Annotated in this window: 87 protein-coding genes, 1 pseudogene and 1 riboswitch (1 of these 89 running past the window's edge); of the genes and pseudogenes, 50 read left to right on the top strand and 38 right to left on the bottom strand. The window is 72.1% G+C overall.

Annotation, left to right across the window (positions count from 1 at the left end; all coding sequences use genetic code 11):
• Positions 1 to 24 precede the first annotated feature (24 nt).
• Positions 25 to 756 (bottom strand): FadR/GntR family transcriptional regulator, encoded by a 732-nt coding sequence (locus ACZOOI_RS39325; protein WP_465281604.1) that lies wholly within the window; start codon positions 754 to 756, stop codon positions 25 to 27.
• 144 nt (positions 757 to 900) lie between these two features.
• Here ACZOOI_RS39325 and ACZOOI_RS39320 point away from each other — a divergent pair, with 144 nt between their 5' ends.
• The 4 genes from ACZOOI_RS39320 to ACZOOI_RS39305 all read left to right on the top strand — a co-directional run bounded on the left by ACZOOI_RS39320 (position 901) and on the right by ACZOOI_RS39305 (position 5,469).
• Positions 901 to 1,425, top strand: a complete 525-nt coding sequence (locus ACZOOI_RS39320) for a gluconokinase (RefSeq protein ID WP_465281603.1) — start codon at positions 901 to 903, stop codon at positions 1,423 to 1,425.
• The gene (locus ACZOOI_RS39315) at positions 1,422 to 2,822 is read left to right on the top strand and encodes a GntT/GntP/DsdX family permease (RefSeq protein WP_465281602.1); all 1,401 of its coding nucleotides are present in this window, start codon (positions 1,422 to 1,424) and stop codon (positions 2,820 to 2,822) included. Before ACZOOI_RS39320 ends, ACZOOI_RS39315 begins: the two co-directional genes overlap by 4 nt.
• A gap of 168 nt (positions 2,823 to 2,990) precedes the next feature.
• A complete protein-coding gene (locus ACZOOI_RS39310) occupies positions 2,991 to 3,602 on the top strand; it encodes a TetR family transcriptional regulator C-terminal domain-containing protein (protein ID WP_465281601.1) in 612 nt (203 codons plus the stop codon).
• An 82-nt stretch (positions 3,603 to 3,684) separates the two neighbouring features.
• Positions 3,685 to 5,469, top strand: coding sequence for an arginine--tRNA ligase (locus ACZOOI_RS39305; RefSeq protein WP_465281600.1), 1,785 nt, complete (start codon positions 3,685 to 3,687; stop codon positions 5,467 to 5,469).
• Positions 5,470 to 5,641: 172 nt separating this feature from the next.
• Here ACZOOI_RS39305 and ACZOOI_RS39300 read toward each other — a convergent pair whose 3' ends face one another.
• Both ACZOOI_RS39300 and ACZOOI_RS39295 read right to left on the bottom strand, forming a co-directional pair.
• Complete coding sequence (locus ACZOOI_RS39300) at positions 5,642 to 6,460, bottom strand: hypothetical protein (protein ID WP_465281599.1); 819 nt, start codon at positions 6,458 to 6,460, stop codon at positions 5,642 to 5,644.
• Between the two features lie 4 nt (positions 6,461 to 6,464).
• Positions 6,465 to 7,133, bottom strand: a complete 669-nt coding sequence (locus ACZOOI_RS39295) for a papain-like cysteine protease family protein (protein WP_465281598.1) — start codon at positions 7,131 to 7,133, stop codon at positions 6,465 to 6,467.
• 235 nt (positions 7,134 to 7,368) lie between these two features.
• On the opposite strand from ACZOOI_RS39295, the gene ACZOOI_RS39290 reads away from it, so the two are divergent.
• Complete coding sequence (locus ACZOOI_RS39290) at positions 7,369 to 8,304, top strand: hypothetical protein (RefSeq protein WP_465281597.1); 936 nt, start codon at positions 7,369 to 7,371, stop codon at positions 8,302 to 8,304.
• A 130-nt stretch (positions 8,305 to 8,434) separates the two neighbouring features.
• A complete protein-coding gene (locus ACZOOI_RS39285) occupies positions 8,435 to 8,749 on the top strand; it encodes a hypothetical protein (RefSeq protein ID WP_465281596.1) in 315 nt (104 codons plus the stop codon).
• Positions 8,750 to 8,832: 83 nt separating this feature from the next.
• On the opposite strand, the gene ACZOOI_RS39280 is transcribed toward ACZOOI_RS39285, so the two are convergent.
• Entirely contained in the window at positions 8,833 to 9,246 is a 414-nt protein-coding gene (locus ACZOOI_RS39280; RefSeq protein WP_465281595.1) for a hypothetical protein, read from the bottom strand.
• Between the two features lie 168 nt (positions 9,247 to 9,414).
• On the opposite strand from ACZOOI_RS39280, the gene ACZOOI_RS39275 reads away from it, so the two are divergent.
• Positions 9,415 to 10,356, top strand: coding sequence for a ribose-phosphate diphosphokinase (locus tag ACZOOI_RS39275; RefSeq protein ID WP_391585598.1), 942 nt, complete (start codon positions 9,415 to 9,417; stop codon positions 10,354 to 10,356).
• A gap of 203 nt (positions 10,357 to 10,559) precedes the next feature.
• Here the strand turns inward: ACZOOI_RS39275 and ACZOOI_RS39270 are convergent, their stop codons facing one another.
• From ACZOOI_RS39270 to ACZOOI_RS39250, 5 genes are all read right to left on the bottom strand, one after another.
• On the bottom strand, positions 10,560 to 11,597 hold the full coding sequence (locus ACZOOI_RS39270) for an ROK family protein (RefSeq protein WP_465281594.1): 1,038 nt from the start codon (positions 11,595 to 11,597) through the stop codon (positions 10,560 to 10,562).
• Positions 11,598 to 11,711: 114 nt separating this feature from the next.
• Entirely contained in the window at positions 11,712 to 13,004 is a 1,293-nt protein-coding gene (locus tag ACZOOI_RS39265) for an ROK family transcriptional regulator (RefSeq protein ID WP_465281593.1), read from the bottom strand.
• Between the two features lie 57 nt (positions 13,005 to 13,061).
• Positions 13,062 to 13,724: a hypothetical protein gene (locus tag ACZOOI_RS39260; RefSeq protein WP_465281592.1), complete on the bottom strand. Its 663-nt coding sequence runs from the start codon at positions 13,722 to 13,724 to the stop codon at positions 13,062 to 13,064.
• A gap of 135 nt (positions 13,725 to 13,859) precedes the next feature.
• Positions 13,860 to 14,072 carry a hypothetical protein gene (locus ACZOOI_RS39255; RefSeq protein ID WP_465281591.1) on the bottom strand — a complete coding sequence of 71 codons (213 nt, stop codon included), beginning with the start codon at positions 14,070 to 14,072 and terminating at the stop codon, positions 13,860 to 13,862.
• 600 nt (positions 14,073 to 14,672) lie between these two features.
• On the bottom strand, positions 14,673 to 16,391 hold the full coding sequence (locus ACZOOI_RS39250) for an amidohydrolase (protein ID WP_465281590.1): 1,719 nt from the start codon (positions 16,389 to 16,391) through the stop codon (positions 14,673 to 14,675).
• 320 nt (positions 16,392 to 16,711) lie between these two features.
• Between ACZOOI_RS39250 and ACZOOI_RS39245 the strand changes: the two genes are divergently transcribed.
• The 6 genes from ACZOOI_RS39245 (at position 16,712) to ACZOOI_RS39220 (ending at position 24,104) form a co-directional block, all read left to right on the top strand.
• Positions 16,712 to 17,404, top strand: a complete 693-nt coding sequence (locus ACZOOI_RS39245) for a type 1 glutamine amidotransferase (protein WP_465281589.1) — start codon at positions 16,712 to 16,714, stop codon at positions 17,402 to 17,404.
• A gap of 1,159 nt (positions 17,405 to 18,563) precedes the next feature.
• Positions 18,564 to 19,631, top strand: coding sequence for a phytanoyl-CoA dioxygenase family protein (locus tag ACZOOI_RS39240; RefSeq protein ID WP_465281588.1), 1,068 nt, complete (start codon positions 18,564 to 18,566; stop codon positions 19,629 to 19,631).
• Positions 19,613 to 20,926: a DUF6271 family protein gene (locus tag ACZOOI_RS39235; protein ID WP_465281587.1), complete on the top strand. Its 1,314-nt coding sequence runs from the start codon at positions 19,613 to 19,615 to the stop codon at positions 20,924 to 20,926. Before ACZOOI_RS39240 ends, ACZOOI_RS39235 begins: the two co-directional genes overlap by 19 nt.
• A gap of 36 nt (positions 20,927 to 20,962) precedes the next feature.
• Positions 20,963 to 22,186, top strand: a complete 1,224-nt coding sequence (locus ACZOOI_RS39230; protein WP_465281586.1) for a type III PLP-dependent enzyme — start codon at positions 20,963 to 20,965, stop codon at positions 22,184 to 22,186.
• The gene (locus tag ACZOOI_RS39225) at positions 22,187 to 22,843 is read left to right on the top strand and encodes a GNAT family N-acetyltransferase (RefSeq protein ID WP_465281585.1); all 657 of its coding nucleotides are present in this window, start codon (positions 22,187 to 22,189) and stop codon (positions 22,841 to 22,843) included.
• Between the two features lie 10 nt (positions 22,844 to 22,853).
• Complete coding sequence (locus ACZOOI_RS39220; RefSeq protein ID WP_465281584.1) at positions 22,854 to 24,104, top strand: MFS transporter; 1,251 nt, start codon at positions 22,854 to 22,856, stop codon at positions 24,102 to 24,104.
• 145 nt (positions 24,105 to 24,249) lie between these two features.
• Here ACZOOI_RS39220 and ACZOOI_RS39215 read toward each other — a convergent pair whose 3' ends face one another.
• The 6 genes and pseudogenes from ACZOOI_RS39215 to ACZOOI_RS39190 all read right to left on the bottom strand — a co-directional run bounded on the left by ACZOOI_RS39215 (position 24,250) and on the right by ACZOOI_RS39190 (position 28,901).
• Positions 24,250 to 24,744: an oxidoreductase C-terminal domain-containing protein gene (locus tag ACZOOI_RS39215; protein WP_465281583.1), complete on the bottom strand. Its 495-nt coding sequence runs from the start codon at positions 24,742 to 24,744 to the stop codon at positions 24,250 to 24,252.
• 67 nt (positions 24,745 to 24,811) lie between these two features.
• Positions 24,812 to 25,411 (bottom strand): annotated as a pseudogene (locus ACZOOI_RS39210) (NAD(P)/FAD-dependent oxidoreductase); the annotation flags it as partial.
• A 3-nt stretch (positions 25,412 to 25,414) separates the two neighbouring features.
• Entirely contained in the window at positions 25,415 to 25,603 is a 189-nt protein-coding gene (locus tag ACZOOI_RS39205; protein ID WP_465281582.1) for a ferredoxin, read from the bottom strand.
• Positions 25,604 to 25,669: 66 nt separating this feature from the next.
• Complete coding sequence (locus ACZOOI_RS39200) at positions 25,670 to 26,524, bottom strand: fumarylacetoacetate hydrolase family protein (protein WP_465281581.1); 855 nt, start codon at positions 26,522 to 26,524, stop codon at positions 25,670 to 25,672.
• Complete coding sequence (locus ACZOOI_RS39195) at positions 26,521 to 27,438, bottom strand: DODA-type extradiol aromatic ring-opening family dioxygenase (RefSeq protein WP_465281580.1); 918 nt, start codon at positions 27,436 to 27,438, stop codon at positions 26,521 to 26,523. Before ACZOOI_RS39195 ends, ACZOOI_RS39200 begins: the two co-directional genes overlap by 4 nt.
• Before the next feature lie 2 nt (positions 27,439 to 27,440).
• The gene (locus ACZOOI_RS39190; protein ID WP_465281579.1) at positions 27,441 to 28,901 is read right to left on the bottom strand and encodes an aldehyde dehydrogenase; all 1,461 of its coding nucleotides are present in this window, start codon (positions 28,899 to 28,901) and stop codon (positions 27,441 to 27,443) included.
• A 515-nt stretch (positions 28,902 to 29,416) separates the two neighbouring features.
• On the opposite strand from ACZOOI_RS39190, the gene ACZOOI_RS39185 reads away from it, so the two are divergent.
• From ACZOOI_RS39185 to ACZOOI_RS39175, 3 genes are read left to right on the top strand one after another with little or no spacing between them, the layout of a single operon-like run.
• Positions 29,417 to 30,214 (top strand): gamma-glutamyl-gamma-aminobutyrate hydrolase family protein, encoded by a 798-nt coding sequence (locus ACZOOI_RS39185; RefSeq protein WP_465281578.1) that lies wholly within the window; start codon positions 29,417 to 29,419, stop codon positions 30,212 to 30,214.
• Positions 30,215 to 30,222: 8 nt separating this feature from the next.
• Positions 30,223 to 30,651, top strand: a complete 429-nt coding sequence (locus ACZOOI_RS39180) for a hypothetical protein (protein ID WP_465281577.1) — start codon at positions 30,223 to 30,225, stop codon at positions 30,649 to 30,651.
• The gene (locus ACZOOI_RS39175) at positions 30,648 to 31,004 is read left to right on the top strand and encodes a DUF6247 family protein (protein WP_465281576.1); all 357 of its coding nucleotides are present in this window, start codon (positions 30,648 to 30,650) and stop codon (positions 31,002 to 31,004) included. Before ACZOOI_RS39180 ends, ACZOOI_RS39175 begins: the two co-directional genes overlap by 4 nt.
• A gap of 432 nt (positions 31,005 to 31,436) precedes the next feature.
• On the opposite strand, the gene ACZOOI_RS39170 is transcribed toward ACZOOI_RS39175, so the two are convergent.
• Complete coding sequence (locus ACZOOI_RS39170; RefSeq protein ID WP_465281575.1) at positions 31,437 to 32,009, bottom strand: MarR family winged helix-turn-helix transcriptional regulator; 573 nt, start codon at positions 32,007 to 32,009, stop codon at positions 31,437 to 31,439.
• A gap of 370 nt (positions 32,010 to 32,379) precedes the next feature.
• Positions 32,380 to 33,186, bottom strand: a complete 807-nt coding sequence (locus ACZOOI_RS39165) for an acetoacetate decarboxylase family protein (protein WP_465281574.1) — start codon at positions 33,184 to 33,186, stop codon at positions 32,380 to 32,382.
• Positions 33,187 to 33,367: 181 nt separating this feature from the next.
• Between ACZOOI_RS39165 and ACZOOI_RS39160 the strand changes: the two genes are divergently transcribed.
• The 7 genes from ACZOOI_RS39160 to ACZOOI_RS39130 all read left to right on the top strand — a co-directional run bounded on the left by ACZOOI_RS39160 (position 33,368) and on the right by ACZOOI_RS39130 (position 43,256).
• Positions 33,368 to 34,726: a glutamine synthetase family protein gene (locus ACZOOI_RS39160; RefSeq protein WP_465281573.1), complete on the top strand. Its 1,359-nt coding sequence runs from the start codon at positions 33,368 to 33,370 to the stop codon at positions 34,724 to 34,726.
• An 88-nt stretch (positions 34,727 to 34,814) separates the two neighbouring features.
• Positions 34,815 to 36,062: a cytochrome P450 gene (locus ACZOOI_RS39155; protein WP_465284140.1), complete on the top strand. Its 1,248-nt coding sequence runs from the start codon at positions 34,815 to 34,817 to the stop codon at positions 36,060 to 36,062.
• Between the two features lie 61 nt (positions 36,063 to 36,123).
• A complete protein-coding gene (locus tag ACZOOI_RS39150; RefSeq protein ID WP_465281572.1) occupies positions 36,124 to 36,795 on the top strand; it encodes a hypothetical protein in 672 nt (223 codons plus the stop codon).
• Positions 36,796 to 37,242: 447 nt separating this feature from the next.
• Complete coding sequence (lanA, locus tag ACZOOI_RS39145; RefSeq protein ID WP_391585621.1) at positions 37,243 to 37,419, top strand: SCO0268 family class II lanthipeptide; 177 nt, start codon at positions 37,243 to 37,245, stop codon at positions 37,417 to 37,419.
• Positions 37,420 to 37,618: 199 nt separating this feature from the next.
• A complete protein-coding gene (locus ACZOOI_RS39140; protein ID WP_465281571.1) occupies positions 37,619 to 40,774 on the top strand; it encodes a lantibiotic dehydratase in 3,156 nt (1,051 codons plus the stop codon).
• The gene (locus ACZOOI_RS39135; protein WP_465281570.1) at positions 40,767 to 42,128 is read left to right on the top strand and encodes a lanthionine synthetase C family protein; all 1,362 of its coding nucleotides are present in this window, start codon (positions 40,767 to 40,769) and stop codon (positions 42,126 to 42,128) included. The genes ACZOOI_RS39140 and ACZOOI_RS39135 overlap by 8 nt, the downstream gene beginning before the upstream one ends.
• Before the next feature lie 60 nt (positions 42,129 to 42,188).
• Positions 42,189 to 43,256: a PI-PLC domain-containing protein gene (locus ACZOOI_RS39130; RefSeq protein WP_465281569.1), complete on the top strand. Its 1,068-nt coding sequence runs from the start codon at positions 42,189 to 42,191 to the stop codon at positions 43,254 to 43,256.
• Between the two features lie 392 nt (positions 43,257 to 43,648).
• On the opposite strand, the gene ACZOOI_RS39125 is transcribed toward ACZOOI_RS39130, so the two are convergent.
• Entirely contained in the window at positions 43,649 to 44,338 is a 690-nt protein-coding gene (locus ACZOOI_RS39125) for an HU family DNA-binding protein (RefSeq protein WP_465281568.1), read from the bottom strand.
• Positions 44,339 to 46,628: 2,290 nt separating this feature from the next.
• On the bottom strand, positions 46,629 to 47,015 hold the full coding sequence (locus ACZOOI_RS39120) for an MmcQ/YjbR family DNA-binding protein (protein WP_465284139.1): 387 nt from the start codon (positions 47,013 to 47,015) through the stop codon (positions 46,629 to 46,631).
• 255 nt (positions 47,016 to 47,270) lie between these two features.
• On the opposite strand from ACZOOI_RS39120, the gene ACZOOI_RS39115 reads away from it, so the two are divergent.
• The 4 genes from ACZOOI_RS39115 (at position 47,271) to ACZOOI_RS39100 (ending at position 51,578) form a co-directional block, all read left to right on the top strand.
• On the top strand, positions 47,271 to 47,798 hold the full coding sequence (locus tag ACZOOI_RS39115) for a gamma carbonic anhydrase family protein (protein WP_465281567.1): 528 nt from the start codon (positions 47,271 to 47,273) through the stop codon (positions 47,796 to 47,798).
• 570 nt (positions 47,799 to 48,368) lie between these two features.
• Positions 48,369 to 49,541: a globin domain-containing protein gene (locus ACZOOI_RS39110; RefSeq protein WP_465281566.1), complete on the top strand. Its 1,173-nt coding sequence runs from the start codon at positions 48,369 to 48,371 to the stop codon at positions 49,539 to 49,541.
• Between the two features lie 215 nt (positions 49,542 to 49,756).
• A complete protein-coding gene (locus tag ACZOOI_RS39105; protein ID WP_391585877.1) occupies positions 49,757 to 50,863 on the top strand; it encodes a nitric oxide synthase oxygenase in 1,107 nt (368 codons plus the stop codon).
• 505 nt (positions 50,864 to 51,368) lie between these two features.
• Entirely contained in the window at positions 51,369 to 51,578 is a 210-nt protein-coding gene (locus tag ACZOOI_RS39100; RefSeq protein WP_465281565.1) for a cold-shock protein, read from the top strand.
• 139 nt (positions 51,579 to 51,717) lie between these two features.
• Here the strand turns inward: ACZOOI_RS39100 and ACZOOI_RS39095 are convergent, their stop codons facing one another.
• Entirely contained in the window at positions 51,718 to 52,113 is a 396-nt protein-coding gene (locus ACZOOI_RS39095) for a hypothetical protein (RefSeq protein ID WP_465281564.1), read from the bottom strand.
• A gap of 198 nt (positions 52,114 to 52,311) precedes the next feature.
• Here ACZOOI_RS39095 and ACZOOI_RS39090 point away from each other — a divergent pair, with 198 nt between their 5' ends.
• The 4 genes from ACZOOI_RS39090 to ACZOOI_RS39075 all read left to right on the top strand — a co-directional run bounded on the left by ACZOOI_RS39090 (position 52,312) and on the right by ACZOOI_RS39075 (position 56,484).
• Positions 52,312 to 54,291: an ABC1 kinase family protein gene (locus ACZOOI_RS39090; RefSeq protein ID WP_465281563.1), complete on the top strand. Its 1,980-nt coding sequence runs from the start codon at positions 52,312 to 52,314 to the stop codon at positions 54,289 to 54,291.
• A 169-nt stretch (positions 54,292 to 54,460) separates the two neighbouring features.
• Positions 54,461 to 55,165 carry a hypothetical protein gene (locus tag ACZOOI_RS39085; RefSeq protein WP_465281562.1) on the top strand — a complete coding sequence of 235 codons (705 nt, stop codon included), beginning with the start codon at positions 54,461 to 54,463 and terminating at the stop codon, positions 55,163 to 55,165.
• A gap of 211 nt (positions 55,166 to 55,376) precedes the next feature.
• The gene (locus ACZOOI_RS39080) at positions 55,377 to 56,135 is read left to right on the top strand and encodes a class I SAM-dependent methyltransferase (RefSeq protein WP_465281561.1); all 759 of its coding nucleotides are present in this window, start codon (positions 55,377 to 55,379) and stop codon (positions 56,133 to 56,135) included.
• Between the two features lie 109 nt (positions 56,136 to 56,244).
• Complete coding sequence (locus ACZOOI_RS39075) at positions 56,245 to 56,484, top strand: hypothetical protein (protein ID WP_465281560.1); 240 nt, start codon at positions 56,245 to 56,247, stop codon at positions 56,482 to 56,484.
• A gap of 151 nt (positions 56,485 to 56,635) precedes the next feature.
• On the opposite strand, the gene ACZOOI_RS39070 is transcribed toward ACZOOI_RS39075, so the two are convergent.
• Entirely contained in the window at positions 56,636 to 57,217 is a 582-nt protein-coding gene (locus tag ACZOOI_RS39070; protein ID WP_465281559.1) for a dihydrofolate reductase family protein, read from the bottom strand.
• A gap of 153 nt (positions 57,218 to 57,370) precedes the next feature.
• On the opposite strand from ACZOOI_RS39070, the gene ACZOOI_RS39065 reads away from it, so the two are divergent.
• A complete protein-coding gene (locus tag ACZOOI_RS39065; RefSeq protein WP_465281558.1) occupies positions 57,371 to 59,413 on the top strand; it encodes a S9 family peptidase in 2,043 nt (680 codons plus the stop codon).
• A 76-nt stretch (positions 59,414 to 59,489) separates the two neighbouring features.
• On the opposite strand, the gene ACZOOI_RS39060 is transcribed toward ACZOOI_RS39065, so the two are convergent.
• The 4 genes from ACZOOI_RS39060 to ACZOOI_RS39045 all read right to left on the bottom strand — a co-directional run bounded on the left by ACZOOI_RS39060 (position 59,490) and on the right by ACZOOI_RS39045 (position 64,764).
• Positions 59,490 to 60,347 (bottom strand): DUF6777 domain-containing protein, encoded by an 858-nt coding sequence (locus tag ACZOOI_RS39060; RefSeq protein ID WP_465281557.1) that lies wholly within the window; start codon positions 60,345 to 60,347, stop codon positions 59,490 to 59,492.
• A 1,304-nt stretch (positions 60,348 to 61,651) separates the two neighbouring features.
• On the bottom strand, positions 61,652 to 62,314 hold the full coding sequence (locus tag ACZOOI_RS39055) for an NAD(P)H-binding protein (protein WP_465281556.1): 663 nt from the start codon (positions 62,312 to 62,314) through the stop codon (positions 61,652 to 61,654).
• Positions 62,315 to 62,995: 681 nt separating this feature from the next.
• Positions 62,996 to 63,304: an AzlD domain-containing protein gene (locus tag ACZOOI_RS39050; protein ID WP_465281555.1), complete on the bottom strand. Its 309-nt coding sequence runs from the start codon at positions 63,302 to 63,304 to the stop codon at positions 62,996 to 62,998.
• Between the two features lie 734 nt (positions 63,305 to 64,038).
• Positions 64,039 to 64,764 carry an AzlC family ABC transporter permease gene (locus ACZOOI_RS39045; RefSeq protein WP_465281554.1) on the bottom strand — a complete coding sequence of 242 codons (726 nt, stop codon included), beginning with the start codon at positions 64,762 to 64,764 and terminating at the stop codon, positions 64,039 to 64,041.
• 127 nt (positions 64,765 to 64,891) lie between these two features.
• On the opposite strand from ACZOOI_RS39045, the gene ACZOOI_RS39040 reads away from it, so the two are divergent.
• Entirely contained in the window at positions 64,892 to 65,425 is a 534-nt protein-coding gene (locus tag ACZOOI_RS39040; RefSeq protein ID WP_465284138.1) for a helix-turn-helix domain-containing protein, read from the top strand.
• A gap of 890 nt (positions 65,426 to 66,315) precedes the next feature.
• Here the strand turns inward: ACZOOI_RS39040 and ACZOOI_RS39035 are convergent.
• From ACZOOI_RS39035 to ACZOOI_RS39015, 5 genes are all read right to left on the bottom strand, one after another.
• Entirely contained in the window at positions 66,316 to 67,698 is a 1,383-nt protein-coding gene (locus ACZOOI_RS39035) for a VWA domain-containing protein (protein WP_465281553.1), read from the bottom strand.
• Between the two features lie 1,185 nt (positions 67,699 to 68,883).
• Positions 68,884 to 70,041, bottom strand: a complete 1,158-nt coding sequence (locus ACZOOI_RS39030) for an alpha/beta hydrolase (RefSeq protein ID WP_465281552.1) — start codon at positions 70,039 to 70,041, stop codon at positions 68,884 to 68,886.
• 111 nt (positions 70,042 to 70,152) lie between these two features.
• Positions 70,153 to 71,010, bottom strand: coding sequence for a DUF3152 domain-containing protein (locus tag ACZOOI_RS39025; RefSeq protein WP_465281551.1), 858 nt, complete (start codon positions 71,008 to 71,010; stop codon positions 70,153 to 70,155).
• Positions 71,011 to 71,066: 56 nt separating this feature from the next.
• A complete protein-coding gene (locus ACZOOI_RS39020; protein WP_465281550.1) occupies positions 71,067 to 72,038 on the bottom strand; it encodes a hypothetical protein in 972 nt (323 codons plus the stop codon).
• 345 nt (positions 72,039 to 72,383) lie between these two features.
• A complete protein-coding gene (locus ACZOOI_RS39015) occupies positions 72,384 to 72,896 on the bottom strand; it encodes a SigE family RNA polymerase sigma factor (protein WP_396010623.1) in 513 nt (170 codons plus the stop codon).
• A gap of 160 nt (positions 72,897 to 73,056) precedes the next feature.
• On the opposite strand from ACZOOI_RS39015, the gene ACZOOI_RS39010 reads away from it, so the two are divergent.
• The 3 genes from ACZOOI_RS39010 to ACZOOI_RS39000 all read left to right on the top strand — a co-directional run bounded on the left by ACZOOI_RS39010 (position 73,057) and on the right by ACZOOI_RS39000 (position 80,776).
• Complete coding sequence (locus ACZOOI_RS39010) at positions 73,057 to 74,352, top strand: WS/DGAT domain-containing protein (protein ID WP_465281549.1); 1,296 nt, start codon at positions 73,057 to 73,059, stop codon at positions 74,350 to 74,352.
• 628 nt (positions 74,353 to 74,980) lie between these two features.
• Positions 74,981 to 75,502, top strand: coding sequence for a cupin domain-containing protein (locus tag ACZOOI_RS39005; RefSeq protein WP_465281548.1), 522 nt, complete (start codon positions 74,981 to 74,983; stop codon positions 75,500 to 75,502).
• A gap of 645 nt (positions 75,503 to 76,147) precedes the next feature.
• Complete coding sequence (locus ACZOOI_RS39000) at positions 76,148 to 80,776, top strand: hypothetical protein (RefSeq protein ID WP_465281547.1); 4,629 nt, start codon at positions 76,148 to 76,150, stop codon at positions 80,774 to 80,776.
• 135 nt (positions 80,777 to 80,911) lie between these two features.
• Here ACZOOI_RS39000 and ACZOOI_RS38995 read toward each other — a convergent pair whose 3' ends face one another.
• A complete protein-coding gene (locus ACZOOI_RS38995) occupies positions 80,912 to 81,934 on the bottom strand; it encodes an ABC transporter substrate-binding protein (RefSeq protein ID WP_465281546.1) in 1,023 nt (340 codons plus the stop codon).
• 263 nt (positions 81,935 to 82,197) lie between these two features.
• Here ACZOOI_RS38995 and ACZOOI_RS38990 point away from each other — a divergent pair, with 263 nt between their 5' ends.
• Positions 82,198 to 83,595 (top strand): aminotransferase class V-fold PLP-dependent enzyme, encoded by a 1,398-nt coding sequence (locus ACZOOI_RS38990; RefSeq protein ID WP_465284137.1) that lies wholly within the window; start codon positions 82,198 to 82,200, stop codon positions 83,593 to 83,595.
• Between the two features lie 37 nt (positions 83,596 to 83,632).
• Here the strand turns inward: ACZOOI_RS38990 and ACZOOI_RS38985 are convergent, their stop codons facing one another.
• The 3 genes from ACZOOI_RS38985 to ACZOOI_RS38975 form a co-directional block, all read right to left on the bottom strand.
• A complete protein-coding gene (locus ACZOOI_RS38985) occupies positions 83,633 to 85,330 on the bottom strand; it encodes an ATP-binding cassette domain-containing protein (protein WP_465281545.1) in 1,698 nt (565 codons plus the stop codon).
• Between the two features lie 65 nt (positions 85,331 to 85,395).
• On the bottom strand, positions 85,396 to 88,359 hold the full coding sequence (locus ACZOOI_RS38980; protein WP_465281544.1) for a helix-turn-helix transcriptional regulator: 2,964 nt from the start codon (positions 88,357 to 88,359) through the stop codon (positions 85,396 to 85,398).
• A gap of 79 nt (positions 88,360 to 88,438) precedes the next feature.
• Complete coding sequence (locus tag ACZOOI_RS38975; protein WP_465281543.1) at positions 88,439 to 89,017, bottom strand: GNAT family N-acetyltransferase; 579 nt, start codon at positions 89,015 to 89,017, stop codon at positions 88,439 to 88,441.
• A gap of 314 nt (positions 89,018 to 89,331) precedes the next feature.
• Here ACZOOI_RS38975 and ACZOOI_RS38970 point away from each other — a divergent pair, with 314 nt between their 5' ends.
• Positions 89,332 to 91,137 (top strand): glycosyl transferase, encoded by a 1,806-nt coding sequence (locus ACZOOI_RS38970; RefSeq protein WP_465281542.1) that lies wholly within the window; start codon positions 89,332 to 89,334, stop codon positions 91,135 to 91,137.
• 145 nt (positions 91,138 to 91,282) lie between these two features.
• On the opposite strand, the gene ACZOOI_RS38965 is transcribed toward ACZOOI_RS38970, so the two are convergent.
• The gene (locus ACZOOI_RS38965) at positions 91,283 to 91,654 is read right to left on the bottom strand and encodes a hypothetical protein (protein ID WP_465281541.1); all 372 of its coding nucleotides are present in this window, start codon (positions 91,652 to 91,654) and stop codon (positions 91,283 to 91,285) included.
• 275 nt (positions 91,655 to 91,929) lie between these two features.
• Here ACZOOI_RS38965 and ACZOOI_RS38960 point away from each other — a divergent pair, with 275 nt between their 5' ends.
• The 4 genes from ACZOOI_RS38960 to ACZOOI_RS38945 all read left to right on the top strand — a co-directional run bounded on the left by ACZOOI_RS38960 (position 91,930) and on the right by ACZOOI_RS38945 (position 96,090).
• The gene (locus tag ACZOOI_RS38960; protein WP_465281540.1) at positions 91,930 to 92,550 is read left to right on the top strand and encodes a histone deacetylase; all 621 of its coding nucleotides are present in this window, start codon (positions 91,930 to 91,932) and stop codon (positions 92,548 to 92,550) included.
• Between the two features lie 246 nt (positions 92,551 to 92,796).
• Positions 92,797 to 93,192 carry a WXG100 family type VII secretion target gene (locus tag ACZOOI_RS38955; protein ID WP_465281539.1) on the top strand — a complete coding sequence of 132 codons (396 nt, stop codon included), beginning with the start codon at positions 92,797 to 92,799 and terminating at the stop codon, positions 93,190 to 93,192.
• A 3-nt stretch (positions 93,193 to 93,195) separates the two neighbouring features.
• The gene (locus ACZOOI_RS38950) at positions 93,196 to 95,322 is read left to right on the top strand and encodes a DUF6571 family protein (protein WP_465281538.1); all 2,127 of its coding nucleotides are present in this window, start codon (positions 93,196 to 93,198) and stop codon (positions 95,320 to 95,322) included.
• A gap of 216 nt (positions 95,323 to 95,538) precedes the next feature.
• Positions 95,539 to 96,090 (top strand): DinB family protein, encoded by a 552-nt coding sequence (locus tag ACZOOI_RS38945; RefSeq protein WP_396010610.1) that lies wholly within the window; start codon positions 95,539 to 95,541, stop codon positions 96,088 to 96,090.
• Positions 96,091 to 96,132: 42 nt separating this feature from the next.
• On the opposite strand, the gene ACZOOI_RS38940 is transcribed toward ACZOOI_RS38945, so the two are convergent.
• Positions 96,133 to 96,762, bottom strand: coding sequence for a uridine kinase family protein (locus tag ACZOOI_RS38940; RefSeq protein WP_465281537.1), 630 nt, complete (start codon positions 96,760 to 96,762; stop codon positions 96,133 to 96,135).
• A 202-nt stretch (positions 96,763 to 96,964) separates the two neighbouring features.
• Between ACZOOI_RS38940 and ACZOOI_RS38935 the strand changes: the two genes are divergently transcribed.
• From ACZOOI_RS38935 to ACZOOI_RS38915, 5 genes are all read left to right on the top strand, one after another.
• Positions 96,965 to 97,285, top strand: coding sequence for a DMT family transporter (locus tag ACZOOI_RS38935; protein ID WP_360311037.1), 321 nt, complete (start codon positions 96,965 to 96,967; stop codon positions 97,283 to 97,285).
• A complete protein-coding gene (locus tag ACZOOI_RS38930; protein WP_465281536.1) occupies positions 97,282 to 97,830 on the top strand; it encodes a TetR/AcrR family transcriptional regulator in 549 nt (182 codons plus the stop codon). Before ACZOOI_RS38935 ends, ACZOOI_RS38930 begins: the two co-directional genes overlap by 4 nt.
• Before the next feature lie 261 nt (positions 97,831 to 98,091).
• Positions 98,092 to 98,676 carry a TMEM165/GDT1 family protein gene (locus tag ACZOOI_RS38925; RefSeq protein WP_465281535.1) on the top strand — a complete coding sequence of 195 codons (585 nt, stop codon included), beginning with the start codon at positions 98,092 to 98,094 and terminating at the stop codon, positions 98,674 to 98,676.
• Positions 98,677 to 98,757: 81 nt separating this feature from the next.
• The gene (locus ACZOOI_RS38920) at positions 98,758 to 99,723 is read left to right on the top strand and encodes an LLM class F420-dependent oxidoreductase (protein ID WP_465281534.1); all 966 of its coding nucleotides are present in this window, start codon (positions 98,758 to 98,760) and stop codon (positions 99,721 to 99,723) included.
• 624 nt (positions 99,724 to 100,347) lie between these two features.
• Positions 100,348 to 100,506: riboswitch (cyclic di-AMP (ydaO/yuaA leader) on the top strand.
• Positions 100,507 to 100,512: 6 nt separating this feature from the next.
• Positions 100,513 to 101,493 carry a C40 family peptidase gene (locus ACZOOI_RS38915; protein WP_465281533.1) on the top strand — a complete coding sequence of 327 codons (981 nt, stop codon included), beginning with the start codon at positions 100,513 to 100,515 and terminating at the stop codon, positions 101,491 to 101,493.
• An 885-nt stretch (positions 101,494 to 102,378) separates the two neighbouring features.
• Here the strand turns inward: ACZOOI_RS38915 and ACZOOI_RS38910 are convergent.
• Positions 102,379 to 103,410: an ROK family protein gene (locus ACZOOI_RS38910; RefSeq protein ID WP_465281532.1), complete on the bottom strand. Its 1,032-nt coding sequence runs from the start codon at positions 103,408 to 103,410 to the stop codon at positions 102,379 to 102,381.
• On the bottom strand, positions 103,407 to 104,870 hold the full coding sequence (locus ACZOOI_RS38905) for an APC family permease (RefSeq protein WP_465284136.1): 1,464 nt from the start codon (positions 104,868 to 104,870) through the stop codon (positions 103,407 to 103,409). Before ACZOOI_RS38905 ends, ACZOOI_RS38910 begins: the two co-directional genes overlap by 4 nt.
• A 305-nt stretch (positions 104,871 to 105,175) precedes the next feature.
• Here ACZOOI_RS38905 and ACZOOI_RS38900 point away from each other — a divergent pair, with 305 nt between their 5' ends.
• From ACZOOI_RS38900 to ACZOOI_RS38890, 3 genes are all read left to right on the top strand, one after another.
• Positions 105,176 to 106,414 (top strand): ROK family protein, encoded by a 1,239-nt coding sequence (locus ACZOOI_RS38900; protein WP_465281531.1) that lies wholly within the window; start codon positions 105,176 to 105,178, stop codon positions 106,412 to 106,414.
• A 593-nt stretch (positions 106,415 to 107,007) separates the two neighbouring features.
• The gene (locus tag ACZOOI_RS38895; protein WP_465281530.1) at positions 107,008 to 110,298 is read left to right on the top strand and encodes an amino acid adenylation domain-containing protein; all 3,291 of its coding nucleotides are present in this window, start codon (positions 107,008 to 107,010) and stop codon (positions 110,296 to 110,298) included.
• Positions 110,295 to 115,343 carry the 5' portion of an amino acid adenylation domain-containing protein gene (locus ACZOOI_RS38890; protein ID WP_465281529.1) on the top strand. 549 nt of this gene lie beyond the right edge of the window, so only the first 5,049 of its 5,598 coding nucleotides appear in the window; its start codon is at positions 110,295 to 110,297; its stop codon lies beyond the right edge, outside the window. Before ACZOOI_RS38895 ends, ACZOOI_RS38890 begins: the two co-directional genes overlap by 4 nt.

Raw genomic sequence — 115,343 nt, 5'->3', positions numbered from 1 at the left:
GGACCGCGCGCGGGCCGGGGCCGATCACCGGACCCGATCGCCGCCCGTCTCGAACTGCGGCGCCAGTACGTCCAGTTCGGCCATCGCGCCGACGGTGATCTCGCGGGTCAGCCGCTCGGCACCGGCCGCGTCGCCCTCGCGGACCGCCTCGGCGACACGTACGTGCAGCGTGACCGCGGTCGGGTCCGGGTCCGGGAACATCACGTGGTGGTGGGTGCGGCCGGTCAGCACCTCGGCGACCACGTCGCCCAGCCGGGCGAACATCTCGTTGCCCGACGCGGCCAGGATCACCCGGTGGAAGGCGATGTCGTGCACGAGGTACGCCGCCAACTGCCGACCGCGCGAGGTGGAGACCATGCCCAGCGCATGCTCGGTCAGCGCGGCGCACTGGGCCGGCGTCGCGGACGCCGCGGCCAGCGCCGCCGCCGCGGGTTCGATCGCCGAGCGCAGCGCGGTCAGCGACCGGAGCTGGCGCGGGCGATCGGCGCCGGCCAGACGCCAGCGGATCACGTACGGGTCGAAGACGTTCCACTGCTCGGGCGGGCGTACGGTGACCCCGACCCGGCGCCGCGACTCGACGAGCTGCATCGATTCCAGCACCCGCACGGCCTCGCGGACCACGGTGCGCGAGACCTCGAAGCGGTGCTCCAGCTCGTCGGTGCGCAAAATCGTGCCGGCGGGGTAGGCGCCGGCCGTGATGGCCGGCCCGAGGGACTCCAGCACCTTCATATGCAAGCCCCGGCCCTCGTTCTCCATGGCCTCAGCCTACTGGGAGGGGTGCGCCGAGCCGCTCGGATTACGTATGACTTAATTGTTCCGAAGTCTTGATTAAGTACTACCTATGCGTTTGGGTATGGGACGGCGCCCGAGCACCGGCCGGGCAAAGACAGCGAGGTATCGATGAACGCCCCCCACGTCGTGGTGGTCATGGGTGTGTCCGGCACCGGGAAGTCCACGGTCGGCCGCATGCTGGCCGCGGAACTGCGGGTGCCCTACGCGGACGCGGACGACTTCCACCCACCCGCCAACGTCGCCAAGATGTCGGCCGGGATCCCGTTGGACGACGTGGACCGCGCGCCGTGGCTGGACGCCATCGGCGACTGGCTCGCCGCACACGAACACTCCGGCGGCGTGGTCGCCTGCTCCGCGCTCAAGCGCGCCTACCGCGACCGGCTGCGCCGAGCGGTCCCCAGGGTGATCGCCGTCCATCTCGTCGGCGACCGCGCGCTGATCGCCGCGCGCCTGCACGAGCGGACCGGCCACTTCATGCCGGAGGCGCTGCTCGACTCGCAGTTCGCCGACCTGCAACCTCTGCAGCCGGACGAGGCCGGCCTCGCGGTCGACGTCTCACCCGGACCCGAGGCCATAACCGAACAGGCCGTCGCCGCGCTGCGCCGGCTCGAAGCGGATCAGGGAACCACGTGAGCACCATCGACCTGCCGGCGCTGGCGGCGGGGGCGCCCGCCGCGCCGATCACCTCGGCCGGACACGCCCAACTCGGCCTCGCGGTGCTCGTCGGCATCGGCGTGATCGTGTTGCTCATCGGCCGGTTCAAGCTGCACGCCTTCCTCGCGCTGACCATCGGGTCGCTCGTGCTCGGCGCGGTGGCCGCGGCTCCGCTGGACAAGGCGATCGCCAGTTTCACCTCGGGTCTGGGCTCCACCGTCGCGGGCGTGGGCGTGCTGATCGCGCTCGGCGCGATCCTGGGCAAGCTGCTGGCCGACTCCGGCGGCGCCGACCAGATCGTGGACACCATCCTGGCCAAGGCGAGCGATCGCACCATGCCGTGGGCGATGGCGCTGATCGCGGGCATCATCGGGCTGCCGCTGTTCTTCGAGGTCGGCGTGGTGCTGCTGATCCCGGTCGTGCTCCTGGTGGCCAAGCGCGGCAACCACTCGCTGATGCGGGTGGGCATCCCCGCACTGGCCGGCCTGTCCGTGATGCACGGCCTGGTTCCGCCGCATCCCGGACCGCTCGCGGCCATCGACGCGATCCACGCCGACCTGGGCGTGGTGCTCGCCCTGGGCGTGCTGGTGGCGATACCGACGCTGGCCGTCGCGGGCCCGCTGTTCGGCCGTTACGCGGCGCGCTGGGTGGACATCGCACCTCCGCGGGACCTGGTCCCGGAACGCTCCTCGGCGGACCTGGAGCGGCGGCCGAGCTTCGCCGTCACCGTGGGCACCGTGCTGCTCCCGGTGGTGCTGATGCTCGGCAAGGCGCTGGTCGACATCGTCGTCGACGACCCCGCGGACCGCGTCCAGCGGGTCGCGGACGTGGTCGGCTCGCCGTTGATCGCGCTGCTGTCGGCGGTGATCGTGGCGATGTTCACGCTCGGTCGGGCCGCCGGATTCACCCGGGACCGGCTGTCGACCACGGTGGAGAAGGCACTGCTGCCGATCGCCGGCATCCTGCTGATCGTCGGCGCGGGCGGCGGCTTCAAGCAGACCCTGGTCGACGTGGGCGTCGGCCGGATGATCCTGGACATCTCCGAGGACTGGTCCATCTCACCCCTGCTGCTCGCGTGGTTGATCGCGGTGGCGATCCGCCTGGCCACCGGGTCGGCGACGGTAGCGACCATCTCGGCGGCGGGTCTGGTGGCGCCGCTGGCGGCGGACATGAGCAGCACGCACACCGCCCTGCTCGTACTGGCCGTGGGCGCCGGGTCGCTGTTCTTCAGCCACCTCAACGACGCCGGATTCTGGCTGGTCAAGGAGTACTTCGGGATGAGCGTGGGCCAGACGGTGAAGACCTGGTCGCTGATGGAGACGATCATCTCTGTGGTCGCGGGCGGCTTCGTGCTGCTGCTGTCGCTGGTGTTGTAGCGCGACCCGCCCCGGCGACGGGCGCGACGAGTGCGACCAGCCCCGGCGCCGGGTGCGACCGGGCGGCGCGGGGTGTACCGGGCGCGACGAAGGCCGCCCGATCCGGCGCAGCGCGGGGCTCGGTGCGGGGTCCACCGGGATCGGGCGGCCAGGCTCTAAGCTGCCGGCATGTCGGGTCCCCAGGATGCTGCCCATGACCAGGACCGAGTGCGGGCCGCCGCGTTCCGGCTCGTGACGGCGAGGGGTGGCGCCGCGGTCGCGCCGGAGGAGGTGGCCACCGCCCTGGAGCCCCCGCCGGCGGAACTCGACCTGGCCGATGCCGACGACGTGCTGCTCGCCGCCGTGCACTGGTCGCACCGACGAATCGCCCGGCGCTTCTTCGACCTGACCGCGGGCCGCTTCGGGCTGGCCGCGCTGCGGGCCGGCCTGGCGGACCTGCTGCCCCTGGACGAGGACCGCCTCCAGGAGAGCATGTTGGAGGTGGCCGTGTGGCATCGCAGCCTGGCCGCCCCGAAGGTCGCCGAGAGCAACCGCCGCGAACGCGAGGACCTGAGGGTGATCGTGCGCGGCGTGCTGCTCGACGCCCGGGACAACGGCGACCTGGTCGACGGCGTGGACGTGGACCGGACCGCGGCCGACCTGCTGGCCCTGATCGACGGCCTGAGCGTGCACGTCCTGCTCTACCCCGACCGGCTGAGCCCCGCCGCCGCGGCCCGCACGCTCGACGCCGAACTCGACCGGATCACCCGCTCCGACGGCGCACCCTCCGACACTCGGTGACCCGCCCCGCGCCCGCCCGATCCGCCCGCGCGGCCGGGAAAATGGCATGAGCCCGGGGCGCCCGGTGGACTAGCTTCCCCCCATGGTCACTCCGGAGAAGCTGCTCATCGAGCGGCTGGCACCGGCGTTCGCACAGGTCGCGGGCATGCCCGCGGACCCGTCGATACGTCGCGGCCGGCACGCGGACTTCCAGTGCGACGGGGCCCTGGCCCTGGGCCGACGCCTGGGCCGCGACGCTCGCGAGATCGCGGCCGAGGTGCTCCGGTACGCCGTGCTGGACGACGTGTGCTCGGCGGTGGAGATCAGCGGGCCCGGCTTCGTGAACCTCACCCTCGCGCCGACCGGACTCGGCCGGCTGCTCGCCGGGATCGCCGCCGACGAACGGCTCGGCGTGCCGCGGACCGCCCGGCCCGAGACGATCGTCGTCGACTACTCGGGCCCGAACACCGCCAAGGAGATGCACGTCGGCCACCTGCGCTCGACGATCATCGGCGATGCCGCCGTGCGGGTGTTGGAGTGGCAGGGGCACACCGTGCTGCGCCGCAACCACCTCGGCGACTGGGGCACGCCGTTCGGCATGCTGATCGAGCACCTCCTGGACGTCGGTGAGACCGAGGCCGCGCACGAACTCTCGGTCGGCGACCTGACCGGCTTCTATCAGGCCGCACGGCGGGCGTTCGACGCCGACGAGGCGTTCCGGGTCCGGTCCCGCGAACGTGTGGTCGCGTTGCAGGCCGGTGATCCGACCACGTTGCGGCTGTGGCGGGTCCTGGTGACCGAATCCAAGAAGTACTTCATGGCCGTCTACGCCCGGCTCGGCGTCCGGCTCACCGCGGACGACTTCTTCGGGGAGAGTCGGTACAACGATGAACTGCCGCCGCTGGTAGAGGAGTTGGCTCAGCTTGGTCTGCTTCGGGAGAGCGCCGGCGCGCAGTGCGTCTTCCCCGCCGGATTCGTCAACCGCGACGGCGAGCCGCTGCCGCTGATCGTGCGCAAGAGCGACGGCGGATTCGGTTACGCCGCCACCGATCTGGCCACCCTGCGGCACCGACTGCGGGACCTGGCCGCGGACCGGTTGTTGTACGTGGTCGGCACGCCGCAGAGCGAGCATCTGGCGATGGTCTTCGCGACCGCGCGGGACGCGGGCTGGCACAGTGCGGCCGCGGAAGGCGCGGACGGGGCCGATGCGACCGCGCGCGACGCGGGCCTGCCGCGTGCGACCGCGCGGGTCGAGCACGTCGGCTTCGGCTATGTCCTGGGTTCGGATGGGAAGATCCTGCGCACCCGGGCCGGGGACTCGGTCAAGCTGGTGGACCTGCTCGACGAGGCGGTGGCCCGGGCCGCCGCGACGATCGCCGAGAAGGACCCGGACCTGGATGCGGATGCGCGGGCGGCACTCGCCCGGGCGGTGGGCATCGGTGCGGTGAAGTACGCGGACCTGTCCGGGGATCGGCGCAAGGACTACCGCTTCGACTACGACCGGATGTTGTCCCTCGACGGCAACACCGCGCCCTACCTCCAGTACGCACACGCCCGAATCCGCTCGATCTTCGCCCGGGCCGCCATCGAGGCGCCCCGGGTGGCCGGGCCCCTGGTGATCCGGGAGCCGGCCGAACGAGCGCTGGCCCTGCGGCTCCTGGCCTTCCCGGACGTGATCGAGGAGGTCGGCGAATCGCTGGAGTTCCACCGCCTCGCCCACCATCTGTTCGAACTGGCCACCGCGTTCACCGGCTTCTACGAGAACTGCCCGGTGCTGCGCTCGGAGGGCGAGATCCGACACTCACGGCTGATCCTGTGCGACCTGACCGCACGCACCCTGGCCCGCGGCCTGGACCTGCTGGGCATCGAGACGCCCGAGCGGATGTAGGCGCCGTACCCGCGCTTGCGTCCGCACCCGCCCCCGCGTGCTCGGCGGGTGCGGGGGCGGGTGTGCGTGCCGTCGTGGCAGAGCCGTTCCCGAGCGGGGTCGACGTGGGGAGGGGCATCGACCCCGCTCGCCCGGAGGGTCCCGGCCCGGGTCGGGCCGGGACGCATCGGGGTCAGTCGCGGCGGCGCCGTACCTTGACCAGCACGCCGCCCACGCCGGCGACGCCGAGCAGGCCGGCCGCGGCGATCGCGGTCGGTCCGACGCCGAACGGGTCGTCGGCGGTGCGTGCCGCACCCGTACCGGTGTCCGTCGGCCCGAAGCCGCCCGCGAGGCCCTTGGCGTCGTAGCCGGAGCCCGGCAGCTTGTCCGCGTAGGCCCGGTGCACCCGGTCCCGGTACGCCGAGACGCTGCTCCCGCCGGCGCCGATCGCGCGTTTCGCGGCGGCGTTCAGCGGCAACACCCGGTCACCGCCCTGCACGTACCAGGCGTTGATCTGCGGCTCGCGGAAGACGATGCCACCGGCAAGCAGACGCGCGCCGGCCGCGGCGTAACGGGCCTCGTCGTCGCCGTCCGCGATGTTGACCACCTGTCGGCCCCGGGGCGTGTCGGCCGTCCACACCGACGCCTTGCGGCCGTCCGCGGCCACGACCGTGGCGGCCAGGAACTCCTGCCGGGCGATCGGCACCGGCCGAGCCCCCGGTCGGGCCGCGACGAACTCCGGGGCCAGCGTGTACACGGCGACCACGTCGCCCTCGATCCTGGGTGCCGCGTCCGCCGCGGCGAGCGCGCCGTCGCGGGCGAAGAACCTGGACAGCGTGTCGAGCGTGCCGGGCGCCGCGACCACGTCGCGCGCAGCGCCCACGCTGATCGCGTCCGGCGCCGGCGGCGCGGGTACGGACGCGGCGTGCGCGGACTGCGGGGTGAGCGTCAGGGTGAGCGCCGCCGCGAGGGTGCCCGCCGCGAACAGGCGCTTGATGCCGCCTCCGGTCATGGCGTCACGCTCCGATCCGGTAGAGCGAGTGGGTCCAGGAGAACTCGTTGTTGTCCACGTACCAGTTGTGCGCGGCCCAGTTGTAGCGGTAGTTGTCCGGCCACGGGTCGCCCCAGTAGACCCAGCTCTGCGCGGTGTCGTAGCCGTGGATCACGTGCATGTGCCCGCCGCCCGAGGACCATTGGATCCGGGTCTCGATCGGCCGGTTCGCGTTGATCTCGGTCTGGACCGTGCCGTACTGGAGCCAACCGCTCACGTAGGAACCGGAGTTGATTCCCGCCCAGCGCAGTGCGGTCTGCACGTTGCCCAGCGTGGCCTGCGAGTTGGGGCACTCGGTGCTCTGCGAACGGCCGAAGGCCGCGTTGCAGAACTGGTTCTGGCTGTAGCCGCGGCCGTACCAGGTCGCGATGGTGTTGCCCGCGCCCGCCCAGCACCAGTTGCTCTTCTGCTGGGCCTGCATGGTGATGTTCAGCTTCTTGGCGGCGAGCGCGAGTGGCTGCGCCTGCTCCGCGGAGCTCTGCGTCCGTGCGGCCGGTGCGATGGTGCCGGCGGTCGCGGCGGACGCGGCCGAGGGCACGGCGAGCAGCGCGGAGAGCAGCGCGACCACCGTGAGGGTCAGCGCCGACGTGCGGCGGCCGGATATGCGGCCCGTTCGTGGGGACGTTCGAGTCATGACGTTCCTTCCGTAACGGAGGGACGAGGTGGGGCGTGGTGGGCGTCCGGACGCTGCAAGGTGGAGCATCGGGTGTTGTCGTGGTGTGTTTCAAGACGCTTCAATGCGGGGTGAAGCGGTGGTGTGAACGCCTCGACCGGCCTGTGAACGACTCGTGACCGGTCGACCGGAACACCTCGGTCGCGAGCGCCGATCCCGACCGGTCCGCCGTGAACGTTCACAAGGGAGGCGAGCGATGCCGCGGACCGACACCCGGGGTGACCCGGTCGAGGCGGAGTTGGCCCGGGTCCTGCGTGCGGGGCCGTTCCATCTGGCGCTGCGCGCGGCGTTGGCCGCCCGCGGCCTGGCCCTGCACCGGGTGCAGCACCGGTTGGCCCAGCGCGGTGTGCAGGTCGGGGTGACCAGCCTCAGCTATTGGCAGCAGGGCGCGCGTCGGCCGCGGCGGGCCGAGTCGCTGCGCGCGGTGCGAGCGCTCGAAGAGGTGCTGGACCTGCCGCCGCACGCGCTGACCAGGTTGCTGGAGCCCGGGGTCACCGAGCGCACCGCATCGCGCTCCTATCGTGCGGTGGTGGAGGAGTCCGGCACGCTCGGCCGGTTGTTGACCGACCTGGAGTCGCCCGCGGACGGCGGCCTGCACACGGTGTGCCAGCTCGAACAGGTCCGGGTCGGCGCCCGGCGCGAACTCCTGGGCCGCGCCTCGCAACACGTGGTCCGCGCGCATCGCGACGGGGTCGATCGCTATCTCGCCATCCACATCGGCGACCGCGGCTGCGCGCCCGAGCAGGTCCGGGTCCGGGCGACGGAGAACTGCCGGGTGGGGAGGGTGCGCTGGAGTCGGGACGCCGCCGTGCTCGTGGCGGAGTTGTTGTTCGACGCGCGGTTGCGCTCCGGCGACACCTACGTCTTCGGCTACGGGTTCGAGGACGGCACCGGCGGGCCCAGCGACGAGTACGTGCGCGGCTTCACCTTCCCGTGCGGGCAGTACGTCCTCCAGGTGCGTTTCGACCTCGCCGCACTGCCGGTGCACTGCCGCCGGTTCACCCGGAGCACTGCGGGCGCGCCGCGCACCGACCGGCGTGATCTGACCCTGAACGGCCGGCACTGCGTGGTCCACCTGGCCGAACAGGACGTCGGGCCGGGCATCCTCGGCATTGGCTGGGACTGGGCCTGACCGCCCGGGAGTTCGGCCGCCCGGGTATCCGGTGGGCCGAACCGCGCATCACCCGATGGGCGCAGCAGCGGAAGCGCCCGGGTGCGCGATGGCGTTGGATGGGCCGCACCCGATGGAAGGAGCGGCGCGCGTGAGCGACGCGATCGAACGGCCCGTCCTGCGAGCCGCGCATTCACACCTGTATCCCGGCGCCCTGGTGCGCGTGCACGCCCCGGGGACGACCGATCCACACCGGGCCGGGACGGCGCCGGGCGACCTGCTGTTCGCGGACGGTTCGCGGACGACGGCGCAGGTGCTGGTCGACCCGGACGAGCGCTCGACGCTGTGGGTCGGGGAGTACACGACCGAGGGCGGCACCACCATCTCCGAGCGGGTGTGGTCGGTGCACCCCTCCCCCGACGGTTCGGGCGACGTGCTGCTGCGGATCGGCGCCCGGCTGCCGTAGGGCTCGGCGTCGCTCGCCACGCGCCGCCCGGATCCGCTCCGCCAACCGCACATCGCGCGGGTCGACCGGGCCACCGAGCGGCTTCAGGCCGACATGGCGGCCCGGGTCGAGTGACGGCCACCGTCCCGCGTGATCGCGCCCGCGAACAGCAGCACGCACAGCGGCAGCCACAGAACCCACGCGGCGAGACCGTCGCCGGCGAGCAGCGAGGCGGCGCTCACCACGATGTGCGCCGCGATCGCGCAGCCGATACCCCAGCGCGCGCCGCCGAGCACCTCCAGTCGGCGGGCGAGCGACTTGCACACCCACACCGCCTGTACCGCGGCACCGACGACCACGGTCCACATCACGATGCGTGTCCCCAACACCTCGCGCGCGGTCGGCGGGCCTCCGGTCTCTTCCGGGTCGAAGCCGTACAGCAGCGCGTCGCCCAGAAACAACACGAACCCGAACGCCCAGAGCGCTTCGAGTACGACGACGACCATCGCCACGCCCACGACCACGATTCGTTACGACTTCATGCGGCACACCATCGCGCATCGCCGTCCCGGTGTACGACGCGGCTGCCTCGCGGGCGGGCGCCGTCGTTTCGGTGTCTCGGGGACCCGGCCCATAGCATGTGGCGACGGGCCCACGACTGCGACTCGAAAAAACAAGGAGCGTTCGTGCGAGAGATCGCCGTGTTCAGCGGTAGCGCACATCCCGAACTGGCCGCCCAGGTCTGTGCACACCTGGGTGTCCCACTCAGTCCGACCCGGGTGAACAGATTCGCGAACGACTGCCTCGAAGTGCAACTTCAGGCCAACTGCCGTGAACACGACGTGTTTCTGATCCAGCCGCTGGTCGCGCCCGTCCAGGAGAACCTGGTCGAGTTGTTGCTGATGTGCGACGCCGCCCGCGGCGCCTCGGCGGGCCGGATCACGGTGGTGATGCCGCACTACGCCTACGCACGCTCGGACAAGAAGGATGCGCCGCGCATCTCGATCGGCGGCCGGCTGGTCGCCGACCTCATGGTCGCCTCCGGCGCGAGCCGGGTGCTGGCGATGACGCTGCACTCGCCGCAGGTGCACGGATTCTTCTCGGTCCCGGTCGACCATCTGCATGCGCTGCGCGAGTTGGCCGAGCACTTCCGGCGCTACGACCTGTCCAACACCACCGTGGTCTCGCCCGACCTGGGCAACGCCAAGGAGGCCGCCGCGTTCGCCCGGATGCTCGGCGCGCAGGTGGCCGCGGGTGCCAAGCAGCGCTTCGCGGACGACCGGGTGGCGATCAGCGCGGTGATCGGCGAGGTCGCCGGACGGGACGTGATCGTGCTGGACGACGAGATCGCCAAGGGCAGCACGGTCCTGGAACTGCTGGACCGGCTCCGCGAGTTGGGTGCGCGTTCGATCCGCGTCGCGTGCACGCACGGCCTGTTCGCAGCCGGGGCCCTCAAACGCCTCTCCGACCAGCCCGACGTGCTGGAGATCGTCTGCACCAACACGGTCCCGGTCCCCTCCGGTGAACACACCGACAAGCTGCGCGTGTTGTCCATCGCCCCCGCCCTCGCCGAGGCCGTCCGCCGCATCCACAACGGCGAGAGCGTCAGCGCACTGTTCGACATGTGAGCGACGCCCGCCCGCCCCTCGCCCGGGGCGGGCAAGCTCGCGGATCCACCGCGACGGTCGCGCGACTCGCCGCTGGGGGGCCATCGCGACGGTCCCCCGGACCGACCCGACGGACGGGCGGCCCGCCCGGATCCACCGAGACGGTCCCGCGTACCCCGCGTGGTACGGCCGCGATCACGGCCGTACCGAACCGCGGAGGGGCGTCACACGGCGGCTGCGACGGGGGTCGGGGCGTCGGCGCGGGTGGCGGGTGGTTCGTCCAGGGCGAGGATGGCGGCGCCGACGATGCCGGCTTCGGTGCCGAGGGCGGCGGGGACGACGGAGGGCAGTTTTCGGTGGTCCCGGGCGACGACGAGGCGTTCGAAGGTGGCCCGGGTGGGACGGAACAGGTGGTCGCCGGTGGCTCCGAGGCTGCCGCCGATGACGACGATCTCGGGGTCGAAGATGTTGACGAGTGAGGCGACGCCGGTGCCGAGCCAGAAGCCGAGCCGCTCGAAGAGGGCGTGCGCCGTGGGGTTCCCCTGTTCGGCGGCGGCGAAGACGGTCTCGCCGGTCACCTCGCCGGAACTCGGGGCGAAGCCCGCCAGCGCACCGTCGGGGTCGGCGGCGACGGCCTCGCGGGCCATGCGTCCGAGTGCCGTTCCCGACGCCTGGGCCTCCAGGCAGCCGGTGGCCCCGCAGCCGCAGATGTCGCCGCCTTCCGGGTTGACGATGATGTGCCCGACCTCGGCGCCGATGCCGGTGTGTCCGCGGTAGAGGGCCCCGTCGAGAATCAGGCCGCCGCCGATGCCCGTTCCCACGGTGAGGACGACGACGTCGGCGTGCCCTGCCCCGCCGCCGAGGCGCCCTTCGGCCCAGGCGGCGGCGTTGGCGTCGTTCTCCACGACGACGGGTAGGCCGGTGCGTTCGATCAACAGGTCCCGCAACGGCAGTTCCTGGTAGTCGTTGTTCGGCGCCCAGCGCAGGAGCCCGGCGGGCCACTCGACCATTCCCGCGGCGCCGACCCCGACGGCTTCGACGGTCGGGTACTCGGCGCGGAGGCGGGCGATCAGGTCCAGGAGGGCGATGGGGGTCCCGTCGCGTCCGGGGGGCGTGGGGATGCGCAGGTACCGCAGGATCTCTCCGGACGGGGTCACGACGCCGCCGGCGATCTTGGTGCCGCCGATGTCGAGGCCGATCGCGAGACGGGGGGTGGGCGCTGCCGCGCTCCGCGCGGGGGCCGAGAGGACGTGTTCAGACATGGGCGCAGGCTCCGTCTTGTGGTGGTGGGGTGGTGGGGCGGTGGGGCGGTGGTGGTGGGGTGGTGCGGGACATGTGGGCGCGGCGGCGCGGTCGGGTCGCGTTCGGCCCGGCGCTCAGCGCTCGGCGGTCGTGCCGACGTCCACGGCCCCTGCGATGACGTCGCGGATGACCATGGTTGCCGCGCCGCGAGGACCGTTCCAGTGCTCCCGGTCCTGGATGAGCAGGAAGGAACCCGGCGGCGGACCGGAGAAGACGGTGTACTCGTCGACGGCACGAAGCATCGCCTCGTGATAGTCGTCGCTGTACAGGACGAGCCGGTGTGCGTCCGACTCCGACGCGGTGACGGCGTCACCGGTGAAGATGATCTTCGCCGGATCGGTGCAGGTGATCATGGACGCCAGACCACGCCCGAGCGCGGTGCCCGCGTCGACGAAGGCCTTCCGGGCGCCGGCATCCTGGTCGGCGGCACGCGCGCGAGCCTCGGCCAGGTCCTTGGCGTCGGCGGCCTTGACGATCGCCGACGTGGTGGCCACGGCCTCCACGCATCCGCGATTGCCGCAGCGACACGGCTCGCCGCCGGGCACGGCGACTATGTGGCCGAGTTCCCCGGCCTTGCCGGTCGCCCCCCGGTGGGGTTGGCCATCGCGGAACTCGCATGCGCCGACCCCGTCCCGGGTGACGAGCACCATCAGGAAGGAGTCCTCGTTGCGGGCGGCCCCGAACCATCTCTGGGCCGTGCCGAGCGCGTTGGCGTCGTTGTCGACCACGGTGTGCAGCCGGGTGGCCGCGCGCAGCAGCCGGCGCAGCGGCACCCGCGGGATGGCCCAGTGTTCCCCCCACTGGAGGTCGGGGGAACAGACGACCTCCCCACTGCGGCCGTCGATGTGGCCACCGAGTTCGACGCCCAGCCCCAGGAGCGGCGCCTGCGCGTCGTCGCGAAGTGCGCACAGATTCAGGGTCAGTTCGTCGACGAGGTCGCGTACGCCGTCGACCAGGAGGTCGACGTCCATGGGTCCGCGAACGGGGGCCAGCGCGAGTTCGCGTGGCTCGCCGACGGGCTCGCCGCGCAGGTCGACGATCAGTCCGGTGAGGCCGTCCCGGCGGATCTCCACGCCGGCGAGGTAGTGCCTGCCGGCAACGACGCGGACCCGGGCGGACCGGCCGACGCGTTTCGACCCGTCGGAGGCGACGGGCTTGCGGGTGATGAGGTTCTTCTCCTCCATCCGCTGCAACACCCCGGTCACCGTGCTGCCGCCCAGGCCGGTGATCTCGGCGATGTCCTTCGCCAGTGGCCCGTCGACGCGGACGATGGTGTCGAAGATGCGTTCCCAGTTGCGTTGTTGGGCCTGGAGTTGCAGAGCCACCAGCTCCCCGCGTCGCCTGCGCAGACCCGCTTGGCGCAGCATGACTTCGACGGGGATTCCTTGATCGCCGACGGGCACGGTCGACACATCCGTTCTCTCTCAGGCGGCGGATTCCGCCGACACGTGAAACGCGCGTTCCATGGGGGTGACGCCGAGCCGGCGGTCACGCCCTCCGGGCGGGGTGAGCAGGACCGCGACCGGAGACCTTCGCTTGGGATCCCACGCCAGGCTGAACTCGACGTGGTCGCCCACCCGGAGCCCGTCACGGTCCCGGGGCAACAGTCCGTTGTGGTGCTGCCGTCCTCCGCCGGAATACCAGACCTCGCCCCGCTTCTCCTTGTGCGGAAGCAGATTGACCCGCCCGGTGTACCTGCGCGGCAGCAGGTCCCAGGGCTCCAGGCGGTGGTGGAGGTGTTGCGCGTACTGCTCCTGGTGTCCGTTGAGATAGAGCACGACGTGGAATGTGCAGGTACCGAGGCCGAGCACCAGGGTGGAGGGCCTGGGCATCGGAACGAAGACGTTGCTTCCGCTCGCGTTGGCCGCCGCGATCCAGAGCGCTTCGGGCTTTCGCCCGACGACGGCGTAGAGAGCGGTGTAGTGAAGATCGTTGAATCCGGCGAGGAGTTCGATGTCCTTGCGGAAATCGGATCCCAGCCGCAGTTCCGAGTTGTACTCGGCGGCGATTCCGCGATACTTCTCGACGGCCTCGCATGCCCTCGCCGCCGTGCGTTCGCGGTCGCGTTCGTTCTTCCCCTTGCGCATCGGGGTCCCCTATTCCTGCGTCAATCCGGAGTTCGTGCCCTCGTGGGGCGGGGTCGATCGGATCCCGTGGATCCGGACGACACGCGTCGCCCGGACCCACGGGCCGATCACCTGTTGTCGGTCGTGCGGCGTCGGTCAGTCGTGCGGCGTCGCGCGCAGGGCGTACACGATCGCGACGATCACGACCACGAGGCCGGCCGCCCAACCGATGTCGGCGGGCGCACCGAAGTGGTCCGTCGCTACAGCCCGCTCGCACGTACCGGCGGCGAACTCGACAGCCGTGAAGGCATGCATCGCCCGCCACCGCTCCTCATTCGGGTCCTGGGGCCCGGTCCCGGCCGTACTCATAGGGACATTCCTCCTCGCCATCGCGCTTTTCCCGGTGGGCGGTACACCGCAACGAATGCGGCCAAGCGCCGAAAGACAGGCGACGGTGACGAGGGACCGAACAGGAGAATGATCAATTAGCCGTTCGGAGCTTTAGGATGACCTCTTGAAGGGAGCGTACGACGGTTTCGGGCGGAGAACAAACGACTCCCGATTCACGGCTCCGAATCATTCGTTTTTGATTTTGATGGCCGTCCGGTTTTCACCGCTTCAGCCGACCCGAAGGAAAGAATTCGCACAAAACAGTTCAACTCGGAGCGTGCTCGACCGGGTTTCGATGGATTCCGGTCGTCGGGGTTCCGGGCGGGCCGGGAAAAGAAATTTTCGAAGATCTTGCAACGGTCTTCCCGGCGGATCGGCGACTCGAAAATCGATGGGGGATGCACGAGTTTCGAACGAATAGCTGATGGTGCGTCAGGCAACGGGGGCACGGACGCACCGGCATACTCCGAAACCCGCTCCCGGTCGCGCGAAGGCCCGCCGTCCGCACCTGGCGGCGACCCGGCCGCCGCGGGAAGGCGGTTGGGCCCGGCGGCGGTCCTCGCGGCCCGGTGGGCTGCGCTATCGGGCCGCGTACACGATCCGGCCGTCGAAGATGGTCAGCGCGACCGCGAGGTCGGCGATCTCGTGCGGGTCGGCGGTGGTCAGGTCGCCGTCCAGGACGCAGACGTCGGCCACCTTGCCCACCTCCAGCGAGCCCTTCCAGTCCTCGGCGAAGTCCTGGCGCGCGGCGTTGATCGTGTACGCGCGCACCGCCGTGGCCAGGTCCACGCACTGCTCGGGGCCGCTGGCCCGGCCGGTGGCCTTGGATTCGCGCAACATCATCGCGGACACCCCGCGCCGCCAATCGGGGTGCGTGATCGGCGCGTCCGAACTCGCGGTGACCGCGATGCCGGCTTCCACGGCGCTGCGCACCGGCCACTGGTAGGCGGAGCGTTCCGGGCCGACCACGCCGTCCATCAGGTCGGCGATGGTCCACTTGATCGCCGGGTTCATGTTCACCCCCCAACCGTGTGCGGCGAGCGTGCGCAGGCTGCGCGGCGTGCAGAAGTCGCCGTGGATGACGTAGTGCCGCTCGTCCCGGCGCGGGCACGCCGCGGCGGCCTCCTCGAACGCCTCGACCAACGCGTCGATCGCCCGGTCGCCGGTGACGTGCACGCCGATCTGGTGCCCGGCGGCGTGTGCGTGTCGGACGATGGTGCGCAGTTCGTCCACGCGCAGGGCATCCGAGTCGCCGTGCATGCACAGGCAGCCGTTGCCGCCGCCGACGTACTCCTCGCGCATCCACGCGGTGCGACTCGGCGGTATCCCGTCCGCGAAGACCTTGACGCCCAGGATCCGCAGCAGTCGGGGGTCCAGGTCGGCGATCCCGTCCGGGAGCGGCGCCGCCAGACGCTCGGGCAGCACGTCGGCGGTCTCGCCCATGGCCAGCGGGAGCAGCAACACGCTCACCCGGGCCGCGAGTTCCCCGGAGCGGGCCAGGTCCGCGTAGACCGCCAGGGTGTCCGCGCCGGCCGCGCCGAGGAACAGCGAGCCGCCGCCGGGGCCCAGGCCCGGTTCGGTGAAGCTGGTGATGCCCTCGGCGTGGCAGATGGCCACGGCCGCGCGCACGGCCCGTTCCCGGTCGGCCCGGGTCATCGGCGGTACGGCCGCGTTGACCAGGTTCTGCGCGCCCTCGCGAAGCAGGCCGGTCGGCTCGCCGGCGGCGTCTACCTCGATGATGCCGCCGGGCGGGGCGACCGTGTTCCGGTCGATCCCGGCGACCCGGAGGGCGTGGCTGTTCAACCATGCGGTGTGGCCGCTGAACTCGTAGAGCAGGACCGGTCGATCCTCGACCACCGCGTCCAGGTCCCGGCGGTGCGGCAGGCGGGCGCCGGCCTCGGTCGGCGCCGGCGACCGGCACTCCGCCAGGTAGCCGATGTCCCAGCCGTTGCCGATCACCCAGGCGTCCGGCGGCAGCGTCTCGGCGTGCCGGGCCACGGCGGTGGCGATGTCGGCGATCGAGCCGACGGCGGGGTGCGACACGTCTACGGCGAGCGGCGGGCGGGTCGCGCCGAAGGCGCACGCGTGCAGGTGCGAGTCGTTGATGCCGGGCAGCGCGGTGCGGCCGGCCAGGTCGACCACCTCGGTCTCGGGGCCGATCAGCGGCCGAATCTCGGCATCCGAGCCGACCGCGACGATCCGGCCGGCGCGCACCGCGAGCGCCTCGGCCACGGTGAACGCGGCGTCCACGGTGAGTACGCGGCCGTTGATCAGGACGAGATCGGCGCAGACCGGCATCCGGGTCTCCTTGCGTAGCGACGACACACCGGGGAGTCGACACCCGATATAATTTGAGGCCAAACGATATGGATCGACCCCGGCCGCCACAAGACCCCGGCGCGATTGTTCGACCTCGGCCGGGGAGACCGGCGAGCGCGAGCCGCGCGATCTCGCAAGCCACCCCCGCATTCCCGAGCACCTGGACCCCTGGGCCGCACGGCCCCGCACCCCGGGCCCGACCCCCCGGCATCCCCGGCGCCTCGCAACTGGCGACCCGACCTTGTGGTCCGCGCCGACGACCCTTATCGTTTGGGATCAAATCAGTCTCGGAGGCTTCGGTGCGCGCCCTGATCATTCGCCACGACCACCACTCGCACGCCGGATACGTGGGTGCGCGGCTGGCCGAACGCGGCTTCGTGCCGCACGAGGTGACGGTCGTGCCCGAGCAGCGTTTCCGCTCCCCCGACGTGCGGGTCGACTTCCCGCGCCCCACCGACTTCGACCTCGTCGTGTCGCTGGGTGCGCCGTGGTCGGTCTACGACACCGCGACGATCGGTACCTGGATCGGCGACGAACTCGCGCTGCTGGCCGAGGCGGTCCGGGCGGACGTCCCCGTCCTGGGGATCTGCTTCGGTGCGCAGGCGCTGGCCGCGGCGCTGGGCGGACGCGTCGAGCGGGCACCGAGGTTCGAGCTGGGGTGGCACCCGATCGAGTCGGACGAGCCGACCCTGATCTCGCCCGGCCCCTGGTACCAGTGGCACTTCGACCGCTTCACCGTCCCGCCGGGCGGGCGGGAGATCGCCCGGTCCACGGCCGGTCCGCAGGCGTACGTCGTGGGGCGCTCGCTCGGCGTGCAGTTCCATCCCGAGGTCACCCCGGGGATCGTGGCCGCCTGGCTGGCCGGCGGCGGCGCCGCCCAGGCCCGAGAACTCGGCCTTGACGTCGCGGCGTTGCGGCGGATGGAGCCGGGCGCCCGAGAGCGGGCCGACGCGCTGGTGGACGCATTCCTGGCGGACGTGGCCAAGCTCTGAGCCGCCTCCGACACCGGCGGCCGAAACGCGTCGCACGCTTGAGCACTCCCGGCACGCAGGCGACGACCTTGTGTAGCGGCAGATCTTTTGAGTTCTTTTTGATCCTGTGCGTAGGTCTCGGCGTGTCGCGGCATCGTCGGGCACCGGCGCAGAGCCGCCCGCGGGTGCCGGCCCGACGCGATCGGGCACGTCGAAGCAGGCGACCCGGCAGGCCGCCCGCAGCCGCGATCGCCGCCACCCGCCGGTCGGCGGCAGCACGCCGGCCGCTTATCGCGTTCATCCAAACTTGAGAACGAACTCCCTTCTGCATAACCGACGTTGGTCTATCATCCCGCCCTTCGCATCGACTCCACGCGCGCCTGGACGCGAGAAGCGCATCCGTCACCACGCGTCAACGGACGGCTGCAAAAAGGATCAACGCGGGGGTTGACACTGAAAGTTGGTCTAGACCAACCTAGTGGAACGGGGTCGGAGAGGTGTGCCCGGCATGTCTGTCTGCCGACCAAGCGGACCGGCCGGCCGGCCGGCACCGCTCGTCCGCCACGGGCGTTTCACCACCCGTACGGGCACCGAGTACAAGGAGGTAGGAATCCCGGCTCTGTCATCGCGGAGAACCACGACCTCCGCAGCGCGACCGGCCGGGGGCGGCAGTGCGCTCTCTTACCAAGTCCGCTTGGCATAAGGCCCGTTCAGCTCTTCACAACACCGCACCGTGGGTCCGGGGGACCCGGCGCGGCGAGGGACCACGCACCGCTCACCCATCTGCCGATCGGCGCCCGCCGGCGGGCCGGTGGGACGGTCACCGGCGAGGGCCGCACCGCGGCTGCCCCAGCCCTGTCCGGCGGATCCCGGCGGGTCCGCGACACGACTTTTGCCGGCCGGAATCGCGGCCCTCGGTCACGTCCTTCCGATGTGCGCGAACCGCCCTTGCCGAAGGGCTGCTTCACCATGCCACGGCACGGATCCGGCGCGGCCGCCCGGCGGGCCGGCGATCCCGGACGGCGACGGCGGCCGGGTCGAGGCCGGTCCCGGTGCCGGCCGCGGCGCCCTGACACCCGCTATCCGACGTTCGACATTCCGACATCCGATCGATCAACCGCCGAGAGTGCGGTCGATGTGCGCTCAGCCACGGAAAAATCTCGCGCCTTGGAGTGATCACATGCCGACGCCCGACCCCTATCCGTATCGAGCAGCCTCCGACATCCCCTACTTCAGCGCGGACGGCGAGACGTACCTGGCCCCGACTCCGCTGTGTGACCTCAAGAAGTCCCGGCCGCTGCGGGTGTTGTCCGAGGAGGACTTCGACTTCTGGCAGACCTACGGTTATGTCGTGGTCAAGGAGGCCATCCCGGCGGCCGCGGCGGCCCGCCTGTTGGAGTTCGCATGGGACTTCCAAGGGCTCGACCCGTCCCGGCCGGAGAGTTGGTACCGCGACGATCGGCAGTTCCGCTCCGATCTGGACCGGGAACTGCACATCTACGGGTTCGTCGAGGCCTACCACCATCAGCTCATCTGGGACAGCCGCCAGACCCGGCGCGTCTACGACGCGTTCGTCGACGTGTGGGACTGCGAAGAGTTGTGGGTGACCCTGGACCGCCTCAACCTGAACCCGCCCAACATCCGGGACCGCGATCGTGCGCACATCGCGCCCACGGACAAGGGATTCGACATCGAACTGCACTGGGACGTCGACACCACTCTGGACGTGCCGCCGCAACGGGTCCAGGGCATCATCGCGCTCGACGCGACCCGGCCGGGCCATGGCGGATTCCAGTGCTCGCCCGAGCTGTTCCGCCGGTTCGGCGAGTGGAAGGCCGGCCAACCAGCGGATCGTGATCCGATCCGACCCGCCACCGACCGCAACGAATTCCCGGTGATCCGACCGGAACTCGAAGCCGGCGACCTGTTGATCTGGAACGGGATGCTCGCCCACGGGGTGGCCCGCAACACCTCCGCGAACGGTGTCCGCGCGGTGCAGTACCTGTCCATGATGCCCGCCTTGGAATCCCACCACGAGCAACGTCGATCCCGGATCGAGTCCTGGCGTCACCTGCGCACACCGGACTGGAACAAGACGCTCGTCGGCGACGCCACGAAGCACGAATCGCTCAGGTACGGCACCGCCACGCTGAACGACCTCGGCAGGAAACTCCTGGGGCTCGAATCCTGGAGCGGGCACGACACCGACCAGTTCACCGGAGAGCCGGCATGCACAAAATCTGCCTGACCCTGCCCACGAACCGAGCCTGCGCCGCCACGATATCCGCCATCGGCGAGGAGGCCGCCTACGCGGCGGCGCACTTCGACGTCGAGGTGCATCTGCTGATCCTCGACTCCTGTGAGGAGTCCGCGTTCGCGATCCACGCCAAGGCCGTCGACGCGGCGCCCGCGACGCCGAACGTGATCGTGCACCATCTCGACGAGGCCGCACAACGGAACTTCCTGCGCCGGGTGGTCGACCGATCCGGCGTCGACAGGCCGGACCTGTTCCTCGACCTGATGTTGCCCGCCGCGGTCTCCTACGGCGCCTGCACCAATCGTGCCTTCCTGATCGCCGCCGCACTCGGGTGCGCCTCGGTCCACCGCCGGGATTCGGACAGCAACTATCAGACGCTGAACGGGCAACCGGTCTTCCCCATCCACCACGAGCTGACATCGCTCGGCAAGCGCGCCCGCGACGCGGCGTCCGGCGTGAGCGAAACCGTGCTGGATCCGGCCCACGCGCACAAACCCGTGGTTCTGGCGGGCAGTTCGTTCGTCGGGGAGTTGTCGGTGGACATCGGCGAGATCCAACGACTGGACCCGAAAGCCTATTTCGACATCGTCAGCCTGTGGGCACCGCCCGAGTGGTCGCCGGAACGAAAGCGGCGGCTGGTCGAGGAGTCCTTCACCGGCGCCGGCACCGACCCCTTCGTACAGGATCACTCGACGCTGACCATCGTCGACCCGATGCGGCTGGACATGTGCAATATCTCCTTCCGGCACGAGGTGTACGAGCGGGTGCCGCTGCCGCCGGCGACCGACACCATCGGCAGCGACTACTTCCTCATGCACCTGGTGCACGACGCCGAGTTGCCGGGTGTACTGCACAACCGCAACATCGTGAACTTCTACACCGAGGAACGACGCACCGATTCGGGCTTCGTCGCCTATCAGTTGCGGCTGACCAAGTTCTTCCTGTCGATGCTCTACTTCAATGCCGTCTACGCCGAGATGGCGACGGCCGGCGCCGCGCTGCTCGATGCCGAACAGCGCCTTCGGCCCGCGGCCGTCGCCGAACTCGCCCGGGCCGCCGCCCGGTCGGATCGCGCCGAGAACGTACACCGCCTGCGCAGCCTCGACCGCTCCTACCGCAGCCTGGGCGGGCGATACGCCGCGTTCGCCGACACGCTGGCGGCCCGCGGCCCACGCCTGCTCGACGAGGCCCAGGCGGACATCGAAGACTTCGCGCTGCTGATCGAGGCGTGGGCGGCACTGATCCACGCGAGCAAGGCCACGAGCGTCCACGAACCGCACCGATAGTGGGACCCGGACCCAATCATGCACGTAAACGCACGCATGCGCGCTGCCCTGGCGGCCTCCACCGAGGACCGCATCGTCTTCGATCTCGCCGGCATCGAGGAGCGATACGACTCGCTGCTCGCGGAGTTGCCCGACATCTCGGTCAGATTCGCGATGAAGGCCTGCCCCGTCGACGAGGTGCTCTCCTGCCTGGCCCGCAAGGGCGCCGGCTTCGACGCGGCCAGTCCGCACGAGATCGAGCAGGCGATCGCCACCGGCGTACCGATCGACCGCATCCACTACGGCAACACCATCAAGTCGGACCGGAACATCCGGGACGCATACCGGCTCGGGATCCGGGACTTCGCCACCGACAGCGTCGAGGACGTGCGGGCCGTCGCCGTGCACGCCCCCGGTGCCCGGGTCTTCTGCCGGCTGGCCACCAGCGGCGACGGGGCCCTGTGGGGCCTGAGCCGCAAATTCGGCTGCTCGGGTCCGGACGCGATCCTCGTCCTGGAGCAGGCCCGGGCCCTGGGTCTGACCCCGTCGGGTCTGTCGGTCCACGTCGGCTCGCAACAGATGACCGCCGAGGCCTGGCAGGACGCCTTCGACAGGCTGGCGGACGTCCTCGCGGGCCTGAATCGGCGCGGCATCGCCCCGGACCAGATCAACCTCGGCGGCGGGCTGCCCGCCCTGGGCTACCTGGACCGGCGTGGGCGGCCGCTGGACCCGCCGCTGGACAAGATCTTCGTGGTGATCCGCGAGGGCATCCAACGGCTCCGCGAAGTGTCCGCATCGCCCTTGCACTTCCTGATGGAACCGGGTCGCTGGTTCGTCGCCGACAACGGCGCGATCCGGGCCCGGGTCTCCCGCTTGTCCGCCCGGGAACAGCTGGACGGTGAACGCCAGTTCTGGCTGTACCTGAGCTGCGGCAAGTTCAACGGCCTGTACGAGATGGACGAATTGCAGTATCGGCTGGTCTTTCCCACCCATGAGGGCGCGGAGTGCGTACCGGCCGTCGTCGCCGGCCCGACCTGCGACAGCGACGACGCCTACCCGCACGAGGAGGAACTCGTGCCGGTGCCGAGGGCGGTCGCCTCGGGGGACCCGGTCTGGATCGTCTCCTGCGGCGCCTACGTCACCAGCTACACGACCCGGGGATTCAACGGCTTCGCTCCGCTTCCGTACACCTGCGTCGGCGGCGACCACGACGCCGGCGACCAAGCGCGGTACCCGGATCCCTCCTCCGCCGTCGACGTACTCCCGGAAGGGTTGGTGTAGATGGGACACGACGTGCGCATCCGGCACATCGCCGAAGGCGACTGGGACGCCATCGTCGCGCTGGAGGCGGCCACCTACTCCGCCGGCGCGCTGTCCGAGGAGCGGCACGCACTGGAGTCCCGGGCCCGTTCCTCGCCCGGCACGTGCTTCGTGCTGGACTTCGAGCAACGACCGGCGGGCTACGTACTGGCCCTGCCCTACCCGATGTTCCGCTATCCGGACCTGTCCCGCGCGGAGGATGTGGTCCACCACTCGCGCAATCTGCATCTGCACGACCTCGTCGTCGCCGAGCACGTGCGGGGCAACGGCCTGGCCCGCGAACTCCTGCACCGGCTGACCGCGACGGCCCGGGCGAAGAAGTACCAACGCATCTCGCTGATCGCGGTCGGCGGCAGCGAGGGTTTCTGGTCGGCGAACGCCTTCGACGCCGTCCCCGAGGTGGCGCTCGCGCCCGGTTACGGCGCGGGCGCGGTGTACATGTCCAAAGCGCTGTCCACGTCCGGGGCGGCGTTCACGTCCGATCCGGCGTACGCGTCCGCTCCGACGTACGCGTCCGATCCGGCGTGCATGTCCGATGCGGTGCACGAGGACCGCGATGCGAGAAGGCGAAGCCAGCCGATGGTCCCGTCCGCGGATCATCCCCGGAAGACGAAGTAGGCCGATTCACATGTTTCGCGTTCGCGATGACTTCCGCCGAGCACAGGTGGCGATCGCAGCACTGTTCTGTTTTCTCGGGCTGCAATACGCCACCTGGGCATCGCGGTTGCCCGCGATCAAGGCGGAACTCGACCTGAGCGAAGCCGAGGTCGGCCTGTTGCTGATGGCCTGCGGCGCCGGCGCGGCGGCCTCCTTTCCGCTCGTCGCGGCGTTGACCAAGCGGCTGGGCTCGCGCCTGTTGGCGCTGTCCTCCGCCCTGGCGCTGGGCCTGCTGCTGCTCGCGCTTGCCGCCGCGCCGAACTATCCGGTCGCGCTGGTGATCATCTGCTGCGACGGGGTCGCCGTCGGCTGTCTCAACGTGGCGATGAACGCGCAGGGCGCCGCGCTCGAAGTCGAATACCGGCGCACCGCGATGTCGCAACTGCACGCGACGTTCAGCGCCGGTTCGTTGTGCGCCGCACTGCTCGCGTCCGGGATGAACGCACTGACCTCGAACCTGGCCGCGCACTTCGCGGTCGCCGCCGTGCTGCTGTTGCTGCTCCTGGCCTACGCCCGACCCGGACTGCTGACCGACGATCGAGCGGCGGCCGAATCCACCGAGGCCGAGGAGTCGCCGCGGTCGGAGCGGCGGGGATTGACGCTGCCGTCCCGGATCACCATCTGGATGGGCTGTGCGATGGCGTTCGGCACGGTGACCGAGGGCGCGATGAACGACTGGTCGGCGCTGTACATGAAGGACGTCGCGCACGCGGCGTCGGAGGTGGCGCCGCTGGGCATCGCGGTCGTCTCGGTGATGATGGTGCTGGCCCGGGTGTTCGCCGACGGGTGGCGCAGCCGTTGGGGCGACGGGCGGATCGTGCGGGTCGGCAGCGCGCTGGCCGGCGCCGGGCTGGCGGTCGCGCTGCTGGTGGGTGGTGTGGTGCCGGCGCTGATCGGCTTCGCGTGCGTCGGGTTGGGCGTCGCCGCGGTGACGCCGTGCGTGTACGTGGCGGCGGCCCGCGCGGGCTCGGACGCGCTGGCCCTGGTGGCCGCCATGGGCACGACCGGCCTGCTCGCCGGGCCGGCGCTGATCGGCTTCATCGCGAGCGGCAGCAGCCTGGTGTGGGGCATGGGCGCGGTGGCCGCCTCGGCGATGCTGGTGTCGGTGTGCGCCACGCAGATCCGCTGGACCGGCCCGGAGGAGGGCAAGTCGGGCACCGCGGTCGAACCGCGCGTGCGACCCGAGCCGGGCACGGAGATCGAGCCGCTCACCGGCGCCTGAAATCCGCCGCCGGGAGCGGTCGGACGACCGGCTCCCGGCGGTGGCTTCGCGATCAGTCGCACTGCTACCGCCGGTACTTCGCGCACACGGCCCGCTGCCGGCGCCGTCCCGCGGTCACGCGACCGCTACCGACCGTACTGCCCGGTCACGCGACCAGTTCCCGGCGGTACTTCGCGGCCAGGGTGATCGCCCGTCCGCCCAGCGCCACCACGCCGACCAGTGCGCCGGCGCGGTGGTAGCCGACCGCGCAGTCCGCGTCCCAATCGCCCTCCAGGAGGCGGATGTCCGCGCCGCCCAACCCGGGTGCGCCGTACGACTGGAGGCGTTCGTCGTACTGGTCCGACCAGAACGTGGGCAGCGGTGCGAACGGGGTCCACGCGCGGTCCGCGCTCCCGGCCAGGTACGCGGCGAGCGTGCGGGCCGCGTGTTTGGCGCTGTCGGTGGGGATGCTCCAGTGCTCGACCCGGCGCGGTACGTCGTCGTAGCGCGGATTGGCGAACCGGGCCACGTCGCCGACGGCGACCACGTCCGGGCGCGACTCGACCCGCAGGAGGGCATCGCAGCGCACACCGTCGGCGAGATCGAGGCCGTTGCCCGCCGGCCATTCGGTGTTCGGGATCGCGCCGATCGCCTCGACCACGCCGGCAGTTCCGGCCGTCGTCCAGGACCACCCCGGTGACCTGCCGACCACCGGTCAAGTGCCGTACGGTGTGCCCGAGTTCGAAGCGCACGCCGCGGGCGAGATGCCGTCGGCGCAGCGCCGCGCCCAGGTCGGTGCCGAGCGGGCGGTACATCGGCTCCGGCTCGGGCGCCACCACCGTCACCTCGGCCCCGAGCGAGCGTGCGGTCGCGGCCACTTCGCAACCGATGAAGCCGGCCCCCACGACCACCACCCGGCGGCCCGGCCCGAGTGCGGCGTGCAGCCGGTGTGCGTCGTCCAGGGTACGCACGACGTGCCGTCCCGCGCTCGGTCCCGGGCAGGTCAGCCGGCGCGGGCGCAGGCCGGTGGCCACCACGAGGCCCGCATAGGACAACGACTCACCGCCCGCGAGCCGTACCGTACGGGCGGTCAGGTCGACGCCGACGGCCGGTCGGCCCAACCGCCAGTCCACGTCAGCGCAACCGGCCCGCAGCCGAAAGGCGACCGCGGCGTGCGTCACCCCGGCCGCGAGCGCGTCCTTGGACAGCGGCGGCCGGTTGTACGGCATGTGCGGCTCGTCGCCGATCACGGTGATGCCGCCGTCCCAACCAGCTGCGCGCAGGCCGCCCAGGGAGGCGCACACCACGACGACCCGGGGAGCGGTCATGGTTCAGTCCTCGATCCTGATGGCCTGGAGCGGGCACACGTCGGCGGCCTCCTCGACCGCGTCGCGCAACGCGTCGTCCGGGTCGGCGACGAACTCCAGCCGGCCGGAGGCGTTGACCTGGAAGACCTCGGGTGCGGAGAAAGCGCACTGCCCGTGGTCCTGGCACCGGTCCATGTCGACGACGACCTTCACGGTGGTGGTCCTTTCCGATCGATGGGCGGGTCGAGTGGGCGAAAAGCAGAGCGGGCGCGCCGGCGGTCAGCGTCGCGGGGCGCGGATGCCGCGCAACTCCCAGTCGCCGCCCAGTGCGGTGGAGCGCACCTCTTCGGACTCGGTGGGCTGCGCGCCGCAGTCGGTGCGGATCGGGGTCGGGCCCTCGACGATGTGGTTGGCGAGTCTGCCCAGGCCCTCCACCTCGACCTCGACCACGTCACCCGGCTGCACCGGACGCGATCCGGCCGGCGTGCCCGAGAGCAGCACGTCGCCCGGATCGAGGGTGATCGTGCGGGCGATGTCGGCGACGAGGTAGTGCATGTCCCACTCCATCTCGTCGGTCGAACCCTCCTGCACCACCAAGCCGTTGACGTAGGTGCGCAGGGTCTTGCCGCGGAAGTCCCAGCCCTCGACCAGTCCGGGGCCCAGCGGGCACAGCGTGTCCGAGCCCTTGACCCGGAGCATCGAACCCGCGTCGGTGTCCCGGAAGTCGTGCAGGCCGTAGTCGTTGGCCACGGTGTAGCCGCGGATGAAGGCGCCCGCGTCGGCGGGGGCGATGTTGCGGCAGGTGCGGCCGATCACGATGGCGATCTCGCCCTCGTAGTTGAGGTACTTGCAGCCGGCCGGACGCACGATCGCGCCGCCGTGCGCATTCAGCGACGAGGTCGGCTTGTGGAAGTAGGTCGGTGCGGGCGGCAGGGTGGTGCCGAACTCGTCCACCCGGCTGCGATGGTTGAGATGCACGGCGATGATCTTGCCGGGCTCGACCGGCGGCAGGTGCCGGGCCTCGGAGACCGAGGTACGCCTGCCGTCGGCGGCGAGCAACTCGGCTCCCTCGCGCACGACTTCGACGATCGTGCCGTCGAGCAGGATGCGGCGGTACTCGGTGGTGCTGCTCATGCGACGTGTCCTCGGCTGGTGGGGGTTCGGGCGTCGGGGTTGGTCCAGCCACCGTCGGGTCGGTCGAACCAGACGTGGGCCTGGCCGGTGCCGGTGGCGTTCTCGTAGTCGCCCACCAGCCGGCCCGGTGCGGTGCAGCGTTCCTCGCCGAGCGCGCCGAGCATCATCAGGTAGTGCCCGAAGCGCGCCTCGGGTTTGTACCGCAGGAAGTCCGGCATGCCGGCGAGCACACTCGCATGGTCGCCGCGTTGCATCCAGGCGATCCGCTGTTCGTCGGCGGCCCGGGCCTGCGGCGTGCGCACGTGTACCGGATCGGATGCCTCGTGGGCACGCAGTTCGCGCAGGTTCCAGAAGGTGTGCGAGAAGGCACCGGAGGCCACGAGCAACACCTTGCGATCGGTGGCCGCGATGCCGTCGGCGAGCGCGCGGCCCAGCCGCAGGTTGTCCTCCACGTCCGCGGTCTGGCAGCAGCCGATGCCCATCCAGCGTTTGCCGGGTACGCCGAGGTGGTGCCACAGGTTGACGGTGGCGTAGTGGATCGGCAGGTACGGATCCTCGATCGGGGTGATCCAGGTGCCGTGTCGATCGGCGAAGGCGGCCGTGGCGTGGGCCAGTTCCGGATCACCGGCGAAGTCGTAGGGGATCTGCCGCATGCCGCGCGGCAGTTCCTCCGAGGTGTACAGCCCGCGGCGGTGCGGCTGTGCGGCGATCACGTATTCGACGGTGGTCGCCCAGTGCGAGTCGAAGACCACGACGGTGTCGTAGTCGAGCCGCTCGAACACCTCGGCGCGCAACCGGGCCAGGGCCGGAACCAGGCTGATCTCCCGGCCCTCGTTGAGTTCGTACCGGACCTCGCGCGGCAGCATGATGGTGGGCGAATGGGCCAGGATGCCCGCGCCGACGATCTCGCCCATGGTCAGTGCCATCCGTTCGGCGCGGTCACGGTGTTCTTCACGTCGCAGTAGAAGTCGAAGCTCCAGGTGCCGCCTTCGCGGCCGATGCCGGAGTGGCGGGCGCCGCCGAACGGCGCCCGCAGGTCGCGGACGAAGAAGCAGTTGACCCACAACGTCCCGGCCACGAGTTGCTCGCCGACCCGCCGGGCACGGTCCCGATCCCCCGTCACCAGTGTGCCGGCGAGCCCGAATCGGGTGTCGTTGGCGAGCTCGATCGCCTCGGCCTCGGTGCCGAAGGTCTGCAGGGTCAGGACCGGGCCGAAGACCTCCTCCTGGACGATCTCGCTGTCCTGCGCGACGTCGGCGAGCAGTGTGGGTCGGTAGTACAGGCCGCCGAGGTCGGTGTTGCGCCCGCCGCCGAGCAGCGCCTTGGCGCCGGCGTCGAGGGCGCGGCGGACGAAGCCGTCCACCCGCTCCACGTGGTCGGCGTGGATGTTGGGCCCCACGTCGGTGGCCGCGTCGCGCGGGTCGCCCTGGACCAGGGTGCGTGCCTTGGCCAGGAAGCGGGCGGTGAACTCGTCGGCGATCGAGGCGTCCACGAGCAGCCGGGTCCCGGCCAGGCAGACCTGGCCCGCGTTGTCGTACTGCTCGACGGCGAGTTCGACGGCCAAGTCCAAGTCCGCGTCGGCGAAGACCAACAGCGGTGACTTTCCGCCGAGTTCGAAGCTGACCGGGGTCAGGTTGGCGGCGGCCGAGGCGCCGATCCGGCGGGCGGTGGGCACCGATCCGGTGAAGCTGATCCGGCGTACGTCCGAGTGTGCGGTCAGCGCGGCGCCGACCTCCTCGCCGTAGCCCTGCACCACGTTGAACACGCCGGCGGGCAGACCCGCCTCGGCGGTGATGTCGGCGAGCAGCGACGCGGTCAGCGGCGTCCACTCGGCGGCCTTGAGCACGACCGTGTTGCCGGCCGCCAGCGCCGGGGCGACCTTCCAGGTGGCCAGCATCAGCGGCGCGTTCCACGGGGTGATCAGCACGCACGGCCCGGCCGCATCCCAGGAGACGTGGTTGCCGTGGCCGCGGGTGTCGAAGTCGTCGTGGCCCAGGTGTTCGGTCAGCCAGTCCGCGAAGAAGCGGAAGTTGTGGGCGACCCGCGGCATCACCCCGCGCAGGTGCGAGCGCAGCAGCGCGCCGTTGTCGGTGGTCTCGACGATCGCCAGGTCGGCGAGCCGGGCCTCGACTCCGTCGGCGATGGCATGCAGGAGGCGGGCCCGCTCGGCGGGCGGCGTGGCCGCCCAGGCGGGGAACGCGGCACGCGCGGCGGCGACGGCCGCGTCCGCCTCGACACGGCCGGCCCGGGCGATCTCGCCGAGGGTGGTGCCGTCGATGGGCGAGACGTCGGTGAAGGTGTCCGCGGACCCGACGCGCTCGCCACCGATCCAGTGCCGGGTGTCGACGGTGACGCCCGCAACGGTGACCTCGGTCATGGAAAAGCCTCCAAGTCGTTTGACCCCAAACAATCTAGCCGGCTGCGATCGAGGCGGTCAAGGGGCACACGGGCTTCGCCCGAGGATCCGACGGGCCCGACTGGCACCCCGGCGGAATTACAGCGAGACCCCGACAGGACCCCGGCGGCATTCCCGCCGACCGACCTCGCATTGTATCGTTTGTCCCCAAACAATCTCGCCGGCGAAAGCGGGCACCATGGCGCAGCTCCCCCACCGGGACTGGCTCGACCGGGCGGCACGGCTGCGCCCGGTGACCGTCCACCACATCGACGGCGCCGACCACGCGGGCGACGGCGACACGTTCACCGTGATCGCGCCGCGCCACGGGACAAGTCGCTGCACGCACTGGAGAAGTACACCGACCCGAAGACCACCTGGATCCGACTCCGACCCGACCGCGCCCACATCCCCGCCCATCTCCCTCCCTCCCGCCCTCCTCCTTCCTTTCGAGCCCTTCGAGCCCTTCGAGCCCTTCGAGCCCCGCGGAGACCCCAGTGACCCGTCCGCTGATCGCCATGCCGTGCCGGTTCGCGGCCACCACGTCCGCCCTGCGCTACGCCGCCGAGGTGACCGCCCGGGCGCTGGCCGAGGCGGTGTACGCGGCGGGCGGCGAGCCGTTCATGATGCACCCGGCCGAGCCCGCCGGCGCCGCGTCCCGACTCGCCCGCGCGGACGGCCTGTTGCTGCCCGGCGGCGGCGACCTGGCGCCGAGCACCTACGGCGCGGACACCGTGCACGACCGGGTGTACGACGTCGACGCCACACAGGACGCCTTCGACCTCGCCTGCGCCCGGCACGCGCTCGCGGTCGGCCTGCCGACCCTGGCCGTCTGCCGCGGCCTCCAGGTGGTCAACGTCGCCCTGGGCGGCACCCCCACCCAGGACATGCCCGTCCACCACCGCCACGTGCTCCACCGGGTGACGCTGACCCCCGACTCGACCATCGCCCACGCCACCGGCACGGAACACCTGAACGTCTCCTGCTACCACCACCAGGCCATCGACCGGGTGGCCCCCGGCCTCCGCATCACCGGCTCCGCCGCCGACGGCACCATCGAGGCCCTCGAACCCACCGAAGCCCCCGGTTGGTGCGTCGTCGTCCAGTGGCACCCGGAAGACACCGCCGCCACCGACCGAACCCAACAGTCCCTCTTCACCGCCCTGATCGAGGCGGCAACCCGGAACGCCCGGGCCCACGAACCGGTTGATGCGCCGCCCCGCCGGGGCCACGGCCGCGCGTGGTCGGATTTGCCACCTAGATGTGCTACATCTATGATCGTGCCGTCGGAATGAGGGATGCCATGTCGAACGACTCCGATCTCCGGAGCGAGACGAGTGCCGCACGGGGAGCCCGTGAGCGGCTGGTCTGGATGGACGTCGGCCTGTGGAAGCGTGCTCGTGAACGCGCAAGTCGAGATGCCCTGGATCTGACACCGGTGCTCGAGGCCCTGTTGGACGCGTACGCCGACGGTCGCGTGACCGTGACCCCGCCCCCGGGGAGGACGCTGGGCCCGACCAGAGACGGCGCCGGGCGAGCAGGGTGCCGAACGGGCCCGCTGTCGGAGCCGGTGTGGCTGCGCGCCGACCGGCACCGGGCGGCGGCGGGGATGAAGTCGATGCCCGTTCTGTGCGAGCTGCTGATCGGCGGATATGTCGACGGGCATCTGCAGACGACGTTGACCGCGGCCGGTCACGTACCGGACGCGGGACGAAAGGACGACGCGGCATGAGCGAACCCACAGCGCCCCTCGGCGGCGGCGAGCGGGTTCCCCGTCCGGAGCGCACCCCCGATGCCCTGCGGGTGGCCCTCGCGAGGGTCGCCCCGCACCGGTTGGCCGAGATGGAGCGACAGAAGAACGAGGCCTTCCAGCTTGCCGCGCAGGCCGGTCGCCTGGGGCCCATTCAAGCTTGGCTGACCGTATGGGCGGGCGAGGTGGAGGTCGAACGCCGGCCCGATCTCCTCGCCCGCCGCCACGCGGCCGAACATGCCCTCCAAAGCCTCGAACGTGAGGATCCGAACTGGCGCGCTGCCCTCGACGAAATTCTCGCCGTCCTCGCCGAGGCCCGCGAGGCCGGCGGGTGACCTGGGCCTGGGAGTACGAGCCCAACGAGCCGTATGTGACGGCCGACGCACCACCGGTCCTCATCGTCCAGGTCGAGGAGAAGGCCGCAGAACTCGTGTGCGCCGCCGAGGCGCTGTCGTCCACGGCGAAGCCTACGAGGGCCTCTCACCCCAGGGCGGCACGGCGCTGGTCGCACATGGCATGTTCGTATACCAGGTAGTGCCGCGACACGAACGCCTCTACATCCTGCAAGTCACCGCCTGCTGACGTCAGTCCCGGTCCACCACCCGGCGTCGCCCCCGCACCGAAATTTCGCGGCCCCTTCGGCCGACACGTACGACAGACGGCCGAACAGTCCACGGCGCCCACGGGCCGCGCGCTCGGTCCGGACGACCTGCCGGCCATGGTTCCCATGCCCTGACGTCGAGACTCTGCCGGCAGGCGCCCGCGCCCTATCCCTTCGCCCGGCGCCCCCCGCGCCTCGGCTTCGGTGTGTCACCGCCGAGCAGGTCCTGGCGGCGTTCCTCGCCCTTGGCCTCGAGTCGGGCGACGATGCGGCGCAGGGAGTCGGCGAGGGTGAGGCACTCGTCGGCGGTGAGGTCGTCGGTGACGAACGCCTCCTCCGCGTTGAACGCCGGGAAGACCTTGGCCATCAGCGCCTCGCCGGCGGGGGTCAGCGAGAGCAACACGAGCCGGCCGTCGGTGGCGTGTGCGGCGCGGGTGAGCAGGCCGCGCGACTCCAGGGTGCGGGCCACGCCGGTGAGCGTGCCCTTGGAGATGCCCGCCTCCTCGGCGACGTGCCGGGTCTCGCTCTCGCCCCAGATCCACACCTCCCACAGCACGGTGAACGCGGTCCAGGTGAGTTCGGCGTCGCGCAACACCGAGTTCTCCAGGTGCTGGCGTACCGCGGCGGCGGCGCGGTAGATGTTCGACACCGCGGCCATCTGCTCGCGCCGCAGCGGGATGTCGCCCAGTCGTGCCTGGACGGCCTTCTCCGTTTCGGTGATGGACCGCTTGCCGACCACGTGCTCCGCCTTCCTCGTCGTCCGCGTCCGGGTGGTGCCCCGATACGCCTTCCGCACCCCGGAATCTAGTCCTTGTGGCGACCTGTTTGCATCCGTACGATCAGCGGCACCCCAGATCGTACGGGCCCAAACGAATGGGTTCCCGCCCCTCGGAGGCGCCGGGCATGGCAACCAGACAAGCGTCGACGAACGGCACCACCGACCCCACGGCCGCCCCCGCGCGCGGTTCGCTCGGCGTGGCACACATCGTCTTCTTCGTGGTGCGCGGCCCGGCCGGGCGAGTACGCGGGCATCAGGCGCGGCCGGAGCTGACCGGCGACCCACGCGTCAGGGCCCCGGCCCGGGGCCCTGACGCGTGGGTCGCCACCTGCTATGCCGCGCCCGAACCGCCGCTCTCCAGGAGCGTGCCGCCGTTCCAGACCACACCCACCTGCCGGTAGTAGGCGCCGATCGTCTCGACCGGCTCCAGTCGGGCCAGTTCCTCGGTGGGCGCCTCGAACAGGGTCAACTCCGCGTCGCCGGTCCAGGTCTGCCCGCCCTCGGCGGACTCGGCGCCGGTGGCCACGAGTTCGTCCAGCGCCGGGCCCCGGCCCGGTTCGATGGACGGCAACCAGCGGTGGTGGGCCATCGGGTGCCCGTTGACGAAGCCGTTGGTCGGCGACGGCTCGCGCAGCGTCACCACGGCCTCGGCCAACCGGCGGTCGGCGGCGGCCAGGGTCGCGCCGAACCTCGCGCCCGCCTCGATCCGCGGCGCCGGGCCGTACGGGTGCGGCCGGGTCTGGTGGATCGAGCCGAGCTTCTTCGGATACCCCTGGTGCAGGCCGCGCGCGATGGCGAAGTCCTTGTCGACCCAGATGTACACACAACGCGAGTAGGTCACCCCCGCATACCGGCAGCGCACCACCGCGAAGCACTCCTTGTACTGCGCGCGCACCGGATCGAGCAGTTCCGCGCGGCCGGTCGAACAGGACTGCCAGTCGGCCCAGATCAGCGCCACCGCACCCGGGTCCTCCTCGGCGAGCGCCAACTGCGGGGGCAGCAGCTCGGCGACCCGCGCGGGATCGGTGCGGTATTCGACGGTGAGCAGGTCGCCCGAGTACGACCACGGCGGTGCCGGGATCAGCGAGGACCGGCCCGTGCCGGTCTTGGGATGGAAGAAACCGTGTACGCCGGTCATGGCGCCTCCCTCTGCGAACCCGGTCAATCGTTTGGGTCCGTACGATATGCCTCCCGCAGTGCGTTGTCACGCACGCAAAGCCTTGCCCTCAACCCCTTGTGCGACGTCTGCGACGTCCATATGGTTTGGGCTCAAACGAATCGGCCGCCCGCCGTCGCCCGTCCTGTGCGAGGAGAATCCGGTGAATCCATCCGAAGCGGACCGGGCCCACGCCGTCGTCGCCGACCTCAAGGCACGCGGCATCGACGTGGTCCGGATCGCCTACCCGGACCTGATCGGCACCGATCGCGGACGCGACGTGCTGGTGGACCACCTGCCCTCGGTGTGCGCACACGGTCTGGCGTTCTGCCGGGCGGTCTTCCACACCACCCCGCGCGGCGAGACCGTGCCGGTGGCCGGCGGCATGGACGTCGGACTGCCGGACATCTGCGTCCACCCCGACCTGGACACCCTCGTCGACATCCCGTGGGAGCCCGGCGTCGCGTGGTGCCTGGGCGAGACCACGGACCCGGCGGGCCAACGCCCCGCCGCCGAGGCGCCCCGCTCGCTGCTGCGCGACGTGCTGGCCCGGATGGCCGACGAGGTGGGCCTGCGGCCGGTGATCGGACCGGAGTTGGAGTACTTCCTGTGCGAACCGGACCCGCAGCGCACGGGCGGTTGGCGGCGGTACGGCGACGCGCCCGGCAACGTCTACGTGGCCGGGCGCCGCGGCGACCCGGACGGCCACCTGCTGCGCACCCTGCGCAGCCTCGGTCCGCTGGGCATCGGCGCCACCACCGGCAACCACGAGTACTGCTCCGGCCAGTTCGAAATCAACCTCGACCACTCCGACGCGCTGGACGCCGCCGACCGGGCCTTCCGCTTCAAAGCCGCGATCAAGGAACTCGCGCGCCTGGAGGGCAGGTTGGCCACGTTCATGGCCAAACCCTTCAACGACGAGGGCGGTTCCGGCTTCCACCTGCACCTGAGCTGCCTGGACGCGGACGGCGCCAACGCCTTCGACGACCCGGCCGGCCCGCACGGCCTGTCCCCCTCCGCACACCACGCGATCGCCGGTGTCCTGGCCCACGCCCCCGCGCTCACCGCGCTGTTGAACCCGACGATCAACTCGTACAAGCGGTTCGGCCCGGACACGCTCGCGCCCTGGCTGATCGACTGGGGCCTGGACAACCGCAGCGCGATGGTCCGCATCCCGCCCGAGCGCGGCGCCGGCGCCCGCCTGGAGATCCGGCTCGGCGACGCGAGCGCCAACCCGTACCTGGCGGTCGCCGGCGTGCTCGCCGCGGTCCACCTGGGACTGCGCGACAAGGCGAGCCCGCCGCCGCCGCTGGAGGGCTACGGGTACGACGCCGCCAAGGCGCCGATCCTGCCCGCGACCCTGGCCGAGGCACTGGACGCGTTCGAGGCCGACACGGAACTCACCGCGCTGCTCGGCGCGCGGTTCACCGACGCGTTCACGACCTACAAGCGCGACGAGGTCGCCCGCTTTCGCCGGCACGTCACCGACTGGGAGTTCACCGAGTACGCCTACCACCTGTGAGTCCACCCGCGCCGGCGCACCCGCGCACCCGGCCGATCCCCCGCGAGGAGCCTTCGTGAGCACCACCACCTCCGCGGTCCCCGAGCCGATGCCGCTCGACGAGATCGACCTCGCCGACAACGACCGCTTCCTGGACGGCGACACGCCCTGGCGGATGTTCCACACGCTGCGCCGCGAGGACCCCGTGCACTGGCAGCCCGAAGCGGCCCCCAACAGCGGCTTCTGGGCGCTGACCCGGCACGCGGACATCGTCGCGGTCGACCGCGACCCGCAGACCTTCACCTCCTCGCGGTTCACCAACCTGGAGGAGGTCGACGACTCGCAGATCGCCATCCGCCGCTCGCTCCTGGAAACGGACGGGCTGCGGCACACCGCGCTGCGCCGGCTGCTCCAGAAGCAGTTCACCCCGCGCGCGATCGCCGACTACGGCACGTTCCTGCGCGGACTGACCGCACGCACCCTGGACAACGTACTGGCCAAGGGCACCTTCGACTTCGTGCACGAGGTCGCCGCCGACTTCCCGATCAACGTGTTGGCCAAGATGCTGGACGTGCCCGGCGAGGACACCGGCAGGCTGATCGACTGGGGCAACCGGATCATCGGCAACACCGACCCGGACTACGCGGACGTGCTCTTGGAGAGCGCGGAGAGCGAGCGCTACCGCGAGCTGCCCTTCCGCAGTCCCGCCTCGCTGGAGGTCTTCGCGTACGGACGGGAGTTGGCCGCCCGACGGCGTGGCGGCACCGGCACCGACCTGGTCAGCCGGCTGGTCAACCAGACCCCCTCGGACGGCGTTCCGCTGTCGCAGCACGACTTCGACAACTACTTCCTGCTGCTGGTCGTGGCCGGCAACGAGACCACCAGGCACGCCATCTCGCACTCGATGCTCGCGCTGCTGCGCAACCCGGAGCAGCTGGCGCTGCTGCGCGACGACCTCGCGCTGATGCCGGACGCGGTCGAGGAGTTCCTGCGCTGGGCCTCCCCCGTCTACCACTTCCGCCGCACCGCGACCCGGGACACCGAACTGGGCGGCCGGTCGATCCGCGAGGGCGACAAGGTGGTGCTGTGGTTCGCCTCGGGCAACCGGGACGAGGCCGTGTTCGAGAACCCGTACGACTTCGACGTCACCCGCCGCGGCGTGGACCACGTCACCTTCGGCAAGGGCGGCCCGCACTTCTGCCTGGGCAACGCGCTCGCCCGCCTGGAGATGCGGATCATGTTCGAGGAACTCCTGCCCCGGATCGCCGACATCCGGCTCGCGGGCGAGGTACGCCGGGTCCGGTCCAACTTCGTCAACGGCATCAAGGAACTCCCGGTGACGGTGACCCTGGCCTGAACCCGCCGTCCGACCGGCGGCGACCTCGGCGGCGTCCGGGCCGTCGATTAGGGTGCGCCGCATGGACACGCGTGGACCCACCGCAGGGGTCGTACTGTCGGCGGCACTGTTACTGGTCGGGTGCGGGAGCACCGAGGCCGGCCATGGCCCGGCGGCCGGCTCGGGCGGCCCGCACCCCCCGGGCGCGAGCCGGCCGACCGGGGACCCCGGGTCCGCCGGTACACCGCCCGCGGGCGTCGAGCCCCGGTTCGTCCACGTCACCGACGTGCCCGGTTACGTGCTCGCGCCGCAATCGGTCGCGGTGTACGGCGACAGCGGCTTCCAGGCGGTCTACGTATCGGCGCAGGGCCGGCAGATCCACCTCGGCGTGGACGCGGGCGACCCGAACTCCGCGGACTGCGGGCCGAATCCGCCGGCGGGCGAGACGTGCGTGGCGGACCGCACCGCGTGGTACCGCAGCACGTCGGCCGAGCACACCTACACCCGCGCCGGCAACGGCATGGTCGTGCGGGTGTGGGCCGACCCGAAGGAGGTCGAGCGGGCCACCCTGTACGCGGCGCTGCTCGCCGCCCGCCCGGTCGAGCCGTCCGCCGCCCGCCCGATGCCCCCGGCGTCCGGCACCTCCGCGCCGCGCTCGGCGCCGACCACCGCGCACACCCCGGTCGAGCGTGGCGATCTGCCGCCGGTCGGGGACGGCGCCCCGCTGAACCACCCGCCGCGTGCCGGCGGGTGATGCGGGCGGACCCGGACCCGACACTCCGCACCACGGCATCGAACCGAAGCGAAGATCACTCTCGAAGATCATTTCCGAATAGCGCCGGGCGGCTCATTCGAATGAATTCCGCGGGACGCTGCGGCACGCACCGAAAAATTGCCGCGCGGAATGTTCTCGACGCAGAAGATGCCAACGAAATCGGTTAACCGGGATTCACCTCCCGGCCCGTCACGACGCAGGCGACCCCCTCGTGAAGACGCCGGGCGGGCCCGCACCCGCTCGGCATCCTTGCAGGGTAGGAGCCTGATTGCGCTTTCCACAGGGAGATTTCCAGCCGGCGCGGATGGCTGGTAATCGTTCTTGTCGGCCGCCTATCCAACGCTTAGCGTCCTCCCCGAGATCAAACAGATCTCCTGGATTCGCGGCACCCACCAAAGCGCTGCGACCGATATCGCGGGAGTTGTCATGAACGACAAGATTCTGCTCGAAGAAACCACCGAGACGCGCGACTTCGCCGACTTCGACCTCGACGTCCGCATCGCGGACGGCGAGCTCGAGGCGGCCGACTTCGGTGCGGCCGGCGGCTGGACCTCGCCGAGCACGTACGGCGTGCAGTCGCGCTGTCCGCTCTGCTGCGCCTGACCTGCAAGTCCGGGGGCGGGCGGTTGCGCCCGCCCCCGGGTGTCATCCTTCGGCGAGAGCCGGTCACACGGGCATGGGGTCGGTGCGGAACACGGTGCGACACTCCGAGCGGAATCCTGGGCACGTCGACGGTCCCGGCGCGGGACGCGACGACGCGCGAGACAACCGATACGAACCGGCCGGCCCCGTCTTCGTGCGGATGGCGAGCGTGCCGCGCGCCGGCACCGACTCGGGTCCCCGGCACGCCGAACCGGCTCCGGACACGGCCCACGCGCACACCGCCGAGGGGCTGCGCCGGCTCATCGCCGACCCGCTGCTGCGCGAGGCGGTACGGGTCGCCAGCGGCAGCCTGTCCGCCGCCCTGGATCGGCTCGACGCGGGCGTGGACCTCGGCGCGAAGCGGCTGACCGGCACCGCGCTGTCGGTGACCCGGTACGCGCTGCGGATGAGCGGCCGGCCGACCCCGTTCGGCCTGTTCGCCGGCGTGACCACCGCCCACCTGGGAACAGCCGCACGAGTGCGGGTGCACGGCCCAGGCGCCAAGGCGGTCCGCCCGGATGCCGGCCGGCTGGACGAGCAGGTCCGGGCCTGGCTCGCCGCGCCCGAGGTCCGCCGGCGCGTCGACGTGGTGCTCAACGACCTGTGCCGGGTGCGCGGCGACCGGCTCGTGTTGTCCGGCCCCGAGCGGGAGATCTCGGTGCGGCACAGCCCACTGGTCGCGCACATCCGCGCGGCCGCCCCGCACCCCGTCCCGTACCGGACCCTGCTCGATCGAGCCGCCGAGGCGTTCCCCGGCGCACCCCGCGACCGGCTCGACGCCTCGGTGGCGCAACTGCTGCGACACGGCTTCCTGCTCAGCTCGATCACCCCGCACCGGCTCGACGACGCACTGCTCGATCGCATCGACACCGCCGTCGAGGAACTGCCCTCTGTCGCCGCCGAGTTCCGGGCCACACGCAGCGCGGTGCGCGAATACGAGAAGGCCCGACCGGGCGAGGGCACCGAGCCCTGGCACCGGTTGATGGCCCTGGTCGATCCGCACGCGGACGCCGCCCGTCCACCCGTGCAGGTGGACCTGCGGATGGACGCCGAAGTCACCCTGCCCCGAGCCGTGGGCGAGGAGGCGAGCGCCTACGCCGACGCGATGTGGACGTTGTCGGACGCCTGGGTCACCCACGAACACATGCGCGACTACCGGAATCGGTTCATCGAGCGGTACGGCACCACCCGAACGGTCCCGCTGGCCGAACTCGTGGACCCGCACCGCGGCCTGGGCTTCCCGACCGGCTACGGCGACCGCCTGGCGCCGGGCGAACAACCCACGACCGGCTACCGACCCGGCCGCGACCGGCGGGTGCTGGTCGCCGAACTGGTCCAGGAGGCGCTGCTGCGCGAGGACGGCGAACTGCGGCTCACCCCGGACCTGATCGAACTGCTCGCCGGGACCGCGCAGCCCGAGGGCGGCGAACCCGCCGCGCCGCCGAACTCGCTCGACCTGTGCTTTCAACTCCTGGCGCCCGACGCCGCCGCACTGGACCAGGGCCGCTTCACGCTGGTCGGCACTGCGCACGCGGGCTCCTGGGTGGCCGGCTCGATGGCCGGGCGCTTCGCCGAACTCACGGACAGCAGCCCGCAGTTGGCCGAACTGGTGGCGGCTGCGGCGGATGCCGACGCGGTGCCCGCCCAGATCTCGTTCCGGCCGCACACCGCTCGCGCGCTGAACATGATCCAGGTACCGCGCCTGCTGCCGCACGAGATCCCGGTCGGGGTGTACGCCGATCGGCGCGACCCGCACAGCCTGGACTGGCGCGAGTTGCTCGTGGGAGTGGGCCCGGCAGGTCTGCAACTGATCCTGCCCCGGACCGGGCAACGGGTGATGCCCGTGGTGCCGCACATGCTGGCCCTCGATCGCGAGGCGCCCAAGGTGGTCCGGTTGATGGTGGACATCGTCTTCGGCCGGTCCCGGACCTGGACCGGATGGGACTGGACCGGCCTGGAGGCGCTGCCGCTGCTGCCGAGGGTGACCTTCGGCCGGGTCGTCGCCGCACCCAAACGCTGGACCCCGGACCGCGCGATGTGCGCGGCGGCCGAGGACCCGCCCGAGTTCGACCGCGCGCTGCGCGAATGGAGCGACCGCTACGGCGTGCCGGACCGGGTCCAGGTGGTGCACTGGGACCGGGTGTACGGCGTGGATCTGGCCCTGCCCTGGCACCGCACGCTGCTGCGCCACGAGGTGCGCCGGGGCCGGATCGCGCTGCTGGAGGACCTGAGCGAGGACGGCCGCGGCTTCGGCTGGGCGCACGGGCACAGCACCGAGGTGGTGGTCCCGCTGACCCGCCGCGCCGCGACTCGGGCGCTGCCCGCGACCGCCCCGGCCGTACCCGAACCCCTCGTCGAGTCCGCCGCCGCCTACCATCTGCCGGGCGAGGACTGGTTGTTCGCAAAGCTGTACGCGACGCCGGACACCCACGACGAACTGCTCCGGGTGCACCTGCCCGCGCTGCTCGCCGACGTCGGCGAGCACGTCGACCGCTGGTTCTTCATCCGATACCTGGACCCGGACCCGCACATCAGGATCCGCCTGCACGGCGCCCCGGCCTCGCTGCGCGACCGCGTGCTGCCCGAACTGGCCCGGCATGTACGGGCCATGCGCGACGTGGGTGCGATCCGCACGATGGCACTCGACGTGTACGAGCCGGAGACCCGGCGCTACGGCGGGCCGAACGCACTGGCGGCGGCGGAGCGCCTGTTCACCCTGGACAGCAGGTCGGCGATCGCCCAACTGCGTCTGCGCGCAAGCGGTGCGCTCACGGTGCCGGACGAGGTGCTGATCGCGGTCAACCACGCACTGCTCCTGGAGAGTCTGGGCGACTGGGACTGGCCCTCGTGGGTGCGGTACGCGTTCGTCAAGGACCCGGACCAGAGCGCGTTCCGCCGACATCGGGCGCTGATCCGGGAGCTGATCCGCCCCGGACACACCGCCGCGGCGGTCGGCGAACGGCTGGGCGTCCCGGCGCTGGCCCGGTTGTGGACACGGCCGGAGTACGGCCGCGCGTACGGCGCGATCGTGTTGTCCGACGCGGGCCGCCGACCGGCCGGCGCCGCGCACGAGAACGCCGTGCTCGGGCTGTTGCACATGCAGCACAACCGACTGCTCGGCATCGACCGGGCGGGCGAACAGCGCGGCTACGCCCTCCTGCGCGGGATCGCGAGCGACCACCTGGGCCGGCTCGCGCACGCCTCGGGAAGGTCCGCGGCGGCGGACTCGGGCGCCACCGGCCCCGGGGCCGCGGGCGCCGGTTCCGGGACCGGCGAGGGCGCACACGACCGGGAGAGGAACGAGCGGGATGGCTGAGCCGGCGCAGGACGGCACGACGACGACCACGGTCGGCGCACCCACCGAACCCCGCTTCGCCGACCGGGCGCGGGCGATGGTGACGCGGGTGTTGGAGCGGCTCGCCGAACCGGCTGCGGTCGCCGCGGACACCGCCGTCCTGGCGGAGATGTCCTGGGACGGCGACGACCAACCGCTGTGGGTGGACCTGTCGCTGTCCAGCGGATTCCCGGGCGTCTCCCTGGCCTTCAGCGGCAGCACCCCGCGCGGGCCCGAGCACGCCGCCCGCGCGCACGCGCACCTGGCCAGGGCGATGGGGGTACTGGCCGCGGAGCGTTTTCCGGCGGCGGGCATCTTCACCGGGCCGGGCTCGGTCGCGTTCGCCACGCTGGTCGCCCACCGCGCGACCGGCGGGTATGTGCACGCCCTGGCCCGCATGGACGAGCACCAGCGCCGGGTGGTCCGGGCGGCGCTGCCGCGCCCGCGCACCAACACGCCGCTCACCACCAACGGCGAGTTCGAGACCGTCCGCGGGCTGAGCGGAGTCGGCCGCTACCTGCTGGCCCGCGACGCCGACGGCGACGAGTTGCGGATGGTGCTGTCCTATCTGGTCGGGCTGGCCGAGGGAGAGATCCTGCATCGGGGCCGGCGGGTGCCGCGCTGGTGGACCCTGGCCGCGCCCAAGCTGGGCCAGGAGGTGGAGATGCCCGCCGGCCATCTCAACCTGGGCCTGTCGCACGGGATCGCCGGACCGCTGGCGCTGCTCGCGCTGGCCTGGCGTGCGGACGTACGGCTACCGGGGCAACGCGCCGCGATCGAACAACTGGTGGCGCTGCTCGCCGAGTGCGCCGTCCCCACCGGCGACGCCCTGTGGTGGCCGGCGTTTCGAACCCTGGAGCAGTGGGCGACCGCACCCGACCCGGATGCCCCGGCGCAGCGCCCGTCCTGGTGTTACGGCGCCCCCGGGGTCTCCCGTGCCGTGCAGTTGGCGGCGCTCGCCCTCGATCGGCCCGACTGGCACGAGCTCACCCGCCGTTCGCTCACCGGCCTGCTCGGCACGCCGATCGCAAAGTGGGGCATCGACGATCCGGCGCTGTGTCACGGCTGGGGCGGGCTGCTGCACCTGCTCGGCCTGCTGGGCGAACACCTGGACGACGCCCGACTGCCCGCCGTTCGGGACGAGTTGACCGCGCTGGTGTTGTCGCAATATCACGACGAGTACCGCTTCGGCTTCCGCTCGACGATGACCCGCGTCCCGCAGGGCGTGGACGTACCGGCGTTCCTGGAGGGCGCGGCGGGTGTCGCGCTCGCCCTGGACGCGTACGCCGAGGGCCGCGTGCTGGCCGGTTGGGATCAGGCGCTCCTGGTGGCGTGATTGCGGCCGGGCGGTCGACGGGGGTCAAAACGCGGCCGGTTGCGAGTACGTTCCCCTGCCATGGACTCTTCCAGCGGCACACCGGCCGCCTCCCCCGGATCCCGGGAACGACCCCGACACCACAGCAGGTTGCGCTCCTTCGGCCGGCCCGGACGTGGCCTCCTGATCGTGGTGCTCGCGCTCCTGGCCGCCCTCGTCCCCTCGACCCTCCCCGGCACGGCCACCGCGGCACCCCTCACCGCCGCGGAGCAACGCTGGGGCAACGACCGGCTCGACCAGGTCACTTCGTTGACCACGCACAACTCGTTCACCAACTACGAGGACTCGCGCTGGTCCTCGGTCAACCAGTCCGAGTCGGTGCGCGGGCAGTTGGACCGGGGCGTACGCGGGCTGATGCTCGACACGCACTGGTACGAGCACAGCACCGGCCTGTGCATCATCAGTTTCGGCAGCGACTGCTACCCGAGCGACGTGTACCTGTGTCACGGGGACTGCAAGGCGTTCGCGGGGGTGACCTATGCGCTGCCCCGGCAGAGCCTCGCCGGGACGATGCAGACGGTGGTCGACTTCCTGAAGGCGAATCCGCTGGAGGTGGTCACCGTGTTCCTGGAGGACTACGTGGACACCGACCGGCTCCGTCGGTCCCTGGAGCGGGTGCGCGGGCTGCCCGATCTGCTGTTTCGGCCGGACACCGCCGGCGTGCGGAACAACGGCTGGCCCAGGGTGGCGGACATGGTCACCGCGGACAAGCGTCTGCTGCTGTTCTCCGACAAGCCCGGCAAGGAGGGTCTGGGTGTGATGTACGACCGGGATTGGACGGTGCAGAACTACTGGAGCCTGGGTGACCTGGGCAACGATCTGGCCTGCACCAGCCGATGGTCCGACATCCCGCTGAACCGGACCGAACCGGGCTTTCGCCGGTTGTTCGCGATGAGCCACTTCCGCAATGTGCCGACGATCGGGACCGCCGCCCTGGACAACGGGACCAAGCTGCGCAATCGCATCGCACAACAATGCGCAACGGCGGCGGGGCGGAATCCGAACTTCGTCGCGGTGGACTTCCATCGGCAATCCGACGGGAGCGGGCACAGCCCGGCATCGATCGTCGGCGAGTTGAACGGGGGCTGAGCGGCGGCAGGCGGCGGAAGCCGAGGGCCGGGCGAGGTCGCGTGGAGCGGGCCCGGGGCGCATGGCGGGCGCGGGGCGGGCCCGTGGCGCGGGGCAGGCAGGCGCGAACCCGGGTAGCACGGGGCGGGCCGGCGCGGGGGCAGGCGGGCGCGCGGGGCGGGCCCGGGCCGCGGCCGGCCCCGTTGTCGCCGGCGTGATCCCGCGTGATCCGGCGTGATCCGGCATGATCCGGCGGATTCCGACGCACGCCGGGGCGACCGGCGGCACGGCGCGTGTGCCGGTCGGTCCGCCGTCGGAACGCTCCGGCGGGACCCTCGGGGCGTTCCGATCCGGCACCCCGGTCGGACCGCCCCGCACGGGCGGTCCGACCATCGCATCCGACCGGGTGGTCCTCAGGCGCGATTGGCGGTGCGAGCGCCCGTCGCGCGCTTGGCGCCGGCCGTCTTGCGACCGGGCGTGCTGCGCGTGGTGGGCGTCTTCTTGGCGGTGGTCTTCTTGGCCGCCGTCGACTTCGCGGTCGTCTTCTTCGCGGTGGTCTTCTTGGCCGCCGTCGACTTCGCGGCGGTGGTCTTCTTGGCGGCGGTCGTCTTGGCGGCGGCCTTCTTCGCCGTGGTCTTGCGGGCCGGAGCAGCGGTCTTCGCCGCGGTGGTGGCCCGGGTGGTCGCCTTCTTGGCGGTGGTCTTCTTGGCCGTCGCCTTCTTCGCGGTCGTCTTCTTGGCCGCGGCCTTCTTGCCGGCGACGGTGGTACCACCGGTCACCGTGCCCGGCGAAGCCTTCTTGATCGCGGTCTCGCCACGGGTCAGCTTCTTGGTGCCGCCGGTGAGGTCCTTGAAGCCCTGGCCCGGGCGGAAGCGCGGCACCGAGGTCTTCTTCACCCGAACCCGTTCGCCCGTCTGGGGGTTACGGGCGTACCGGGCGGCGCGCTCGACCTTCTCGAACGAGCCGAAGCCGGTGACCGAGACGCGGTCCCCGGCGACGACCGAACGGATGATGGTGTCCAGGACCGCGTCGACCGCTTCCTCGGCCGCAGCCCGGCCGCCGAGCTTGTCGGCGATGGCTTCGACGAGTTGTGCCTTGTTCATGAGATGCCTTTCGTGGTGCGGGGGTACCGATCGTTTCGACCGGCCGGACCATCCGACCGATCGGGTCGAACGCCGTTGCGCCAGTACCCATTTCCATGACTGTAACTCTCCGTCACACGGGGGGCATTTCGAACCGCGGCAAAGACGCGCCCGAAACACCCCCTTGGATCAACGACGAGGGCCCACGCGGGGATCCGCGAAACGCTCGACAAATCCTCCTGTCCGGTCCCGATGTTGACCCACCGAGGGGCGGTTTCCCCTTGTGGCGCAAGGCCCGAGGCGCTCCGGGCCGGCTTTGCCCGTGGCCCGGCGGCGGCCTCCGCAGGTGCGGTAATCGGGAAATACTCGCCGACGCGAGCTTCCGCCGAACGGATTTCGCACATTCGGCGTGGCAACGTCCGTCCGTGGACGTGATCCGCGCCCCGAGCCGCCGGCAACTCATCGAAGCCGACCCGCAATCGATCGACCGCCCGACACTCCGTGCGGCTCCCGCCGGCGCATTGCGACCGGCCTCCGTCCGAAGGCGGAATCGACCCTCGATCTCCGACACCGAGGCGCCGCGCGCAGGGCCGTTGACGTGCACGAATGCCCAATAATGGGTGCTGGGGGCAACCAGGCGGGCGGTATGTCGGGGGCGCAGACGGCCCTGCACAACGGCCGCTCCAGATCTCCCGAACCGGGCCCGATCACAGCCCTGGCCGTGGCAATTTCGGCCGTCACCGGGCCGACCCGGGCTCGAAGTCGGCGAAATCGGGCCGTCCGGGGGCTCGTGCTCGCGAAATCTGCCCGCCGGAAGGGCCGATCCGAGGCCGGAACACGGGAAATCGCACCGGCGAAGCCGGATCCGGGCGACGCCGAGGGCGGATCAGGGCCGCCGAAAGCGGATTCCGCGGCCGCCGACGGCCGATGGGGAGGGCCCACGAGGGCTTCGACGGGCGGGTGGAGGGGCCGAATCGGGTCGATCCGCCCCGGATCCGCCCTTCGTCGCAGCGGATCCGCCCTTCGCCACACCGGATCCTCCGCGCGTGCCAGGGAAATCGCCGCCGATCCGGACGAGCCCTCGATTTCGCGGACAGACCGAGCGCGGGCCGCCCGGTCTGGGCACGGGCCGGGTCGGGTCGGGTCGGCGCACGTCGAGCGCGTCGAGGCGTTCCAGGCCGATTTCGGCCGCGCACAACCCGCCGAAAGCGGAATCCGCAACGCCCCGAAGCACATCCGCAGCACCCGACGCCGGACTCGACGGCGGACGTGGGCGTGTGACACCGGCACCCGGCGGATCCGGGATCCGCAGTGGTCAGCGGTGATTCGCGGTGGTTCGCAGGGAGACGGGCTCACCGGCGCAATTCGGCTCCCCATCCGGTGCGCCGGCGCGGTCGAGGACGGAAACCCGCGCCGGGACAAGGCGCGTACGGCCTCTGGGTACGGATTCCGTGGCCGGATAGGACGCATCGAGCAGGCCCGGTCCGATTCCGCGGCCCAGCCGGGCGGATCGGGGCTCGGAAGCCGCCCCGCCGACCGTCCTCCTCGGACTGTTGCGCCGGTCCGGTAGCGCAGCGTGAGCTCTTGTCGATGCCGAACGGGGTCATCGGCAGGCTCGGACGGAATCGACGGCGGCGACAACGTGCGGACCGGATCGACGAGCGGTTCGTGATCACCCGAATGGTCGTGTCCGGGCCGATCGGCCGGCCCAGGGCCGCACCGGCGGTCACGGACGCGCGGAGGCCGATCGGGCAAGGCGAATCCGGTGCCGTGACGGGCCGGGTCACGGGCGGCGTCGGTCGGTCGGCCGCCCGGCCGAGCGGGCGCGGGCGGCCGGGCGGCCCTGCGCCGCGCCCGGCGCGAGTTCGACCGGCGTGTCCGCCCGGCTCGTCGGACGGAACGCGCGGCCGGGAACGTGCCGGGCCGAGCCGGCGAGACGCGTGCGCCGACCCGGTACGCCCCCTCCGAGCGACGGCCGACCGGACCGGATGAACTCGTCGGCGTGGCGTGCCGATTCGCTCGATCGGCACCGAGCAGACAATCCACGGGTCGGAACCCGCCCTGCGCCGACCGGATCAACATCGCGTCGAAGCCCACGTGTTCGACCGCCGCGGTGATCTGCGCGACATGGCCGAGCCCGGGTGGGCGATCATGCCCAAGCACGCCGGCGGTTGCACTGGCGGCGGAGCGTGACGGAGCCGGTCGTCGGGCGGCATGGCCGTCGGTTCCGGGTGTCCTGCCGGCCCGGACCGGCCGAATCCACCCGGCGATCGGCCGCGTTGGCCCGATCGACCCCGGCCGGCCGGGGCGGCTATGCCTGTTCCGGCTGTTGTCCCGGCCAGTCCAGCTTCAGCCGTTGCAGCTTCGGCAGTTGAGCGACGACCAGGTCGTAGGAGTCCTCGATCAGGTCCCGCACCATCGTCTCCGGCAGCGAGCCGTCCAGGGTCACGGTGTTCCAGTGCCGCTTGCTCAGGTGGTAGCCGGGAGCGATCGCCGGGTGTTCGGCGCGCAGCCGGATCGCGAGTTCCGGGTCGCACTTCAGGCTCACCCGCAACGGCGGCGGGTCGGTCAGCGTCGAGAACGCGAAGATCTTCCCGCCCACCTTGAACGTCGACAGGTCCGGATTCCGCCCGAACGGAAACTCCTCCACGGCTCCGTTGAACTCCAGACACATGGCCCGAAGCCGCTCGGCCGCCATCCCCGCCAACCCCTGCGCATCGACCATCACGCCAGTATGCCCACACCACAACGGCCCACCCGAACTGGGCGGTACTCCCGGCACACAACAACCAGGCGCCGACCCGCCCCGGACCCCGGCATCGAAACACCCCACCCGGCCCCGGCCCCGACAGCCCCCGTCCCACCCCCTCTCGGCGGCCCGACGCCCGAGTCGCAGGCCCTAGAGTGCGGTCGCGACGGACCTGCCAAGGTCCACCCACCGACGAGGAGGACCATGACGAACCCGCTGATCGCCGCCGTGGGCGGGCACGAGCCGCAGATCGACCCCGCCGCCTTCGTCGCCGCGAACGCGACGGTCGTCGGCGCCGTCACCCTCGCCGCCGGCGCGAGCATCTGGTACGGCGCGGTGCTGCGCGGCGACGCCGAATCGATCGCGGTGGGCCCGGACACCAACATCCAGGACAACTGCACCGTGCACAGCGACCCGGACTTCCCGACCGTGATCGGCGCGCGTGTGTCCGTCGGCCACAACGCGGTGCTGCACGGCTGCACGATCGAGGACGACGTCCTGGTCGGCATGAACTCCACGGTCCTCAACGGCGCCCACATCGGTGCGGGCGCCCTGATCGCCGCCGGTGCCGTGGTGCCCCAGGGCATGCGCGTACCGCCCGGCGTCCTGGTCGCCGGCGTACCGGGCCGGATCAAGCGCGAACTCGGCGAGGACGAGCGCGCCGTCATCAAGGCCAACGGCGCCGGCTACCAATTCCTGGCTCGGGCCCACGACGAGATCACCTTCGACTGATCTCGGGGCGGCTCGATCCGACCGCCGGCGTCGAGCCGGCAGAGCGGTATCGAAACCCGAGGACCCAGGACCGCGGACCGCGGACCGAGAACCACCGCATCCAACCCCAACGCCGGCCGGTGCGCAAGGGTGCTCCGGCCGGCGGCACTCGGCCCGTCGATGGAAATCGGGGTCCCGGGCAGCCGTCCCCGTCGTCGCCTCCGGCCGGGCACTGTGCCGGCCGGCACCTCGTGCCTCGGGGCCGCGGCCGAGCAGCCTCCCCGGCCGCGCGCCGGCCCCGTCGGGCCATCCGTCGGGGCCGTCGAGCGTGCCCCGCATCGGCTTGAATTCGCCCTCCCACCAGGCAATTTCAGAGCCATACGTGAGCGTATGGCTGCGGAGAGTGTCTGGATGAATGCCACCAACAGCCGCAAAGGGGACTTCTGTCGATCCATAACCGGAACCGGGCCTTCGACTTGACGCCGGTACGACAACCCCATGATCGTGTTCCGGCCGCCGGTGTTCCGCGAAGGACTCTCGACGGAGCCGGCCGGACAACCCTCATGCGGAAGGGCTACCGATGGGCCGATTTTGGAATCTCAAGACGCAGAAATCATCCGACAGAATCTCGCGGTCATCGCCCCCCAGGCCGCGGATGTCACGTCCCACTTCTACGCACTCCTGTTCCTGCGCCGTCCCGACCTGCGCGACCTGTTCCCCCCGGCGATGGACGTCCAGCGCGACCGTCTGCTGAACGCGCTGATCCGCATCGTCGGCGACCTGGACAACGCGCCGGCACTGACCGGATTCCTCGGCCAACTCGGCCGAGACCATCGCAAGTTCGATGTCATCGCCGAGCACTACGACCTGGTCGGCGAATGCCTGGTCGCCGCTCTCGCCCGATTCAGCGGCGACACCTGGAACGACGCGGTACAGGACGCCTGGGCACGCGCGTACGGCGCCGCCGCGGGTATCATGATCGGCGCGGCCGAAGAGGACGCCCTGACCAACCCCCCACACTGGACCGCGGAAATCGTCTCGCACGAGAAGCCCGCCGACGACATCGCCGTGGTCACGGTGCGCCCGGACATCCCGTTCCCCTACCGGGCGGGCCAATACACCTTCCTGGAAACCCCGTGGTGGCCGCGCGTATGGCGGGCGTACTCGATCGCCAACGCGCCCGACCCGAACGGCCTGCTCACCTTCCACGTGCGTTCGGTGCCCGCGGGCTGGGTCAGCAACGCCCTGGTCCACAAGGCCAAACCGGGCGATCGCGTCAAACTGGGCGCCGCCATGGGCGAGATGGTCGTGGACCACATGGCGCCCAATCCGGTGTTGTGCGTGGCGGGCGGTACCGGACTGGCGCCGCTGAAGGCGATGGTCGAGGAACTGGCCTACTACGGCACCGATCGATTCGTCGACCTGTTCTACGGCGCGAGCGCGCACAGCGGGCTGTACGGCCTGGAGGATCTGCTGCGGCTGTCCCAGCGGGTGTCCTGGTTGCGCGTGCGACCGGCACTGGACGACCTGACCCTGGCCGGGATCAGCGGAGGGGTCTCGGACGTGGTCCGGGAGTACGGGCCGCGCTACGACTGCGACGCTTACCTGAGCGGACCACCCGCGATGGTGCTGGACAGCGCCCGGGTGCTGCGCCGACTCGGCCTGAGCAAGCGACAGATCCACCACGATCCGGTCGTCGGCGCGTATTCCGCCGACGACGCGGCCCAACCGTCCGCCCCGGTGCCCGCGGATGCGCCGAGCTGACCCGCGAGCCGCTGCCGGCTCGTACCCCCACCAGACCCGAAACAGGCTCCCGCGACCCCGGTCGCAGCGCCGAGCCGGTTCCCAGGAGAGCGTTGACCGAGCACAGCATCACCCGGATCCGCGGCGACCAGCCGTCGTGTCCCGTGCCACACCACCCACAAATCCCCGCCCAGCAGCCCCCGTCCGCCCTGCCCGATGTCACTCCCGAGGGCGCCGTGGACCCCGCCCGGGCCCTCGCGTTCCTCGATCGATTCCATCAAGAGACCAGGTCGCCGGAGGATCGGGACACTCGCCGGCGTGAGATCGTCGAGCAGATCCGCGAGACCGGCACCTACATCCACACCTCGGCCGAACTCGTCTGGGGCGCCCGGGCAGCCTGGCGCAACTCGGCCCGCTGCATCGGCCGGTTGTACTGGAACAGCCTGGTCGTCCGGGACCGCCGGCATGTGAGCCGCCCCGAGGAAGTGGCCGCCCAGTGCGCCGGACACCTGCGCGAGACCTGGCGCGGCGGCCGGATCCGGCCGACGATCACCGTATTCGCGCCCGACGCCCCCACCGGGCCGAGGGTACGGATCTGGAACGAGCAGTTGATCCGCTACGCCGGCTACCGCCGGGCCGACGGCGCGCTCGTGGGCGACGGCCGCAACCTGGGCATCACCGAACTCGCGGGCGAACTCGGCTGGCGCGGCGCGGGCACCGACTTCGACCCGTTGCCGCTGATCATCGAGGGCGCGGACGGCCGACTCCGCGCGTACGCACTGCCGCCGGACGCGATCCGCGAAATCGCGCTCACCCACCCCGAACACCCCGGCTTCGCCACCCTGGGCCTGCGCTGGCACGCGATCCCGGCGATCTCCAACATGCGCCTGGAGATCGGCGGCGTCTCCTACAGCGCGGCGCCGTTCAACGGCTGGTACATGGGCACCGAGATCGGCGCCCGCAACCTGGTCGACGCGGACCGCTACGACATGCTCCCGGCGATCGCCGCCCTGTTCGGCATGGACACCTCCAGCGAACGCACCCTGTGGCGGGACCGGGCCTTGATCGAACTCAACCGCGCCGTACTGCACTCGTTCGACGCGGCCGGTGCGACCATCACCGACCACCACACCGAATCCGACCGCTTCCTCCGGCACGTCGAACGCGAGGCGGAGGCGGGCCGCACGTGTCCGGCGGACTGGAGCTGGATCGTGCCACCGGTCTCCGGCGGCCTGACCCCGGTCTACCACCGCTACTACGACGACCACGACGAAAGTACGGAGAGCCCGGCCTACCTGCTCGACGAGGCCGCCGGCCGGCGCTCGGCGGGCCGGCGCCCCTGAACGCGCCCGGCAACCGGGCGAACGAGCCCGGACGTGCCCACCGGCCTCCCGGGTCTGCCGGCCGGCGCCTCGTGGAAGCGGTCGGTGGCGCGCCATCGGCCGGGCGCGGTGCCGCGTTGGCGCGACACCCGCCGGCGTCCCGGCACCGACCTGGTCATCGACGTGACCCGGCCGGTGCCCGCGCACCCACACGGACCAGCGCCGCGCGACGGTTCGAAGCCCGCACTCGGCGTGGGCCCGGCCGCCGTACCGGCCCCGGCCCGGGCCCGCGTCGCGGCGGTTGCGGTGCAACGCCGTCGCCACGGCGGTTGCGGTGCACTCGAACCGGCCCGGACCCGGTCGGCCCGCAGGCACGGCGACACGGACCACGAACGCCTCCCCCGCCGCCGGCACGGGGTGTTTCGCCGCCGGCGGGGCGGGAAATCTCGGGGGCCGCAGTCGCGACAAGGCTCCGGTCGGCGCGTCCTTCACGACACGTCGTGGCATCAGGTGAAGGAATGGATCGATGGCTACAGGCAAGGTGAAGTGGTTCAACGCGGACAAGGGCTTCGGCTTCATCGAGCAGGACGACGGCGGCCCGGACGTGTTCGTGCACTTCTCGGCCATCCAGAGCGCGGGCTTCCGGCAGCTGGAGGAGAACGACCAGGTCGAGTTCGATGTCGTCCAGGGCCCCAAGGGCCCGCAGGCGGAGAACGTCTCCGTCCGCAAGGACTGACGCGTAGCAACCCGACCGCCGCATGACGACCGGGGCACCGCCGGGACCGACGTCCCGGCGGTGCCCCGGTGCATGTCCCGGGCGGCCGCGCGGCGGCGGGGCCGCGGGCCGGTCGCGGGCCGGGCGGCGCGCTGTCCGATCAGCCCGGCAGGCCCGCCCGTCGGGCCTGCTCGCGGCGGCATCGGCCGCGGACGATGGCCAGGCCGACGAAGCCGGCGACGGCGAGGACGGCGGTGATCGCGGCGGCGAGCAGCCACAGGTCGACCGTGCCCTGGTGGTCGTTCCACGCGGACGGCGGGACCGCCGAGCCGTCGCCGTATGTGGTCGTGTCGTGCAGCGACTTGCCCGCTCGCACGCCGGCCCACACCACGCCGGCGACCACCGCGCACGACACGGCCAGGACGGCCGAGCCGGCGGGCGCCACGTACCACGCACCGTGCGGACGCACCGGCGCCGGCGGCGGGACGTGCCACGGCCGGGTCGGGAGGGGCGAGGTCGCCCGGGGCACCGGCGGGTACGACCGGATGTTGATCACGGTCACCATCCTGGGCCCTCCCGGATCGGGCGTCCTGAGTACCCCTACTCGGATTCGCCGCGGCTTCCGGTCCGGACGATAGGTTCTCCTGCGCACGTGTGTGCGATCACTCGGGGAAGGTCTCATCGGCATGTCGCAAGCAATGTCGCGGTCCCGCGGCGCGCAGGTCGCGCTCGGCTCGTGCCGGGGGTGGAGTCCGTGCTGAGTACGGCCGAGCCCCCGGTGAACGCGGGTGTGTTGTGGGTGGCCACCGCGCTCACCGCGCTGTTGCTCACCCTCGGACTGGCCTGGGGTGCACGTCGGTTGCTCGGGTTGCCGGTGGGCACGCGGCGCACGCTCGCCGCGGGGTTGCTCGGACTCGTGGTGTCCTGGGCGCTCGGCGGGAGCATCCAGCGGCACAATCCCGGCGTCTTCATGACCGTCACGCTCGGTGTGGCACTGCTCGCCGCGATGACCTTCATCGTGGTGATCGAGGCACTCGTGCCGAGCGGATCGTGGCCGGGCACGGTCGAGTTCGCCCGCGGGCTGCGCCGGCGCCTGGCCCGCGGGCGCCGCTATTCGCAGATCAGCCGGATCGCCGCCCGACACGGACTCGGGCCGTATCTGCGCGGCCGTCGGGCCGATCGCACGAGTCGGCGGGCCGGTCTGGCCCGGTCGTTGCAGGAGGCGCTCCAGGACGGCGGGGTGACGTTCGTCAAGCTCGGGCAGGTCCTGTCCACCCGCCGCGACCTGCTGCCGGTCGAGTTCGTGGACGCGCTGGCGCTGCTCCAGCATCGGGTCGCACCCGCACCGTGGGCGGAGGTGGAACGGGTCCTCACCGCCGAGTTGGGCGCACCGGTGACCGAGGTGTTCGCCGAATTCGACCCGGAGCCGCTCGCGGCCGCATCCATCGCGCAGGTCCATCGGGCCCGGCTGCGCTCCGGCGGCGAGGTGGTGGTCAAGGTGCAACGTCCGGGGATCGGCCCGATCGTCGAGCGGGACCTGGACATCCTGGCGCGGCTCGCGGCGAGTCTGGACCGGCGCACCACGTGGGGGCACGCACTGGGTCTGGTCGAGCTCGCCGACGGCTTCGCGGTGGCGCTGCGCGAGGAGCTGGACTTCCGGATCGAGGCGCGCAATACCAGCGCGGTGACCGCCGCCGGGGTCGGGCGGCGGCATGCGAGCCTGGTCCTGCCGCGCCTGCATCCCGAGCTGAGCACCGCACGGGTGCTGGTGCTCGACTGGCTGGACGGCATACCGCTGGGCACCGCCGCGGCGACCCTGGACGAACGCGGGGTCGATCGGAGCGAGTTGGCGCGCATCCTGCTGGGCGAGCTGCTGCGGCAGATCATGTTCGACGGGATCTTCCACGCCGACCCGCACCCGGGCAACATCATGCTGCTCGGCGACGGTCGGTTGGCCCTGCTCGACTTCGGCTCGGTGGGCCGGATCGACGCGCAGTTGCGGTCCGGACTCCAGGAGTTGCTGCTCGCGCTCGGGCAGGCCGATCCGGCCGCGATGTCGGACGCGCTGCTCCAGGTGGTGACCCGGCCGGCGGAACTGGACGAACAGCGGCTTCAGCGTGCGCTCGGCCAGTTCATGGCCCGCCATCTCAGTGCGGGACTGGCGCCGGATCTGGCCATGTTCACCGACCTGTTCCGGCTGGTGTCCGCGTTCGAGCTGACGGTCGCGCCGGAGATCGCGGCCGTCTTCCGGGCGCTCGCCACGGTCGAGGGCACGCTCACCGGCATCGAGCCGGGCTTCGACATCTTCGCCGAGGCGCGCGGCTATGCGACCAAGCACGTCACGGAAACGTTGGAGCCGACCGGTCTGCGGGACGCGGCCACCAGCGAACTCCTGCACCTCCTACCGGTGTTGCGTCGACTGCCGCGTCGCTTCGAACGGGTGACCGGGGCGCTGGAGGAGGGCCGACTCGGGGTCAACGTGCGACTCCTGGCCGACGAACGCGACCGCCGCGTGCTCACGTCCATGCTGAACCGCACGCTGCTGACGGTGCTCGGCGCGACCGCCGGGATCATGGCCGTGCTGCTGCTCGACACCGAGGGCGGGCCGCAGGTGAGCGACAGCGTGGGGCTGTATCAGGTGATCGGCTACAACCTGCTGGTGGTCAGTTGCGTCCTGGTTCTGCGGGTGTTGTTCACCATCTTCCGAGCGGAACGCGCCGACGCCCGGACATGAGGCGGGGCGGAAAACGCCGACGCCCGGACCCGAGGCCGGGCCGAACGCGCCGACGCCCGGACCCGAAGCCGGGCGGCCCGGCGGGGCGCCGACGTACCGCCGTCGTCGGCACCGAGGTGATTCGGCACCATAGTCGTTCGGTACCACCATCACTCCCAGGGGGAACTCGATGAAGCGTTGGCCTGCCGCCCTCGTCCTCGCCTTCGGCATCACCATCGGCGCCGGCGGCGCCCAGACCGCGGTCGCCGCCGGTCCGCACAACCCGGCGTGCGCGGCCGACGCGTCGCCCGGACACACCCGCCGGCACCTGCCGGAGGCGGAGATCTTCGTCACGAACAACACCGCGGTGATCAGCGATCCCGACGACCCGCGACTGAACACCCGGCTGAACGGCTTCGCCTGCGAAGTGCGCGCGATCATCCGCGCACACGGCGCCGATCCGGAGAAGTCCTCGCTGCTGGACGGCGTGTTCTGGTCCGGCGAGCTACAGAACACCACCTATGAACGCTCGCGCGAATTCGACGTCGACGACATCGACGCCGCCGGGCTCAACCACGTCGCGGACGTGCTGCGCAAGCGCTTCGCCCAGGAGTCGGTGCTGACCTTCGAATACCTGCGCAGCGACTCGCCGCGGGCGGATGCGATCGAGGTCGAGGTGCCGGGCGTGGACGTACAGCGCCTGCACGACGGTCTGGTCGCCGATGCCGAGGCGCGCGAACATCTGTTCGGTGGCTCGGTCACCGTGCGCGGCGGCAAGCTGATACTGGTCGCCGACCGTGCGGACGCGGCCCTGGTCCAGCGCTTCGTCGGCACGCTGGGCGGCGACTGGTCCAAGGCCACGGTCCACTACGGGGACCGGGAGTTCGTCGGCTAGAGCACGGCGCGGCGGTCGGCCCGGCGGGGCGTTCCACCCGATCGGCACCGCCGTGCCGACGGCGCACGGGGCGGGCGGGTTGGCGCTTCCCGGCCGGCGGCGCGATCCGCCCACGCCCCACGCATTTGCCCAGGTCATGGCCCGTCCGATGGTTCGGAAGGCGGGTGAAACCTGTTTGGCGGACCCGCCGGTTCGCGGTAATGATTCGCTTATGTCGCGCACGTTCGAAGATCTGTTGGCCGAGGCCGAGTCGGCCTCCGTGGACGGCTGGGACTTCTCCTGGCTGGCCGGGCGGGCCACCGAAGCACGCCCCTCGTGGGGCTATCAGCGCCTGATGGGTGAGCGGCTGGCCGGTGTGTCGGCCGCGCTGGACATCCAGACCGGCGGCGGCGAAGTACTGGCGGGCGCGCCGAAGCTGCCGGCCACGATGGTCGCCACCGAGTCGTGGCCGCCGAACGTGGCCAAGGCGACCCGACTGCTGCACCCGCTCGGCGCGGTCGTGGTCGCGGATCCGGACGAGCCGCCGCTGCCGTTCGCCGACGCCGCGTTCGACCTGGTCACCAGCCGGCATCCGGCGACGGTGTGGTGGGCCGAGATCGCCCGCGTACTCCGCCCCGGCGGCACGTACTTCGCGCAACACGTGGGTCCGGCGTCGGTGTTCGAGCTGGTCGAGTACTTCCTCGGGCCGCAACCCGAGGCGCGCGAGGGCCGCCGGCCCGACATCGAGAGCGCCGACGCGCGGGCGGCGGGGCTGGAGATCGTGGATCTGCGCCTGGAACGGTTGCGGATGGAATTCTTCGACATCGGTGCGGTCGTCTACTTCCTGCGCAAGGTGATCTGGATGGTGCCCGGCTTCACCGTGGCGGCCTACCGGGACCGGCTCCGCGAGCTGCACGAACTCATCCAACGGGAGGGCCCGTTCGTCGCACACTCGACCCGATTCTTGATCGAGGCGCGGAAGGCCGGCTGAGCGGGCGAGCGGGCCGGGCGGGTCCGGATCCGTGCGTCGGGCCGGGCGTGGGCGGGTCCGGGCGGGTGACAGGGCGTGCCCAGGAGGTGGTCTCGCCGTTGAGGATGGCATGACGCACACTCGACGCATTCTCGCCACCGTCCTGCTGACCGCGGGGGCCGCGGCGCTGGCCGTACCCGTCGCCCACGCCGGCCCCGGCCAGGACATCACACTCACTACGTCGGACGGGACGGCTCCGGTCGCCGGCGGCGCAGGCACCGCCGCCGGCACGGGCACCGACACCGGCGCCGAGGCCGCCGACACTCTCAACACCGCGGTGACCTCGCTGATGGGCGGCCTCACGAGCTGACGCCGCGCGGGGGCTCCGGGGGTGGGTGCCGGGGCGGATCGGCGTCGGCTGCCCGACCAGGGACAGCGATGCGCAGACGCAGCCGGAGGCCCGATCTTGTGTCACCGAGTGTCGTTCGCAGTGGACTTCTTCGCGTACCCGCTCGGATCGGTCAACGGCGCACCCGATAGCGCAGGTGAAGCACCCGGTTGCCCTGAATCACCACGTCGGGATCCTCCAACAGGTGCTGCGCGTGGACCGACCCGAAGTAGCGCTTGCCGGACCCGAACACGACGGGTACGACGTCCATGCGCACCTCGTCGATCAGGCCCGCGGCAAGCACCCGGCCACCGACGTCGCCGGCGGCGACCTCGACCATGCGGTCACCCGCAAGCTCCTGCGCCTTGGCCACGGCTGCCTCGACGCCGTCGACGAAGTGAAACGGCGCCTCGGGGTCCCAGCCCTCGGGCTCCGGCCGGTGCGTCACGACGACCACGTGGTCGATCCCGCCCGGAGGCTTCCCGTCCCAGCCGTCCGTCATGTCGAAGACGTGACGGCCGACGACCGTCGTCCCGATCCGGTCCCAGTACGGCCGGATGTAGTCGTAGGACGTCTGCGACACCCTCAACTCGCCGCTCTCGTCCAACGGGACGTCACCGCCGGACAACCAGTCGAACAGCGGTCCGGGCTGGTCGTTCTCGTCCGCGATGAAGCCGTCCACCGACACCGAGCCGTACATGACCACCTTGCCCACGGGGCTCTCCTCTGCCTTGGGGTGCCCCAAATTAGCGTGCCGTGAGCTGTCGCTCTCGGAAGAAATCAATCGGCCGGCATCGAGCCGGCGCCGAGGTTTCGCTGCTGCGCGAAAAAGTGGAGGGACTGGGCGGCCGGGTTCAGCCTGAGCCGCATGTCGACGATCGAGTTGCCCCGCCAGTTCGTGCGGACCCGGCGTTTCACCGCCGGTGTCCCCACGGCCTTCACCGTGTCCCCGGACGGCACCTCGGTGTTGTTCCTGCGCAGTCGATCCGGTGACGACCCGGTCGGTTGTCTGTGGCACCTGGACCTGGACTCGGCGACGGAGCGGCTGCTCGTGGATCCGACCGCGCTGCGCGGGCCGGCCGGAGCGTCCGGGATCACCGGCTACGCCGTCGACGACGCGGCCAGCATCGCCGCGTTCGCGCTGCCGGGCAGCCTGTGGGTGGTCGAGGTCGCTTCCGGCCGGACCCGACGGCTGCCCGTCCAGGGCCCGGTGCTCGACCCCCGGCCGGACCCGACCGGCCGGCGGATCGGCTACCTCGCCGACGGCGCGTTGCGCGTGATCGACGTCGCCGGGTCGAACGACCGGGCGCTCGCCGAACCCGACGGCGCCCATGTGCGGTTCGGTGTCGCCGAGTACGCGGCGACCGCGTCGATCGGCCGATCGCGCGGCTACTGGTGGGCCCCGGACGGCGCCCGGCTGCTGGTGGCCCGGGTGGACGAGAACGAAGTGCCGATCCGGCACGTGTCGGACCCGACCCGTCCGGCCTCGCCGCCGCGAACGGTGCGCTATCCCGTGGCCGGCGGCGCCAACGCCCGGGTCACCCTGCGGGTCGTCACGCTCGCCGGAGATCACACGCAAGTGGACTGGGACGACCGGGAGTTCGAGTACCTCACCGCTGCCGACTGGGATTCCCACGGCCCGTTCGCGGCGGTGCAGAGCCGCGACCAGCGCACCGTCCGCACCCTGGCCGTGGATCCGACGACCGGCCGCACCCGGCCGCTCGCCGAGCAGCACGACCCGCACTGGGTACACCTGTTGCCCGGTACGCCGGTACGTACCGGATCCGGCGCACTCGTCGCGCACAGCGACGCGGACGGCACCCGACGGCTCACCCTGGACGGCGTCCCGATCACCCCGCCGGGGCTGCACGTCCGCGAGGTGTTCGGGGTGGACGGCGACGACGTGCTGTTCGGCGCCTCCGCCGAACCGACCGAGGCACAACTCTGGACCTGGCGACCGGGCACCGAGCCGCGCCGCCTGGACACCGAACCCGGCGTACACAGCGCCGTCCGCCGCGCCGGGACCCTGATCCACACCGCGCGCACCCCCGACCGACCCGGGGCCCGTACCGCGGCCCTGCGCCCGGGTGCGCCCGCCGTCCCCGTGCACTCGTCGGCACACGACCCGGTCCTGCGGTTGTACGCCACCCGGTTCACCACGACCGAGCGCAACCTGCACAGCCAGTTGCTGCTGCCCTCGTGGTACCGCCGGGGTGCGCCGCCGCTGCCAGTGCTGGTCGATCCGTACGGGGGCCCGGCCCTCCAGCGGGTCACCGCCCAGCAGGGCCCGATGGCCTTCGTGTCGCAGTGGTTCGCCGAGCAGGGTTTCGCGGTGCTGATCACCGACGGCCGCGGCACCCCCGGCCGCGGTCCCGCGTGGGAGCGCGAGGTGGCCGGCGACATCCTCGGACCGGTACTCGCCGACCAGGTGGCCGCGTTGACCGAAGTCATGCGCACCCGAACGGAGTTGGATGCGACCAAAGTCGCCGTCCGAGGTTGGTCGTTCGGCGCGACGCTGGCACTGACCGCGGTGTTGCGCCGCCCCGACGTGTTCCACGCGGCGATCGCCGGGGCCGGCGTCAGCGACCAGCGGCTGTACGACACGCACTGGCGTGAACGATTCCTCGGCCGACCCGACGAATATCCCGAACGCTACGCCGCCTGCTCGCCGTTGTCTGAGGCGGCGCAGCTGAGCCGACCGTTGTTGCTGATGCACGGCCTGGCCGACGACAACGTGTTCCCGGCGAACACCCTGCGACTGTCCGCCGAACTGCTCGCCGCCGGACGGCCGCACGAGGTGCTGTTGCTGCCGGACACCGGACACGCGCCCTCGGACGAAAACCTGTTCGAGAAGCTACTGCTGCATCAACTCGACTTTCTGCGACGGCACTTGGGCATCCCGGCGGGCTGAGCGGGGGCGGGGCGGGGACCGGCGGTCGGCGGTCGGTGGTCGGTGGTCGGTGGTCGGCCCCGCTTCGTCGGTTCGGTCAGCGGAGCACAGGGGCGATCGATGCGGGGGCCGGGCTGCCGGGTTTTGCGGACTTGCCGCCTCCCGGCGTGGTCGGCCGCCGGGTGCCGGTCGGGGTCGAGGTGGACTTCGAGGTCGAGGTCGACGAAGCGCTTCCGGACGGGCCGGTGACCGCGGCGGTGCCGGTGGACCCGCTGGGTGTCGCCTTCTTGCCTCGCTCGGGCAGCGGCGGCGGGGTCGCGGTGGGCGCGTCCCGGTCCCCCGTACTCCCCGGTGGCCGGGCGACGGCGAGGTCGGGGCGGATCGGGTCGGTGATCACGAACGTCTTCACCGGCTGTTTGGCCTTCTTGACCGCCGTGGGCTTGGATCCCGTCCGCTTCCAGTCGGCGTCGCCGGTGTCGAGGCGTACGTGCCCGGCGTCCTTCTCCGGCTCGGCCAGCGGGTTTCCGCAGTTGCACTTGACCACCGGTTGGCCGCGTTCGTCGATCAGCACGGCGGTACCGGCCTGGAGAATCGCATCGAAGGCCACCAGCGTGCCGTTCTTGAGCGTGTGGTTGCGCACGAGGGTGTCGGTCCGTAGTACGACCGGCGTCAGCCGTGCCACGAACGTGCGGATGGCCGGTGTGCCGACGATCTTGAGTACCTTCATCCACCGGGTGGCGGGCACCACGTTGGCGGCCAGGCCGAGGAATTCGATCAGCCGCTCCTTGTCGCAGATCCGCGCCTTGTTGGAGCCGCCGAAGAGCCCGGGGGTATCGCCGGACAGGTTGGTGGCGGACACCTTGGGACGCAAACCGAGGGCATCCAGTCCGAAGTTGACCGAGAAGAACGGGTCCGCGCCCAGGTCGCCCGCCACGATCCCGAGCACCTTCGGCACCTTCGAATCCTCACAACCGGACGCGGCACCGAGCAGCAGCGCACACGCGGTACACACCGCGATGAGCGCCGCGCACCACGGACGCCGCCGCCGAACGGCCCTCCTCCGCGCAGGCGTCGGCCAAACCTCCATCGGACCCCCCGAGCCAACAGAGCGGAACCTCTCCCCGATCCCGCCTCCCTCGCTCCATGATGAGCCAAAACCCGCCCACAGTCAGCCAAACCATCACGTTTCCCATCCCCCTCCTCCCGGACGGCGCCCCCACCCCGCCCCGCCCCGAAGCAGAACACCCGCGGTTTGCGGGCATGCGAGGTCGGGTCGGGGTGGGGGCCGGGCGGGCGGCGCCTGCGGAGGGAGCGGGCCGGGAGGGCTGCGGTCGGGTAGGGCGGCGACCGTGCCGGTAGTGCTCCGAGCGGGTGCGGGCGGGCCGGCGGGGCAGGATCCGCTTGTCGGTGGCCTGCCAGCGCTCCGAGCGGGTGCGGGCGGGCCCGACGGGCCGGGTGCGTACGGATGACGGCGTCACGCGGGGGCGAGCCGGGACCGTGCCGGTGGCGGACCGGGGAGGGCAACGGCCCTGCCGGTAGCGGTCCGACGGGAGCCCTACGGGTGGCGGCGTCCGGGGGGTACCGGATCGAGCGAGGCAGCGGCATCGCGCCGGCAGCGGACCGGGTAGGCAACGGCCGTACCGGTAGCGGTCCGAGCGGGGGGCGGGTTTCCGAACCGGCCGGGGGGGGCGTACGGGCGGCGGGGTCAGGCAAGTAGCGAGTCGGGGCCGTGCCGGAGGCCGTCCGAGCGGCGGCAAGCGAGCCGGACGGGCCCGGGCATACCGGGTGGCGGGTCCGGAGGGTACCGAGTCGAGCGCGGCAGCGCATCGCCCCGGCAGCGGACCGGCACGCAACGGCCGTACCGGTAGCGACCCGCGCGGGCGGCGGGCGGACCGGACGGACGGACGGGCCGAGGACGTACGGGTGACGGGGGGCAGGCGGTGAGCGAGCCGGGGCCGTAGAGGTAGCGGGTCTGGCGGGAGTCCTACGGGTGGCAGGGTCCTACGGGTGGCGGGGTCCGGCGGGTACCGGTTCCAGCCGGGCGGCGGGGCCGGGTCGGAAGTGGGTCGGGCGGGCCGCGCGGGGAGCAGCTCTGCCGGGCCGGAGTCGGCCTGGTGGACGGGGCGCGAAAACGGGCCTCGCACGAGCCGACGCAAGGGCGCTCACCCGGACACGGTCGCGGTCGGGGCAGGGCGCCCACCCCGGGAGGGCGCGCCCGGAGCACGTCGGAGAGGTCTGGTTGGGCGGCTGGGTGGGTGGTCAGGGCCGGGTGAGGGTGGTGATGGCCTGCGGGATGGGGGTAGTGCCGTCGATCAGGTCCAGGCTGCGGCCGGCCGTGGCGGGTTCGTCCAGGAGTGCCACCAGGACCGCGGCGACGTCGTCGCGGGAAACGGCGCCTCGGTCGCTGTGTTCGGCGAGGGTGACCAGACCCGTGCCGGGGTCGTCGGTGAGTCGGCCGGGGCGCAGGATCGTCCAGTCCAGTTCGGCCCGGGCCCGTACATCCGCGTCCGCCGCGCCCTTGGCCCGGAGATAGGCCGCGAACACCTCTTCGGTACCGGCGGGCGGTTCATGGTCGACGCCCATCGCCGAGACCACCAGGAAGCGCCGCACGCCGGCCGACTCGGCCGCGTCCGCGCACAGTGTGGCGGCGGCTCGATCCACGGTGTCCTTGCGGACGATGCCACTGCCCGGACCCGCGCCGGCCGCGAACACCACGGCATCGGCGCCCACCAGGTACTCGGCCAATTCCTCTGCGGGGGCCGCTTCGAGGTCGCACACGACCGGTTCGACTCCCACCGCGCCCAGATCGTCGGCCTGTGCGGCGCGGCGGATCAGTCCCACCGCCTCGTCGCCGCGTCCGGCCAGCAACTTCCCCAGCCGGAGCCCGATCTGCCCGTGCCCACCCGCGATGACAATGCGCATGAGCTCGATGCTAACGCGCCCCGCGAACCCGCCCCCGGCAGGAAACCGCCCCACCGCCACAGCCGACCCGCACCCGAGGGCCGGCCACCGCACCGATGACTTGGGGCCCGACAAGAGTGCGCGTGGCGGAGCACACCACCGACTCCGCAGGCCCCACCGGGTGTCGCGAAGCCTGCGGCCGCCGGTGCCGCCACCCGGCCGGGCTCGCCGCCCCGGGCGCAACCTGACGAACCTGCGGACGCCGAGCGTGCAGCGGCCGAACGCGCGCCCGGGTGCGCCGAGTCCAATGGTCACGAGACCGTCGTCACGCCGGCTCTACCATCGGCCGGCGGCCCCGCCACTCCCGGCTCAACCCGACGACTCGGAGACGCAAGAGAGTTCGCGGCCGCGCACACGACCGGGGCCGCCGAGTCCGATGGGGGTCGCGAGACCGCGTTCCCACCGGTGCGGTGGCCGGCCGAGTTCGGTCCGGCTCCGCAGAGCCCGACATGAGCCGCGAAGCCACGTTCCCACCGGCGCGGCGACCGACCGGGAGCGGGCTCGCCGGCCCCGCGCCACCCACCAACTCAGGGCTGGCAAGAGTGCACGCGCCGAACGCGCGGACGGGGCCGCCGAGTTTGACGACGATCGCGAGGGCGCGTTTCCGCCGGCGCCGCCAACGGCCGGCTCGTCGCCCTCGGTTCAGGACGCTCCGGCCAGGCGTAGGAGCGCGGTTGTGCCGATCGCTGCGACCACCACCGCCGGGAAGGGTGCGCGGCGGATCGCCAGGATCCCGGCGACGAACACGCCCGCCGGCCTGGACCAGCCGGCGAAGTCGTGCCCCTCGGTGAGGGTGCCGACGCCGACCAGGGCGATCAGGAGGACGGCGGCGGCGATCCCGAGCAGTCGGTGTGCCCGCTCGGGCAGGTGTATCCGGTCTCGGGAGAGGGGGCCGACCAGGCGGAAGGCGTAGGTCCCGGCGGCGAGGAAGGCGATGGCGAGCAGTGGCATCAGGAGGGCTCCCGGGTCGGAACGGTGCGCCGAGACGGTCGGCGGACGATGGGGCGGCGAGCGCAACGGCCGCGCCGAGCGGTGGCATGCGGACGATCGGCCAATGCGGCTCGACGACCGCCACGCTGCCGGAACCACGTACGCCCGGCGCCCGGCGATCGCAGCGTCGGAACGACCCCCGAGCCCGGACGGGCGGGGCCGGACGAGCGGGGGGCAGGTGGGCGGTGCGGGTGGGCGCAGATTGGGGACGGGCCCGGCAGCGCGAGCGCGACTGGCGCGCCGGCGGACCGGAATGCGGGCCGCCCCCGCAATCGCATGGAAGCGGCTCCCGAGGCGGGCCAGGGCGGATCGGGCGAGCACCGACGGCGCCGAGCAGCGCGAACGGTACCGGCGCGCCCGCGGACCGGAATGCGGGCCGCCCGCGCGATCGCATGGCAGCGGCTCCCGAGGCGGGCAAGGCCGGACCGGGTGAGCACCGACGGCGCCGACCGAGTGGGCGCAGGATGGGGGTTGGCGAGCAGCGCGAGCGGTGTCGGCGCGCCGGGCGTGGTCTGCGCCCCGCGGTCGCGTCGAGGCGGCTCCCGAGGCGGGCCGAGCGAGGCCGGCGAGGGCCGAGGGCGTGGGGTAGGCGCAGATTGTGGCGGACGGCCCCGGCAGTGCAAGCAGTGCCGGTGCGTCGGCAGGCAAGGGCACCCGCAGTCGCAGTCGCAGTCGCAGTCGCAGTCGCAGTCGCATCAGGACGGCTCCCGGGGTGGAGTGGGCGGCATCGGGCGAGCGTTGACGGTGCGGGTTGGGCGCAGGTAGGGGGTCAGGCCGAGCAGGGCGAGTAGTACCGGTGCGCCGGCCGGCAGGAACGGGGTTGCGGCGAGGGCGACAGCGGCGCCGAGGAGTGCCGCGTTGCGGGTGGCGCGGTCGCGGAGCGCGGGCAGGACGAGGGCCAGGAGTACGGCGGGGAAGGCCGCGTCCAGGCCCAGTGCGGTGGGGTCGCCGAGGCCGGTGCCGGCCGCCGCGCCGCCCGCGACGGCCAGGTTCCAGGTGACGAACAGGGCGACTCCGCACAGCCGGAAGACCGCGCGGCGGCGCGCCGGGTCGGTGTGGCGTAGCGCGAACGCCACCGTCTCGTCGGTGATCAGATGTACGCCCGCCAGTCGGGTCCACCGGTGTCGCCGATCGTCGAGCACGTCCGCGACGGCGAAGCCGAACGGCAGCAGTCGGGCGTTGAGGACCAGCGCCGCCAGGACGGCGGCCACCGGACTGCCGCCGGCAAGGACCACGCCGACGGCGGCGAACTGGGCGCCACCGGCGAAGACGAACACGGACATGACGATCGGTACCCAGGGATCGAGGCCGCCGCTGACGGCGATCGCGCCGAAGGAGGCGCCGACCACCGCGTCGGCGACGCAGACCAGGAGGATGTCGCGGAGGGTGCCGCGATCGAGTGTTCGGTATGACGAACGCATGTCCGGTACAGTGAACGAAGCAATAGCCGTTCGTCAAGCCGAACGAAACGACGTCTGGAGCGAACACTTGGCCGGCCACATCCCGCCCGCACCCGACCCCTCCCCGGCGCCCGACGCGGGCCCGATCATGCTGATCGCGGTGTCGGTGCGGCGCGAACGCGAGCGCGCGAGGTTGTCGCTGACCGAACTGGCCAAGCGCGCCCGGATCGCCAAGTCCACGCTGTCCCAGCTCGAAGCGGGCCTCGGCAATCCCAGCGTGGAGACGCTGTGGGCGCTGGCCGTCGCGCTCGACGTGCCGTTGAGCAGGCTCGTGGACCCGCCGCACTCCAACGTCCGCGTGATCCGCGCCGGCGACGGACCCGTCACCCACTCGGAGCAGGCCGACTACGCCGCCACGCTGCTCGCCACCTGCCCGCCCAACGCCCGCCGCGACCTGTACCGCGTCGTCGCCCAACCCGGCGAACCACGCACCTCCGACCCGCACCCGCCCGGCACCACCGAGCACGTGGTGCTCGCCACCGGCCGCGCCCTGGTCGGCCCGATCGAGGCCCCCGTCGAACTCGCACCCGGCGACTACATCACCTACCCGGGCGATGCCCCGCACATCTTCGAGGCGCTGGCCCCGGACACCTCCGCGATCCTGATCAGCGAACACATCTGAAGTCCCCGATCAGGGAACGCGCCCGCATCCCTGAACGGCGGACGAGCCCCGACGCCCGATCGGGGCCGGCCCCGAGGCCCGATCAGCGGACAAGTCCGAAAGCCCAACGGCGGACAAACCCGGTCAGCGACCGAAGCGTTTCGGTCGCTGACCCGCCGCGCCGGTATGCGCAAGAGCCAGGTCTGAGCCTTGGCGAGCCCGGATCAGCGACTGAAGCGACCAACGCGGCCGAAGCCCACAAGCAGCCGAAGCAACCGAAGCAACTGCAGATCGGACGGCGCCGCCCGACGGCGACCGCGAGCAGACCGCCGTCGCTTCCTACCGGCACGTCGCCGGCGCTTCCCACCGGAGGATGCCCGCTGTCCGCTGCCCGCTGCCCGCGCGAAGGTCGGCCACGACGGGAACTCCCAGTTGACCATCCCGGGCGCGAACGTATCTACAAAACACTCGACTTCATGAGGGAAACCGGCTGCGGGGCATAGCGTCGCTCGCACGAACCAAGGAGGAGACTCCGAGTCCCCCGTCGCGTCGATGGTCGGGAGGGACCGCAACGGCAACGACGTCCGCCTGGCGCTCTGCCCCCGCGGAAAGAACGAGTACGGACTGCGAACGCTCACGACGCCCACGAGCCCGACCGGAAGCCCCGGCGGGCGATGAGCATCGGAGCCGATTCGGCCACGTCCGCGTGGAGCGTTTCCGGTCGGGCACGGAACACGATTCCGCATGCACTGTGTTGCGGGCGAAATGCCCTGTGCCACGGGCGAGCCCGGGGGGCGAACGGCCAACCGGGAACCGCGCCGAGGACCTGCGAGCGGGTCCGGCAAGGGGCACGTGCCGACAGGCACGGCACCGGGCGGGCCCGCACGCACCAAGCGGGCGGGGCCGCATCATCAAAGGACGTTCTTGCGACGGGCGGCGGTGATCCAGGTCGGGAACTCGGAGAGCAGCCGGTCGTAAAGCTCCTGATCGGGGACTTCGCTGATGTCGTCCACGGCGAAGAAGCCGACGTTGTCGACGCGGCGACCGCGCATGGTGTCGAGTCTCCGCAGAACGCCGTAATCCGCGTTGCCCAGGCCGACGAACTGCCAGAACATCGGTTCCTTGGACGCGTCCTTGAGTTCACGCTTGATCTGGTCGTTGCAATAGATGCCGCCGTCCGAGAAGAACAGCACCAGGGTGGGAGCGGCGGACGGATGCGCCCGGACGTACGAGCGAACCTCGGCGATCACCTTGTGCTCTTCGTTGCCGTAACCGACCGCCACCATGTCCACCTGACCCGGTTGCAGCCCCTGCTCGGGCTCGTCCCCTCCCGGGCGCACGTGCAGCCGCAGCCATTCGGGGAGTTCACCCACACGCAGGTCCGGAAGGCGCGCCGGGTCCGAGGCGAACGTCCAGGCCTGCATCACACCGTCGTCCTCCAACTTGGCAGCCACGGCCGTCATGCGCTCCACCACGTCGGCGACGACACCGCGGGAGTAGAGCCAGTCCATGGAGCCGGACGCGTCCATGACCAGGATCACGCGGGCGGCGATGCCCGGCGCCCCGTGCTTTTGGAGACTCACCGCCACCTGCTCCTTGCGGAGCGAAAGGCGATCGCGCATGTCCACGGGCAACGCCTCCACGCCGTGCCCGACCGGCGCGGCGACGGGCACGGTCGGCACGGTCGGCGACCCGGACAGGGGTTGGGAAGCGACCGCGCGATCCGGAACCGTCGGGGACGCGGCAGGCTCGGCCATCGGCTCGTCGTGCACCGTGATGCCGTAGTCCGTGGCCAGCCCGGCGAGCCCGGACGCGTACCCCTGTCCGACCGCGCGGAACTTCCACCGCCCCTGGTGCCGGTACAACTCGCCGCTGACGAAAGCGGTCTCGCTCCCGCCCTCCATGTCGAAGCGGGCGATCTCGGCCGACGTCCCGGTGTCCAGCAACCTGAGGCTCAGGTTCAGCACCTGGCCGAACGTGCCCCCCTCGGACGACGCGCACAGCAGGACCCGCTGTATCGCGTCTTCCACGACGCCCAGATGCACCGCGAGCGTGTCCGTCACGCCGTCGGCGGTCGTCTCCTTCCCCAGATGCGTCACCGCTTCGGACGGGTGGCACGGCCGGTTGTAGAAGACGAAGTCACCGTCTCCACGCACGCGTCCGACGTCCGTGAGGAGCAGCGCCGACGCGTCGATGTCGGGCACCCCGGGACCTGAGGACCACGAAAGCTCGGCACGGACGGCCGAGGAATCGATGGGCAAGTTGGCACCTTGGCTCAAAGTTGGAGGTTTCACACCACAAGTTTGCCGAGTGTGCGATGCTCCGCTGCGACCCGGGTCGACTCGCCGACACGAACACGTCGATCTGGCCCGGCGCGTGCGGCGTGCGCCGTGCGGCGCGGGCGGATCGGCCGCAGGCGAGGTCGTTGGTAGGCGTGGTCGGTGGTGTGTTCACCAGGTGACTGTGTGCCGCGTCGGCCCAACCGGCGCGGACCGGCGTGTGTCCGGGCATGATCACCCGTTCGGCGTGGTGTGAAACCGGTGGGCGGGGCAGACACGTGGGTGCACGCGGCCACGTCGGGCCGACGAGCGCGTGTGAACAAGCGGCGTCCCCCGGTTCCCGGAACCGGGGGACGCCCACCACGCCCCGTCCCGCCGCCGGTTGGGCGGCCGGGAAGCCCTCCTCCAACACTCCCCGACCGCCGCGCTCGAAGCCTGCCCGTCCACACGCCGGCCATGGGTCCTCCGAACGAGTGAACCCCGCCGGGGTGTCGAGCATGTCGCACGTCGGCAGCCCGCCGACGCGACCTGCCCCACGGTCATACGCATCCGGCAGTGCGGCGAGCCCCCGTCCGCCCCCACCGCCGTGACCGGAAGCAACCCGCCGCCACCGCCGACGCGTTACCCGCCGAAAGCAGCGAACGCGGCGAACGCAGCGAACGCGGACTCCTCCTCCTCAGCGGCGGCGGCACTGCCCCAACACGCGCCTGACCTGTACTCGTTCACCTACCGTCACAACCGACATCCGACCCGTATTGCGACATCATGCCGGTCCCGCCTCGTGCGGCAATGCCCCTGTCAGTGGCGGCGGATAGGCTCTCCCCGCCAATTGAGGCCGGTCAGAGTACCTTCGAGGTCCGCGGTCATGGGGGGTGGGGCCGGGTGGGCACAACCGAATAGCGGAAGGGTCCCCTCCAAGGGGAACGCCCTACCGGCAGCCGTACTCCACCCCCCTCCCGCCCGTTCACCACCGTCGGCGAACGGAAGATGGACACGCCACATACCGAAGTGGGCAACCGCCCCTCAAGCCCGGCGAAGCCCGTCCCACCCGCACCGGTCGGCCGACCGTCCCCGCGGAATCGCGGCGAGCGCCGCCAGGGGCGGCTTCCACCACGGGCCGTCGGCGGTCCCCGGGCGCTCGGGGTTGCCGACGGTGGGTGGGGGGAGACGGTTGGTGTGGTCCACGGAGTCGTTTTGGTGCTACGAGAGCTTGGACCAGCCCGGGTTGGTGGTGCATTGGGTGTCCGAGGCGGTGCCGGCGATCACCTTCAGGAAGTCGGCCAGGTCCTTTTGCCAGTAGGCCCAGTCGTGCGTGCCCGGACCGGTGCAGAAGCGGTGTGCGGTGCCGGCCGTGTTCAGTTTGGCGTGGAAGTCGACGGCGTCGCTCTGGATTTGCGCGTCGGAGCCACCTGGGGTGTTGCCGGCGTAGAAGGCGAACTTGCCGCCGTACGAGGCGTATCCGCCCGCCGCGGCGATCTTCACCGGGTTCTGCGCATCCCACGTGTCGGTGGTGCCGAACACCTGGTGCGGACCCCACAACCAGCCGAGCGGGTACCGATACCGCGCCAGATTCGGGGTGTTGGCGTCGTATGCGCCGATGAACGCGCCCGGCGCGGTCGGCGCCAGTGGCACCTGGACCACCGATCCGTGCACGAGCGCCTGCGCCCATGGCATCTCGATGTTGGTGCCGGGCGAGAAGCCCGCCGCGGCCGAGAACAGATCCGGGTAGCGCCCGGCGTAGCGCAGCGCGCCGTAACCGCCCATCGACAGACCCGCGATGGAGCGGCCCGACCGGTTGGCGATCGTGTTGAAGTTGGCGTCGATGTAGGGCACCAGTTGCGTCATGTGGAAGGTTTCCCACTGCGGCGCGATGTTGCCGGCGGTACCGGTCACCCAGTCGCTGTACCAGCCCGCGTCACCACCCTCCGGCATCACCACGATGCCGCCGAACGCGGGATTCGCGGTGATCGCCGCGACGTCGCCCTTGTCCGACCACGACGCGAAGGTGTCGTTGCCGCCGTGCAGCAGGTACAGCGACCGGTAGGGGTGAGCCGGGTCGGTCTGATACCCGACCGGCAGCAGAATCCGCACCTTGATCTGCGGATGCGCGGGCACCGTCGGCGCGCCCGGGCCCAGGTTGCGGTAGATGGCGTCCGTGGTGAGCGTGAGGTCGTAGAACGGCGCGGTCTCGGTCGGGCTCGACTTGGCCCAGTGCAGGGCCGTGATGCCGTGCGAGGCGGGGGCCGGCAGGGTCGGCGGATCGGGTACGACCGCCGCCGCCGGTTGCGCGGTCAGGCCGGTGACCAGCAACACCGCGGCCGCCGCGCCGGTCAGGATGGTGCGTCTCACGTTCCGCATCGGTTCCACTCTCCGTTCCCGCCACGCCCGGAGCGGTGGCTTCCGGGGCCACCGTTTCGGGCCGACGCACCGGACGTCTTGGAGAAAACCGACGTCCGGCGCGCCGACCGGTCAACCGGCGGAGGGGTAGGGCCACGGATTGGCGCCGCACACCTTGCCGTTGGCCGCCTCTCGGCTCTTGGTCTGCTGCATCATCACCGGCGCCAGGCCGCCCGGGCCGCATCGGCTGCTGTGCTGGTTGCCCAGCCGATGGCCGACCTCGTGATTGATCAGCATCTGCCGGTAGCCGCGGATGTCGTCCCCGTACGCGGTCGAACCCTGGGCCCAGCGCCAGCCGTTGATCATCACCCACGGTGTTCCGGTGGCGTTGCAGGACACGTTGGACCTGCTGGTGTCGCCCACGATGGGCGAGCAGATCCGATGCAGGGTACCGGGGCTGGACAGCCGCACCACGAAGGACGCGGTCGCGCCGTCGGTGCGATCGAAGGCCCTGCCGTCCCGGGCCCAACTGCGCGGATCGTTGAGGGTGTTCTGCACCATCGCGGCGAACAGGGGGCCGTCCAGCGCGAGGCCCTCCTCGATCTCCACGCGATAGGTGACGCGCCTGCCCACCGCGGGCCCGCTGTCGCTGCCCGGCACGGTGACGAACCGCCCACCGAGCCTGAGAGTGGGCTCCAACGGAAAACGCGGCCCCGCCTGCGTGTCCGGGTCCTGCGACGCGGATCCCCGAACCGGCAGGTCCCACCGCCCCGACGGCTGTTCCGGCGTCGGTATCGACTCGGCCGGTCGAGCACTCGGCACCGGCGTGGCGCCGGTGTCGGGCGTGGCACCGATGTCGAGCGTCGATGCACCGCCGCCGCCGGAGATCCCCGGCACCACCGCCAACACGCATAACGCGACGGCCACCGCGCCCACCGCGAGCATCGCCCGACGCACGACGCGCGGCCGACCGGCGGCACGCGTGTGCACGCCGTTTCGGGTGTCGGCGGCACGCGGTTTGGCCCGACGGCCCGAGTCGCGCCCGCTCACCCCGTCCCCACGCCGGATTCCAGGAGTCGCCGGGCGACCCGTTCCCAACGGGTATTCCGGGCGATCTCCGTTCCCACGTCGTCGGTCAACGCGGGCCTTCCCTTGCCGCTCCGGGGGATCTTCCCGTCCAACGGTCCGTTGGACCAAATCAGGCGGAGCACGGTCGAGCCGACCGTCAGGTGCACCCCCTGGGCCCGGAAGGGGCCGTCCCCGGCGAGCACAGTCTCCGCCGCGACCGCGATCCCGTTCCGGTCCAGCCCCAAGCACTTGATGCTGTGCGTGAGTCCGAACGCGTCCCTGCGCTCCGCCGGAGTCGCCACGGTGGCCAGGCAGTCCGTCAGCGCCCCGGGCCGCAACGACACGGACACCACCCCGCCCGGTCCGTCGCCGTCCTGCCGGGTCACCTCGGCCGAGATGCCGGTGTCCGGGGCGTATCCGGTCCGCACCGGCGACCAACTCCCCTCCGGGAGCAGGCCGGTGAGCACCTCGCCGAGGTCCCGGGCGATCGCCACGCGGGCGGCTTCGAGCCGACCGTCCGCGCTCGGCACGGTCGGCCGGTCCACCGTCGGGGGCGGTATCGCCGCCCGCTCGGGAGCCGACTCGCCGTCCTGCACGGCGATCGTGGCCGCCCCTCCGATCACCGCCACCACCGCGGCAACGGCGGCCACGATGCCACCGGTACGGACCAGTACGCGCCGGCGCCCTCGGGAGGCCGCGCGGGCCACCACCTCGGCCATCGGACGGCTGCCCTGGTGGGCCAGTTCGTCGTCGAGCCGGCGCCGAAAGGCACGTTCCAGATCGAGTTCGCTCTCGCTCCCGCCGTCGACACCGAAACCGGAGTCGAGACGGGAGCCGGAGCCGAAATCGGGACGCGAATCGGGACCCGATCCGGGACCCGAAGCCCGAGCCGAATCGGGACCGGCTCCGAAATCGGGGCCGGAGCCGGGAATTGCCTTGTCGCGTGCCATGGTCACCCCCTCTCTCGTTCGATCATCGATCGCGGCCCCACCGGGCGCCGTCGATGCATGTCGCCACTGCCTGTCGCCTGTCGTCTGCTGCCTCCTGCCTGTTGCCGGTGCGCGTCGGGAGCACCGCACCCTTCGGCACCGCGTGCAACTCTCCTGTGCGCGCCTCCTGTGCGCGCCTTCGACGGTCGTACGCGACGAACGGGCGCACCCGAGGCCCCAATCCGAAGTCCGAACCCGGGTCCGAACCCAGGACCCGAACCCAAGGCCCGTACCCAGGACCCGTATCCGAGCGCCACGCCCAACAGCGGTACGCAACGGCCGTCCCCGGCCACGCCGTCGGCCCGTTCAGCCGACCAGCGGGTTGACCTCCAGCGTGCCGCGCAGTCGGGCCAGTGCGCGCGGCCCGGCGCTCTTGACCGCGGAGGCGGACATGCCGAGCATCTCGGCGACCGCCTCCACGCTGTGGTCCTCCCAGTAGCGCAGGACCACCACCGCCCGATCGCGCGGTGGCAGCCGCATGAGTGCGTCGATCAACGTCATCCGCACGTCCGGCAGATCCGCGTCGGCCGACGCATCGGGTCTGCCCTCCAGGGCCGATGCGTCGATGCCGGGAAGCTCGGTGGAGCTCCGGCGACGTCTGCGGTCCAGGTATGCGTTCAAGAGCACCCGCTTGGCATATGCGTGCGGTTGGTCGGTGTGTTCTATTCGGCGCCAGGCCACGTAGAGCTTCTCCAGCGCGATCTGGGTGAGGTCCTCGGCGAGATGCCAGTCCCCGCACAGCAGATACGCCGTCTGACAGAGGCGGTGCGCCGAGGTCCGGGCGAACTCGGTGAACCCCTCGCGGCCCTGTGGGCCCATCCCGTCCTCCCCTCCTGCCGCTTCCGTCCTTGATCCATACGCATCCGAGGACCGATAGGATGCATGTGGTCTGCATCACAGCGGACAACGGCCGGTCGTGCGCCGCGCCGCCGGCCGGACGGGCGCGGCTCGCCACGAACCCATCCCGGAGGTTCGAAACGTGCCAGGCACCCCGGCGAATCCGAACCATCCGGCCCCCGGCGACCTGCCGTTCGCCGCGCACGAGTGGTTCGGCAGCCCCGGCGACCCCTGGTTCTTCGTGCTGGTGCGCTTTCGGGGCGGCGCGCCCGAGTTGGCCGACCTGCGCGAGCTGGTCCGGTCGCGGTGGGGGCCGGTGCCCCGGATGCGGTTGCGGGCGGGCCCGACGCCGACCGGACGCGGGCGGGGGCGGCCGCACTGGTTCGTGGCCGAGCGCCTGGACCCGGAACAGCACGTGGTCGCCGCGCCGCTCGACCCCGGCCCGGATGCGCTGCGCGAGCGAGTCGGCGCGTTGCTCGGCGAGCCGCTGCGGTCGACCGTGGCGACGTGGCGGCTGTACCTGCTGTCCCGCCCCGAAGCCGACGGGTTCGCCGTGCTGTTCCGGGTACACCACGCGGTGGCCGACGGGGTCTCGGTGATCCGGCTGCTGGAGCGGCTGCTGGGCGACGGCGCCGAACCGGGAGCCGCGTGGCCCGGCGCGACGGTGCACCGGGTGCCGCCGGGCCCGGCCTCGGTACGCGGAGTCCTGGCCACGGCCGCCGGGGTGCTCCGGGGGAACGCCCGGCTGCCGTTCAACGGCCGACCCGGCGACGGTCGACACCCGGCCTGGGTGACGGTGTCCGCGCAGACGGTACGAGCCGCCCGGCACGCGGCTCCGGGCGCGCCGCGCCCGACCGTGAACGACGTATACCTGGCGGCGGTTGCCGGGGCGCTGCGCACCGTCCTGGCCGACCGGGCGCTACCGCGCCGCGTCGCCGCGCTGGTCCCGGTGAACATGCGGACTACGGACGAGGCTTCCCGCATCGGCAACGTCGTGTCCTTCTTCCGGATCCCGCTACCACTCACCGAATCGGATCCCGGTGCCCGATTGGCCCGAGTCCACGCCGAGACGGCGCGCGCGAAGGCGCTCGGCCAGGCCGCCATCGCCCGAACCGCCATCGAGGTCGCCGCCCGATTGCCACTGCCCGTGACCCGGCTCGCCGGCCTGATCACCATGTCCGCGCGCTATGCGAACACCAGTTGCACCAACATCCCCGGCCCGGATGCGCCGTTGCGCCTGTTCGGCCGGCCGGCCGTCGAACTGATCGCGGCGCCGCCGCTGATGGGGTCGCAGAACGTGGTCTTCGGCTTCACGAGCCACGGCGACACGTTCACGGTCGGTGTCACCACGGACGGCGCCCACCGAGCACTGGCCGACCGGCTCGCCCGGGCCCTCGGCGCCGAATTCGAAAAACTGGCAGCGGCCGCGACGCCCTGAACCGGGCCTTGCCGCTCCGCGCCGGGCCCGCGCCGGGCCCGTGCCGACCGAGGACGGCCGTCCCGCGGACGCGTGTCGTGATCGGTCCCCTGTCTGGCATGTCGGGCCATCCGTGTCGCCCCCACCCCGGTCGTACGTTTCTTCTGTACCCCGGAACGGGCACGCCGTCGATCGATCCGGTCGCCGGCCGCTCCGCCGCGACCTCGACGAAGCGCGCCCAGCCGGACATCGAACCCCTGCGAAGGAGCACGCGCGGTGAGTGGCGTCGGAATCCCCGGCATGTGAGCGGCCACGAGACCCGGATCCGCCACCGGACCGCCGGGATCCGACCGCGGGGAGCGCCGTCGGGCCGAGTTGCGGTCGCGGTGCGCGCGAGGGAGGGGTTTCGCCGTCACGGGGCGGCGAAACCCCTCCCGTCCGGCACGACGGCGCGGCCTCCCGGTGCGGACTGAATTGACCCATCATTTCGCCACGGAAATGCACCCCTCCATGGGTCGAAAGCCGCCGTAGATTGGTGCCAACGAACAGCGGGCCCGGACGCCGACAAACCAGCGGCGCACACCATCGGCCCCACCGATCCACCCGGTCGGCCCGGTCGACCCACCTCGCCACGCACCAGGGAGCCACCGTGTCCACGCACGCCTCGAACACCGCCGACGCCACCACCATCACCGCCACCACCGCCGCCCCGATCCTGGTCCGCACCCGGGAGGCGGAGATCGTCCAGGACGGCCCCACCAGCCTGATCACGTTGCTCGCCGACACCCCCGGAATGACGGCGAACCTGGCCACCTTCCAGAAGGGCTCCCCCGGCGCGCCCGCCCACTTCCACACTCGGGCGAGCGAGATGTTCCACGTCACCGAGGGCACGATGCGCATCCTGCTCGGCGAGGAGATCGTCACCCTCGAAACCGGTGACTTCCTGCTGGTGCCGCCGCACATGCCGCACGCCTTCGCGCCGGCGCCGGACACCGAGGCCAAGATGCTGGTCATGTTCACCCCCGGCATGGACCGCTTCGACTACTACCGGCTCCTGGAGCGTGTGCACCGCGGTGAGGCCGACTTCGCCGAACTGCGCGAGACGTCCGAGCGGTTCGACAACCACTACGTGGACAGCCCGGTGTGGCGTCAAGCCCTCGCCGGCGCGTGAGGTCCCGCTCCGATCCGTAGCCGGCCGCCGCATCGACTCCCTCCCGGGCAGGCGCGGCGGCCCTCTCCCGTGTCCTGCCGGCACAGCCCGTGTCCGACCGCCCGCCGTCGGTACTCAGGACAGACGTTCGGTACTCAGGTTCACGGCCGAGTAGTCGAGCGGATGGTCGGCGTCGTCGCCCGCCGACAGGATGTGTGTGCAGGCAGCGGGCGCGGGTGGGGCGGGACCGCCGACACGGGGTGGCGGAACGGGGCGCCGGGGCGGGTGGGTTGTTCGAAGGGGTGGGGTTTCGCCGCCACGGGGGCGGCGAAACCCCACCCCTTCGCATGCCCGGACCACGCGGACCGCCCGGACCACTCGGACCGCGCGGCCCCCGGCTCCCTGCCCCCGGCCCCCGGCCCCCGGCCCCCGGCCCCCGACCCACCGGAAGCACCTCCGCTCGCGGCCCGTGAAGCGACCGCCTCACCCGGTTCAATGCCCCCGTCGAGCGCTGAGCCGGCTCCTGTCCGACCCCCTATCCGGCCCCCTGACGATGGCCCCTGGAGCCCAACCGTCGGTGAGTTGTGGTGGGGTGGTCGTCGTGAGCCCGGCCGCACCGGCGGAACGGCGGTGGGCGGGTCGGGCCCGACGAGGGGAAATCGCACAGTGACGCATGGAGCCGCGCGCCGGTACGACCCGGCCGCCGAGGTGCTGCTCGGGCTCGCGGTGGCGAGCGGCGAACCCGGGGACGCGGGCCGGTTACGCCATCGGCTGGGCGAGACCGACCCCGGCTACCTGGCCGACGCGTTGTTGCCGATCGCCGCTCGTACCATGGCCGTTCGGGATCCCGACGTGCTGGTGCGGCGTGCGGTGGCGCGCAACCCGCGGGCCACCGCCGCGGATCTGGCCGCACTGTTGGATCGGCCCGACCCGGTGGTGGATCGGCTGGTGTACCGGCATGCCACGGCGCTGCCGTGGATGCGCCGCGAAGTGCTCGCCCCGGGCCGACATCCGGATCCGGGCGCGCTCACCGCATTGTTGGAAGAGATCCGCGCCTGCGCCGAAGACCCGCCGGACCACCCGCACTTCGTCGGTGCCGCCGTGGTGTCGGACGTGCCGGCACTGGTCGAGCACGCGCTGCGCACCAGCGGCTCGCGGCTGACCACGGCCGAACAACTCCGCGGCGTTCTGGGCCTGTTCGCAGACCCCCCACGATTGGCCGGGCTACTCGCGGAAGCAGGCGCTGAAACGCAAGCCCAAGCCCAAGCGGAAGCGGAGGCCGAAGCCCAAGCCGAAGCCGAAGCCGAAACGGAAGCACCAACGCAGGCGGATGCACAAACGGATCCGGGCAACCTCCTGCCCGGATCGCCGATCGCACCCGACCGCTCCGGCGCCCGCCCGCCGATCGCGCCGCACGTCGCCGCTCTCGCCACCCACGCCCTCGCCTCGGGACGGGTCGCCGACCTGCGGGCCGCGGTGTTCGCCGCCGAGGGCACCGCCGGACTGATCGCCGGTCTCCGCGCCGGCGAGCCGGAACCGTCCTGGCGTCGCGACCCGGACTGGGCCGAACTGGTCACCGCCCAGCGGGCCGAGCCGCTGCCCGAGGCGGCCGCCGCCGCACTGGCCGAGCACGAGGACTGCCCCGATGCCCTGCTCGTGGAGCTCTACCGCACGCACCCGGAGACCGTGGCCCGGGCCGCCCGCCCCTCGGCCGCCCTCCTCGTCGCCGCCGCGCACCACCCCGGCCACCCCGAATCGGCCCGAATCGCCGCGGCGGCCGCTGCGGCCGGGCTCACCGACGAGCGACACACCACCCTCGTCCTGGAGACGATCGCGCCCGCCCGGGTCGCGGTCGCGACGCTGGCCGAACTCCCGGCCCGCCGGCCGCTCGCCGACCTGATCCACCGTCACCTGGGCGGCTCGGCAAGCCGTTGGGCCACCCTGCGGGTCACCCTCTCGCGCCACCGGGGCACTCTGGCCGAGCTGTCGGCCCGGATCGCCGACGGGTCCGTTCCGGACGCCGGCGCGGCCGTCCCGCCGGCCCTTTCCCGGCCCTATCGCTTTCTTATCTACGCCGCCGAACCCGAGGACCTGCGCGCCCTGTTGCCGCGGTTGCCCGACGAGTTGCTGCGCGACCTGCTGGGCAGAGGACCGCTGCCGGCGCACGCGCTCGACGTCGCGCTGGCCACCCGCGACCCGCGGGTCTGTGCGGCCGTCGCCCACAACGCCGGCCTGGATCCGCGCGAGCTGGGCCGACTGGTCGCGCTGGACGAACCCGGCGTGGACGCGGCCGTGTACCGCAACCAGCACACCCCGATGACCCTGCGTCGCACCATCGCCTCCGGCGTGCCGCGCACCCCGGGCCGGACCGAACCCGTGCCGCTGGACCCGCGGTTGCGCGCCGAACTGCTCGACTGCCGGGACCAGCGCCGGCTCACGCCACTGGTGGTCAGCGGCGACCCGGAACTCGTGCACGCCGCGCTCCATACGTTCCCGTCCGCGGACGCCCGCTGCTTCGCGTTCCTGCGGGTGTGGCAGCGCGGCGGCCCCGACGCGGTCCGACGCCTCGTGCAGCTGCTCGGCGGTCCGGGCCGCTCGCATCCCACCGACGCCGTCCCGGATGCGCTCGAAGGCCCCGACGGGCCGGGCCCGTTGGGCACGTTGCGCATCCCGTACGAGGATCCCGAGGCGCTGCCGCGCGTCTTCGCCGGCACCAGGGGACGTAACGCCACCCGTCGGCTGATGGCCGGCCTCGTCCACGAGCCGTACGTCCACGACCTGCCGCGCCTGGTCGCCCGGCATCGCGAAACGCCGTACCCGCCCGAAGCGATCGACGAACTCCTGCGCCACGAGCACGCCGACGGCGAACTCGGCCGACTGCTCAGGCTCGCCCTGGTCAACCGAACATGCGGCGCCGGCCCCGAGGATCTCAACCGCGAACCGGTCGACCGGCTGCGCGCCGTCGCATTCGCCCGCGCCGAAGCCGGGTGGGTGAACGACTGCGTCGATCACGACCTGCTGGATCCGGTCAGGTTGGTGGACACCGCCCGACCGGCCGGCGAGGTGCTGCGCGCGCTGCCCAAGCTGACCCCGGAGACGGTGGCCGCGCCGATCCACGCACGGCTGGCGGAACTGGTCCGGACCCACCTGGCCGGGCACGTCGAGGCCACGGTGATCGGGCTCGGCCTGCTCGACTCGTTCGCCGGCACCGTCGCCGAGCTGATCACCGTCGCCGCACAGGCGGCCGGCCCACCGCCCGGGGCCGCGCAACGGGCCCTGGCCGACTCGGAGATCGCCGAGTACGCCCGTGCCCTCGCCCGACACGCACCGCCCGGACACACCCGCGCGCCGGCCGGGCCGACCTTGCCGACCAGGCGCGGTCGGCGCAACACCCCGGATCGGGGCTGCGCGCTCGCGGCGGCACAGTTGTTGCGGGAGAGCGTGCCGGACGCGCCGATACCCACCGACCCGGCGGTGCTCGCGGCGTTCGCGGAAACCCCCGAAGCGGACCTGCCCGGCCTGTGCCACCCGGACTGGCTGGTCGCGGCGTGTGCGGCCGACCCGGGCGAGCCGGCGCGCGAGCGACTGGCCCGGCGGGATCCGGCCGGCTTCCGGGACACCGCCTCCGCCTCCGTGCGCTATCGCGCGGGCCTGATCGGGCCGGCCGAGATGATCGCCACGACGCCGGCCCGCGCGCTCGGCGCGGCCCGCCCCGGCGAGTTCTCCCAACTGGCCCGGGAACCGCTCACCCGGGCGGTACGCGCACTGCTCGCCGGTCGACTCGGCCACGATCGCCGCCTGTGGCTCAGCGCGGTGGCCGCGATGGACACGGACGCGGGCGAACTGCCGCTGCCCGCACTGCTCGACCGGGTGACCGCCGGGCCCGGCCCCTGGCCGGAACCCGCACCCGCGCCGCTGTCCGGTGCCGGTTCGACCCTGCTCGGGTACGCCGACGTGCACGTGCTCCGCGCCGTGCTCCCGCTGCTGGGCCCGGGCGCGGCGGACACCCTGGCCCGCGACGCCGAGCGCACCCGGCACGTCGGCGACGATCTCGTCGAGTACGTGCTGGAGTCGGCCGACCCGGGCCCCGCACTGGTCCTGGCCGAGGGCGACCCGTGCTCGCCGCACACCCGACGGATTCGGGAAGGCTTGCTCGATCGCGGTGATCCGGTTCTGGAGGACCGGCTGTACGGCGACGTCAAGCGGCGTGCGGACGTGGCCGAGCGGCGCCGGATCCTGGCTCGCGCGACCGGGGACACCCGGCCGTTGTCGCCCGTGCTGCGCCGGCGCCTGCTCGATCCCGGGGTGTTCTCGAAGTACCGGGCCGACGCGTTGCGGGTGACCGTGGAGGCGGCCTGCCCGGACGTGGTCGAGGCCGCCCTGGCCGGCCTGGCCGGGAAGTTGTCGCTGCTCGACCAACTGATCGCGGCCCGCAATGCGTTGCGCTTCGGCGGCCCGCACCGGCTGCGCGTGCTGATCGACCGCGGACTGCTCGGCAGCGGGGCCGCCGGGGTCGCCGCGAAGGCACTGGCCGGCGCCGACGGCGGCGACCCGATCGGGGCCGGCGTCGCGACGCTGACCTCGCGGATCGACCGCGAACTGTCGCCGACCCGGCTGGTGGCCAGGCTGCGTGCCTGCCACCGGCTCGCGGATGCCGAACGCATCCTGGACCGTCCCTACCGGCGCGACTGGGCGCTGTTGGCGGACGAGCACGCCCGTGCGCCGTGGCCCGTCGGCGTACGGCAGGCGCTGGTGGGTCGACCGGACGCGCCCGACGAGATCATCGTGGCGATGCCCACCGACCTGCGTCCCGCCGAGGCGTTCGCGGCGGCCCGGCGCAGCCCGCGGGCGGCCCGGACCGTCGCCGCGTGGGTGCTGCCGGACGGCGGCACCGCCGAATGGCACGTCGAGATCGAGCGGTTGATCGAGGCGGGCCTGCTCACCGGCCACGACCTGGTGCACGAGGTGGGTCATGCCGACCGTGTGCTGCGCTACCTGGCCGACGCCCGGGCGCGGGTCGATTTGTCCGAGCCGGTGCGGGCGGCGGTGACCGCCGCGTACACCGAGGCGGCCGCACGGACCGTGGATCTGCTCGGCGCCGAGGACCGGTGCTGGCAGCGCCTGTTCGCCGCGCTGACCGAGCGCGACGAGCACTGGCGCCGCGCCGAGGGCCCGGCCGCAGGGGTTGCCGCGCTGCTCGCCTACGCGGCCCGGGAGCCGCTGGGGCCGGCCGAGCCCGGCGCCCCCGCGCGGGTCGCGCAGGTCACGCCGAGCGCCGCCGCGGCGGGGGCCTGACCGCGCCGGGCACCGGGTCGGGCAGCGGACCGGGTCGGGTCGGGCGGGTCGAGCCGCCGAAACGCGTCGCCGGATCGGGTCGCCGACCCGGCTGATTCCGGCGCCGCGTCGGCTGCTCGACCCGCCCGGTTCGGCTCAGCCGATCAGGTTCTTCTCCAGGTCGCCCAGGATCGAGTTGGCCGCGACCACGCCCAGGCCCAGGTACCAGGTCTCGTCGGGGACCGTGACGGCCTTGCCCTTCTCCACCGCGCCGAGCTTCTTCCACAGCGGGTTGTCGGTCACCCGGGCCTGCGCGGTCTTGTCCGCCGGGCCGTAGGTGCCGACGAAGATCCTGTCCGCGTCGGCCTCGGTGATCCGCTCCTCGGACAACTCCACGGCCAGGTCGTCGATGTTCTGGTTGGCCGGGCGCGGCAGGCCCACGTCCTGGAGCACGGTGCCGATCAGCGACTTGTTCGCGTACAGGCGGATCTTGCCCGGCATGAAGCGGACCATGGAGATGGTGGGCTTGTTCGCGCCCAGCTTGTCGCCCAGCGCCTTGGCCCGGACCTGGTAGGCGTCCAGCTGCTGCTTGGCCTCGGCGGTCTTGTCCAGGGCCGCGGCGTTGAGCAGGAAGTTCTCCTTCCAGGTGTAGCCGGGGCGCACCGAGAACACGGTCGGCGCGATCTTGCTCAGCACCGCGTACTGCTGTTCCGCGCGCAGCTTGCTGCCCAGGATCAGGTCCGGCTTGAGGTTCTCGATCGCCTCGAGGTTGAGGCTGTTGATCGTGCCGACCTTGGCCGGCTTGCCCGCCTTGCCGTCCAGGTACGCCGGGAGTTCCTGGGACCCGTCGGTGAAGGCGACGCCGACCGGCTGCACGCCCAGCGCCGCGACGTTGTCCAGTTCGCCGGTGTCCAGCACGACGACCCGCTTGGGCTGCGCCTTGAGCGTCACGTCGCCCATCGCGGTACGGATGGTGCGCGGGTACTGACCGGGCGCGGCGTCGGTGCCCAGGCCGGTGCTCACCTGGCCGGCGCTGCCGAACTCCTTGCCGCCGGCTGCGACGGCGGGCTTGCCGCCGCCCTTGTTCCCGTCGGACGAGTCCGAGCCGCAGGCCCCGGTGAGCAGGGCGGCGGACAGGGTCACGGCGACGGCGGCGATCCGGCGGCGAGGTATCGGCATGGGTCCTGGTTCCTTGGCGCGTGGGAGGACACGAGCCGGGCGCCGCGACGAGGCGGTGCTCGGCCCGCACTGCTGAGGCAGGGCGATCCGCTGAGGCAAGCCTTACCTTTCCTTACCCTAGGGGATCCTTGCCACGGATCAACCATCAGGGGTGAGAACGGTCATCGCCGACCCCGGACCCGGTCGCCCGCGCCGCGCCCTGCGCAGCGTTGACGCCGCCGCCGGTGCGGCGCAAGACTCGGCAGACCCGGGAGGTGGTGCCGGTGGTGGTCGCCGACGTGCTCGGTCCGGACTTCGACGCGATCCGTCGGAAGGAGTACGGCTACCTGGACGACGAGGGCCTGGTCTACCTCGACCACACCGGAGCGGGGCTGGCCGCACGCCGCCAACGGCAAGCGCACGAACAGCGGCTGTCCGAGGCCACCTACGGCAATCCGCACTCCGAACACCCGGCCTCGATCGCCTCCACGACGTTGGTGGAGAACACCCGCCGGGCGATCCTGGACCACTTCAACGCCGATCCCGACCTGTACGCGGCCGTGTTCACCGCGAACGCCACCGGCGCCTGCCGACTGGTCGGCGAGGCCTACCCGTTCCGCCGCGGCACCCGCCTGGTGTTGCCGATCGACAACCACAATTCGGTGAACGGGATCCGCGAATACGCCCGTGCCCGCGGCGCCCGCACCCACTACATCGGCCTGACCGGCGCCGATCTGCGGCTGGACGGCGACGCGCTGCGCACCGCGCTCGCCCGCCGCCGCGGGTTGTTCGCCTATCCGGCGCAAAGCAACTTCACCGGGGTCCGGCACCCCCTGGACTGGATCGGCATCGCCCAGGCACACGGCTACGACGTGCTCCTGGACGCGGCTGCGTACACACCCACCAACGTGCTCGATCTGCGGTTGGTCCAGCCGGAGTTCGTCGCGGTGAGCTGGTACAAGGTGTTCGGCTATCCGACCGGCGTGGGCTGCCTGCTCGCCCGCCGGGACGCGCTCGCGCGACTGCGCCGGCCGTGGTTCGCGGGCGGCACGATCGAGGCGGTCAGCGCGCAGGGCGGCTGGCATCGCATGGCCGGCGACGAATCCGCCTACGAGGACGGCACGCTCAACTTCCTCGCCATTCCCGATGTCGCGCACGGCCTGGCCTGGGTGGACTCGCTGGGCATGCGGGCCATCCACGAGCGGGTCGCCGAACTCACCGCCCATCTGCTCGCCGGGTTGGCCGAGTTGCGCCACCACGGCGGCGCGCCGCTGATCCGGGTGTACGGGCCGGACACGGTGCACGCCCGGGGCGGCACGGTCGCGCTGAACATCCTGGACGCCGCCGGCACGGTGGTCGACGAGCGGATCGTCGCCCGGGACACCGCCGCCGCCCGGATCTGCGTGCGCACCGGTTGCTTCTGCAATCCGGGCGCGGGCGAGGCGGCGTTCGCGATCGGGCGCCGCGCACTGCGCGGCGCGGTGTTGCGTACGGCCGCCTCCGGCGGCACGCTCGACGACTACCTGACCCGCCTCGGACTGCCCTCCGGCGGCGCGGTGCGGGTCTCGCTCGGCCTGCCGTCCACGATCGCCGACGTGGACGCCTTCCTCGACTTCGTCGCGCGCACCTACCGCGACCGGTCGGCCGACGCCCGGGGACTGGCCCCTCGGCTGCGCTGTTGACCCGCCCGATCCGCGGGGCGGGCGCTCGCGGATGTGCTCAGGACCCGGCACGCGGACATCGGCGGGCCAGCACCGCGCAGGTCGCGGCGACGAACAGCACGGCGCAGCCCGCGAGTACGGCCCAGCCCAGCGCGGGCGGGTGGTCGAAGCTGTCGCCGTAGGAGGCGAGCAGCGGCGGACCGAGCGCGGAGCGGCCGTGCGCCCAGCGCCCCGGCAGGTCCAGGTCGCTGCCCAGTGCCTCGAACGCCCATCGGTTGGTCATCGCGTAGCTGAGCGTGTGGCCGATCACCGGCATCCGGGGCACCGGCACGAACGCGCCGGAGAAGAGCACCTGGGGAAAGCACAGGAGCGGCAACATCAGCGTGGCCTGGCCCACCTCGGTGACCGCCGCGGAGGTGAGCAACCCGAGCGCGAGCGCCGCGGCGGACGCCAGCAGCAGCGTCGTCAGCAGGGACGCGTACACCCCCCAGGACGCGGCGGGCAACCGGTCCAGCCCGCGCAGCACCGCGAGCAGCAGCACGTCGGCGAAGGCCAGGATCGGCAGCAGCACGGTGAACTTGGCCGCGACGTAGGGCCCGATCCGCAGCACGGTCAGCCGTTCGCGGCGCACGATCGGCAACTCCGCGCAGATCTGCAACAGGCCGTAGGTCAGCCCGAAGAAGAAGCCGCCGAAGGCGATCCAGAACAGGATCATCGCCGAGCCGGAGGGACTCGGGTCGGCCGGGTCGAACGCACCGGACCGAAAGAGCATCGCGAACATCGCCACGATCACCAGCGGCGAGCCGACCAGCATCGCGGCGGCCGGCCGGTCGCGGGTGATCAACTCCAGGTCGCGGCGGACCAGGATGGACCACTGCCGCAGCGCCCGCCCGGCCTGCGGCGTGGCCGTGGCCTGATCGCTCGCCCCGACGGGCTCCGGGACCGGGCCCAACTCCGGTTCCAGCGCCCCCACTTCGGGTTCCAGTTCGAGTTCCGGTTCGCATTCCGCGTCCGCGCTCGCACCGCGCGCGGCCACCGCGGCGTACACGTCGGCCTCGGTCTCCACGCCGAAGTGTGCGCGCATCGCCCGCGGATCGCCCACGTACGCGAGCCGCCCATCCGGGGCCAGGAACACCACCCGGTCGCAGCGCACCAGATCGGCCGGCGCGTGGGTGGTCAGCACGACGGTGGTGCCGGCTCGGGCCAACTCGCGGAGTACGACCATCAGTTCCGCTGCGGCGGCCGGATCCAGGCCGGACGTCGGCTCGTCCAGGAACAACACCCGGGGCCGGGTCAGCAACTCGACCGCGATGCTCGCGCGTTTGCGCTCGCCGCCGCTGAGCGCGCCCACCCGCCGGTCCGCGCACGCGGTCAGGCCCAGGGCGGCCAGGGTGCGTGCGACCGCGGCGTCCACGCCCTCGTCGGCCGGCTCGCGCAGCGCCGCGGCGTAGCGCAGGCTGTGTGCCAGCGGCAGCGCCCGGTGCAGGATGTCGTCCTGCGGGACATAGCCCAGACCGCGTGCGTCCGGTGGGCCGCCGTCGTGCCGCACCTCGCCCGTGCCGGGCAGTCGAATCCCCGCCAGGGTGTCCAGGAGCGTGGTCTTGCCGGATCCGCTGCTCCCCGCGACGGCCGAGACCTCACCGGCCTCGGCGACCAGCGAGACGTGCCGAAGTACGGTGCGTCCCCCGACCGTTCGGCTCACCCCGCTCGCCGCGACACGTACTCCGTGCTCCTCCACGACCACCCCCGACGGCATGCCCCCGAATTACCGAACGGACCATGTATAGCCCGTCCGAACCGGCGAGGGCACCCCGCTCGGGCCTATCCGACGGGGGGTTCGTCGTCCACCAGGTGCATGCGGTGGGCCAGGGCGGCGGCTTCGCCGCGGGTGGCCACTTCGAGCTTGGCCAGGATGTTGGACACGTGCACGCTGGCCGTCTTGACGCTGATGAACAGGGTCTCGGCGATCTGCCGGTTGCTGCGTCCCTCGATCAGCAGCCGCAGCACCTCCCGCTCGCGGGGCGTCAGGTCGCCGGCCTGATGCGCCGCGCGTCCGGCACCGGTCCCGGGCCGGCCCGGCAGGTCGATCCGGGCCCGGCGGGCCAGCAGTTCGACCTGTTCGCGCAGCGGGGTCGTGCCCAGCTGTTCGGCGGCGGCGTGCGCCCGGGCCAGGGCGGCGCCGGCCGCGCCCCGATCGCCGGCGGCCACCAGCGCGGCGCCCAGGTCGGCGTGGGCCTGGGCGGTGGGATACGGCTGGGTGGTCGCCTCCCAGGCCGCAACCACCTCCTGCCACTGCGCGACGGTGTCGTTGCCCTCGGCCCGGTCCAGGTGCGCGACCAGCGTCAGTGCCTGCGTGCGGTCCAGCTCGCAGTGCACGGCCAGCGCGGCGCCCGCCGCCCGGATCCGAGCGAGCTCGGCCCGAGTGGAGGCGGTCGGCTCGTCCTCGGCGTACGCACGCGCCGCCTCGATCAGCAGCGGGAAGGCGAACCGCTGATTGCCGACCCCGAAGCCGGCCCGCAGCTCCGCCTCCAGGATCTCGCCCAGTTCGGCCCGTCGGCCCAGTGCCCGGGCCAGCGCGATCTCGGCGCCGGACTGCGGGATCCGGTGTTGCGCCTCCTGGTACATCCCGCGGGCACTCTCGTGCGCGTGCGTGAGGTGGCCGGCGGCCTCGGACACGTTGCCGCGGACCAGGTGGGCCATGGCCAGCACCCGTTCGGCGTGTCCGGTGGCGCATCCGTCGGCGTCGTGCTCGCGGATCTCGTCCACCGTCTTGGCCACGTCGTCCCAGCGGCCGAGCGAGAACAGGCTCTCCGCGAGGTTGCCCAGGACGAACGCGCCCGTGTTGCGGATCACGCCGCGGTCCCGGGACAGGTCCAGCGCCCGGCGGGCCGCCTCGACCGACTCCTCGTGTCGGCCGACCCCTTCCAGCACCGAGGCCCAGTTGCCGAGCACGTACACGAGCGTGTCCGGCTTGCCGCCCTGCGCCGCCTCGGCGACGTGGACCGCCTCCAGGCCGTGCGACAGCGCCTGCGACTCGTCGAGTTCACCGCTCCCGGTGAGGAACCAGGACAACGTCTGGAGGGTACTGGCGATCATGTCCTGGTCGCCGAGGCGCCGGGCGATCTCCAGAACCTGCCGGGCGATCCGGATCGCCTCGTCGGCGCCGCCCTCCAGGAAGTGCGCGCGGGCGATCCGGATCACCACACCCGCGTACTCGATCGATTCCGGTCGGTCCTGCAACAGCCGCTGGGCGTGCTCCAGTTCGACCATGCCGGGGCCGCGGCCCAACCGGCTCAGCGTCTTCGCCCGCTGGGTCCACAGCGCGGCCGCCCGGACCGGCTCCCGATCCTCCTCGACCAGGCCCAACGCCTGGCGCAGCAAAGCCAGTTCGCGATCACCGGAGTTGTCGTAGCGGGCCGCGACGATGGCGCCGTCCAGCACCTGCGCCAGGGTCGTGCCGGTCAGCTGCTCCGGATCGGGGACCTGGTCCCACATGGTGATCGCGCTCTCGTACAGTGCCCAGGCCTCGCCGAACGCGTAGCGGTCGGCGGCGGCGGCCGCGGCGGTCACGCTCGCGGGCAGCGCCAGGGCCGGGCGGCCGGCGGCGATCCAGTAGCGGGCCCGGCGGTCCACGTGGTCGCGCCGCGCCGGCAGCTCGCCGCGCTCGACCAGCGCGTCCAGGGCCTGGGCGAACGCCGCGTACATCCGGGTGCGTTCGCCCGGAAGCAGGTCGCCCAGGGCGGCCTCGCGCACCAGCGCGTGCCGGAACGAGTAGCCCTCGCCGTCCGCCTCGGCCACCAGGACGTGCCCGGAGACCGCCGCGCGCAGGGCCGTCTCCAGGGTGTCCGGATCGAGGCCTGCCACCTCGGCGAGCAGCCGATGCTCGACCCCGATGCCGCCCACGGCGGCCAACCGCACCACCCGGCGGGCCTGCTCGGGCAGTTGCTCGATCCGGATCAGCAGCAGGTCGCGCAGCGTGTCGGAGAGACCGGCGAGCCGGCCGTCGCGGACCCCGGCGGCGAGTTCCTCGACGAAGAACGCGTTGCCCTCGGAGCGCTCGTACACCTGCTGGGTGAGGGCGCGCGAAGGGGTGCCGCCGAGCAGGGCGGTCAGGTGTTCCTCGACCTGGGGCATGGTGAGGCGGCCGAGTTCGAGCCGGGTCACCGTGCGGATCCGCTCCAGTTCGGCGACCAGCCGGCGCATCGGGTGACTGCGGTCCATCGCGTCCGCACGCAGCGTGCCGACCAGCAGGATCCGGCCCCGGCGCAGCGAGCGGACCAGGAACGCGAGCAGTTCGCGGGTGGCCGAGTCGGCCCAGTGCAGGTCCTCGAAGGCGACGACCAGCGTACGGTCCTCGCCGATCCGCTCCAGCAGGCGCAGCGCCGACTCGTACAGCCGGGCCCGCTCGGGCGCCGGGCCGTGCCCGGGTTCGGCGGCCAGGGTCGGCGAGATCCAGGCCAGTTCGCGGCGCCGGTCGCCGACCGCGGCCTCGAAGTCGTCGCCGAGCGCGTCCGCGAGGGTGCGCAGGATCGCCGAGAACGGCGCGAAGGGCAGCCCCTCGGCGCCCAGTTCCAGACACGCGCCGACCGCGACCGAGGTCTGCTCGGGGCGCCCGGCCGCCTGGGTCAGGAACTCCTCGAGCAACCGGGTCTTGCCGACTCCGGCCTCCCCGGTGGTCAGCACGATCCGGGGCTCGCCTCGATCGGCCTCGCCAAGCGCCTCGACAAGTCGCCCCATCTCGGGCTCGCGTCCGACCAAGAGTGGCACACCGCCGAGAACAGTCACGCGGCGCAGCCTCCCATGCGGCCCGAGGCGGCCGACGGAGCGGGTGGGTGGGCCTGCCCGCGGGCCGGGGTGCGCGGGCTCATTCGGCCGCGGGCCCGGTCGTGGACGGGGTCCAGTCGGCTCGGGTGAGGGCGTACTCGACCTCGCCCAGTTCGGAGCCCTCGATCGCCTCCGGCCAGTCGTCGAAGTAGGTGCGCAGCAGGGTCAGACCCGCCTTCTCCAGCACCCGCCGCGAGCGAGTGTTCACCGTCATCGTGTTGGCGGTCACCTCCCGCACGCCGAGTTCGGCGAAGCCCTTGTCCAGCAGCGCCCGCGAGCCCTCGGTGGCGTAACCGAGGCCCCAGGCGGCGCGACGCAGCCGGTAGCCGAGTTCGACCACGTCCGCACTGTCCTCGGCGACCGGCCGCAGTTCGAACCAGCCGACGAATCGGCCGCCGGCCCGCTCCTGGGCGGCCCAGAAGCCGCGGTTGCCCCAGGCCGGATACCCACGCATGAGCATCGGCAGGATCCGGTCGCGCACGACCTCGGGCGCAGCGGGCAGGCCGCCGGTGATGTAGCGCATCACCTCCGGATCGCGATACAGCTCGACCAGGTGCGGCAGATCGTCCGCGGTGAATGGGCGCAGTTCCAGCCGCGAGGTCTCCAGGAAAATCGACATCGGGCCATCCTCACCGACCGCGCCCGATCGGGCCGGCGAATTTTCGCCGCGCCCCGGCTCGGTGCCCGACGCGGCCCGCACCGGGCAACCCCGCCGTGCAGCCGGCCGACCGGTCCTCGTAGCATGACCGGCGATCAACCGCCGTAGCGCGCCCCGCCGGGTGCTTCGGTCCCGGTACGCGCCGCGGGGATCGCCCCCTCGGTCGCGATGCGCCTCGCCGACCGGGTGCCGCAGTGCGTTCGCCCGTATGGGCACCGGTCGAGGTCGCACGCACGCCCGTGGCGGGCAGCAGCCCCCGGAAGGACCCGACACCCATGCCCGTCGCCGAGGCCCGGCAACGCACCGATCCCCGTCTTCTCGTGCGCGGGCTCTCCATCCGCGGGCTGCGCGAGGGGCGCGCGGTGGAGTGGTGGGTGGGCGCCCTGTTCCTGGGCCTGGCGTTGTGGCTGTACAAGGGCCTGTGGGCCGACCTCGACCGTGCCTATCTGGTCAACGGCGGCCAGGACCAGAACATGTGGGAGTGGTTCTTCGACGCCACCGCCGACGCGGTCCGCAACTTCCGCGACCCGCTCGTGTCGGACCTGCAGAACCATCCGCTGGGCGTGAACATGATGGCCAACACGGCCATGCTCGGCCTCGGTATCCCGCTGACCCCGGTCACCCTGCTCTTCGGCCCCACCACCACGTGGGCCCTGGTGCTCACCGGCGGCCTGGCCGGCAGCGCCTTCGCGTGGTACCGGCTGCTGGCCCGTCGGGTGGTCCGCGGCACGCCGGCCGCGGTCCTGGGCGGCGCGCTGTGCGGCTTCGCGCCGCCGATCGTCTCGCACGCCAACGCGCATCCGAACTTCGTGGTGCTGTTCGTGATCCCGCCGATCATCGAGATGCTGATCCGGCTGTGGCAGGGCGAGCGACCGGTCCGCAACGGGGTCGTGCTCGGGCTGCTGATCGCCTTCCAGATCTTCATCGGCGAGGAGCCGCTGCTGTTCGCCGCGGTCGGCCTGGTGGTGTTCGGGGTCGTGTTCGCGATCGGCTCGCCGGACGCGGCACGGGCGGCGGCGCGGCCGTTGGGTACCGGGCTGCTGATCGGCGCCGCGGTGTCGCTGGCGCTGGTCGCGTACCCGCTGTGGGTGCAGTTCTTCGGGCCGCAGCACTACTCCACGCTCGAACACGAGTCGGGCAACGATCTGGCCGCGTTCACCGCGTACGCGAGCGATTCGCTCGGCGGTGATCGGGCCGGCGCGGCGGCGCTGTCCGAGGGCAGCACCGAGGAGAACGCGTTCTTCGGCTGGCCGCTGGTGATCCTCACCGTCTTCCTGGTGGTCTGGCTGCGCCGACTGGCCGTCGCCCGCGCCACGGCGATCACCGCGGCGGTGGGGGCGCTGCTGTCACTGGGTCTGGACATCGTGGTCGACCACGACGACACCGGCCTGCCGGGTCCGTGGCGGTTGCTGAACGACCTGCCCCTGTTCGAGTCGATCCTGGAATCGCGCTTCACGCTGGTCAGTGTCCCGGCCGTCGCGGTGCTGCTGGCGCTGGCCACCGACCGGGTCCTCGACTCGGCCCGGGCCGCGCCCGAGGGCCGCGAACTCCCGCTCCGGCTGATCTGGGCTGCGGTGCTGACCATGGCGCTGCTGCCGATCGCGCCCACGCCGCTGGACGTCCGGGACCGGCGGCCGGTGCCCACGTTCTTCGCGGACGGAGGGTGGCGGCCGTACGTGGACGACGGATCCGTCGTGGTGGTGCCGCTGCCCAATGTCGGCGACGCCACCGCGCTGCACTGGCAGAGCGCGGCCGATCTGGGCTTTCCGCTCGCGGAGGGCTACTTCGTCGGGCCGTGGGGTCCCGATCGGGTGGGCGTCTACGGAGCGGAGTACAGCCCGACTTCGTCGCTGCTGAGCCGGGTCGCCGCCGACGGCGTGGTCCCGGAGATCACCGAGACCCAGCGCCGCGAGGCCCGTGCGGACCTTGTCCGCTGGCATGCCGACGTGGTGGTCCTGCCCGAACACCGCCACCGGGCCGAACTCGCGGCGACGCTGACGGCCCTGCTGGGGCCGGGTCGGCAGGTGGACGACGTACAGGTGTGGGACGTGCGGCACTCGGGCGGTGCGGGGGTGGGGTAGGGCGGTTGCTCGGTGGCGGCCGTGCCGTCGCTCGGTTGCTCGGCTCTGCGTTTGCTCGGCTCTGCGTCGACCAGGCTTCTCGGTTGCTCCGTCGGTCCGTCGCTCGTGAGACCAATTGGACTCGTGAGCGACCCGTGCCGGGTCGTCAGCCGGTCTCGGTCGTGGCCGCCACCTCGTCCAGCTCGATCCTGAGCACCCGTGCGGCCGACTCGCCGGCGACCTCGCCACCGGGACGCTCCAGGCGGTAGCTCAACGTCACCTCGCCGCCCGCGTGCGGGAGGATCTCGGCGGCGGGCACCTTGAACAGGACCGGTCGGCCGACCGCGTGTCCCGTGATCGGCACGCAGACGGTGAAGGCCGCGGTGTCCGGGCCGCGCCAGGACAGGGTCAGCAGGTCACCCACCGCCATGTCCGGGTAGGGGTCCACCCGGACGGTCGCCTCCAGCGGGACGTCGTGGGCATCGAGAACGTCCGCGACGGCGTGGTCGACGGCGGGCGGCGGCAGCGGATCGGGCATCCTGGGCTCCTTCGCGGTGCCTGCACGCCGGCGACGGCGCGATCGGCCGTGGCCCGGCGCGCACGGGACTTCGGTTCCGGTCCCGGCCGACCTTTGGTCAACCCGGCGACCGGCCGGACTCGGCGCGTCCTCATGGTTGCCCCGAATCGCGCCGCCCATCCGCGCGTTCACGCCCTCGGCCCCGCCCGGACCCGCCCGGCCGCCCGTTCGGCGCACGACACGACGGCACCCGCGGGGCGAGCCGACCCGCCGGGTGCGGCATTAGGCTGCGTCGGGTGGGTTGCGACCTGGTCTGGTATGCCGCGTACGGGTCCAACATGCACGCCGCCCGCCTGGACTGTTACCTGCGCGGCGGCCGACCGCCCGGCGGGGTGCGCACGTATCCCGGCTGCCGGGACCCCTCCGCGCCACGCGCCACCCGCCCGGTGGTGCTGCCGGGACGGATGTACTTCGCCTACGAATCCAAGAACTGGACCGGCGGCCTCGCCCTGTACGACCCGCTGGATCCGGGCCGCACCCCCGCCCGGGCCTATCTGCTGACCAGGTCGCAGTTCGTCGACCTGGCCGCGCAGGAGATGTACCGCCCGCCGGGAACCGACCCGGACCTGAGCACGCTGGCGACCATCGGACGGGCGACGCTGGGCCCGGGTCGCTACGAGACGGTCGTGCAGGTGGGCACCGCCGACGGGCACGCGATCCTCACCCTGACCGCCCCGTGGCGCAGCGCCGACGCGCCGTGGAACGCGCCGGCCGCCGCGTACCTGCGGCACCTGCGGGCCGGCCTCGCCGAGGCACACGGCTGGTCGGCGCTCCGCGCGGCCCGCTACCTGGCCGGCTGCCCGGGCGCGGCCGGCACCTGGACCCCCGAGGCGATCGCCGCGCTGCCGCCGCCGTAGCACCGGCGGCCGGTCGGCCGCAGGGCTCAGCGATAGTCGACACCCGCTCGTACAGCGCGGATCACTCGTCGCCGGGCCGGCCCCGGTCGCTCATCTCCGGCCACACGCCGGTGGCGATCTCGTGGCGATCCGGCATCTTCCGTCCGGATGTCCGCGGGTTGGTTGATCAAGTCGGGCCCGGTGGTCTTGGATGGCCGAGTACCACAGGTGTACGACGTATCGCACTGGTGACTCGGGGGTTGCACCATGACGACCGACTTCGACTCGATAATCAACCCGGGGATGCCCCGGTCGAGCACATACGCCGCGACGAACACGCCCAATCCGCGCCCGGGTTGCCCGCCGCAGGCACCGGACGTGCACGTCGAGCCCGGCACGCTCGACTCCGCCGCCGGCCGACTGCGGGAGATCGCGGGCGACTTCCGCAGTACCGGCCTCAAGGGCGTCACCGCGCTCGAACCGGTGTCCAAGGCGCTGGCCGGCTTCGATCTGGCCAAGGCGCTGGACGGCGCGCACACGGCCTGGCACGACCGCACCATCGCGGTGGCCGACACGCTCGCCGGCCGGGCGGGCAATCTGAACAGCACGGCGAGCAACTGGCGCAGCACCGAGAAGAACGTCTGCACGACGTTCGGAGGCTGACCCGTGGTCGACTTCATCCACCTGCGCGATGTCGACCTGGGCACGCTGACCGCCGCCGCCGAGGTGTGGGCGACGCTGCCCGACCGCATGCACACCCAACACGGCGACGTGGACCGGGACGTGGTCTCCCCGCTCGCGAACGGTGCCTGGAAGGGCTCCGAGGCGAACCACGGAATCGGCGAACTGCGCACCATGTCGGGTCAGATCGAGGACGCGCACACCGAGGCGGCGGCGCTGCGCACCGTGCTGCTCGACGCCGCGAGCGACCTCGCGACCGCCAAGGAGCACCTGACCAAGGCGATCGCCGACGCGGTCGACCAGAAGCTGACCGTGGACGACAGCGGCGGCGTGCACTGGACGGCGCCGCCGTACGCCCGCAATCTGCCGCCGGACGACTACGAGGCGGTGACCGGACCGCTCAAGGAGGCGGCGCAGGGCATCGCGGACCGGATCGGCAAGGCGCTGACCGAGGCCACCGCCGCCGACCAGCGTGCCGCGTTCGCCTTGAACGCGGACACTCGCGGCACGGATCCGAAGAAGTTCAACGGGAACGCGGTCGGCGCCGGTCCGGCCCAGGACGCCCGCCGGGCGACCGATCTGGCCAATCGACTGATGATGCTCGGTCCGGCCGAGCGCGGCGAACTGCGCAATCTGCTCGCCGCCAATGCCGACGATCCGGCGTTCGGCACGCCGTTCCTGAATCAGCAGGGTCCGCGCGGCACCCTGTGGCTGGCGGGCATGATCGCCAAGCTGGGCGCGGGCAGCGACGTGCCCGAGGACCAGCAGGAGGATCTCAAGGCCATCCAGGCCGATCTGGGCCGGGTGTTGGCCGCCGGGACCGGCAAGGGGCCCGGGCCGCACGTCGATCGGAATTGGATCGACGAACTCGAGCGGGCCGGCCGGGAGAAGACCGACATCGGGCTGTATTCGTTTCGGCCCTACGGCTACCAACTCCTGGGCACGCTGCTGGACACCGGTCATCAGGACACCGATTTCCTGCGCCGGATCGGCCAGGACATGCGCGCCATGGAACGGGACGATCCCGCGGTGTGGCTCGAGAACACCCCGTCGGGCGCGATGTACAACGGATTCCGGCTCGACATCACCGACGGGCACGGCGCGGGGCTCGACCCGATGACCGGGCTGATGGCCGCGTTCGGCAACAATCCGGAGGCCGCGAAGGAGTTCTTCGATCCGGCCAAACACCCGGGCGATGTCGCCTACATGCTCAAGGACCGGCACTGGCTGATGGACTGGGCCGGCGCCGGGCCGATTCCCGAGGGCTACCACCCGCCCGGCTACGACCGGTTGGGGCGCGCGTTGGAGGCCGCCGCGACCGGTCAGGTGCCCAGCGGCGGCTACGGCCTGCCCGGCGGGGCCCACCCCGTGCACGACGAGACGATGAAGCAGATCATGCGCGACACCGTCTCCGTGCTCGGCGGCGAGGACGGGAAACAGGGCAAGTTCCCGGCGATCATGCGCGACAGCGTGGGCAACATGGTCGCGTCGTACATGGGCGACGGCGTGTACGACCAACTTGTGGCCAAGGACGGTCGAAACGGTTCGATGTTCCACGACCAGGACCTGATGCGGGTGATCACCGCGGCCGGCACCGACCCCGAGGCTTTCGCGGTGATGCACGGCGCCACCGTCAATCACGCCGCCGAGGTGCTGGCCGGGCATCCGGTGGTCAAGGCGCCGGGTGCGTTGCCGGCCATGGACGTCGACGCCCGGCAGGCGTTCAACGCGCTCGGGACCATGGACGGCCTGCGCGACGAGTCGATCGTCGCGGCGCGCGAGGCGGGGGTCACCGAGGCGACCTGGAATCGCAAGTTCCAGAACCTCACGAGTGCGCAGATCCTCAGTTACGTCCCGCACGTCGGCGTCCCCGCCGGCCGGATGATGGACTGGTACGTCGCGCACGCGTTGGCCGCGGACACCGCCGCACTCGAACACGGTTCGGGCCTCGGTCGTACCGAGAACTACTGGAGCGGCTGGTCGAGTTCGACGGCGATGGCCGAGGAGTACGCGCGGGCGAACAACGCGAGCCCCGAGGAGATCGCCGATCTCGCCGAGGACCGTCGGTCCAATGCGATGGACGTCGCGCCGCGCCGCCTCGGGCGCAAGTAGGCGGGACTCGGGTGGAACCCGCCCGCCCCGCGTCGGGTGTGAGCCCGCGCGGGACGGGCGCGGCGGGTGCGGTCCGGGGCGATGCCCCTGGTCGGGGCGGTGTCCCGGGCCGAGACCGAGTCCCGGGCCGAGACCGTGTCCCGGGCCGCGCGGGCGGCGGGAGGTCGGGTCGGGGCGTCTGGAAGACTCGGGCCTTTCCGAACCGGAAGGTGGATCATGACCGAGCCGACCGCCGCGCCGCTGCACTACGCCCCGCGTTGGAGCGACGACGCCCGAACCTCCCCCTCCGAGCTGGGTGACGAGCGCGAGATCCTGACCGGCTTCCTGGACTGGCACCGGGCGACCTTCGAGCTCAAGTGCGCGGGCCTGTCGGCGGAGCAGCTCTCCGAGCGGGCCGTCTCGCCGTCCGGGCTGTCGTTGCACGGCATGGCGCGGCACTTGGCCGGCGTCGAACGCTGGTGGTTCCACATCCAGTTCGCCGGCGACGACGTACCGATGCTCTACTACACCGACGACGACCCCGACCAGGACTTCGAGCGGCTGGACGGCGACCCGGTCGAGGCGTTCGCCCGCTGGCATGCGGAGTGCGACCGCTCCCGGGAGATCGTCGCCGCCGCGACGTCCCTGGACGACACCGGGATCCGCAAGTCCACCGGCAAACCGTTCTCGCTGCGCTGGGTCCTGGTCCACCTGATCGCCGAGTACGCCCGCCACAACGGCCACGCCGACCTCCTGCGCGAACGCCTCGACGGCGCCGCCGGCATGTGAGCACTTCCTGACGAGAGGCGGCCCAGGGCCTGAACAACGGCCCTACGGCCGACCGCCGCTGCCCGCAAGCGCACGCAGACCCGCGCCGGCGCCGCATCGCCCGTCGGTCCCGTCGACGCGCAGGTGCGGGCGGGTCCAGGGGCGGTCTTCGGCCAGGTGCGCGGCCTCGGCGGCGCGCCACAACCGCCAGAACCAGGCCACCTGGAGGCCGTCCCGGTCCAGGGTGCGGGCGGCGGCGAGGTCGGCGGGCGTGTCCACCCGGATCCGCAGCGCGGTCACCGCACCGAGTTCGCGCCGAGCCGCGCCGACCCCCTCCAGGATCAACACCGGCGCGGCCGGCACCTCGCTCCAGCCGCTGACCCGATAGCCGGCCCAGTCGTAGGTCTCGCAGCGGGTCGCCTGCCCCCGGGCGAGCGGTTCGAGCAGTTGAGCGCCCAGTCGCGGCAACCAGCCGAAGAAGTTGCCGGGCCGGGCGAAATCGTCCAGACGCACCACGGGCGCACCCCCGAGCCGTACGGCGAGCGCATCGGCGAGCGTGGTCTTGCCCGAGCCGCCGATGCCGTCCACCGCCACCAGCCGGGTGCCGCCGACCGACGGCGGCAGCGCGACGGCACACGCGGCGAGTCGAGCGGCCGTCGCGTCCCAGGGCGGATCCGGCCGTTCGATGGACACCGACGCAGCCTACCCACCGAGCCGCCCCGGACGGCGTCGCGGCCGGCCGCGACGCCGGGCGCACGTCGTCGTCCCGGCCGCCGACCGCAACACCCTGGACATCCCCGGATCCCGCACCAGTACATTTGTACTTGTACATCTGTACCACTGCGTCGTTGTACATCCGCACCACCACGTCTTCATCACTCGGAGGGAGAGGCCCGTGGCCTGGCTGTTCCTGGGACTGGCGATCTCGTGTGAGGTGATCGCGACCAGCCTGCTCAAGAGCACCGACGGGTTCACCCGGCTGTGGCCGACCGTGACGTGTCTGGCCGGATATGCGGGGGCCTTCTACCTGTTGACGCTGTCGTTGCGACAGTTGCAGGTGGGCACGGCGTACGCGATCTGGTCCGGGCTCGGGACCGTGGCGATCGCGCTGGTCGGGGCGGTGTTCCTGAACGAGCCGGTGACGCTGCTCAAGGCGTTCGGAATGGCACTGGTGATCGCGGGCGTGGTGGTGCTGAACCTGGGCGGTGCGCATTGACCGGGACCCGCGATCCCGAGGGACGGCGGCTGCGGATCCTGCGTGGTGCGTGCGAGGTGATCGCCGAGGTGGGCGTGGGCAACACCACGCATCGCCTGGTCGCGTCCCGGGCCGGCGTCCCGCTGGGGGCGACCACGTACTACTTCGCGACGCTCGACGACCTGGTCGGCGCGGCGCTCGCGCACGCGTCGGCGGAGACGGTGGCGCTGCTGGAGGAGTGGGTGCGGCGGACCCGCGATGCCGAGGACCTGCCGGGGGTGCTCACGGCGCTCACCGCCGAATACCTCGCGGACCGCCCGCGTGCGCTGGTCGAGTACGAGTTGTATCTGGCGGCGGCCCGCAGCCCGCAACTGCGCGGTTTCGCGGTGGCGTGGGTCGAGGGGGTCGGCGACTTCCTCGCCGGCCGGGTCGGGCGGCGGGCGGCGGCAGCGGCGCTGGCGGTCCTGGACGGCACGATGTTGCAGGTACTCACGCTGGGCACGGCCCTGGACGAGGAGCAACTGCGCTGGTCGCTGGACCGGGTCCTGGGGACGACCGCGCCGTAGCCGGGCGGGGGGCGCGGTGCGGTAGGGTCGGCGACAGCGAAGGGGAGTAGCCCCGCGAACCGGTCGTCGACATGCTGGAGTCCTCGGACTCCCGGTGGCCGGGCCCGTGCTCGATGCGGGCGGGCGAGACCTTCGGCCAGGTATCGACGCATCCGCGTTTCTCGCGGGTGCACCCGTCGTGCCGGGCCGAGTGGTCCTCCGGTCGCCGAGCGGCGCCTTCGTGAAGACCCGGAGGCCCGGCTCTCGCAGAAAGCCACCCGGATGCACCTCGACCCTCTGGCGATCCTGACCGCCTTCGGGCTCATCTTCCTCGCCGAACTCCCGGACAAGACGATGTTCGCATCGCTGGCCATGGGCACCCGCATGCGGCCGCTGTTCGTCTGGTTCGGCACCTCGACCGCGTTCGTCGTGCACGTCGCCATCGCCGTCGGCGCGGGCGGACTGCTGGGCCTGCTCCCCGGCTGGATCGTCAAACTCGTCTCCGCCGCGCTGTTCGGCTTCGGCGCCTTCATGCTGCTGCGCGGCGGGGCCGGCGACGACGACGAGGACACCGCGGGCAAGACCGTGACCGGTTTTTGGCCGGTCTTCTCGACCGCGTTCACGGCCGTGTTCATCAGCGAATGGGGCGACCTGACCCAGATCACCACCGCCAACCTGGCGGCCACCAACGGCACCTGGTCCACCGCGATCGGCTCGGCCGCGGCGCTGATGTCGGTCTCCGCACTGGCTCTGCTGGCGGGGCGGTTCATCGCCAAGCGGGTCCCGCTCCAGACGGTGCAGCGAATCGGCGGCGTGTGCATGCTCGGGCTGGCGATCTGGTCGGTGGTGGAGGTGTTCACGGGCTGACCTGACCTGGGCGGTCCGGGCCGGCGGAGGCGGGAGCCGCAAGGGCGGTTTTCCGCCGTGCCGGTCGGGCACCCGCGTCCCATGGTGAAAATCGGCTACACGATGATGACCGAACAGGCCGGGCCCAAGGATCTCGTCGAGCACGTGGTGCACGCGGAGCGGGTCGGGTTCGACTTCTCGGTGACCTCGGACCACTACTTCCCGTGGCTGGATGCGCAGGGCCACGCGCCCTACGCCTGGAGCGTGCTGGGCGCGGCGGCCCAGGCCACGTCGCGGATCCCGTTGATGACGTACGTGACCTGTCCGACGATGCGCTACCACCCGGCGGTGGTGGCACAGAAGGCCGCCACCGTGCAGTTGTTGTCGGACGGGCGCTTCCGGCTGGGACTCGGCTCCGGCGAGAACCTGAACGAGCACGTGATCGGCGGCGGGTGGCCGGCGGCGGACGTACGGCAGGAGATGCTCGGCGAGGCGGTGCAGATCATCCGGGCCCTGTTCGCGGGCGGCTATGTCGATCATCACGGCACACACTTCGACGTCGAGTCCGCCAAATTGTGGGACCTGCCGGATCGACCGCCGCCGATCGGCATCGCGGTCTCCGGCACCCAGAGCTGCGCACTGGCCGGGCAACTGGCCGACCTGGTCATCGCGACCGAGCCCAAGGGTGAGCTGTTGGCCGAATTCGATCGGCACGGCGGCGCGGGCAAGCCCCGGGTGGGCCAGTTGCCGGTCAGTTACGACCCCGACCGGGACGCCGCGATCGCGCGGGCGCACGAGCAGTTCCGCTGGTTCGGGGGCGGCTGGAAGGTCAACTCCGAGCTTCCGGGCACCGCCGGCTTCGCGGGCGCCACGCAGTTCGTCCGGCCGGAGGACGTGGCCGAGTCGATTCCGTGCGGCGACGACGTGGGCGCCTTCGTCGACGCGGTGCGCCCGTACGTCGAGGCCGGGTTCACCGAGGTCGCGCTCGTCCAGATCGGCGGCGACACGCAGCACGCCTTCCTGGACTGGGCTCAGGACAAGCTCTTGGCGGCGCTGCGGGAGTTGTGACGGGTTGGGGCTGCGGAGGCGGAGCGGAGCGGGGGCGCGGGGTCGGCGCCCCCGCTCCGTGGTTTCGGCTCCGGCTCGGTAGCGATGGCGTTGCGGTTGCGGTTGCGGCCCGGCGTGGTGGGGACATACGTCGGGCCCGATCGGCATGGGCGCATCGGCATCCGCACGGGTCGGCATCGCATCCATCGCTCGGATCGGCGGATCGACGGACGTGCGTGCGGGGTGGGCGGGGCACGCGGAGCCGCAGGGTGGATCGTTCGATCGCCGGCATGTCCGGCATGTCCCTCCGCTCGAACCGTCCGAAATGTGATGTAGGCCGCATGGATAAAACGGACATAAATTACTTAGCCGACTTCGCGTGGTAATTCATTTCTCGCGTCCCGGCATGAATTTCGACTATTTTCCGTGACCGGACGATCACGCCACTCTCCGAGATATCCCCTCGTCATCAGCGGTGCGCCGCGCCGAGGCCGGGTGAGATGTCGCCTTTATTCCGCCTTTACGCCGCAGGCAAAGTCGGCGTTTCGGTTGTGATCCGGCATCGCCATTGCCTACCTTTCTCGCCGATTCACCTTTCGGGTGAACCCTGTCGCCGGTACGCCGAATCCCGTCGCCGGCAGCGGGAGGTCTACATCGAAGAATCCGACGGGAGCGGGGGAACCAGGTGGATCGCCGTGGCCGGGATCGTTCCGGTGACGGCTAGGGGTGAAGTCGCGTGTTGCGCGACCGGGCTACTCCAGTCCGAATCCGACAGCTCACCTCGTAGGCGACAGGAGAGGACCCCATTTCATGCTGTCCGCAAACGCTCGCCACCGCGCCGCTCGCCCCGCCAACGTCCGCCGCTTCGTCGCGGCGGTGGGCATCGCCGGCATGGGTGTCGTGATCCCGGTCGCCACTGCCGGTACGGCTCAGGCGCAAGCCCCCTCCACCTCCGACCAGCCCACCTCCGGCACCTCCGCCGTGCTGTCGGCGGCTCCGACCGCCGCGGTCGAGAGCGCTCCGGTCCAGGCCGCGCCCGCCGCGCAGGAAACTGCCGTTCCCGCCGACAAGGCCGGCTACGTGGTCAAGGCCGGCGACACGCTGTTCGGGCTCGCCCGGGCCAACCAGGTCACCGGCGGCTGGCAGAGCCTGTACGAGCTCAACCGCGACGTGCTCCTGTCCGGCCCGGACCTGATCCAGATCGGCCAGACCCTCCGGCTGACCGGCTCGGCGCCCGTGCTGTCCAAGGCCGCTCCGGCCCAGCCGAGCATCAAGGTGCAGCCGAAGACCACCGTCACCCCCGGCAAGACCACCACCAAGCCGGCGAGCAAGCCGTCGGCCGAGGTGTCGGTCAAGCCCGCCGCCAAGGCCCCCGCCAAGCCCGCCACCGGCGGCTCGAAGGGCAACCAGGCGCCGACCGGCGGCTCGTCCACCGCGTCGAGCAGCAAGGCCGCCCAGGCCGTGGCCTTCGCCAAGGCGCAGATCGGCAAGCCGTACGTGTACGGCGCCACCGGCCCGAACGCGTACGACTGCTCGGGTCTGGTCCAGGCCGCGTACAAGTCCGCGGGCATCTCGCTGCCGCGCGTGACCAACGACCAGTTCGCCGCCGACCCGCACGTGTCGGTCGCCAACCTGCAGCCCGGCGACCTGGTGTTCTTCTACTCGGGCATCAGCCACGTCGGGATCTACATCGGCGACGGCAAGATGGTGCACGCCGCCAACCCGCGCAAGCCGGTCGAGATCGCCTCGATCAGCACCATGCCGATCGCCGGCGCCACCCGCCCGGTCTGATCACCCCGCCGACAACCGCAGCCGGCAACCCTCGGCCGCGGCCTCGGCCGCAGTAACACAACCGCACAGTGGGACGCCCTTCCGGCGCCGTGCCCCCCGACGACGGTCGGAGAGCACGGCGCCGCCCCCCGTTCCCCGAGGCACATCCCCGAACCCTCCGCCCTCGCCCCCACACCCCGCGCCAGCTACACCCACCACTCGGCGCAGCACCCCCACCAGCCCCCGGCACAGCCGCCCGCCCAGCCCCAAGCCGCAAGCCCCAATCGGCTCCAGCACCACGAGCCAAACAACGGAGCCGGGACAGTCCCGGACCCCAGCAGCCCCCAAGCATCCGACCAAGTCGCACCCTCGTCGACGCCCGGACGAACACAACGACCAACACAGTCCGTTCGCAACACCCCCCAACCACAACCCACACAAACCCAAGAGCCCCTCCCCACCGTCCCTCAAGGCAAACCCAGCCCGTCCACCACACGAAACCACTCAGCCCGAGCGGCGCATGAGGCCACTCAGCCCCGCCGGCGCTTGAGGCGAACCCAGCCCTGCCGGCGTTTGAGGCCAAATAGCCCGGCTGGCGTTTGAGGCCAAGCAGCCCGGCCGGCGCATGAGGCCAAACAGCCCCGCCGGCGCATGAGGCCAAACAGCCCCGCCGGCGCATGAGGCCAAATAGCCCGGCCGGCGCTTGAGGCCACTCAGCCCCGCCGGCGCATGAGGCCAAACAGCCCCGCCGGCGCTTGAGGCCAAGCAGCCCGGCCGGCGTTTGAGGCCACCCAGCCCCGCCGGCGCTTGAGGCGAACCAGCCCGGCCGGCGCATGAGGCCACCCAGCCCCGCCGGCGCATGAGGCGAACCAGCCCGGCCCAGTCGAGTGCTTGAGGCCAAGGCGTTCAAGTGCGGCCGGCGCTTGAGGCCACCGCCCCCGGGAGGTGCGGCAACAGTTCCGCGGCCAGCGAGAGGGCCCCCCGAAGCGCCGCATCCTGCACGAATCGCGCCCGCACCACCGTGGGCGGAAACGGCACCCCCACCCCCACCCGCACCCGAAGCGCGGCCAGCACACGCGAAGCGGAGCGCATCAGGCCGCCCGTGACCGCGATCCGCTCCGCGTCCAGCGTGATCGCCAAGTTGGCCACGTGTACGGCCAGTTCGTCCAACGCCTCGTCGACCAGCGTGCGCACCCGCGGGTCCGGGTCGGCGAACAGCGCGGCGGCGTCCACCTCGCGGCCGAGCAGTTCGCTGCCTCGCGTGCCCAGTCCGATGCCGGAGGCGTACTCCTCCAGGGGTGCGCGTCCCGCGCCGAATCCGGTGTCGGCGCGACCGCGCAGCAGGTAACCGATTTCGCCCGCCGCCCCGTGCGCGCCGTCCAGGACCCGCCCACCCAGCACGATCGCGGCGGCGATCCCGGTGCCGGCGGTGAGCAGGATCGCCGGGTCCGCGCCCCGCAGTGCGCCCCAGCGGGATTCGGCGAGTGCGGCGGCCTTGCCGTCGTTGCCGACGGCCACCCTTTCGGGGTCCAGGCCCAGCCCCTCGCACAACGTCGCGGCCAGGGCCAGGTCCTGCCAGCCGGGCACGTTGGGCGCGAGCAGGATCCGGTCGGGCAGCACGATGCCCGGGCTGACCGCGCCGACGGCCGCGCAGTGGCCGCCGGCGGTCGCGGCGGTGTGCGCGACCAGTTCGCGGGTCGCCGCCACCGCGCGTCGCACCGCCTGGACCGCTCCTTCGCGGGCGTCGGTGATCAGCCGGTCGCTCGCCAATATCGTGCCGTCGGGACGCGCGGTGGCCAGCGCGATCTTGGTGCCGCCGAAGTCGATGCCGCAGACGAAGGCCGCGCCCGCGCCCGGGCCGGAGCAGGCGAAAACCTGCTCCGGCGCGGGCGCGGAGTCGGGAGTACCGGGGGCCCGGCCTCGGTGGAGCGCCGTCATGCGGGCTCCGCGACATTGCCGACCGCACCCGAACCGGCGCTGCTCGCACCGGAGTTCGAGCCCGAGTCAGAGCGCGAGCCCGAGTCGGAACCCGAACCGGAATCCGACCCGGAACCCGAACCGGACCGGTTCAGGTACTCCTCGGTGATCTCCCGTGGGCCGAACGGCCAGGTCCGCTCCACCCTGGCCCACACCAGGAACGCCGCGCAGCCCAGTGCCACCCACGCCAGTGCCCACTCGATCGGGTGGCGTCCGGGCGAGTTCTTGTCGGCGTAGCAGAAGATCGCGATCCATCCGACCAGCGAGACCAGGGCCGGCACCGGGTACAGCCACATTCGGTACGGCCGGTGCAGGCCCGGTTGCCGCCGGCGCAGCACGATCAGTGCGGCGACCTGGGAGACCGCCTGCACGATCACCATCACCGCGGTGAGCAGCACGATGATCGTGTTGAAGTCGGTGTGGTTGCCGATCAGGAAACCGGCCGCGGTGACCGCGCCCATGGTGAGCAGGCCCACGGTCGGGAAGCGGTGTCGCGGGTGCAGTCGGGCGAACTGTTTGAAGAACACCCGGTCGCGGGCCGCGTCGTAGGGCACGCGCGAGCCGCCGAGCAGGCCGGCGAACACGGATGCGAAGGCGGTGATCAGGATCAGTACGGTCACGGTCTGGGCCGCGCCCTTGCCCCACGCCTTCTCCAGGACCAGCGAACCGATCGAGGAGGAGCCGGAGATGGTGTCGGTGTCGGTGACCCCGAGCACGCCGATCTGCATGATCAGGTAGATCGCCATGATGCCGACGATGGAGTAGACGATCGAACGCGGCAACACCCGGCCGGGGCTCTTGATCTCGGCGCCGAGGTAGGCGGTGGTGTTGTAGCCGAGGTAGTCGTAGATGCCGATGTTGAGGCCGCCGACGAAGGCGAGCCAGAAGCCGGTGGTGCCCAGGTCGAACGCGCCGTCGGGGTAGGTGAAGGCCAGGTCCGCGTCGAAGTTGGTGTAGCACGCGGTGATCACCGCACCGACGCTGATCAGCATGACCACCCACATGATGCTGCTCAGCAGGCCGATCGACTCGATCTTGCGCCACAGCAGCAGGACCACCAGGAGCACGACGCCGACGCCGACGAAGTCGCCCTCGGTCTGCGACATCGAGGGCCACAGGTATTGCAGGTACTGCACCATGCCCAGCACGCCGGTGGACATGATCAGCGGGATGAACAGGATCGCGGTCCAGACGAACAGGAACGGCATCAGTCGGCCGGTGCGGTACTGGAACGCCTCGCGCAGGTAGATGTAGGTGCCGCCGGCACCGGGCATGGCCGCGCCGAGCTCGGCCCAGATCAGCCCGTCGGCCAGGGCGAGCAGCGCACCGGCGAGGAAGCCGAGGATGGCCTGCGGGCCGCCGAAGGTGCCCACCATCAGCGGGATGGTGACGAAGGGACCGATGCCGCACATCTGACTCATGTTGATCGCGGTCGCCTGGAACAGGCCGATCCGGCGGACGAATCCGCCGTCCGGCGTGGTCGCTCTTGGGCCGACGCTCACCGTGAACCTCCAGAACAGGGGACGCCCGAGGGACACCGGGAGTCGGAACGGGGGTGCGGGAAAAGGGATTTCGTGGTGTGGCCCGGCGCATGGCTCGGCCGGTTTGTAAAGTAAAATTCCTTAACTAATCCCAGTCAAGGGTGAGCCCGGATCCGGTCCACATCTTTGCCCTTCCATGGCCGTTACAGTGGCGCGAGCACCTCGACACCACTGACGGAGAACCGATGACCGCAGGTGGGATCCCACCGGAAAACGACCCGCCCGCCGTGGCGCACTGGAACCGGGGCGTGCTGCGCAGCATCAACGAGCGCGTGCTCCTCGACCGGGTACGCGCCGCGGCACCCATCTCGCGGGCCCAACTCGCCCGTGACACCGGCCTGTCCAAGCCCACCGTGTCCACCGCGCTGGAGGCGCTGGAACGCGCCGGGCTGGTCCGTGCGGTGGGTCTGGAGACCGGGGCGCGCGGTCGGGCTGCGCTGCTGTACGAACCGGATCCGACCGCGGGCTACGTCGTGGGGATCGACGTCGGACGGTCCTGGATCCGGGTCGCCGTCGCCGACCTGGACGGCCGACTGCTGGCCCGCCAGGACCGGCACAACCGGGCCCGCACCTCGGCGACGATGCTGGCCACCGCCACCGACCTGGCGCAGACCGTGGTGGCCGACGCGGGCCTGGCACCGACCGCCGTGGTGCACACGGTGATCGGCTGCCCGGGCGTGTACGACCGCGCGGCGGACCGGATCCGCTACGCGGTCAACCTGCCCGGGTGGGGTCGCCCCGGGTTGCGCGGGCGGATGGAGAGCGCGCTGGGCACCACCGTGGACATCGTCAACGACGCCAACCTCGCGGCACTGGGCGAATACCACAGCGGGGCGGGCGTGGGTTGTCCGCTGTTCGTCTACGTCACCGTCGGGACCGGCCTGGGCATGGGCATCGTCGCCGACGGGCGGCTGTTCCCCGGGGCCTCGGGCGCCGCCGGTGAGATCGGCTTCCTGCCGCTGTCGCCGCGGCCCTCGGACCGGGTCGGGCACGGGGCGAGCGCGCCGGTACCACGCCGCGGCATGCTGGAGGACGCGGTCTCGGCCGACGCCGTGGTGCGCGGCGCCCGGGCGCTGGGCATGACCGGTCCGCTCACCGCCAAGGGCGTCTTCGACGCGGCGCGGCGCGGGGTGGAGCCGGCCGCCGGCGCGGTGCGACACGAGGCACAGCGGCTGGCGCACGTGGTGGCCGCGGTCACCGCGGTGCTCGATCCCGAACTCGTGGTGCTGGGCGGCGGGATCGGCGCGAACGCCGACCTGCTGATGGGCCCGATGACCGCCGCGCTGCACGAGTTGACCCCGCTGCGGCCCCGGGTGGCGGCGAGCAGTCTGGGCGAGGAGGCGGTCCTGTCGGGGGCGGTCGCCACGGCGGTGTCCACGGCCCGGGAGCGGGTCTTCGCCCACCACACGATGGCGCAGGGGTGAGTCGGGCTCAGCCGCGGGTGGACGCGGGCTGATCGATCCGCTCACGAGATCGACCCGGGCGACCTTGGCGACCCGAGCAACCTGAGCGACCTGAGCGACCCGACCAGCTCGGGCGACCCGAGCGGCCCGAACGCCCGAACGATCCGAGCGCGCCGGCGACCCGGGCACGCCGCCCGCCGAATCCCGGACGATGTGCCGGCCCCCGGCGCGGCCGGGCGCCCACCGGGGTCCTCGCCGGCGTCGAATTCGGGTGCGCAAGGCGCGGACGAGGGTGTTTTCCGGCCGGCGCACCCGACCCGGGCAATGAACACCCGGTTGGTCTCCGTGGCCGGTCGGGCGCGTTCCGCTTGATTCAAGGTCTGGACCAATATTCGGTTTGGTATAGACCATTGACACTGTGTCGATGGCACTCCTAGCGTGGCCGACGCACGCCACGGGGGCGGACATTCGATCGGGCGACGGCAGGTTGCCCGACGCGCCGCCGTGCCGGGAATCGACCTGCGGCACCGGGTCGGATCCCGGGAACGGGATGACGGCGGGGCCGTTCGGTCGCTGCGTCGCGTCCCTCGGGCGATGCCGGCGAGGGGGTCGACATGGACGACGAACGAACGCTTTCCCACACCCGGTCCGGGGCACGATTCGACCCGGCCGACGGCGCCGGGCGAACCGGGTCGGCAGCAGCCGGCGGCTCCGGATCCGACCACGGCCACGACCCGGGGGGACGTTCCGGGGTGTTGTCCTTCGGTCAGGAACGGCTGTGGTTTCTCGACCGGTTCGAGCCCGGCGACGCCGCGTACAACATCCCCTGGCTGCTGCGCCTGCGCGGCCCGCTCCGAGCGGATGCGCTGCGCGCCGCGTTCGATGGCGTCGTCGCCCGCCACGACGCGCTGCGTACCCGCTTTCCCGACGACGAGGGTCGACCGACCGCGGTGGTGCAACCCCCCGGCCCGGTCCCGATCGAGACCCTCGACCTGAGCGGGCAGGGCGCGGAGGCGCTCGCGCGGGTACTCGGCGAACGGGTCAACGCGGGTTTCGACCTCGCGGTCGCCCCGCCGCTGCGAGTGAGCCTGATCCGGCTCGCCGCCGACGAGCATGTGCTGTGCGTGGTGCTGCACCACATCCTGGCCGACGGCTGGTCGCTGAACCTGCTCCGCCGCGAGCTCGAACTGCGCTACTGCGCACACCGGGACGGCGTCGATCCGGTGTTCGCACCACTGCCCGCCTACACCGCCCACGCCGCCCGCCAACGCGAAAGCGACCCGGACACCGACCGGGCGATCGACTACTGGCGTCGGCAACTCGCCGACCTGCCCGCGCTCGAACTCCCGCTGGACCGCCCGCGCACCGCCGACACCGGCTCCGCCGCCGCCTTCCACACCCGCCGCCTCGCCGGCATCGGCCCGCTGCTTGACACCGTCGCCCGGGCCCGGCGCTGCACGCCGTTCATGATCCTGCTCGCCGGCTATCAGGCCGTGCTGCACCGGCACGGCGGACAGCGCGACTTCGCGGTCGGCGCACCGATCGCCGGACGCGGCGAGGTCGAACACGAGGAGATGATCGGCTACTTCTCCAACACCCTGGTGTTGCGCGCCGACCTGCGCGGCACGCCGACCTTCGCCGAACTCCTGCGGCGCACCCGCAAGACCGCGCTCGGCGCCTACGGACACGACCGCATCCCGTTCGAACAACTGCTCGCCGAGCTGCGGGTGAACCGTGATCCGGCCGCTCCCGCACCGCTGTTCCAGACCCTGCTGACCGTGCACACCCAGGACCGGGACACCGGCCCCGAACACCGGTTCGCCGACCTGGTCGCGGTCGAGGAGGACGGCGGGCATCGGGCCGCCAAGTTCGACCTCTCGCTCGACATCCGGCGCGCCGGCGACGACCTGATCGCCGTGTTCGGCTACCGCACCGCGCTGTTCGACGAGTCCACCGTGGCCGGCCTCGCCGCGCGCCTGGAGATCCTGTTGCACGGCGCCCTGGCCGACCCGGAGACGCCGGTACACCTGCTGCCGCTGCTGACCGCCGCCGATCGCGCCCGGCTGCACACGCGCGCCTTCGCCCCGGGCACACCCGCCGATCCGGCCGAGAGCGTGCCCGCCGCGATCGCCCGGGTGCCCGGTGACCGGATCGCGCTGCGTGCCCCCGGCGCCACCCTCACCTACCGCGAACTCGGCCTGCGCACGGACGCGGCGGCCCGCCTGCTGCGGGCCGCCGGCATCGGCCCCGGCGATCTCGTGGGCGTGTTGTGCCCGCGTGGCCCCGACGCGATCGTGGCGATGCTCGCCACCTGGCGCGCGGGCGCGGCGTATCTGCCGCTGGACCCCGAATACCCGGCCACCCGGCTGGCGTTCATGCTCGCCGACAGCGGCACCCGGGTCGTGCTCACCGACGGCACAACCCCGCACGAGCTGCCCGAGAACGTGCGCGTCGTGCGCGTGCCCGCCGCGGACACCGCCGACCCTCCCCCGCCCCTCGACCCGGTCCACCTCGGGCCGCAGCACCCCGCGTACCTGATCTACACCTCCGGCTCCACCGGTACGCCCAAGGGCGTACTGGTCCCGCACGGCGCGCTCGCCGCCCGGGTGCGCTGGATGCGCTCCGGCTACGGAATCCACGACCGGGACCGGGTGTTGCAGAGCGCCTCGCTGAGCTTCGACACCCATGCCGAGGAGCTGTACCCGTGCCTGGCGGCCGGCGCCACGCTGGTCCTGCCCGCCCCCGACGCCACGTTGCCCGACGTGCTCGCCGAGGGCGGCGCGGCCGACGTGACGGTGCTCGACCTGCCCACGCCCTACTGGCACGAACTGGTCGAGACCGGCGCCGACACCATCGCCTGGCCGCCCGCACTGCGTCTGCTCGTGCTGGGCGCCGACCAGGTCCGCCCCGGCGCCGTGGCCGCCTGGCGCGCCCGCTTCGGCGATCGGGTGCGCGTGGTCAACTCCTACGGCCCCACCGAGACCACGATCATCGCGACCACCTCGGATCTGGGCCCGGCCGACGCCCTCGCCCGTCCACCGATCGGCACCCCGATCGACGACACCCACACCGTCGTCGCCGACGCGCACGGCAACCCGGTGCCGCCGGGGGTGGCCGGCGAACTGCTGATCGGCGGCGCGGGCCTGGCCCACGGCTACCTCGGTCGTCCCGGCGCCACCGCCGCCGCCTTCCGTCCCGACCCGGACGGGCCGCCCGGCGCCCGCCGATACCACACCGGCGACCGGGTCCGCCTGCGCCCCGACGGGCAGTTGGAGTTCCTCGGCCGACTGGACGCCCAGGTCAAGGTGCGCGGCCATCGGGTCGAGCCGGGCGAGGTGGAGGCCACGCTGCTGGCCCGCCCGGGCGTGCGCCAGGCCGCGGTGATCGCCCGCGACGAGGCGCTCGTGGGCTACGTGGTCACCGACGCCGACCTCACCGTCCCGCAGTTGCGCACCGAACTCGCCGGCCGCCTGCCCGCCCACCTGGTCCCCGACGCGCTGGTCCGGCTGGACCGGTTGCCGCTGACCCCCAACGGCAAGCTCGACCACCGCGCCCTGCCCGCCCCGGACCGGCGCGCCGAACAGACCCACGCCTACCTCGCACCGCGCACCGCCGCCGAAGAACTGATCGCCGAGATCTGGATCGACGTGCTCGGTCTGGACAAGGCCGGCGCCCTCGACGACTTCTTCGAACTCGGCGGCCACTCGCTGCTCGCCACCCGCGTGGTCGCCCGCATCGCCGCCACCGCCGACCTGAGCGTGCCGCTGCGCACGCTGTTCACCCACCGCACCCTCGCCGGCTTCGCCGCGGCCGTCGAAGACCTCCTGGTCGCCGACCTGGAGGCCCTGGACGAGGACACCGCCGAGCAGGAGCTCTCCCGGGAGAGGAACCGTCCGCAACCATGAGCACGGAATCGCCGGCACGCGCTGCAACCCTCTCCGCGACCAAGCGTGAACTCCTGGAACGACGACTGCGCAGACGCGCCGACGCCGGTCCGGTCATCCCCCGCCGCCCCGAAGGCACCGTCCCGCCGCTGTCCTACGCCCAGGAACGCCTGTGGTTCATGGAGCAGTTCGCACCCGGAACGGCCGCCTACACCATCCCGATCGCGCGCCGCCTGCGCGGTGCGCTCGACGTCGAGGCGCTGACCCGGGCGCTGACCGACCTGGCCGCCCGGCACGAGACGCTGCGCTCGCGCTACCTGGTGGACGAGGACGGTCGGCCGCACCTGGAGATCGCCGACCCGGCGCCGGTCCCGCTCGCCCGCGCCGAGGCCGCGGATCCGGCGCAGGCGCTGCGGCTGGTCTCGGCCGCGATCGCGGTACCGTTCGATCTCGCCGAGGGCCCGCTGTTCCGCGCCCTGCTGATCGAGTCGGCCGCGGACGACCACGTGCTGCTGCTGACCGTGCACCACAGTGTCAGCGACGGCTGGTCCAGCGAGATCATGATCCGCGAGGTGCTCACCCGCTACGCCGAGCACACCTCGGGCAGTCCCGCTCCGGTGAGCGAACCGGCGGTGTCCTACGGCGACTTCGCCATCTGGCAGCGCGAGCGGCTGACCGGCGAGACGCTTGCCCGCGAGACCGCGTACTGGCGCACCGAACTGGCCGGCGTCGAGCCGCTCGAACTGCCCACGCGCGGTCCCCGACCGGCCCGGCAGACCTTCGAGGGCGCCGGATACGCGTTCGAGGTCGACCGCGAACTCCTGGACCGGCTGGCCTCGCTGGCCCGCGAACGCGGCGCGACTTTGTACATGGTGCTGCTCGCCGCCTTCCAACTGGTGCTCGCCCGGCACAGCGGCCAACGCGCGTTCGCGGTCGGTTCCCCGGTCGCCGGTCGGCCGCATCCCGAGGTCGAGGACCTGGTCGGGATGTTCGTCAACGTGCTCGCGCTGCGCGCGCGCACCGACGGCGACCCGACCTTCGCCGAACTGCTCGACCGCACCCGGGAGACCTGCCTGGAGGCGTACGCGCACCAAGAGTTGCCGTTCGCGCAGTTGGTCACCGAGCTGAACGTGCCGCGCGACGTGACCCGTTCACCGGTGTTCCAGGCGGTGCTGGCGGTGCAGAACTACGCCACCGCGAACGCCGACGGCGACCGTGCGCGGCTGTCCGCGGAGGTGTTCGGGATCCAGGCCGGCGGCACCCGCTTCGACCTGGAACTGTTCCTGATGGAGTGGCCGGAGGGTCTGCGCGGCGCGTTCAACTACAACACCGACCTGTTCGACGAGCCCACCATCGCGCGCCTGGGCCGCCACCTGGGCCGGTTGCTCGCGGTGTTGGCCGACCGCCCGGACGTCCCGGTCTCCACGCTCGACGGTCTGGACCCGGACGAGCGCGAGCGCATGCTGACCCACTGGAACGACACCGCCGCGCCGGTGCCGACCGGGGCGACCCTGGCCAGCCTGATCGCCGAGCAGATCACCCGCACCCCCGACGCGATCGCGGTCACCCTCGACGAACGCACCCTGACCTACCGCGAACTGGACGCCGCCGCCGACCGGGTGGCACACCGCCTGCGGGCCGAGGGCGTACGGGCCGGCGACCTGGTCGCGGTCGGCGCCGAGCGCTCGCCCGAACTGGTCGCCGCGCTGCTCGGGGTGCTCCGGGCGGGCGCCGGCTATACCCCGTTGGATCCGCAATACCCGGCCGAGCGGCTCGCGTTCATGCTCACCGATTCGGGCGCGCGGGTCTTGCTGACCGCACGCGACCTGCCGGTTCCGGCCGACTGCGCCGCCCGGGTCCTGTACCTGGACGACCTCGCGGGTTGGCCCGACCCGGCTCCCGGCGCGCTGTCCGACGCCGCGCCCGGGCCCGACGACGTCGCGTACCTGATCTACACCTCCGGCTCCACCGGTCGGCCCAAGGGAGTGCCGAACACCCATCGCGGCATCGTCAACCGGGTCACCTGGATGCAGGACGCCTACCGGCTGACCGGCACCGACGCGGTGTTGCAGAAGACCCCGGCGAGCTTCGACGTGTCGGTGTGGGAGTTCTTCTGGCCGCTGACCACCGGCGCCCGGCTGGTCCTGGCCCGCCCCGGCGGGCACAAGGACGCCGGCTACCTGCGCGATGTGATCGCCGAACAGGGCGTCACGCTGGCGCACTTCGTGCCGGCGATGTTGACCGTGTTCCTGGCCGAGGAGGACGTCGAGCACTGCACGACACTGCGCCGGGTGGTGTGCAGCGGTGAGGAGCTCACGCCGGACGCCGCCCGGGCGTTCCGCGATCGGCTGCCGCACTGCGCGTTGGCGAACCTGTACGGGCCCACCGAGGCCGCCGTGGACGTCACCGCGTGGGAATGCGAGGGCCCGCTCGCGGCGGTGCCCATCGGTGCGCCGATCCACAACACCCTGGTCTACGTGCTCGACGATGCGATGCGGCCCGCGCCGCTGGGCACGCCCGGCGAGTTGTACCTGGGCGGTGTCCAGGTCGCGTTGGGCTACCACCGTCGCCCCGGACTGACCGGCGAGCGGTTCGTACCGGACCCGTTCGGCCCGCCCGGGGCCCGGCTCTACCGCACCGGCGACCTGGCCCGGTGGCGCCCGGACGGCACCCTCGCCTTCCTCGGCCGGCTCGACGGGCAGGTCAAGCTGCGCGGCCTGCGCATCGAACTCGGCGAGATCGAGGCCGTGTTGCGGGCACAGCACGGGATCGACGAGGCCGCGGTGCTGGTCCGCGAGGACACCCCCGGCGACAAGCGCATCACCGCGTATGTGGTCCCGGTCGAGGATCCGGCGAGGTCCGCAGCCGCCGAAGCCGGCGGGTCGGAGGGCGGCGGGTCGGAAATCGGCGGCGGCGAGGACGGGTTCGATGCCGACGGTGTGCGGGCGGCGCTCAAGCGCACGCTGCCCGACTACATGGTGCCCGCCGCGTTCGTCGCGCTGCCCGCCCTGCCGCTGACCCCCAGCGGCAAACTCGACCGCAAGGCGCTGCCCGCGCCCGCCGCACGCCGCTCCAGGGGCGCCGCCGACGCACCGCCCAGCACGCCGGCCGAGCTGCTGTTCGCCGCGATCTGGTGCGATGTGCTCGCGCTGCCCGAGGTCGGCATCGACGACGACTTCTTCGACCTGGGCGGTCATTCGTTGCTGGCCACCCAGGTGGTCGCGCGGGCCCGCCGGCAACTCCCGGAGATCGGCGGGCGCGCCGTCAGCGTGATGGACGTGTTCACGCACAAGACGATCCGCGAGATCGCCGCGCTGTCCGCCCTGTCCGAGGCCGAACGCGGCCCGGCCCGGCTGTTGTACCGGCTCACCAAGCCGGTCCCGGCCGCACGCCGCACCCTGTCCCTGGTCTGCGTGCCCTACGGCGGCGGCAGCGCGGTGGTCTACCAGCCGCTGGCCGACGCGCTGCCGGACACACACGACCTGTGGTCGGTGGCGATCCCCGGCCACGACGTGGGCGTCACCCAGGAGCGGCTGCCCTTCGACGAACTCGCCCGACGGATCGTGGCCGAGATCCGCGAGCGGGTCGAGGGGCCGATCGCGCTGTACGGGCACTGCGGCGTCGGCAGCGCGCTGATCGTCGCGGTGGCCCGGCAACTGGAGGAGGCAGGACGCGAGTTGGCCGCCGTGTACATCGGTGCCCAGTTCCCCTTCGCCCGCCCGCAGAGCCGGGTGCTGAGCACGCTGAGCAAGGTGGCCGCCCTCGAACCGCTGCTCGGCGACCGGGTCTACGCCAACTGGCTCACCTCGATGGGCGCCGACATGGCGGACCTGGACGGCGAGCAGATGAAGTTCATCATCGGCAACATGCGCCGCGACTCGGTGGCCGCCGAGGAGTACTTCACCGAGGCGCTGTCCGACCGAAGGCCCCGGCTGCGCGCGCCGATCGTGTCGGTGATGGGCGACCGCGACCCGGCCGCGGACTTCTACCAGGAACGCTTTCGCGAATGGCGCGCCATCGCCGACCGGGTCGGCCTGGTGATGCTCGACGAGGCCGGCCACTTCTTCCTCAAGCATCGCGCCGCCGACCTGGCCGAGGTGATCACCCGGGTACACCCCGCCCTGGTCGCCGAGAACACCGACGCGCTGCCCACCCGCGAGGCGGACGGACCGTGGTGGTTCCACGGGTCGGCCGGCCCACCGCGGGATCCAAAAGCGCCCGAGCGCACCGGAGCACGCGAACCCCAGCCCGGGATGGGCCGGTTCCTGCTGGTCGCGTTCAGCCAGCTCGTGTCGATCACCGGCTCGGCGCTGACCGAGTTCGCCCTGCCGATCTGGATCTACCTGGAGACCGGCTCGATGGGCCGGTTCGCCCTGTACGCGGTGATCGGGATGCTCCCGGGCATCCTGATCGGCCCGTTGGCGGGGGCCATCGTGGACCGGCTGGATCGGCGCAGGGTGATGCTTGCCGGTGACATCGCCGCCGGCGGCACCCAGGGGGTGCTGTTGTTGCTGCTGGCCTCGGGCAACCTGCATCCGTGGCACATCTACGTGTTGCTCGGTTCGTTGTCGATGGCACTCACGTTCCAGCGCCTGGCCTACGCCTCGGCGGTGCCGCAGCTGGTGCCCAAGCAATACCTCGGACACGCCAACGGCATCGTGCAAATGGCCGGTGGGGTCGCCCAGTTCGTGGTCCCGCTGGTCGCGGTGGGGCTGATGGCCGGGATCGGCCTGCGCGGCATCCTGATCCTGGACGTGGTCAGCTACGCGATTGCGATCACCATCATCGCGTGCGTGAGATTCCCGCGCACCCTGCCCTGGCGCCGGCGCGAGTCGCTGACCTCGGAGATCAAACACGGCTTCACCTACTCCTGGCGCCACCGGGGCTTTCGGGCGATGTTGTTGTGGTTCGCGGTGCTGAACCTGTTCCTGTCACCGCTTTTCCTGCTCACCACGCCGCTGGTGTTGTCCTTCGACTCGCTCGGCGGGGCCGCAAAGGTGTCGATGGCGGCCGGCGCCGGGGTGATCGTCGGCGGCATCGCGATGGGCTTCTGGGGCGGCCCGCGC

The sequence above is a fragment of the Embleya sp. L77 genome, from assembly GCF_055557415.1.
Note: the sequence above shows the minus strand (reverse complement) of the source record. Positions and strands in the feature narration are given on the sequence as shown.

Coding starts and splice junctions, on each gene's coding strand:
- ACZOOI_RS39325 (WP_465281604.1), bottom strand. CDS start 756: ATGGAGAACGAGGGCCGGGGCTTGCATATGAAGGTGCTGGAGTCCCTC.
- ACZOOI_RS39320 (WP_465281603.1), top strand. CDS start 901: ATGAACGCCCCCCACGTCGTGGTGGTCATGGGTGTGTCCGGCACCGGG.
- ACZOOI_RS39310 (WP_465281601.1), top strand. CDS start 2,991: ATGTCGGGTCCCCAGGATGCTGCCCATGACCAGGACCGAGTGCGGGCC.
- ACZOOI_RS39305 (WP_465281600.1), top strand. CDS start 3,685: ATGGTCACTCCGGAGAAGCTGCTCATCGAGCGGCTGGCACCGGCGTTC.
- ACZOOI_RS39300 (WP_465281599.1), bottom strand. CDS start 6,460: ATGACCGGAGGCGGCATCAAGCGCCTGTTCGCGGCGGGCACCCTCGCG.
- ACZOOI_RS39295 (WP_465281598.1), bottom strand. CDS start 7,133: ATGACTCGAACGTCCCCACGAACGGGCCGCATATCCGGCCGCCGCACG.
- ACZOOI_RS39290 (WP_465281597.1), top strand. CDS start 7,369: ATGCCGCGGACCGACACCCGGGGTGACCCGGTCGAGGCGGAGTTGGCC.
- ACZOOI_RS39270 (WP_465281594.1), bottom strand. CDS start 11,597: ATGTCTGAACACGTCCTCTCGGCCCCCGCGCGGAGCGCGGCAGCGCCC.
- ACZOOI_RS39265 (WP_465281593.1), bottom strand. CDS start 13,004: ATGCTGCGCCAAGCGGGTCTGCGCAGGCGACGCGGGGAGCTGGTGGCT.
- ACZOOI_RS39260 (WP_465281592.1), bottom strand. CDS start 13,724: ATGCGCAAGGGGAAGAACGAACGCGACCGCGAACGCACGGCGGCGAGG.
- ACZOOI_RS39255 (WP_465281591.1), bottom strand. CDS start 14,072: ATGAGTACGGCCGGGACCGGGCCCCAGGACCCGAATGAGGAGCGGTGG.
- ACZOOI_RS39250 (WP_465281590.1), bottom strand. CDS start 16,391: ATGCCGGTCTGCGCCGATCTCGTCCTGATCAACGGCCGCGTACTCACC.
- ACZOOI_RS39240 (WP_465281588.1), top strand. CDS start 18,564: ATGCCGACGCCCGACCCCTATCCGTATCGAGCAGCCTCCGACATCCCC.
- ACZOOI_RS39235 (WP_465281587.1), top strand. CDS start 19,613: ATGCACAAAATCTGCCTGACCCTGCCCACGAACCGAGCCTGCGCCGCC.
- ACZOOI_RS39230 (WP_465281586.1), top strand. CDS start 20,963: ATGCGCGCTGCCCTGGCGGCCTCCACCGAGGACCGCATCGTCTTCGAT.
- ACZOOI_RS39225 (WP_465281585.1), top strand. CDS start 22,187: ATGGGACACGACGTGCGCATCCGGCACATCGCCGAAGGCGACTGGGAC.
- ACZOOI_RS39220 (WP_465281584.1), top strand. CDS start 22,854: ATGTTTCGCGTTCGCGATGACTTCCGCCGAGCACAGGTGGCGATCGCA.
- ACZOOI_RS39200 (WP_465281581.1), bottom strand. CDS start 26,524: ATGAGCAGCACCACCGAGTACCGCCGCATCCTGCTCGACGGCACGATC.
- ACZOOI_RS39195 (WP_465281580.1), bottom strand. CDS start 27,438: ATGGGCGAGATCGTCGGCGCGGGCATCCTGGCCCATTCGCCCACCATC.
- ACZOOI_RS39190 (WP_465281579.1), bottom strand. CDS start 28,901: ATGACCGAGGTCACCGTTGCGGGCGTCACCGTCGACACCCGGCACTGG.
- ACZOOI_RS39180 (WP_465281577.1), top strand. CDS start 30,223: ATGTCGAACGACTCCGATCTCCGGAGCGAGACGAGTGCCGCACGGGGA.
- ACZOOI_RS39175 (WP_465281576.1), top strand. CDS start 30,648: ATGAGCGAACCCACAGCGCCCCTCGGCGGCGGCGAGCGGGTTCCCCGT.
- ACZOOI_RS39165 (WP_465281574.1), bottom strand. CDS start 33,186: ATGACCGGCGTACACGGTTTCTTCCATCCCAAGACCGGCACGGGCCGG.
- ACZOOI_RS39155 (WP_465284140.1), top strand. CDS start 34,815: ATGCCGCTCGACGAGATCGACCTCGCCGACAACGACCGCTTCCTGGAC.
- ACZOOI_RS39150 (WP_465281572.1), top strand. CDS start 36,124: ATGGACACGCGTGGACCCACCGCAGGGGTCGTACTGTCGGCGGCACTG.
- lanA (WP_391585621.1), top strand. CDS start 37,243: ATGAACGACAAGATTCTGCTCGAAGAAACCACCGAGACGCGCGACTTC.
- ACZOOI_RS39140 (WP_465281571.1), top strand. CDS start 37,619: ATGGCGAGCGTGCCGCGCGCCGGCACCGACTCGGGTCCCCGGCACGCC.
- ACZOOI_RS39135 (WP_465281570.1), top strand. CDS start 40,767: ATGGCTGAGCCGGCGCAGGACGGCACGACGACGACCACGGTCGGCGCA.
- ACZOOI_RS39130 (WP_465281569.1), top strand. CDS start 42,189: ATGGACTCTTCCAGCGGCACACCGGCCGCCTCCCCCGGATCCCGGGAA.
- ACZOOI_RS39125 (WP_465281568.1), bottom strand. CDS start 44,338: ATGAACAAGGCACAACTCGTCGAAGCCATCGCCGACAAGCTCGGCGGC.
- ACZOOI_RS39120 (WP_465284139.1), bottom strand. CDS start 47,015: ATGGCGGCCGAGCGGCTTCGGGCCATGTGTCTGGAGTTCAACGGAGCC.
- ACZOOI_RS39115 (WP_465281567.1), top strand. CDS start 47,271: ATGACGAACCCGCTGATCGCCGCCGTGGGCGGGCACGAGCCGCAGATC.
- ACZOOI_RS39100 (WP_465281565.1), top strand. CDS start 51,369: ATGGCTACAGGCAAGGTGAAGTGGTTCAACGCGGACAAGGGCTTCGGC.
- ACZOOI_RS39085 (WP_465281562.1), top strand. CDS start 54,461: ATGAAGCGTTGGCCTGCCGCCCTCGTCCTCGCCTTCGGCATCACCATC.
- ACZOOI_RS39080 (WP_465281561.1), top strand. CDS start 55,377: ATGTCGCGCACGTTCGAAGATCTGTTGGCCGAGGCCGAGTCGGCCTCC.
- ACZOOI_RS39075 (WP_465281560.1), top strand. CDS start 56,245: ATGACGCACACTCGACGCATTCTCGCCACCGTCCTGCTGACCGCGGGG.
- ACZOOI_RS39065 (WP_465281558.1), top strand. CDS start 57,371: ATGTCGACGATCGAGTTGCCCCGCCAGTTCGTGCGGACCCGGCGTTTC.
- ACZOOI_RS39055 (WP_465281556.1), bottom strand. CDS start 62,314: ATGCGCATTGTCATCGCGGGTGGGCACGGGCAGATCGGGCTCCGGCTG.
- ACZOOI_RS39050 (WP_465281555.1), bottom strand. CDS start 63,304: ATGCCACTGCTCGCCATCGCCTTCCTCGCCGCCGGGACCTACGCCTTC.
- ACZOOI_RS39045 (WP_465281554.1), bottom strand. CDS start 64,764: ATGCGTTCGTCATACCGAACACTCGATCGCGGCACCCTCCGCGACATC.
- ACZOOI_RS39040 (WP_465284138.1), top strand. CDS start 64,892: ATGCTGATCGCGGTGTCGGTGCGGCGCGAACGCGAGCGCGCGAGGTTG.
- ACZOOI_RS39030 (WP_465281552.1), bottom strand. CDS start 70,041: ATGCGGAACGTGAGACGCACCATCCTGACCGGCGCGGCGGCCGCGGTG.
- ACZOOI_RS39020 (WP_465281550.1), bottom strand. CDS start 72,038: ATGGCACGCGACAAGGCAATTCCCGGCTCCGGCCCCGATTTCGGAGCC.
- ACZOOI_RS39015 (WP_396010623.1), bottom strand. CDS start 72,896: ATGGGCCCACAGGGCCGCGAGGGGTTCACCGAGTTCGCCCGGACCTCG.
- ACZOOI_RS38995 (WP_465281546.1), bottom strand. CDS start 81,934: ATGCCGATACCTCGCCGCCGGATCGCCGCCGTCGCCGTGACCCTGTCC.
- ACZOOI_RS38985 (WP_465281545.1), bottom strand. CDS start 85,330: ATGCCGTCGGGGGTGGTCGTGGAGGAGCACGGAGTACGTGTCGCGGCG.
- ACZOOI_RS38975 (WP_465281543.1), bottom strand. CDS start 89,017: ATGTCGATTTTCCTGGAGACCTCGCGGCTGGAACTGCGCCCATTCACC.
- ACZOOI_RS38970 (WP_465281542.1), top strand. CDS start 89,332: ATGCCCGTCGCCGAGGCCCGGCAACGCACCGATCCCCGTCTTCTCGTG.
- ACZOOI_RS38965 (WP_465281541.1), bottom strand. CDS start 91,654: ATGCCCGATCCGCTGCCGCCGCCCGCCGTCGACCACGCCGTCGCGGAC.
- ACZOOI_RS38955 (WP_465281539.1), top strand. CDS start 92,797: ATGACGACCGACTTCGACTCGATAATCAACCCGGGGATGCCCCGGTCG.
- ACZOOI_RS38945 (WP_396010610.1), top strand. CDS start 95,539: ATGACCGAGCCGACCGCCGCGCCGCTGCACTACGCCCCGCGTTGGAGC.
- ACZOOI_RS38925 (WP_465281535.1), top strand. CDS start 98,092: ATGCACCTCGACCCTCTGGCGATCCTGACCGCCTTCGGGCTCATCTTC.
- ACZOOI_RS38920 (WP_465281534.1), top strand. CDS start 98,758: ATGGTGAAAATCGGCTACACGATGATGACCGAACAGGCCGGGCCCAAG.
- ACZOOI_RS38915 (WP_465281533.1), top strand. CDS start 100,513: ATGCTGTCCGCAAACGCTCGCCACCGCGCCGCTCGCCCCGCCAACGTC.
- ACZOOI_RS38910 (WP_465281532.1), bottom strand. CDS start 103,410: ATGACGGCGCTCCACCGAGGCCGGGCCCCCGGTACTCCCGACTCCGCG.
- ACZOOI_RS38905 (WP_465284136.1), bottom strand. CDS start 104,870: ATGAGTCAGATGTGCGGCATCGGTCCCTTCGTCACCATCCCGCTGATG.
- ACZOOI_RS38900 (WP_465281531.1), top strand. CDS start 105,176: ATGACCGCAGGTGGGATCCCACCGGAAAACGACCCGCCCGCCGTGGCG.
- ACZOOI_RS38895 (WP_465281530.1), top strand. CDS start 107,008: ATGGACGACGAACGAACGCTTTCCCACACCCGGTCCGGGGCACGATTC.